Origin of the sequence: Nonomuraea sp. NPDC048882 (assembly GCF_040649755.1) — a bacterium.
Lineage (GTDB): Bacteria > Actinomycetota > Actinomycetes > Streptosporangiales > Streptosporangiaceae > Nonomuraea > Nonomuraea maheshkhaliensis.
On sequence record NZ_JBEZGB010000007.1, the window covers coordinates 130647 to 239527 of the forward strand.

The following is a 108881-nucleotide window of genomic DNA, read 5'->3' on the forward strand; positions in this document are numbered from 1 at the left end:
TGGTCATCAAACCGCCGCCCGAGTCCCTGGAGCAGATGTCGCAGGTCGTGCGGGAGATGCACACCGCCTCCGGGCTGCTGCCCGAGCTGGCGGGCGGGGTGACGCTGGCGGAGGCGGAGGCGATGGTGCTCGACTACATCCGCCGCCACGTGCCCGAGCCGAAGAAGGCCCCGCTCTGCGGCAACTCGATCGGCACCGATCGCACGTTCATCTCCCGCGACATGCCCGGGGTGGATTCGTATTTGCACTACCGGATGATCGACGTCTCGTCGATCAAGGAGCTGGTGCGCCGGTGGTATCCGCGGGTCTACTTCGCCGCGCCGGAAAAGCAGGGCGGACACCGTGCTCTGGCGGACATCACGGAGAGCATCAGGGAGCTGCGCTACTACCGCGCGGCCATCTTCGTGGGGCAGCCGGGGCCCGATTCGGCGACCGCGAGAGCGCTGGCAGAGCGGGTCAGCGGCTAAACGGGTGGCGTAAAGACTCCCGAATCCCGCTACACTTTTCCTGTGCCACCACACAGCGGGTGGTCATGGTGGGTGTAGCTCAGTTGGCAGAGCGCCAGGTTGTGGTCCTGGATGTCGAGGGTTCAAGTCCCTTCACTCACCCCAGCGCGAACGGCCGGTCCTTCGGGACCGGCCGTTTGTCTTTTCTACCGACAACGGCCCCAAATCATGACAATGCGGGTTATGCTCGCTGTCTACCGCTAACGCCGGAAGCACGGGGGCCCTCGGCGATCTGACCGTCTGCGCGCCCCCGGAGGCCGGATGAGAGTCGACGACGCAGCGTTCGATAGCGTGTTCACGTCCCTGAGCAAACGCGAAGCCGAGGTCATGGACCTCATCGCCACTGGCCAGTCCAACGGGCAGATCGCGCGACGGCTGTTCCTCAGCGAGAAGACCGTGAAGAACCACGTCAACCGGATCTACGCCAAGCTCGGCGTCGACTCCCGCGTCACGGCCATCGGCCTGTGGCGCTCACGCCAGGAGTAGCCGCCGGCCCCGTCACGGGCCTTCTCGCTCCCCCGATCACGCGAGAGGGCCCTCTTGCGTGCGGCGAAATTTCGCACCGATCCCGTATTCAGTGGTTTAAGAGATGCTGGCGGTGCCATAGGCATCCATGACGCGGCCGAGGGGGAAGGACTCTGTCATGGTGAAGAGAGCGCGGGTCGTCGTCGTGGGCGCGGGTTTCGCGGGGCTGAACGCGACGCGGGAGCTGGCCAGGCGCGGGGCCCTGGTCACGATCGTCGACCGCAACCCCTACTCCACGTTCCAGCCGCTGCTATACCAGGTGGCCACGGCGGGGATGGGGACGTCCGACGTGTCCTACCCGATCAGGACGTTCGCCGCCAAGTGGCCCAACGTGCGAGCCCGGCGGGCCTCGCTGAGCAAGGTGCTGGCCGACGAGCGGCGGGTCGAGCTCGACGACGGGACCACGCTCGACTACGACTACCTGGTGCTGGCCACCGGGGTCACCACCAACTGGCTCAACGTGGCGGGCGCGCAGGAGAACGCGCATCCCATCTACTCGCTCAACGACGCCGCCAGGCTGCGCCGGCTGATGCAGCACTGCCTGGAGGACACCGCGGCAGGCCGGCGCGAGGGCACCCACGTCGTGGTGGTGGGCGCGGGCGCGACCGGGGTCGAGATGGCCGGCACGCTGGCCGAGCTGCGGCGGCGCACGATCCCGCTGACGCATCCCGAGGTGCGGCCGGACCAGACGAGCGTGACGCTGGTCGAGCGGTTCGACTACGTGCTCGCGCCGTACAAGCCGCGGCTGCGTGACTCGGCGGCCAAGGCGCTGCGCAAGCGCGGCGTGCGCCTGCGGCTGGGCTCCACCGTGGCCTCCGTCGAGCCGGACGCGGTGGTGCTCAAGGACGGCACCCGGCTGCCCAGCGACGTGACCGTGTGGGCCCTGGGCGTCACCGCGCCGCCCGAGGTGGGCGCCTGGGGGCTGCCGCAGGGCAAGGGCGGCCGGATCACGGTCACGGAAGCGCTCACCGTGCCCGAGCATCCCGAGATCTTCGTGGCAGGAGACCTGGCCGGGCAGCCGGATCCGCTGCCCCAGCTCGCCCAGCCGGCGATCCAGATGGGCAAGCACGTGGGCAAGCAGATCGCCGCGGCGATACAGGGCCGGCCGCTTGAGCCGTTCGTGTACCAGGATCCGGGGATCATGGCGACGGTGGGCAAGGCGGAGGCCGTGCTGCAGCTGGCCAACGGGCTGACCATGCGCGGGCTGCCCGCGTGGCTGGTGTGGATCTTCATTCACGTGGCGTACCTGCTGGGCGGGCGCAACCGGGTGAGCGTCCTGCTCAACTTCTTCTGGCGGTACGCCGGGCCGAGGCGCACCGCCACCAGCGTCACCCAGTAGCCCCCACCGAGAGTGCTGTCTACAGGGCCGCCGACAGGGCGGTCAGGCCGTGGTCGAGGTCGGGCTCGGGGATGTTCAGCGCCGGGCGCAGGCGTACGGACCTGGGCCCGCACGGCAGCACCAGGACCGCGTGCTCCTCCCTGAGCCGGGTCACCAGCGCGTCGCGGGCGGCCTGGTCGGGCAGGTCGAAGGCGCACATCAGCCCGCGCCCGCGCACGTTGGACAGGATCTCGGGCCGTTCGGCCTCCAGCTTGGTGAGGCGTTCGAGCAGCATCTCTCCCACGGTCGCGGCACGGGCGATCAGGCCGTCGCGCTCGACGATCTCCAGGATGCCGCGGCTGCGCACCATGTCCACCAGGCCGCCGCCCCACGTCGAGTTGATCCGGCCGCTCTGCCGGAAGACGTTGTCGGGCACCTCGTCCACCCTGCGGCCCGCCATGATCCCGCCGACCTGGACCTTCTTGGCGAAGGCCACCACGTCGGGCTCCAGCCCGAGCTGCTGGTACGCCCACGGCGTCCCGGTCGTGCCGCCACCGGTCTGCACCTCGTCGAGGATGAACAGGGCGTCGTACTCGTGGCACAGCCGCTGCATGGCCTGGAGGAACTCGGGCCGCATGTGGTTGTCGCCGCCCTCGCCCTGGATGGGCTCGGCGATGAAGCAGGCGATGTCGTGCGGGTGGCGCTCGAACGCCGCCCGCGCCTGGGCCAGCGCCCGCTCCTCGGCCGCCTCGACGTCGCCGAAGTGGATGGCGGGCACGTCGATGCGCGGCCAGCCGAAGGTGGGGAATCGGTCGGTCTTGCCCGGCTCGGTGTTGGTCAGGCTCAGCGTGTAGCCGCTGCGGCCGTGGAAGGCCTTGGTCAGGTGCAGCACCTGGGTGCCCAGGTCGCGTGATCGGCCCGCGGCCTCGTTGCGGCGGCTCTTCCAGTCGAAGGCGGTCTTCAGCGCGTTCTCGACCGCGAGGGCGCCGCCCTCGACGAAGAACAGGTGCGGCAGGGCGGGGTCGCCGAGCACGCGGGCGAAGGTGTCGACGAAGTCGGCCAGGTGCTCGGTGTAGATGTCGGGGTTGGCCGGCTTGTTGCGGGCCACCTGGCCGAGCAGCTGGGTGAAGTCGGGGTCGAAGGGCGGGTTCACGCCCAGGGGGGCCGAGGCGAAGAAGGTGTAGAAGTCGAGGTAGCGGCGGCCGTTCCTGGCGTCGACCAGCCAGGAGCCGTGGCTGAGCTCCAGGTCGAGCACGAGCCGGTATCCGTCGACGAGAAGGTGGCGGGCAAGGCGGGCGTGTACGTCCATAGCGCCTCCGCAGCGAATCGGGTGCCTGACATTCCTCTTGAAGAATGTCGGCATCCATACAAAATTTACGGGATACCTGCCCCCGAAGTGAAGTTCTTCACGCGTAGAGACAGAGCGATCATCGCGATGCCGTAGAGGACGGCGAAGACGCCGATCAGCCAGGCCAGGCCCAGCAGACCCGCCTTGGGCCAGATGAGCAGCAGGACACCGAAGATCACCGACAGGATGCCGCCGACGATGAACATCCACTCGTTGTCGATCACCTTGCGCAGCTGCACGCCGGCCACGATCTCGGCGATGCCGCTGAAGATGGCCCAGAAGGCGATGATGTAAAGCAGGGCGACGGCGGTGATGCCCGGCCAGACGAAGGCCACGATGCCGGCCAGGATGCCGAGGATGCCCGAGACGATCAGCCAGACACGTGACCGTTCCCCGTGCCGGAACCCGGCGAACAGTTCGGACACGCCGCTGACGATGGCGTACACGCCGAAGAAGACCACCAGGACGAGCAGCGTGATCCCGGGCCAGATGAGCGCCAGGATGCCGAAGACGATGGCTGCCAGGCCCCGGATCAGCAGCAACCACCACGAACGAGCGATATCCCCCATGCTGGTCTGCTTTCCGCAGAACGCCCTCGAACAGACCAGCGTCGGGTCAAATGTCGCCTTTTACCACCGCGTGGGGATCAGACGTGGGAGTAGACCACGATCGACACCGCGATGTACTGCACCAGGTACGCGGCGACGGTGAAGGCGTGGAATACCTCGTGGAAGCCGAACCAGCGAGGGGACGGATCGGGGCGGCGCAGGCCGTAGACGACGGCTCCGGCCGAGTAGAACACGCCCCCGACCGCCACCAGCACGACGGCGGCCACGCCGGCGCCTTCGAGCAGTTGCGGCATGACGAAGACCGCGGTCCAGCCGAGCCCCAGGTAGAGCACCGTGTAGAGCCAGCGCGGCGCGTTCATCCACAACACCCGGAACAGCACGCCGGCCAGGGCGCCGCCCCAGCTGACCGAGAGCACCGCGACGCGGGGCACGCCGTCGAGCGCGAGGAGAGCGAACGGGGTGTAGGTCCCGGCGATGATCAGGTAGATGTTCGCGTGGTCCACCCGGCGCAGGAACTCCGCGAGCCGGGGGCCGAGCTCACTGCGGTGGTAGGTGGCGGAGATGCCGAAGAGCAGGGCCGAGGTGACGGCGTAGACGGCGGCAGCGGCGCGCGCCTGCAAGGTGGGCCCGAGCGCCACGAGCACGAACCCCGCGACGAGGGTGACAGGCAGTGCTCCAGTGTGCAACCAGCCTCGCAGCCTGGGCTTTACGGTGATGGTCGTCATGAAACCTACGGTACCGTAGGTTAGCGGACGCTCTCCTTCCGGCCCCGGTGGAATCACAGGCCCTGCAGGAAGCGGGCGGCCACCGGGACGGCCGCCGCGCGGCCCGAGCCGCCGTTCCTGATGAAGACGCAGAAGGCCAGGTCGTCGCGGTATCCGATGAACCAGGCGTGCGAGGTCTCCCCCTCCACCTCGGCGGTCCCGGTCTTGCCCGCGACCCCCTCGGGCAGTCCCATGTCGCGGGCGGTGCCGTGGTCGACGACGGCCGTCATCATGTCCCGCAGCGCGGCCACGATCGTCCCGTCCATGACGACGTCGCCGTGCGGGACGCCGTCGATGCGGCGTACCTGCTCCTTGGACAGCAGCCGCGGCGAGCGCCAGGTGCCGCTCTCCACGGCGGCGGCGAGCGCGGCCATGCAGAGCGGGGTGGCGACGACCTCGCCCTGACCGATGACGTCGGCGGCGAGCATGTCGAGGTCGGTGGTCTCCGGCACGGTGCCGCAGGTCCCGCCGATGCCGGTGGCGATCGGCCGGCCGAAGCCCCATTCGTCCGCCGTCTCGCGCAGGGCGGCGCCCGTCAGCCTCGTGGTGCCCTGCTCGACGAAGGTGGTGTTGCACGAGTGGGCGAGGGCGTCGGTGAACGTGACGACCCCGCGGTCCACTTCGCCGTCGTTCTCGTACAGGCCGTGGAAGGGGATCTGGTACGTGCCCGGGCAGCCGACCTGGGCCCCCGGGTCGAGCCCGCTCTTGAGCAGGGCCGCCGCGGTGATCGTCTTGAAGACGGAGCCGGGCGGGAAGACGTCGCGGACGGCGCTGTAGTTGTCCTTGAGCCGGTCGGCCAGGCCGATGATCTCGCCGGTGCTGGGCCGGATGACGATGATCGTGGAGTCCTCCACCCCGTCCAGCGCCCGCGCGGCCGCCGCCTGGACAGGACGTGACAGGGTGGTGCGCTCGACGTTCGCCTCGGGCCGCCGGGTCATCAGCTGCTTGTCCGGCTGCCCCGGCACCTTGGAGACCAGCGCCCAGCCGTGCACCGCCTGCTCGAACTCGGGTTTGAGCGGGTTGAGGTAGGCGTCGGCGTAGCTGTCGTTCGGGATCTTGTCGCCCTCCGCCGTGACGAGTTCGGCCGCCGAGGCGTCGATCTCCGCCAGTTCCAGCGTGCCACCGTCCTTGAGCAGCGGGTGCAGGGTCTCGGGCGCCCACAGCACCTTCCAGGCCCGGTCGCGTACGGCCAGGCGTAACACGCTGTCGAACGGCCACGCCCCGAACTCCGACAACTGCCGCACCCCCGAGAACGGCACCTCAGCGCTCTCCTCCCCCGTACTCTTCACCGGGCCGGGCACGAGTTCGATGGACTCGACGTGCAGGTCGTCGCTCAGCGCGCGGTGCCGTACGACGAAGTCCGGCGGAGGCTGGTAGACCAGGCGGGCCATCTCCGTCGCGTCCGCCTCACGCCAGGCCGCGAAGTACTTGGAGGCCGTCTCGGCGGCGCTGCCCTTGACCCGGCTCGACGCCATGACGGCGAAGGCACCCGCCCCGACTACCGCGACAACGGCGATAACGAGCACAATCAGCCTTCGTCGTCGCATACGGTTTCTCCCAGGAGGGGATCAGACGTGGCACGTGGACAGCGAGAGCCGATGCCTGGCCTGTACCCGGTGACTTTCGGCGAGATCGAGCTGCTCCGGGATCTGGACAGGCAGGACGGCTGGGTGCTGTCCAAGGATGGCGTACCTCAGTCGTATGTAGATCTACAAGACCCGACATTTCTGGAATTTGAGTATGTACGACTCATGGCGGATGTGATCGACCTTTTGCCAGAAGGGGCGCTCAGCTGCGTCCATGTGGGCGGTGGCGCCTGCACGATCCCCCGCTACGTGGCCGCCACCCGGCCCGACACCCGGCACATCGTCATCGAACCGGACGGCCTGCTGGTCAACCTGGTACGCGAGCAGCTCGACCTGCGCTCGGTGCCCCGGCTGAAGGTCATCATCGCGGGCGGTCGCGAGGGCACGGCCAAGGTGTGGGACGAGACCGCCGACCTGGTCGTCCTCGACGCGTTCACCGGGGCCACGATGCCGGTCGAGCTGGCCACGGCCGAGTACATGGGTGACATCGCCCGTGTCCTGCGCCCGTCCGGGACCCTGCTGATCAACCTGGCCGACGGCAAGGGCCTCGCCTTCGCCCGGCGCCTGGTGGCCACGGTCACGGGCACGTTCCGGCACGTGGCCCTGCTGGCCGAGCCCGGCATCCTGCGCGGGCGCCGCTTCGGCAACCTCATCGTGGCCGCCTCCCGTACCGAGCTGCCGATGGACCTGCTGACTCGGCGGGCGGCCGGCGGCCTGACGCAGGCGCGCTGCGTCCACGGGGAGGCGCTGACGAACTTCGTCGCCGGCGCGGCCCCCATCAAGGACGGCGACCCGGTCCTCGCCCCGGTCCCACCCCCCGCCGTCTTCGGCTGACCCCCGAGCCCCGCACCTGAGAGCCGCCGGCGGCATGTGCCCCCGCGGTGACATCGCCATGCCCGCATGAAGGTCCCATCCGCCGAAGGGTTTCCCCGTCCCGCAAAAAGTGATATCACTTTGCTAGCAAGGTGAAGTCACATGGGAAGGGAGACAGGTCGATGGCGAACACATCGGGCGGGGTCGCGCTCGAAGGCACGGTCGTGGACATGCCGGAGCCCCAGACGAGCGAGCGGCCGCTGCGCGCGGCCAACGGGTTCGTGATGGCGGGCGTGGCGACGGCGCTGGAGCTGGCCGGCATCGCGCTGTTCATCGTCGGGATCGTCGTGCTCACCATGGACGGCGGGCAGGCGGGGGTGTGGGCGCTCGTCGCGGGCGTCCTGGTAGGGCTCACCGGGTTCTTCCTCTACTTCGGCCTCACCGCGGTGGCGCCGGGCGAGGCGAGGGTGGTGCAGCTGCTCGGCCGCTACATCGGCACCCTGCGCACCCCCGGCTTCCAGTGGATCAACCCGATCACCCAGCGCCGGCGGGTCTCCACCAGGATCCGCAACCACGAGACCGACGTGACCAAGGTCAACGACGCCGACGGCAACCCCATCCAGATCGCGACCGTGGTGGTCTGGCAGGTGCAGGACACCGCGCAGGCGGTCTTCGAGGTGGACGACTTCGTGGAGTTCGTGGCCATCCAGGCTGAGACGGCGGTGCGGCACATCGCGGGCAGCTATCCATACGACGCCCACGGCGAGCCCAGGCTGTCGCTGCGCGACAACGCCGAGGAGATCAATGACCAGCTCTCCACCGAGATCGGGGCCAGGGTCGCCTCCGCCGGCGTGAAGGTCATCGAGTCCCGCATCATCCACCTGGCGTACGCGCCCGAGATCGCCCACGCGATGCTGCGCCGCCAGCAGGCCGGGGCGGTCGTGGCGGCCAGGCAGCGGATCGTCGAGGGCGCGGTCGGCATGGTCGAGATGGCCCTGGAGAAGCTCGCCGAGCACGACGTGGTCGAGCTCGACGAGGAGCGCAAGGCCGCCATGGTGAGCAACCTGCTCGTGGTGCTGGTGGGCGACCGTGACACCCAGCCGGTGGTCAACACCGGCACGCTCTACCAGTAACCACCGTGGAACGTAAGAAGATCCTTCTCCGGCTCGACCCCGTGGTCCACGACGCGCTGGCCCGGTGGGCGTCCGACGAGCTGCGCAGTACGAACTCCCAGATCGAGTTCCTGCTGCGCAGGGCGCTCACCGAAGCCGGCCGGATGCCCGACGGGGTGGGGCGGATCCGCCCGCGCGGGCGGCCGAAGAAGGTCCCAGAAGAGGGCCAGGACGAGGGCCAGGATAAGGGCCAGGATAAGGGCCGGGACGAACAGGAGCAGGCGGATGGAGACACCGGCGAAGCAGACTGAGCCGCTGACCAGGGCGGCCTTCATGCTGGCCTTCGACCTGAGCAAGGAGCGCCTGACCAACCGCGGCGAGCTGGGTTACCTGCTGCGTGCCGCGGCCCTGGCCGAGCTGCTGCTGGCGGGGCACCTGGCCGACGAGTCCGGCAAGCCGCGGGCCCGCAGCGCGCCCCACTCCGGCGGGCTGCCAGAGGTCGTGTGGGAGCAGATCTCCAACTCCCCGCCCCGCTCCTGGCGTCACTGGATCCGCAAGGAGAGCGGCAAGGCGGTCCGCCTGGTGCGCGACGAGCTGGCGCACGACCGGGTGATCAGCGTCGAACGGCGCCGGTTCCTGCTGTTCCCGCTCACGGTGGTCCTGCCGCGCAAGGCGTACCTGTGGCGCAGGCTCGCCGAGCGCGTCGGCCAGGCCATCCGCGGCGGCCGGCCGGTCACCCGGATGGAGCAGGACGCCCGCGTGCTGGCGGCGCTGGCCGCCGCCGCCCGGATGAAGGTGGTCCTGACCAGGACCGAGTCCTACCGGCACCGCAAGCGCATCGAGCAACTGTCCGAGCCCGTCAAGCCGATCACGACCGCCCTGCGCAAGAACATCGACGCGGCCAGGAGCGCCGCGACGGCGGGCTGACCCGCGGAAGGAGAACAATGACCACGCTGACCCAGGCGCCCGGCCCCCCGGGCGTCGCCACCGGCCGCGCGCTGGCCCCCGACCTCGCCCGAGGGGCGATGCTGCTGGCCATCGGATTCGCCCACGCGCCGCTGTTCGTGACCGCCGTCGATCGCGGCCCAGCGGTGGCCAACACGATCACCGATCTCTTCCACGTCCTCTTCGTCGGCAACCACGCGCGGCCGATGTTCGCCTTCCTCTTCGGGTACGCGCTGGTGCAGCTGCTCGATCGGCGGCTGGCCCGCGGCGACTCCTGGGTGAGCGCCCGCAAGCTGCTGCGCCGGCGGGGCTGGTGGCTGATGGCGATCGGGTTGGCTCACACGGTGGCGCTGGTGCCGATCGACATCCTCGCCGTCTACGGGTTCGGCGCCGTCCTGCTGACCGGCCTGCTGCGGCGCGGCGACAAGGCGCTGCTGTGGACGGCCGGGCTCACGCTGATCCCCGCCACCGCCGTGATCGGGGCCGTGATGTGGTTCCCGCTGTCGCAGGGCGTGTCCAGCTACACCAAGGGCAGCGTCGCGGCCGGCGCCCAGAGCTTCGGCGAGCTGCTCGTCGAACGGACCCTCGTCTGGCCCTTCGGCGTGCTCTCCGCCGTCGTCACCGTCCTTCCCGGGATGGCCTGGGGCATGTGGGCGGCGCGCCGCCGCATCCTGGACGAGCCCCACCACCACCGTGCCCTGCTCATCCGCTTCGCGGTGATCAGCACCGTCGTGTCCGTCGCCGGGGGCCTGCCCGCGGGTCTCCTGCAGATCGGGGCGTGGAGCGCGCCGGACGCGGCGGTCTGGGCGGCCGCGATGGCGCAGCCGCTCACCGGGTACGCGGGCGGCATCGGCCTGGCGGCCGTCGTCGCCCTGATCGCGATCCGGGCCTCCCGGAGCAGGGGGCGGCTCACCACGATGGTCGAGGCGCTCGGGCAGCGCTCGATGACCTTCTACCTCTTCCAGTCCGTCGTGTTCGTCCTGGTCTTCTACCCCTACGGTCTGGGGCTGCAGGACGACCTCGGCCTCGCCGCCGCCACCGGGGTGGCCGCGCTGACCTGGCTGGTCTCGCTGGTGCTCGCCGACGTCATGCGGCGCGTGGGCCACCGCGGCCCGGCCGAGATCCTGCTCCGCCGCCTGGCCTACCGCTGAACCAGCTGCTGATGAACCGTCTGCCTGGGGCCGGTTACGAGGGCTCCGGCCCCAGGCAGGCCAGCACGCCCGACGCCACCGCCCTGATCGCCCCGAGCAGCTCGTCCAGGTCCCCCACCCGGTCCTTGAGCAGGTACGCGTACCCCTCCGTGCCGTGCTTGAACAGCTCGAAGGCGAACAGTGCGTCCGCGAACTGCGACAGCACCACCACCCCGACGCCGGGATGCGCGGCGCGGATGCGGTGGGCGGCGTCGATGCCCTCGAAATTCTGCCGCCACTGCCCGCCCGGCATCCGGATGTCGGTGATCACGACCTCGGGGCCGAGCCTGCGTACGGCGTCCATGAGCTCGTCGGCGTCGCCCACCGCGCCCACGACCGTCACCTCGCCCGACATCTCCAGCAGCCGCCTGGTGCCCTCGCGCACGAGGTAGTGGTCGTCGGCCACCACCGTGCGGATCATTGGGCGGATCATTGGGCGATTCACTGTGCGGATCACGTCATCCACCGATCGGCACCCACGCGTTCACCCGTGTTCCCTTCCCCGGTTCGCTGTCCACCGTCAGTTCTCCGCCGAGCGCGTCCAACCGGTCGGCCAGCGTGGCCAGGCCCCTGCGGCTCGTCGTGTGCGGGTCGAAGCCCTTGCCGTCGTCGGCGACCGTGGCGCTCAGGCGGCCGTCCGGCCGCGCCGATCACCGAACAGGACACCCTGGACCAGCTGATCGTCTCCCGCGCCGCCTTCACCCTGCTCACCAAACCCTGACCAGCAGGCCCTGACCTGTCGATTCTTTTAGGAGTGCACTTCTTACAAGTGCACTCCTAAAAGCAGGCGTACGATTCCGCGGGCTGTGCAACCTTCTGTGCTTCCGAGGGCGTAAGACGGGTGATTGTCCCCTGAGGAAGGATCGCGCATGGCGGATCGATCGGAGTACGACGCGTTCGTCGAAGCGTCGTGGCACCGGCTGCTCCGCACCGCCTACCTGCTCGCCCGTGACTGGGGCGTGGCCGAGGACCTGGTGCAGACGGCGCTGTTGAAGGCGTGGCAGGTTTGGCCGCGCCTGGAGGCGGAGCGTGAGGCGTACGTACGCAAGATCATCGTGCATCTGCACATCTCCTGGTGGCGGTTCGGCGTGTACGAGTGGACACCGCCGGCCACCCCACGACCCCCCGCGCCCCCGGTCGAGCCGCCGGCGACGATCAGCGCCGGGAGTCTCCACCTGGTCACCAAGGGCAGCGCCACCTGGCCCGGCACCCGCGAGGTGACGCTGACCGTGCCGGACAGGGGTCGCAGAGTGGCCATCGTCACCTACTGCGGGGACGGACTCGCCGGGCGGCTCACCACCGACGTGTGGGTGAACGGGCGCCCGATCAAGGGGCCCCATGACTGCGCCGCCCCGCCGACCCCCGCGGGACCGGGTTCCTCGTCCTGGGCAGGCAACCACGCGGCGAGAAGACGCTGACGATCAGGGTCCGGCTGGAGGCGCCCATTCCCGGCTACCGGCAGCGCGCGGGAACGCTGACGGTAGCGGCCTATGACGGCACCCTCTGACGGGTCACTTGAGCGTCAGGCAGGCGATGCGGTCGCCGGCCGTGCCGGCCTGCGGGCCCGAGGGCTTGGTGGCCTTGGCGTGGATGACGAGCGAGCCGGGCACCTTGGCCGGGTCGAGGGTCCACTCGTGCCGGGCGCTGGCGCGCCCGGCGCCCTCGCCGTCGGTGGTGAAGTCGAGCCAGACCTCGCTGGTCGGGTCGATCTGGCCGGGGTGGTGCTGGTAGTGGGGGCCCGAGTCGTCGGGCTTGGCGCCGCAGGGCTTGGTGTGCAGGTGGGCGCCGTAGCGGCGGTCGGGCAGCAGGCCCTCGGCGACGAGGGAGGTGCGCGTCTGCCCGTGGCCGGACTCGACGGTGACGCTCGCCTGGCTGCCCTTCGGGGCGAGCTTGCGGTCGTAGGCGATGGCCGCGGTGTCGTCGTTGCTGAACTCGCCCGCGGCGGACAGGTTGACCGACTGCTCGGGGGCGGTCTTGGCGTTCTGTACGGGAGCGGGCGGTGCGGCACAGGCCGCCGTCAGCATGATGAGCAGGAACGCGGGCACGCGCATGAGACCCCCCATGACGAGAGCCCCACCGGCACGAGGGCTCAGAGAGAGTACCCACTCTAACCAGTGACCGCATGGTCACGCTGGGTAATTAGCGGCTACGCGCCATGTTTTTCCGCGATGTCGTCGATCACGGCGGCCAGCTTGAAGTCGAGCTCTGTGAGCCCGCCCGCGTCGTGCGTGGTCAGGGCCAGGTGGAGGATGCGCCAGCGGATGTCGATGTCGGGGTGGTGGCCGAGCTCCTCGGCCTTGACCGCGATCTCGTCCACGATGCGGATGGCGGCGGGGAAGTCGGGCGCGGTGAGCGTGCGCCTGATCTCGTCGCCCTCGCGCCGCCAGCCGGGCAGGCCGGCGAGCCTGCTGTCCACGTCCATGGGGCCTCCCGCGTGCGTCGCCTACGCGCCCACGTTACTTCAGGGCCCCCGAGCCCAGCCCCGACTGGATCTGGCGCTGGAAGATGATGTACACGATCATGACCGGCAGGATGGAGATGGACAGGGCGGCGAACAGGCCGGGCCAGTCCGCCTCGTAGCCGGCCAGAGTGGAGATCCTGGCGATGCCCTGGGTGAGCACCCATTTGTCCGGGTCGCCGGCCAGGAGCACCAGGGGCAGCAGATACTGGTTCCACTGCCCGAGCACGTTGAAGATCGTGATGCTGATCAGGCCCGGCCTGGCCATGGGCACCATGATCTGGAAGAACGTGCGGGTGTGGGAGGCGCCGTCGATCTGGGCGGCCTCGGCGACGGCCTCGGGCAGCGTCCTGAAGAAGGCCGCGAGGAAGAACACGGTGAACGGCAGCGAGTACGCCACGTACACCAGCACCAGGCCGACGTGCGAGTTGAGCAGCCCGACCTGCTTGACCACGAAGAACAGCGGCCCGAGCGCGAGGAACACCGGGAACGCCAGCCCGGCCACGAAGTAGTAGTAGATCAGCCTGCCACCGGGGAAGCGGTAGCGCGCCAGCACGTACGCCGCCATCGAGCCGAACACCATCGTGCCCGCCGTGCCGAAGCAGACGACGATGACCGTGTTGAGCATGTACCGGCCGATGTGCGCCGTGTCCCAGGCCCGCCCCCAGGCGTCCAGCCGCAGCGCGCCGGGCAGTTGCAGCGGGTCGCCGAAGATCTCGGCGTTGCTCTTGAACGAGGCCAGGAACGTCCACAGCAGCGGCGCGACGATGAGCAGCGCCCACACGGCCAGCGCCACGTGGGACAGCCCGTTGAGCACGCCGATCCGGGGTCTTTCGAGCTTGCGAGCGGCCATCTACAGCTCAACCCTCTCCCGCCTGGTCGTCCGCAAGGTCAGCACCGCGAAGGTCACGGTGAGGAAGAACAGCGCCACGCCCATGGCGGAGGCGTAGCCGACTTTCTGGTAGGAGAAGGCGGTGTTGTAGATGGTGATCGGCAGGATGGTGGTGGCCCCGTCGGGCTCGCCCTTGTCGCCGGCCAGCACCTGGATGAGCGCGAACCCGTCGAAGGCGGCGATGCCGAGATAGATCCACCCGACCTGTACTGTGTCGCGCAGCAGCGGCAGCGTGATGGAGAAGAAGAGCCGCAGCCGGTTGGCCCCGTCGAGCGCGGCGGCCTCGAAGTAGTCCTTGGGGATCGCGGCCATGCCCGCCGAGAACAGCACCACGTAGAAGCCGACCGCCTGCCAGACCATCACCGCGATGATCGACCAGAGCGCCAGGTCCGGCTCGATGAGCCAGCCGACGGGGTCGATGCCGAACCGGGCCAGCACGCCGTTGATCACGCCGTCCTCGTCGGGCCGGTAGACGGCCTGGAACAGCACGCCGACCACGGCCACGGCCAGGACCTGGGGGAAGAAGAACACCATCCGGTAGAAGTTCGACCCCCACACCCCTTTCATGCCGTTGCCGCGCGTGCCTCCGCCGAGGTTGAGCAGGAAGGCGAAGACGAGCGCGATGAGGATGGTCACGAGCGGCAGCACCAGCAGCAGGATCCCGTGGTTGCGCAGGGCCCGCCAGAAGACCTCGTCCTGGAAGAGCCGCCCGAAGTTGTCCAGCCCGACGTAGCGGACGATCGAGCTGTAGCCGTTCCAGCTCGTCAGCGCGAGCTGGAACGCCTGGACGTACGGGCTGATGACGAAGACGGTGTAGAGCACGAGCGGCACGGCGAGGAAGCCGGCCACGAACCCGTACCTGCGCAGCCGCTCCATCGGTCACTGGCTCCGGGTCTGCTTGGTGACCGCGTCGTCCGCCTTGACGGCGTCGGCCTTCTTCTGCAGGTTGGCGCAGAACTCCTCGGGGGTGATCCGGCCGGCCATGACCACGTTGATCTGCTCGGTGCCGTAGTCGAAGAGCTCCTTGTACCAGCCTTCGAAGCGCGCCTCGGTGATGATGTTCGCTCCGGCCTTGTCCTGGGCCCTGGCGGCGCTCATGAGGCCGGCGGGCAGGTCGACGCCCTCGGCGGCGCCGTTCACGACCGTGACGTTCTTGGTCTTCTCGGTGAAGCCGCGCGCGCCTTCCTTGGAGAGCATGAGGCGCAGGTACTCCAGCCCGCCCTGCGGGTTCTTGCCCTTGGCGGCGACCACGAAGTTCTCGCCGACGCCGACCTGGATGGCCCCGTACGGCATCCGGTCGGAGCCGGTGACCTCGGGGATGGGGGCGATGGCGTACTCGAAGTCGTCCGGCATGTCCTTGGCCATCTCGTTCTCGATCCAGGAGCCGACCGGGTAGAAGAGGACCTTGTTCTGCAGTTGCTTGATCTGGGTCTGGGTGTGGTCGAGACCGAAGTACGCTTTGTCGCCATATTTCGCCTGGACGTCCGCCCAGACGGTGACCGCGCGCTTCATGGGCTCGGCGTTCCAGGCGTTGTCGACCAGGTTGTCGATGTCGATGATGACCTGGTTCCCGCCGATCTTGGCGGCGGTGTAGAGGACGTTCCAGAGCTGGTAGTACGGCCCCTTCTGCCCCGGATACGCGAAGAGCAGGATGCCCTCCTTCTTGGCGGTCTCACCCAGCGCCGTGAACTCCTCCCAGGTCACCGGCACCGTCCAGCCCTTCGCGGCGAACAGCTTGGCGTTGTACCAGAGGGCCCGGTGCGACACCGAGTAGTTGAGCACCAGGTCCTTGCCGGTGACCTTGGCGTTCTCCAGCACGGCCGGGGTGATCGTGTCGCGCACCTTCTTGGCCGGGTCGTCCACCGAAGGGGCGTCGAACAGCGGGGTCAGGTCGGCCAGGTGCCCCTCGGCGGCCAGGGCGGCCAGGTCCATCGACTTGGGGCCCGAGTTGTTGATCACGTCGGGGGCGTCGCCGCCGATCAGGCGCGGGCGGAGCTGGGTGCCGATCTCCTGGGTGGCGGTGTGCTTGATCGTGACGCCGGGGAAGGACTTCTTGTAGAGCTCCTCGTGCAGGTCCTTGGCGTAGGCGTCGCCGTACCCGCCGCTGAAGATGACCACTTCGAGCGGCTTCCTGGCGTCCACGCCGAAGGGGTTCTTCGGGTCGGCGGAGGCGGGGAGCGAGGTGGAGGGGGCGGCGGAGGGCTCGCCTCCGGTGCCGGCGGTGGCGCAGGCGCTCAGCAGTCCGGCGCCTGGGCCGGCGGCGAGCGCGGTGATGCCGATCCGGCGGAGCAGCTGACGCCTGGTGATGTCACCGGGGTGGGTCATGGGGGCTCCTGAATTAGGAAAGTTTCCTAAACGATCTCCGCAACGTACGAACGGGTCCGCGGGGGCGTCAAGGGGGTGCGATCGAGACGTGACCTTGCCGTGACGGGCTTGCACAGAACAAAATTCTAGAATTAGAGTTGATCCATGATTGCCGAGTACGCGGAGCGCGTGTGGCGGGGCGAGGCCGACGACAGCATCGTCGACCCGGGCATGCAGGGCAGGGGCGTCCTCACCGTCGCCGGCGGCGTGGGCTGGTGGCCGGGTTTCGGCAACGTGATCGCGTTCGAGACCGAGGGTGAGCTGGCGCTGTTCGACACCAGCAGCCCCTTCTCGGCCAAGCGGCTGCACGAGGACGTCCGCGCCTGGACGCGCGCGCCGCTGACCACCGCGTTCTACTCGCACGGGCACATCGACCACGTCTTCGGCACGGGCCCCTTCGAGGAGGAGGGGCGGCGGGCCACGGTCTACGCCCACGAGGCGGTCGTCGCCCGCTTCGAGCGTTACCTGCTGACCAACGGCTACAACGCGGTGATCAACCAGCGCCAGTTCCAGGCGCCGCGACTGCGCTGGCCAGACGCCTACCGGCATCCTGACGTCACCTACGCCGACCGGCTGACCGTGCGGCGCGGCGGGCTGACGTTCGACCTGATCCACGCCAAGGGCGAGACCGACGACGCCAGCATCGGCTGGGTGCCCGAGCACCGGCTGCTGCTCCCCGGCGACCTGTTCATCTGGGTGACGCCCAACTGCGGCAACCCACAGAAGGTGCAGCGCTACCCCAGGGAGTGGGTGCACGCCCTGCGCCTGATGGCCGGGCTGGAGGCGGAGATCATGCTGCCCAGTCACGGCGCGCCGATCTTCGGCGCCGACCGCATCCGGCAGGCGCTGCTGGAGACGGCCGAATGGCTGGAGTCTCTGGTCACGCAGACGCTCGACCTGCTCAACGCGGGCGCGCGACTAGACGAGATCGTCCATTCCGTACGGCCGCCGGCGCACCTGTCCGACCGGCCCTACCTGCGGGCGCGCTACGACGAGCCGGAGTTCGTGGTCCGCAACCTGTGGCGGCTCTACGGCGGCTGGTACGACGGGAACCCCGCCCATCTCAAGCCCGCCCCCGACGCCGTCCTGGCCAAAGCCGTGGCCGAGCTCGCCGGCGGCCCGGCCGCGCTGGCGGACGCGGCCCGCAAGGCGCTGTCCGAGGGGGACGAGCGGCTGGCCGGCCACCTCGCGGAGATGGCCGCCCTGGCGGCGCCCGACGACGCGGGGGTGCACCGCGTACGTGCGGAGGTGTTCGCCGCCAGGGCGGCGAACGAGCTGTCCACCATGGCCAAGGGCGTCTTCACCTGGGCCGCCGCGGAGTCCGAGCGGCGGGCGGGTGAGTAGGGAGACCTCGGCCGGCGTAACGGGCGGGCTCGCGCCCGTCACGAGCAGGCCAGGCTCGTCACGGGCGGCTGGGCCCGTCACGGGCGGCTGATCCGGGCGCCTCAGCCGAAGTGGGCGCGGGTCTCCGCGAACGCCTGGTCCGTACCCTCCAGGGCCTTGGCCACGTCCGCCTCCGTGTGCGCGGCCGACATGAACCAGTTGTGCCACGGGTGCAGGTAGACCCCGTGCCGCAAGCAGGCGTCGCTCCACCACATGGCCACCGACAGGTCGGCGTCGCCGTCGAAGCTGAGCCACGGGATCGTCACGGGCCCCGTCTGGTTCACCGTGAACCCGTGCGCCTTGGCCTGCGCGTACAGGCCGTCACGCAACTGCGTCCCCGCCCGTTCCATGGCGCCGATGCCGTCCTCGTCGCGCAGCGTCTCGATGGTCGCCTTGGCCGCCGCCATCGCCACCGCCGAGAACCAGAACGAGCCCGTCGAGTACAGCGTCTGCGCGGGCCCGCGCAGCGCGTCGGTCCCGGTTACCGCGGCGATCGGGTAGCCGTTCGCCATCGCCTTCGACCAGGCCGTCAGGTCCGGCCGCACGCCGTACGGCTCCCACGACCCGCGCAGGTCGATCCGGAACCCGGCCCGCACGTCGTCGATCACCAGCGCCGCCCCGAGCCGGTCCGCCAGCGCCCTGGCGCCGCGGGCGAAGGCGGGCTCGACCAGCTCCTGATCCTCGAACGAGTCGTGCTTGAACGGCGTGACGATGATCGCCGCCACGTCGCCCTCCACGGTGGCCGCCGCGGCCTCCAGGGACTCCAGCGAGTTGTAGGCGAACTCCACCAGGTCGGCCCGCTCGTTCGGTGTGGTGCCCGACAGGGACGGCGTGCACCACGGGTCCGCCCCGTGGTAGGCCCCGTGCGCCATCAGCACCTTGGTGCGCCCCGTCGCGGCCCTGGCGACCATGAGCGCCTGCGTGGTGGCATCCGTGCCGTTCTTGGAGAACATCGCCCAGTCCGCGCTCGGCACGGTGTCGACCAGCAGCTCCGCCAGCTCCACCATGATCGGGCCCGGCCCGTTGAGGCAGTCGCCGAGTACGGCCTGGCGGGCGGCGGCCTCCTCCACGCGGGGGTGGCGGTGCCCGAGCACGATGGGGCCCCAGCTGCACATGAAGTCGATGTACTCGCGGCCGTCCACGTCCCACTGGCGGCAGCCTTCGCCGCGTTCGAAGAACTGGGGGAAGCCGGGGGCGAACAGGGCCGCGTTGAGGTGGCCGTACATGCCGCCCGGGACGACTTTCTGGGCCCGCAGGCGGAGCTCTGCGTCGGTCATGAGGGGTCCTTGGGGTTGAGTGGAGGAGATCTCAGAGGAGGGCGAGGGTGGAGTCGAGGTCGGTCAGGCCGGCGTCGGAACCGAGGCCGGTGGCGACCCGGGCGGCGGCGGCCGTGCCCCAGCGGGCGGCCGTCAGAACGTCCTGGTCGTGCAGCAGGCCCGTGATGAAGCCGGCGCAGTAGGCGTCGCCGCAGCCCGTGGTGTCGGCCACGTCCGTCTTCAGCGCCGGGACCTGCCGTACGCCGTCCTCGGTCACGACGAGGCTGCCGGCCTCGCCCAGCGTGACGAGGACGCCGCGCGGCCCGTCGGCGAGCAGGACCCGCGCGGCGGACTCCACATCGTCGGAGCCGGTCATGAGTAAAGCTTGGGATTCGTTCGGCAGCACGTAGTCGACGTGCGGGAGGAACGCGCGGGCCATGCCGAGCAGGTCGGGCAGCTCGGAGAGCAGGTCCATGGTGACGACGGCGCCGTTCGCGCGGGCGGTGTCCAGCAGCTCGAAGAACGCGGGATCGCCGAGCCCGAACGTGACGTCCATGCCGCCCAGGTGGATCGCCCGCGCCTGGAGCAGCGTCTCGGTGTCGAGGTCGGCGAAGGTGACCCCGAGGTTGGCGCCCGGCACGTGGAAGCTGGGCCGCCCGCCGTCGGGCCTGATGGGCAGGATCGAGGCCGCCGTCTGCTCCCCCGGCCTGCGGACGAGACGTGAAGCGTCCACGCCGCGCTTGGCCAGGATCATCAGCAGGAAGTCGCCGAGCTCGTCGTCGCCGATCGCTCCCATGGTGACCACGTCGTGGCCCAGTTTGACCAGGTCGACCGCCGTGCCCGCGGCGGCGCCCGCGGCGGTGAGGCGGATCTGGTCTACCAGTACGGTGTCCTGGCCCTCGGGGATGTGATCGACGGGCCGGGCGAGTATGTCGACGATGTGGACGCCGACGGTGACGACGGTCATAGTCTAAATAGACAGACGTCCGAATAAAAAGTCAACGGAGGTTCGATGCCGAAGATCGTCGATCACGACGAGCGCAGGCGCGAGGTCCTGTCGGCGGCCGGCCGGGTGATCGTCAGGGACGGCATCGACGCCGCCACCACCCGGGCCATCGCCAAGGAGGCCGGCTACTCCAACGGCGTGCTGGCCCACTACTTCGCCGACAAGGACGAGATCCTGCTGTCGGCGCTGCGCCAGTCGCACCAGCGCATCCGCGCACGGCTGACCGGCAAAGTGACCGGCGCAGTGACCGGCGCAGTGACCGGCGCGGGCGGTCCCGGCGGCTCCGCCCTCGCGGCGCTGCGCGAGCTGCTGCTGGACAACCTGCCGCTGGACGACGAGCGGGCCCGCGAGACCCGGCTGGAGGTGAGCTTCTGGAGCCGCAGCCTGGCCTCGGAACGGTTGGCCGAGGTGCAGCGGGCGGAGGCGGACGAGCTGCGCGCCGCCGTACGCGACCTGCTCGGCCGGGCCCGCACGGCCGGCGAGCTGCGTAACAGTGCCGCCCCGGATCACACCACCGAGCCGAGCGGCACCGAGGAGCTGGACGACCTCACCGAGCACCTGCTCGCCCTGATGGACGGCCTCAGCCTGCACGTGCTGCTCTACCCGGAACGCCTGACCCGCGCCGACGCCGAGCGCGTCATGCTCAGGGCCCTCGATCGCCTGTGATGCACTACATTCCACGCCTATGAGCCTTCGCGAGCAGTTGTGCGAGTACGGCCGCCGCGCCGTCGAGCTGGGCCTGGTCATCGGCACCTCGGGCAATCTCAGCGTGCGCCAGGGCGACCTGGTCGCGGTCACGCCGTCGGGGGTCGCGCTCGACCGGCTGACGCCGGAGACATGCCCGGTCGTGGATGTGAGCGGCCACCTCGTGGAGGGCGATCTGCAGCCGTCCAGCGAGACCCCGATGCACCTGGCCGTCTACGAGACCACCGACGCGCAGGCCATCGTGCACACGCACTCCGTGTTCGGCACGGTGGTGGCCACGACGATGACCGAGCTGCCGCCCGTGCACTACAACGCGCTGCTGCTGGGCGGCGTCGTGCGGGTGGCCCCGTACGCCACGTACGGCACCCCGGAGCTGGCCGCGAACGTGCGCGCCGCCCTGGAGGGCAAGCGGGCCGCCCTGATGGCCAACCACGGCGGGGTGAGCATCGGGGCGAGCCTGGAGGAGGCGTTCGAGGCCACCCGGCTGCTGGAGTGGCTGTGCGAGGTCTACGTGCGTGGGCTCGGCGTCGGCCGCCCGGCCGTCCTGACGGACGAGCAGCTCGGCGCCGTGATCGAGCGGGCGGCGAACCCGCCCGCCTTCCCCCGCTCAGACAGCCGGCGCTGATCGGCTACGCGAGCGCGGCCTGCTCGGCCAGCCCGAGCGGCAGCCCGCCCGACCCGGCGATCCGGTCGTGGAACTCCTTCGGCGTGCCCTGGAACGACTCGCGGATGCGGTCGATCTCGATGGCACCCGTGAGGTAGGAGGGCGCCTGCGTGGGCCAGGCGCAGTAGCGGCTCACCTCGCCCTGGGCCGTCCCCGGCGACAGCGACGCCTTCGTGGACATGAACGTCTCGGCCTCCTCGACCGACATGTCCTCGCAGTGCAGCGCGGTGTCGACGACGATCCTGGCGGCGCGGAAGATCCGGCAGTCGAGGTGGGCCAGCTCGGTGGCCGGGGTGTCGAAGTAGCCCTGCTCGTGCAGCAGCTTCTCGACGTAGAGGGCCCAGCCCTCGGTGAAGTACGGCGTCCTGAAGACCTTCCTGACGGTACGGGGGTTGCCCGCCATGTACGACAGGTGCCAGTGGTGCCCGGGGTAGGCCTCGTGGACGGCGATGGAGGGCATCTGGGCCCGCGAGTTGGTGCGCAGGCGCTGGCGTACCTGCTCGGGGGTGAAGTCGTCCGGCGTGTACGGCACGAAGAAGATGCCCCTGCGCGAGGCGCTGAGCGGCGGCGGCGCCAGGTAGTGGGCCACGGCCAGGACCGGCCGGGTGTACTCGGCCGACGGCAGCACCTCGCACTCCTCGCCGTCGGCGAACGTCACCAGGTCCCGCTCGCCGACGAACTCGCGCGCCCGCCGCGTCTCGGCCTCGTACTCGGCGCGCATGTCGGCCAGCGTCGGCGGGTGGTCGTCCATGAGGGACTCCATGGCCGCCCGCCAGTCGTCGCCGCCGTTGACCCTGACCGCCACCTCGCGCATGCGCGCGTCCAGCTCCGACCAGGCGGCCTGGCCCTTGGCGTGCAGTTCGGCCGCGCCGTACCCGAGCATCTCGCGTTCGCGCAGCAGCGTGGAGTAGAGCTTCTCGCCCATCCGCCAGGTGCCGCCGCACTCGAAGCCCTCCAGGAAGGCGACGAGGTCGTCGAAGGCGCGCGCGGCCGGCTCCGCGGCCTCGGCCAGGCGGGCGCGCAGCTCGGCGTCCTCGACCATGGCCGGGATGGTGCGGGTGAGCAAGTTGCGGCCGGTGCGCGCCTGGCCGAGCCCACGCGTGACCAGCAGCGGGGCGGCCAGGTCGGGGTCCAGGTTCGCGCGGCAGGCGGCCAGCACCCCGGGCACCTCGGCCAGCCGGGACAGGGCCGACTCGACCAGCTCGGCCTCGGGCTTGAGCCGGCGCTGGAACGGGGTGTACATGGACGCGAAGATCGTCGAGAGGTAGACGGCGGGGTCGCGCCGCCACTCGGGCCAGGACGCGAGCGCGATCGAGCCCCTCAGCTGCGACAGGACGAGATCCCTGTCGATCGCGTCGTCCAGGGACGGAGCCTCGGCCGCCGAGAGCCGGTCGAGCCACTGGACCTGCTCGCGCTCGCGTGTCTGCCAGCCGGAGGCGGTGAGATCACCGAGGGTGTGGTCGTGGCCTTCGGCCCCGAGAGAGGCGGCGGCGACGGGATTGTGAGAAAAGTACCACTTGAGAAACTCGTCCACTGATGCACCTTATCCTGTGGAAATGCCCCTGCAGATCACCGGCGCGCTAGGCGACCCTGACCTGATCCGCCTCCCGTGGGAGGTCCCGCTCGCAGACTGGCCGCAACGCCATCTGGTCGATCTGCCGCGCGGCATCTCGCGGCACGTGGTGCGCTTCGCCCGGCTGTCCGGCAAGGTGTACGCGATCAAGGAGATCAGCGAACGCTACGCCAAGCGCGAATACCAGCTCCTGTGGGACCTGGCCAGGCTCGACGCCCCCTCGGTCGAGCCGGTCGCGTACGTCACCGGCCGTGAGGAGGGGCTGGACGCCGCCCTGATCACCCGGCACCTGCAGTACTCGCTCCCCTACCGCGCCGTCATGTCCGGCACCCTGCGCCCCGACACGCTGACCCGGCTGCTGGACGCGCTCGCCGTGCTGCTGGTGCGGCTGCATCTCAACGGCTTCTACTGGGGCGACTGCTCGCTGTCCAACACGCTGTTCCGGCGCGACGCGGGGGCGTTCGCGGCCTATCTGGTGGACGCCGAGACCGGCGAGATGCATCCCATGATCAGCGAGGGGCAGCGGTTGGGCGACATCGACACCGCGCACACCAACATCTTCGGCGAGATGCTCGACCTGGAGGCCGGCGGGCTGCTGCACCCGTCGATCGACCCGATGGAGACCGCCGAGGACATCGTGGCCCGCTACCACCGCCTGTGGAACGAGATCAACGAGAGCGAGATCATCGAGGAGGTGGACTGGCACCGCGTGGAGCAGCGCATCAGGCGGCTCAACCTGCTCGGCTTCGACGTGGCCGAGATGATGGTGCGGCGCAAGGTCGGCACCGGGCGGCTGATCGTCCGGCCCAAGGTCGTGGACGCCGGCCACCACCAGCGGCGGCTGCTCCGGCTGACCGGGCTCGACGTCGAGGAGAACCAGGCGCGGCGGCTGCTCAACGACCTCGACGGCTTCCGGGTGGCGAAGGGGCTGCGGCACGAGGACGAGGCCATCGTGGCGCACCGGTGGCTGGCGGAGGTGTTCCAGCCGACGGTCGAGGCCATCCCCATGGAGCTGCGCGGGAAGCTGGAGCCCGCGCAGCTCTTCCACGAGTTGCTGGACCATCGCTGGTACCTGTCGGAGCAGGAGGGCGCCGACGTCGGGCTGCCCGCCGCGGTGAAGTCGTACGTGGACAACGTGCTGGTGCACAAGCCCGACGAGCAGGCGCTGCTGCCCGACGACCCCGGCGAGGAACTCGCCGGTCAGTAGGCCAGTCAGTAGGCCCGCCAGTAGGCCGGTCAGTAGGCCACGGTGATGCGGCGGCGCGGGTTGGCGTTCCGCTCCACCTCTTCGGCGATGGCGACGGCGAAGTCCTCGGCCGAGATGTGACTGTTGCCCTCGTCATCGCTCAGAAGCTCGTCGCCACCGACCCGGAAGGTCCCCGTACGCTCTCCCGGGGCGATGACGGCGGGCGGGCAGACGAAGGTCCAGTCGAGGTCGTCCACCTCCCGATACATGCGCAGGGCGGAGCGCGCGGCCAGCGACTCCTTCTTGTACTCCTCGGGGAATTCGGGCGTGTCGACCAGGTCGAGGCCGGGGGCCACCTGGAGGCTGCCGGCCCCGCCGATGGCGATCACGCGGCTCACCCCGGCCGCGCGCAGGCCGTCGAGCAGGGCCCGGTTGGCGTCGAGGAAGGGCTGCTCGGGCTCGTCCACGTCGCGCGCGGGACCGATGGCGGAGATGACCGCGTCGTAGCCCTTGGCCAGGGTGGCGGTGTCGTGGATGTCGCCCTTGACGGGGCCGCGGCGGCTGAGGCCGGTGACCTCGTGGCCGCGGTCGCTGAGTTCGGCGGCGATGCGCTGCCCGACCATGCCGGTCGCGCCAAAGAGAAGGATCTTCATGCGACCAAGAGTATCCATCGGATACTGGTTACTTCATCGTGCTATAAGTACCTTATGGATACCGGCGATGTCTTCGACCCGAACTGTCCGACCAGGGTGGTTCTGGACAGGATCGGCGACAAGTGGTCGGCGCTGGTGCTGCTCTGCCTCGTCGGCGGCCCGATGCGCTTCACCAAGCTCAGGGAGCGCATCGGCGGGGTCACGCCGAAGGTGCTCACCCAGACGTTGCGGGCCATGGAGCAGGACGGGCTGGTGACGCGCGAGGTGTTCGCGGAGGTGCCGCCGCGGGTGGAGTACGCGCTCACGGACCTCGGACACTCGCTGCACGGCCCGATGGCGGCGGTGGCCACGTGGGCCGAGCAGAATGTCGGCCAAATTCTCCGAAGCCGTGAGATGCATTCATAAATCGTAGAGTTATCCGTACTGGTGGTGTTTTTCTTACCCGTAGCCATATAAAAGCCCAACACCACCATTCCTCCGCCGCGAGCGGATGACGCCGGGCCCTTACGCTTGCCTCCGTTCCATGAAAGGCGAGGGAGGTCCCGTGCTCGGAGTCGACACCTGCCTGGCAGAGGTCATGTCCATACCGGGGGCGCTGGACGCCATGCTGGTCGACCACACCAGCGGGATGGCGGTGGCCTTCAGCAGCGCGTCCGGGGTGGACGCCGACCGGTCGGCGGCGGCGCTCACCGAGGCGCTGCGGGCGACCACCGACGGGCTGGCCCGCACGTGCCCCGGCGACGTCGTGCGCATCGACGACATGCTCGTCACCACGGACAAGGGTCACCATCTGCTGCGGCTGCTGGAGACCGTGTTCGAGGGGCCGCTGGTCATCTACGTACGCCTGGACCGGGAACGTTCCAACTTGGCCCTGGCCAGGCACCGCCTGCAGAACATCTCCAGCGCCCTGACGACGAAGTGACCCATGACCAGGCTGGACACCCTCCTGGCCGGCCTGGCCCGCGAGCGCTCCACGGGTGCGCTCCGGGTCGGCCGGAGCGGCACGATCTTCCTCGCGGACGGGCGCGTGACGTACATGGAGTGCGCCCAGGCGCCCAGCGTCGAGCGGCTGCTGGCCGCCAGGGGCCTGATGAGCGAGGCGGCGCTGCGCCGGCTGCGGGACGACGGCGGCTGCGCGCGGCTGATCGAGGAGGGGCCACTCACGGCGGGCGAACTGCAGTACGCGGTGCTCGGCGGGGTGCTGGACGCGGCCTTCTTCCTGCTGCCGGTCAGCGGGGCGCGGCCGAAGTTCCGGCCGGGCGAGCGGCACTGGCTGGGCGGGCAGTGGTTCTTCGACGTCTCGGGGCTGGTGCGCGAGTGCGCGCGGCGGCGGGCGCACCTGGCCCAGATCTGGCCGTCGGCCGAGGTGGACACGCTTCCGGTACGCCCGCTGGCGCGGCTGCCCGGGCAGGGCGTGACGCTGAGCCGGGTGCAGTGGGAGGTCGTCGTCCGGGCCGATCACAAGGCGACGCCGCTGGAGCTGGCCAAGCAGATCGGGCGGCCGGCATACCCGGTGCTGCTGGCCGTCAGGAGGCTGGCCGCCTCGGGCCTGCTCGCCGAGCCGGAGCCCGCCGGCCTGCCCAAACGCGGCCAGCACGCGGCGGCGGGGAGACCGCCGCACGATCCCGGGGCGGCCCCCCAGCCGCTGGGGCCGCCCGTCACGGGCGATCCGACCGATCTGGCGCTGCTGATGCGGCTGAAGAAGGCGCTGGAGGAGCTGTCGTGAGGTTCCCCTCACTCAGGAGGAGGCCACCGGTGGAGCTACGACAAGAGGTGCTGGAGGAGATGACGCTCCTCCGCGGACGTACGCCGGACGTGGCCGGCAGCGTCGCCTGCACGGTGGACGGCCTGCCGATCGCCTGCGACCTGGAGAGCCGTACCGCCGAGCAGATCGCGGCGCTGTCGGCGGCGCTGCTCGCGATGAGCAGGCGGATGCTGGTCATCACCGGCCAGGGGGCCCTGGAGGAGACGCTCATCTCCGGCACCGCCGGCTTCGTGGCCTTCTACGCCGCCGGCCCCACCATCGTCCTCACGGTCCTGGCCGGACCCGGCGCGAACGTCGGGCTGCTGCGGCTGGAGGGCAGGAAGACGGCCGCCGCGGTGGCCGCCGTCGCAGCACGCAAGCACTGAGCGGAACCCGTTCAGAGACAAGAGAGGAAGAAGCATGGCCGGAATTGACGTCTCTCTCAAAGAGATGATGAGCATCGACGGCACGATCGGCGCGGCCATCGTCGATCACGGCAGCGGCATGGCGCTGGGCACGCTCGGCGGCTCCAAGGACCTCGACCTCCAGATCGCCGCGGCCGGCAACACCGAGGTGGTCAAGGCCAAACTCCGCACGATGGACTCGCTCGGGCTCAAGGAGAGCATCGAGGACATCCTGATCTCGCTGAGCACCCAGTACCACATCATCCGCCCGATCACCGGGCGCGGCGGCAAGGGGCTGTTCCTCTACCTCGCGCTCGACCGATCGCGCGCCAACCTGGCGCTGGCCCGGCACCAGTTGCGGGGCATCGAGGAGAAGCTGGAGATCTGACAGCGCCGTGGCCCGCGCGCGCGGCGCGGGCCACCGCTCGCCGCCTCAGGCGGAGGTCAGTTTGGTGATCTCGGCGGTGAAGGCGGGCCAGAGCTCGCGCGGCAGGTCGTGCCCCATGCCGGGGTAGGTCACCAGCCGCGCTCCCGGGACGGCCGCCGCCGTCGCCCGGCCGCCGGCCACGGGGACGAGCGGGTCGGCCTCGCCGTGCAGCACCAGCGTCGGCACGCGCACCCCCTTCAGCCCCTCCGTACGGTCGCCCGACGCCATGATGGCGGCGAACTGCCTGGCCGTGCCCGCCGGGTCGAAGCTGCGGTCGAAGGAACGCCCGGCCATCTCCATGATCCGCTCGCGGTCCAGCTCGTAGCCGGGCGAGCCGATGACCGCCCACCGCTCCACCGCCTGCTCCAGCGCCGACTCGCGGTCGGCGGGCGGGCGACCCATGAGCGCCGCGGAGGCGGCCTCGGTGGGAGGGGCGACGGACGGGGCGGGGGTGGACATGATCGAGGTGAGGGTCAGCACCCGCTCGGGGTGGCGGATGGTCAGCGCCTGGGCGATCATGCCGCCCATCGAGGCCCCCACCACGTGGGCGGACGGCCAGCCGAGCACGTCCATGAGGGCCGCGGCGTCGTCGGCCATGTCGTCCAGCAGGTAGGGGGCGGGCGATCCCGCCGCCGGTACGCCCGCGTCGTGGAAGTGGGTGGACAGCCCCACGTCGCGGTTGTCGTACCGGACGACGTGGTGCCCCTGCTCCGCGAGGAGCTCACAGAGCCCTTCGTCCCATTGGATCAGCTGGGCGCCGAGGCCCATGATGAGGAGCAGGGGCCGGCCCTGCGGTGAGCCGAAGCTCTCGTAGGCGATGTCGATGCCGTTCGCGGCTGCGCGGTTGGTCACGAAGACCAGAATGACATTCTGGTCTTGACTCTGCAAAGGCGGACGTCCTGCGTCAGCTCTGGGCCTCGTCCTGCGGCGGGGTGGCCGGGTTGCGGTCACGCTCGGCCCACGCGCGGGTCGAGAACGGGACCGGGTAGTTCTTCTTGCCCAGGCCGTCGCCCCACTTGGTGATGACGTAGTCGATCTCGATGTGGCCCTGGCCGCCGACGCCGTCCACGCCCAGTGTGCTGGAGTTGAACCGGCCGCCGGTCAGCTCGGCGAACGTCTTGGCGTCGAGGTCGAGCATGATGCCGCGGTTGGAGGGCTCACCGGGGCCGCGGTCGCCCACGAAGAAGGGCATCTTCTTGCCCTTATACATCACGTACCCCTCGGTCATGAGGGGCCAGCTGGGGCTGGCGGCCAGCCCCTTCTGCATGGGCTTGCCACTGGCGGGCAGGCCGGTGTCGCCGGCGCGGCCCGAGGCGTCGTCCCAGAAGTACGAGGCCGTGGTGGAGCCCTTGAGCAGGACCTTCTCGTCCGTGCCGGTGGCGGCGTGAGCGGCCGGGCCGGCGATGGTCAGCGTGCCGATGGCGATTGCGGTAAGGAGGGTGAGGGAACGCAGGCCAGAACGGGCAGACATGAAAAGGTAAACCCTTCGCGAGGGGACAAGGGAGTTTGCGCCCATGGGGGAATGGCGCGTAGCGGAAAATTCACCTGACGTCGCTACGCGATGCGCAAAATGACGAGCCTTTGGAGAAGGGGGCCGCTCTAGTAGGCGGCCGGCACGCGGTCCGGGGGTGTGACACGCTGATGCATGGGGTGATCGGTCCTCTCCATCACGCCTACCGGGTTAGCTGACGGGTTCGGGCGTGGAGATGCCCTACCGGCGTGTGGCCGGATTCACCCCATGAGGTGGGTCCCCGGTTCCCTGGGTTCGGGATTCGGCGCCAGTCGGCAGTCTCTTTGGGTAAGGACTAGGTCACCGGCTGGTAATGGCCGTTACTCTAACTATGGAAACGGACATACGCAAACGTTTCGCCACGAACAGGTCGAAAGATCTACCTTCGTCCGGGAATGAAGAAGGGGGCACGGGCATGCCGTACCCCCTCGGATTTCTCAGCCTCAGCCGCCGCTCTTGCGCCTGAACGATCTCTTACTCGCAGCCGGACCGTGCGCCCCGTGGATCTTCGAAGGGTCGACGCCCCTGCCACCCGCGCCCGAGCCCGCGGCCTGGCTGCGCTTGCGCTCCAGTGCCTCACGGAACTTGCGCTTCATCTCGTCCTCGGGAGTTTCGCTGACTTCCGGCTCCGGTGTATCCGCCATGAGGACCTCCAAGGTGTTGGGGACACTGACAGCTTCGCATGACACCGCTTACGACGCGAAACCGGCCTCGACCTTGCCCTGCGGCACGGGAGGCGGCCGCAGCCGCCTGTTCGGCGGCGCCACCAGCGCGATCATGGCCCCGGCGCTTCGCGGTCGTAGGCGAGCACGGTTTCAGGGTAAAGGGGTTCCTTTGCGTTCCTGGTGTTGCTTTGGAGCGGTCCAGGAAAGGGATACGCCAATGAGACTCCTCGGTCGTGACCTCGCAATGGATCTGGGAGCCGCGAGCACGCGGATCTACGCCAGGCGCAAGGGCATCGTGCTCGACGAGCCCTCCGCCGTCATGTGTGACGGCCGGACGGGCAAGGTCATCGGGTACGGCGTGGAAGCCGCCGCACTGGGCGGGGGCGGGCGTACGTGCTGGCCGGTCAGCGGCGGGCTGCCCGCCGACACCGAGCTGGCCCGGCGCATGATCCGGCACTTCCTGCGCAAGGTGCACTGGCATCCGTACGCCCGCCCGCGCGTGGTCATGGCGCTGCCCGCCGACTCCACCCCGATCGACCGGGCGGCGCTGCGTGACATCGCCTACGAGGCGGAGGCGCGGACGGTGCAGCTCGTCCCGCACGCCCTGGCCGCCGCGCTGGGGGCCGGGATGGAGCTGGACGACTGCACCGGGCACATGGTGATCGACATCGGCCGGGACGCGGCGCGGATCGCCGTACTGTCCGGGGAGTCGGTGGTGGCGGCCGGTTCTGTGCCGTACGGGGGGCAGGCCGTCAACCGGGCCATCGCCCGCTTCGTCGAGCGCGAGCACGGGCTGCTGCTCGACGAGCCCGAGGCCGAGTCGGCCAAGCGCCGCGCGGGCGGCGGGGACCGGGAGATCATGGTGCACGCCCGCGACCCCGACACCGGGCGTGAGCGCGAGCTGACGCTGCCCGTGGAGCGGATCTTCGAGGCGACCGCGCAGCCGGTCGAGTCGATCGTGCGGACGGCAATGGAGACGGTCGAGCGCTGCCCGGCCGAGCTGACCGCCGACCTCGGGGTGCGCGGCGCGGTGCTGGTCGGCGGGGGTGCGCTGCTGCGCGGGCTCGGCCGGCGGCTGCGCGAGACGCTGTGCATGCCGGTACGCCGGGCCGAGCACCCGCTGGAGGCCGTGGCGCTCGGGCTGGGGCGGTGCGTGGACGAACTGGGGCCGATCGGGAGGCTCCGGGGGCGTCTATGACAGACGACCTGTTTCACACAGGTGTCTCGCTCGCCGACAAGGCCATCAGGACCGTCGTCGTCTATCTCGCCGTGGCCGCGTTGCTGCGGATCGGCGGCAAGCGCGGCATCGCCCAGCTCAACAACTTCGACTTCGTGGTCATGCTGCTGATGAGCAACGTCGTCCAGAACGCGATCATCGGCCCGGACAACTCGCTGGCCGGCGGCCTGGCCGGGGTGGTGATCCTGATGGCGGTCAACGCGGTGGTGGTGCGGCTGGCCGCCGCCGTGCCGATGGCCGGCAAGCTCGTGGAGGGCGGCCCGGTCGTGCTGGCGCGCGACGGGCAGTACCTGCACCGCGCGCTGCGGCGGCTGGGCCTGCGCCAGTCCGATCTGGACGTGACGATCCAGCTCAGGGGCGGTACGAGCGTGGCCGACACCCGGCTCGTGCGCCTGGAGCCCGGCGGCGCGGTGCTCGTCCGGCTGCGCCCCGAGGAGGAGAACGCCGAGCGCGGCGACATCGACGAGTTGCGCGCCCGGCTCGATCGCATCGAACGCAAGCTCGACGCGCTGGCCAGGACAGGAGGTGGCGCATGACCGCACGCGGCATCGACCACGTCGGAGTGACCGTGCCCGATCTCGACGCGGCGACCGAGTTCTTCGCCCGCGCCTTCGGCGCCGAGGTCCTCTACGACACCCTTCCGCGCTCGGACGGCCCCAAGGGCGGCTGGGGCACGGAACGACGGCTCGGCGTGCCCCAGGGGACGGCCGAGGTGGCGGTGCGCATGCTGCGGCTGCCGAACGGGCCGGGGATCGAGCTGTTCGAGTTCAGCGGGCCCCGCCAGGGGGAGGCGGCGCTGCCGTGCGATCTGGGCTGGCAGCACGTCGCCGTGTACGTGGACGACGTGGACGAGGCGCTGCGGCTGGTGACCGAGGCGGGCGGGAGTCCGCTGTCGGAGCCGGTGCCGCTGCCGGGGCCCGAGGCGGGCGAGCGCAACCGGTTCGTCCACTGCCGCACGCCCTGGGGCTCGACCGTGGAGCTGGTGAGCTATCCGGATCCGCAGGCGTACGAGAAGGAGACGGACCTGCGACGCTGGCGGCCCTAGTGGCGTAGCAGCGGTCCTGCCCCGGTGCTCGCGGCCGGCCGCCGGCCCGGCGGCCCGGCGGCCCTGGTGCGGTGGCTGCGCTTTTCGTGATTGGGCCGTTAGCAATCGGTGATCTTGGCTAAGATCATCGCGTGCGCACCCGCCGTCACGCCCTGTCCGCGGTGCTCTTCTGTCTCGCGGCGATGACGGCGTGCGCGGCCCCGTCCGAACTGTCCACGCTGGCGGAGGCCTCCCGGCGGCTCGACTCCGACGCCGGCGACCTGCTCGGCGCGGCGGAGCTGCGGCTGTCGGCGGTGCGGCGGGCCGACGACGACACCTGCGTCCCCGGCCAGACCCGGCACTTCTTCCAGGCGGAGACCGACGCCGAGGACGCGCCGGCCGGGCTGCTGCGGCGGCTTCGGGCCATGGGGTACGCCGAGGTCGTCGACGATCTCGACCTGCGCGACGAGGCCCACCAGGTGTCGTTGTTGCGTGACCCCCTGACCCGGGTGACGTTCGAGCTGACCGTGTTGTCCGGCGACCGGCCGGGCGTCCAAGTGGTGGGCAAGACGATCTGCTACGCGACCGGCTGACGCCCGGGGCCGGGTCACGGGGTGGACAGCGCCTCCGTCGGGGAGAGGCGGGAGGCGCGGACCGCCGGGTAGAGCCCCGCGACGGCGCCGATGGCCAGGGTCGCGGCCAGGCCGCCGAGCGTGGCCCAGGCCGGTATGACCGAGGGCCAGCCGCTGTAGAGGGCGTACCCCATCGTCACCGCCGTCCCCAGCAGGATGCCGCCGAGCCCGCCCAGCGCCGACAGCAGCAGCGACTCCGCCAGGAACTGGGTGCGGATCTGCCCCCTGGTCGCCCCGAGCGAGCGGCGCAGGCCGATCTCCGCGCGGCGTTCCAGCACCGAGATGACCATCGTGTTGGCCACCCCGACCCCGCCCACCAGCAGCGCCACCGCGCCCACACCCAGGAGCAGGTTGGCGAACGCCTCGTTGGTCGCCTGCTTGGCGGCCAGCGCGTCGGACGGGCGGGAGACGTCCACCTCGTTCGGCGCCTCCGGGTTCGCCGTGCCCGCCAGCACCTGCCGTACGGACTCCAGTCTGGCCTCCTCCGCCCGCGTGTAGAGAACGGTCGGATGCCCGTCGAAGCCCAGCCGCTCCTCGGCCACCGGCCAGCCGATCATGACGCCACTGTCCAGCTCGGCGGCCAGCGCCACCGGTTCCAGCACGCCGACGACCGCGAACCGCACGCCGCCGACGACGATCTGCGTGTCCTCGCCGACCGGCCCGATGCCGAGCCGCTGGGCGGCGGACGCGCCGATCACGGCGGCCGGGTACCGCTCCGTGGCCGCGTTGAGCCACGTCCCGCTGCGCAGGGTCGCGCCGACCGTGGCGGGCAGGTCGAGGCGGGCGGCGTAGGCGTTGAGGCCGCCCGTCTGCGCCTGCGGGATCCGTTCCGAGCGGTAGACCTTCGCCTCGGCGACCTTTCCGATCGAGGACGCGGCCTGTACCGGGCCGATCCGCTCGATCATGACCTCCGCGTCCACCGGCATCTGAGCCGCCTCGCCCATGAGCGTGGTGCCCGAGGAGATGGTCAGCAGGTTCGTGCCCAGGGCCGACAACTGGCGGTCGAGCTCCGCGCCCGAGGAGGACGAGAGCCCGACCACGCCGACCATGGCCGCGATGCCGATCGCGATGCCCAGTGCGGACAGGAACGCCCGCAGCGGGCGCGTGCGCAGGCCGACCGCGCCGACCCGCATCACGTCGCGCGGCCGCATCCTGGCCGGCGCCGGCTTCGGCCGCGGCACCTCGACGACCGCCATCACGCCACCCCCGATTCCACAGACCCGGACGAGACAGACCCGGACGAGACAGATCCGGACGAAACTGACCCAGATGACACAGCCCCCGCCGAAGGCTCCGAGGCGACTGCGGAGTCGGAGACGATCTCGCCGTCGCGCATCCGCACCTGCCGGGGCAGGCCGGCCGCGATCTCCCGGTCGTGGGTGATGATCACGATGGTGGTGCCGCCCGCGTTCAGCTCGTGCAGCAGCTCCATCACCCCGGCCCCCGAGACCGAGTCCAGCGCGCCGGTCGGCTCGTCGGCCAGCAGCAGCGGCGGATCGCCCGCCACCGCCCTGGCGATGGCCACCCGCTGCCGTTCCCCACCCGACAGCTCGTGGGGCTCGTGGTCCATGCGGTGCCCGAGCCCCACCCGCTCCAGCGCGACCGCCGCACGACGGCGCCGCTCGGCCCGGCCGAGGCCGGTGTAGACGAGGCCGTCGGCCACGTTGTCCAGCGCCGGCACCTTCGCGGCCAGGTGGAACGACTGGAAGACGAACCCGATGGTGGTCGCCCGCAGCGCCGACAACTGGTTGTCGGACAACGTCGAGACGTCGTAGCCGTCGATGTGCAGACTTCCCGAGGACGGCCGGTCGAGGGTGCCGACGACGTTGAGCATGGTCGACTTCCCCGACCCCGACGGGCCCGCGATGGCGACCAGCTCGCCGTGGCCGATCCGCAGCGACACCGACCGCAGCGCCGCCACGCCGCCGGGATACGTCCGTGACACGTCCCTCAAGGCGATCATGGGGTACGTCATTTCGCGATCCCCACGGTCATGCCCTCGCTCAGCCCGTCGCCCGAGACCTCGACCCGGCCGCCCGCGTACAGACCGGTCTCGACCCCGACATAGCGGGACCTGCCGCCCTCGACGACCTCAAGGCCGTAGCCGCCCTCCTGCAACGCCACGAGCGCCGCGATCGGCACGGTGAGCACGTTCTTGCGCTGCGAGGCGGTGAACGTCACGTCCACCGCGGCCTTGTCGAGCCCCTTCGCGGACTTGGCGGCGCCGATCGAGACCAGCGCCTCCACCCGCGTCTGCGGCTCCTCCTGCCCCTCCCCCGGCACGATGACCGTGGCCACCTCGGTCACCTTGCCCTTGACGCTCTTGCCGTCCGGCAGCGTGACCTCGACCTTGGCGCCCTTCTTGGCCATCCGCTGATCCTCGGCGTCGAGCTGCACCGTGATCACCTTGGCCGTGCCCGTGTACGTCAGCACCTTCATGCCCGGCGTGACCGGCGCACCCTCCTCGGTGTCGAGGCTCTCCACGCGGACCTTGCCGGGGGCGAACACGACCCGGCCCAGCTCGACCACGCCGGTCTCCTCCAGGCCGCGATCCTCCTGCCACTCCATGACGGCCTGGGCGGTGTCCCAGGTGAACTCGTCGTCCACGGTGAAGCCGTCGTAGCCGAGCTTGTCCAGGTTGCGTTCCAGGTTCTCGACGTCCTTGCCCTCCATGCCGTCGCGCAGGTCGCGGTAGGCGGGACGGTCGCCGTACATGAGCACGACCGGCTTGTTGTCCGCCCGGAACAGCGACCGGCCGCGGCTGATCGTCGCGCCGCTGTCGGGCAGCCAGGTGATGGTGCCGGGCTGCCTGCTCACGGCCGTGGTCACCGGGCCGTAGCCGAGCTCGCCGTCGGCGTCCCTGGTGTCGTTCAGCGTCTGCCTGGTCACCGTCGTGGTCGCGGGCGGCAGCACGGCGGCCGCCTTGGTCGGGCCGGCGCCGGCCTCCAGCACGCCCGCGCCGTTCACCGCGACGAGCGCGCCGCCCGCGACGGCGGCCACGGCCAGCAGCCCCGCCACCAGCCTGCCCCTGCCGCGGCGGCGCCGGCGCGGCGGCGGGGCCGCGCGCTCCGCCGTGCCGTCGAGCGTGGTCCCGTCGGTCACCGGGCCCATCAGGAACCTCCCATACCGGCCTCGGCGGACTCCTTCTGGCACTTCTCCTGCGCGGACTTGAAGTCGGGGTCCTCGCCGACGTCGCGGGTGATGCGCATCATGCCGCCCTCGGGGTCGGGGTAGTTCTCGACGCCGTTGTCGCGCATGCACTGGGCGAGTTTGCGCAGGTTCTCGGCCATCTTGGGGTCTCCGCCGCCCTTGCGCTGGCCGCTCGGGGCGTACTGCTTGCAGGCGTTCTGGGCCGCGTCGACCTTCTCCTGGGGCGTGTTCTTGTCGAACCTCATCGTGAACCTGCCGCTGGAGTCGGGGTCGGGCACGTCGATGCCGTTCTCGCGCATGCACTGGGCGAACTTGAGCGCCCTCTCCTGAGGGTCCTCGCTGGGCTTGGCGCCGGCCGTGCTCTGGTTCGACGCGCCCCCGTTCACCGAGGCCACGTCCGCCCCGCCCCCGCCGTCCGCGCCGCAGCCCGTCAGGACCAGGGTGAGCGTCAGCGGCGCCGTGACCAGCGCGCCGAGGATTCGTCCTCGCATGACAGTTCTCCTCCGTCGAATGAATGCCGTTCGAGGGGAGATGCAATAGGTCGGGGCGTTTCCTCAGCGTTTCCGTCGGCTGCTCATCCGGAACGCGCGGCTTATCCGGAACGCGGCGGCTTATCCGGAACGAATATCCGTTCCGTCACACTCGGCTTCGTAAGCGGACGGAAAGGACCTGAGGACGCCATGCGGGTATTGGTGGTTGAGGACGAGCCGACGCTCGCCGACGCGATCGCCGAGTGGCTGCGCGAGGAGACCCACGCGGTCGATCTGGCGCACGACGGTGCGGCCGCGCTGGAGCGGATCGCGGTCAACGACTATGACGTGGTCGTGCTGGACCGCGACCTGCCACGCGTGCACGGCGACGAGGTGTGCCGGGAGATGGTGGCCTCCGAGTGCGCCGCCCGGGTGCTGATGCTCACGGCCGCCGCCCAGCTCGACGACCGGGTGACCGGGCTGTCCCTGGGCGCCGACGACTACCTGCCCAAGCCGTTCGCCTTCCCCGAGCTGGCCGCCAGGGTGCTGGCGCTCGGGCGGCGTTCGCGGCCGGCCGTGCCGCCCGTGCTGCGGCGGGCCGGGATCACGCTCGACCCGGCGCGCAGGGAGGTGTTCAGGAACGGGCGGTTCGTGCCGCTGTCGAAGAAGGAGTTCGCCGTCCTGACCGAGCTGCTGCGCGCGGACGGCGCGGTCGTGTCCGCCGAGCAACTGCTGGAGAAGGCATGGGACGAGAACGCCGACCCGTTCACGGGCGCGGTCCGGCTCACCATACTCAAGCTGCGCCGCAAACTCGCCGACCCGCCGGTCGTGCAGACCGTGGCCGGGGTCGGGTACCGGATCGCATGAGACTTCCGCGGCCCAGCTCGTTGCGGCCCACGCTCAGGCTGCGGCTCACGGCCGTCTACGGGGCGCTGTTCTTCCTCGCCGGGCTGGCCCTGCTGGCGGTCACGTACCTGCTGTTCAACCAGCAGCTCGACCGGACCTTCGAGGAACGCTTCTCCTCCTCCGAGCCCGGCAGGAGCAAGCAGGTCTTCCTCACCAGGGACGGCGTCACCGTCTACGGCGAGGAGGCGAAGGAGTGGCTGCGGCAGCAGGAGGCGGGGATCCAGTCCGCCGCGCTCACCTCGCTGCTCGCGCAGGGCGCCGTCGCGCTGGTCGTGGTCGGGGGCGGGGCCGTGGGGCTGGGCTGGGTGGTGGCGGGCCGGATGCTGGCGCCGCTGCGGCTGGTCACCGACACCGCCCGCAGGATCGCCGCCGCTCCCATGGCCGAACGCGGGCTGCACGAACGCATCGCGCTCAGCGGCCCCGCCGACGAGGTCAAGGACCTGGCCGACACGTTCGACACCATGGTGGAGCGGCTCGACCACTCCTTCGACGGGCAGCGCCGGTTCGTGGCCAACGCCTCCCACGAGCTGCGTACGCCGCTGACGTTGAACCGGGCGCTGGTCGAGCTGGCCATGCACCGCCGTACGGCCACGACCGACGTCAAGGAGCTGGGCGAGAGCCTGCTGGAGATCAACACCCGGCACGAACGGCTCATCAACGGGCTGCTGCTGCTGGCCAGGTCCGAGCAGGACGTCGCGGACCGCTCGCCGGTCGACCTGGCGGACGTGGTGACGCACGTGGCCGCGCAGAGCGCCGACGAGGCCGCCGACCGCAAGGTCACCCTGTACGAGGTCAGCGCCCCCGCCCCGACCACCGGGGACGCGCTGCTGCTCGAACGGCTGGTGCACAACCTGGTGGAGAACGGGCTGCGTTACAACCTCGACGACGGCACCGGGTGGGTGCGGATCGTCAGCCGTACCGTGTCGGAGTTCCAGGTGGAGGTGGAGGTGAGCAACACCGGGCCGAGCGTGGCGCCGTACGACGTGCCGCTGCTGTTCAAGCCGTTCCACCGGCACCGGCCCGAGCGGACGGTGACCGGGACCAGCGCCGGGCTGGGGTTGTCGATCGTCAGGTCGGTGGCGGTGGCGCACGGCGGTGACGTCAGGGCGCGGCCCAGGGAGGGCGGCGGGCTGGTCGTGGTGGCGGCGCTGCCACGGGCGCGGGACTACTGAGGTCTGGATGAAGGAACCTTCGGTGGGTGTGTGACTTCACCACAAATCCTGATTCGAGTCGCTATCGTACGTAAAGATCTGCCGCACCCGTCTCAGGAGTCACTTCTCTCATGGCGAACGTCGAACCGCTGCGGGAGGACGACCCACCGGCGGTAGGACCGTACCGGCTGCTCGGCCGCCTCGGCGCGGGCGGGCAGGGCACCGTCTATCTCGGGCAGGCGCCCGACGGCCGGCGCGTCGCGGTCAAGGTGCTGCGCGGCGGCGCCGGGTTCGGGGCGCGGTTCGCCAAGGAGATCGAGGCGGCGCGGCGGGTGGAGCCGTTCTGCATCGCGCAGGTGCTCGACGCCTCGCCGGACGACCGGCAGCCGTACATCGTGACCGAGTACGTCGAGGGCCCCTCGCTCCAGCAGGCGGGCCGCCACACCGGCGCCGACCTGCAGCGGCTCGCGGTCGCCACGGCCACCGCGCTGGCCGCCATCCATCAGGCCGGGGTCGTGCACCGCGACTTCAAGCCCGCGAACGTGCTGCTCGGGCCCGGCGGGCCGCGTGTCATCGACTTCGGCATCGCCCGCGCCATGGACGACCCCGTCACGCACGGCGGCGGGATCGTGGGGACGCTCTCCTACATGGCTCCTGAGCAGCTCGCCGGGCAGCCGCTGAGTCCGGCGGCGGACGTCTTCGCGTGGGCGTCGGTGATGGTGTGGGCGGGGACGGGCGCGCCGCCGTTCGGGCAGGACACGATGCCCGCGATCATCAACCGGATCCTGAACAACGAGCCTCAGCTGGGCGAGCTGCCGCACGGGTTGCGTGCGATCGTGTACGACTGCCTGGCCAAGGATCCGGGGCGGCGGCCGACGATGCGGGACGTGATCCTGCGCCTTCTCAGCGGCCAGAACGCCGGCCCACCACCGCAGTCCAGTGCAGGGCCTGGGGCGGGGCCGGCGTCGGGGCCGGGGCCGGGGCCGGGGTTGGGCGGCTGGGCCCAGGGCACTCCCATGCCAGGGCCGCCGGGGGCGATGCCACCGGGCGCGGGGCGAGCGGGCGCGGGGCACGGTCACGGCTACGGACCGGGACATGGGTCTGGGCAGGCGCCGGGGAACGGGGCCGAGTACCGGGGTAAGCGGCGGGGGTCGGTGCTGGTGGCCGTGGCCGCCGGGGTGGCCGGGTTCATGGTGGCGGCGCTCATCGCCGGTGTCGTCTGGGCCGCCCCCTGGTCGGGCTGGAAGGGCACGGCGTTCCTCTCCGCGGGCTCCCCCACCCCGGGCACCAGCCAGGACACCGATCAAGACACCGACCCGGACGCCGACGAGGACGACACGGCGGACAGGACGCCGGAACCCAGCCATAAGCCCACGAAGACCACCTCAAAGCCCCGTACCACCGCCCCCAAGACCCAGAAACCCACCCGGAAGCCCACCGCGACCCCCACCCGGACAAGTACACCGGCGCGCACGAGCGCCCGTCCGACCCCCGCCCCGACCAGGACCACCAGGAAGCCCGCCACCAGCGCCAGGATCAGCATCCTGCAGATCGACATGTTCGGCGGCCCGGGCCAGTCGGACGCGAGCGGCTGCTACATGCCCCCGGTGCACTTCCAGACCTCGGTGGAGTCGAGCAGGCCGGGCATCTGGGTCTCGTACAAGTGGACCATCGACGGCCAGGTCCGCGTGAACAACAGGTCCTGGGTGTCGGAGGGCGAGTACACGGCGTTCGTGACGTCCGGGCAGTACATGCTGGACGCCGGCCGCCACACGATCGCCCTCAACGTCACCGCGCCCGCCGCCACCCGCAAGAGCATCACGATCGAAGTCTGCTCTTTGGACGACTACCAATGACGCCCGAGGCCATCGGCCCCTACCGGATCGTCGGGCAACTCGGCGAGGGCGGCCAGGGCATCGTCTACCTGGGCTCCGCCCCCGACGGCACCCGCGTCGCGATCAAGGTGCTGCGCGAGGGCGTGATCGGCGACGGCCGCTTCGCCAAGGAGATCGCCGCCGCGCGGCGGGTGGAGCCGTTCTGCATCGCGCAGGTGCTGGACGCCTCGCTGGGCGGGCGGCCGTACATCGTGACCGAGTACGTCGAAGGGCCTTCGCTGCAGCAGGCCGGCCCGCACATGGGGGCGGACCTGCAACGCCTGGCCGTCGCCACCGCCACCGCGCTGGCCGCCATCCACCGGGCCGGGGTCGTGCACCGCGACTTCAAGCCGGCGAACGTGCTGCTCGGCCGCGACGGGGCGCGCGTCATCGACTTCGGCATCGCCCGCGCCATGGACGACGCGGTGACCCGGACCAGCAGCATCGTGGGGACGCCCGCGTACATGGCTCCCGAGCAGTTCCTCGGCGCGCCCGCCGGGCCGGCCGTGGACGTGTTCGCGTGGGGGTCGGTGATGGTGTACGCGGTCACCGGCGCGCCGCCGTTCGGCAACGACTCGCTGCCCGCGGTGCTCAGGAGGATCCAGTACGAGGAGCCGCGGCTGGACGGCGTGCCTGAGCCGCTGCGCTCGATCGTGCACGCCTGCCTGGCCAAGGATCCCACGGCCCGCCCGGCCATGCAGGACGTCCTCTTCCAGCTCATCGGCGCGTCCCCCGTGCGCCCACCCCAGCCGCCCCGCCCCGCCCTCTTCCCAGCGGGACCGCCCCCGGGCACGGCCGGTGGCCCCGGAGCGGGCGGTGGCCCCGGGCCGATCCCCGGACCTGGGGCGGTTCACGGGGCCGTCCATGGCAGGGCCTTCGCGCACGAGACGACCGGTCCCATGCGCACGTCGTCCCGCAACGGTCTCGTGCTCGCGCTCCTGGCCGGCGGCACGGCGGTCGTCGTGACGGCGGGCGTGGCCGCCGCGTGGGTGTGGTGGCCCGGTTGGCGCGGAGGCGGCCCCGGCACGACGGCCGCCATCACCGGCCCGGCCTCCACCCCCGCCTCGACCCGTACGACGAGCAAGGCCAAGCAGTCGGCCAGAACTCTGAGACCTACCAAGACCCCGGCCCGAACCCCGAAGACCACGCAGACCCCCCGCGACACGCCCGCGCCACCTACCCCCACGCCCGTCCGCACGAGGAAGACCACCACGACGCAGCCGAGCGTGAAGCCCACCACCGCCGAGCCGTCCACCGGCGGCGGCGTCAAGTCGGTGACGTTCACCTATGAGGGCATCAGGGTGGGCGACTGCTGGCGCTACGACATGAACATCTGGGCCAAGGTCTCGGCCACCGGCACCTACAGCTACCGCTGGCTGGTCAACGGCCAGAACCAGGGCAGGCAGTCGGGCACGCCAGGGTCACGGCCGCTGCTCCCGTCCATCACATGGAAGGGAGAGGGCACGTACCGCGTGGTCTTCGAGGTGATCACCCCCGCCCGCAGCCAGAAGAGCGTCACGGTGAACATCTGCGGCCTCGACGAGGGCTGGTGAGCTTCGGGCGGCGGCGGGTACCTAGTGATCATCGCGGAAAGGAGACCCCCTGATGACCACGCCCGCACTGCCCCGCTTCCACCTCGCCGTCCCCGTGGACGACCTCGACGCGGCCCGTCACTTCTACGGCGATCTGATCGGTTGTGCCCAGGGCCGCAGCTCAGACACCTGGATCGACTGGAACCTGCGCGGGCACCAGTTCGTCACCCATCTGGCGCCGTCGCGTGCGCAGCGGGCGCACAACCCGGTGGACGGCCACGACGTCCCCGTGCCGCATTTCGGGTTGATCCTCACGATTCCGGAGTTCCACCAGTTGGCCGGCCGGTTCCGGGAGGCGGGCATCGTGTTCGTCATCGAGCCGTACCTGCGTTTCGAGGGGCTGCCGGGCGAGCAGTGGACGATGTTCCTGCTGGATCCGGCCGGCAACGCGCTGGAGTTCAAGGCGTTCGCGGACGACTCTCAGGTGTTCGCCGTCTGAGCAGCTCCGCGAAGGTCGTGGCCGGCTGACCGGTGAGAAGGGGGATCGCGTCGGTGACCCCTTCGAGCTCGCCGGCCGCGATCGCCAGGTAGGTCGACACCCAGGCATCGACCTGCCATGCGGGCGCGCCGTAGACGCGGCGCGACTCGTACGCCTCCGCCACCGTCTCCTCGTGATAGGCGACCTCCCGCCCGGTCATCTCGGTCATGATGGCGGCCACCTCCTCCAGCGTCAGCGCCTCGGGGCCGGTGAGCTCGTACGTCACCCCTTCGTGCGGGCCCGGCCGCAGCAGCACGCCGGCCGCCGCGCGTGCGAGGTCGTCCTGAGCCACGGCCGCCACCCGCCCGCGCCCCGCCGGCCCCCTGATCACGCCGTCGTCGCCGGCCATGGCGGGCAGGAAGTCGGCGTACAGGTTGTCGCGCAGGAAGGTGAAGGCCAGCCCGCTCTCGCGGATGCACTGCTCGGTGGCCCAGTGGTCGCGCGCCAGCGTGAACGTGGCCTCGGGGGCGGCGCCGTAGAAGGAGACGTACACGAGGTGGGTCACCTGGGCGTCACGGGCGGCGGCCACGAAGGCGCGGTGCCGGTCGAGGCGGTCGGCGCTCTCCGACGCGGACACGAACAGCACGGTCGAGGCCCCGTCGAGCGCCTGCCGCATCGCCGCCCGGTCACCGTATTCCGCGTCGACGGCCGTCGCGCGGTCGAGCCGGGGCGCGCGTCCGACCGCCCGCCGCGACACCAGCCGCTGCTCGGCACCGGCCTCGGCCAGCAGCGCCGCGATCCTGCCACCAAGCGCACCGGTGGCGCCCGTCGTAACGATGAACGACATACCCGCACCCTACGACCACCGCCTCACGCGCCGTCAGCCGGTCGGCGAGCTCACGCGGCGCGGCCCTCGAACCAGAGCGACCCGATGCCATGACCGGCGGTGAGACGAACATCGGCGTCCAGAGCGGCGGCCAGGTGACGCAACAGCACGACGCTCGGCGCCGTGCCGCCCTCCTCGATGCACTCGATCTCGTCCTCGGTCATGGCCGCCCGCCGGGCCAGCTCGGCCGCACTGAGCCCGAGAGCGATCCGCCGGTCGTACAAGGCCTGCCCGAAGGCCAGAGCCTCGCGAATGGCGATCCGCTCAGGATCTTCGTCCTGCGAACTCGCGGGCTCCCAGCGGGTGTGCTAGCCGGACATCACGCCTGCCTCCCGAAGATCCCGTTCACCGGGCCCCAGTGATCACGCTCACAGATCTTCTGTGCTCGGACGGCTCGATCGATCTGCCTCTGATCATGTTGCCTGGTCTTTCTGAAGACCGTGAGCAACGCAATCGTCCTGCTCGCTGTACACCAGTACGTTACCCAGGGCCGCAACATCCCGAAGCCGGAGCCGCAATTCCCATACCGGTCCTTCCAGGTGATCCGGCCATGGGCCACCAAGTTCGGTACCCTTCTCGGCCAACAGTCCTGCCACTTCATCGACCCGTTTGAAGTCGCCATCGCTCAGGCTAACCAGCCACTCCTGCACCTCAGGTTCGAGCTCGAAGCCGTGCAGCTCTTTCATTGCCCCTCCATCAACGTCACCGAAAGTAGCGCCAACTTTCACATAACGTGATGGAATCGGGGAAGGCGCCGGAGTCAATGTGCGTCTCTACGGGGGAATGCGTCCTGGGCCTAGTGCCGAGACAGATCAGTCGCTGCCCGCACCAGCGTGGGCCCTGCCCGCCTGTTTCGCCGGCCCGGCCATCGCGCTGTGGAGCTGCTCGGCGTCCCAGGCGGGCTCGTGAAGGTCGAGCCGGTTCGCGGCCCGGAAGCCGTCCAAGGCCAGGTAGACGTGTCGTCGCCACATCGACGGGGCCACCTCCCGGGTGGCCTCGGCGACTCTGCTGCTCGCCCAGAGCAGCAGGAACAGGTCGGCGCCGGTGACGTCCGGACGGACGGCGCCGGACGCCTGCGCCCGTTCCAGCACCTGTTGCGCGAGCGCGCAGATCTCACCGTGCACAGCGTCGGTGCGGTCGTCGCCGGGGAAGCGCCGGGCCAGGAAGTCGCCGAACGCCCGGTCCCCGGCCTGGGCCGCGCACAGGGCTTCGAGCAGGCCGCGGAACGCCTCCCACGGATCCGCCAGGCCGGACGCGGCCTCCACCTCGGCGATCACGTGGCGCAGCTTCGGTTCGAGGACGGCGCACAGGAGGTCGAGGCGGGTCGGGAAGTGCCGGTAGAGGGTGCCGACCACCAGGCCCGCCTCCCGGGCGATGCCGTCGAGTGCGGCCTGCGCGCCCTGGTCGGCGAACGCGCTCCGGGCGCATTCGAGCAGCCGCTCGCGGTTCCGGCGGGCGTCGCGGCGGGCGGGCGGCGGGTTTCCCCTGGAAGGCATGAGGCCACCGTAGCAAAGTGCGACATGTCTCAACTTTGAGGATGCTCTCATCTTCGCTACAGTGACCGTCAAAAATGAGAGACCTCTCATTTTTGACGCAGAGGGAGAGACATGGCGAAGCTCGACGGGAAGGTCGCGGTGATCACCGGCGCGACCTCCGGACTGGCACTGGCGACGGCGAAGGTGTTCGTGGCGGAGGGCGCGCACGTGGTCATCACCGGCCGGCACCAGGACCGGCTGGACGCGGCGGTGGCCGCCATCGGCCGCGACGTGACGGGGGTACTCGGGGACGTCGGCCGGATCTCCGACGTGACGCGCCTGGCCGAAGTGGTGGCGGCCGAAAGGGGCCGGGTGGACGTGCTCGTCGCCAGCGCCGGCGCCTGGACGTGGAACGAGCCCATCGGCGACGTGACCGAGGAGTCGTTCGACGCCGTGTTCGGCGTGAACGTGCGCGGGACGTTCTTCACCGTGCAGAAGCTGCTGCCGCTGCTGTCCGACGGCGCCTCGGTCGTGCTCGTCGGGTCGGGCGCCGCGGACAAGGGCGATCCGGGCACGACGGTCTACGCCGCGAGCAAGGCGGCGCTGCGCTCGTTCGCCCGCACGTGGACCACCGACCTGAAGGCGCGCGGGATCCGGGTCAACGTCCTCAGCCCGGCCGCGATCGACACCCCCGCGTTCGCGGACCTGCCTCCAGGGTTCAAGGAGCAGATCGCCACGCAGGTGCCCGTCGGCCGCCTCGGCGACGTGCACGAGATCGCCACCGCGGCGCTCTTCCTCGCCTCCGCGGACTCGAGCTTCGTCACCGGGATCGATCTTCCCGTGGACGGCGGGATCGGCCAGGTCTGAGCGGCTTCCGCGGTCGGGCCGATCTCCGTCGTCCTCTCTTCACCTACCCTCATCCTTTACGGCGCAGCCGACGGCACCGCCACCCTCCGCACGTGGCTGAGGGCCTCCAGGAGAACGGCCGCTGAGCCCGCACAGGGCCGGGCGCCGTTACGTGCGCGACGTCGGCCGTCCGCGTGGTCACCGGCTCGCCACGCCGGGGCCCGCAGGGCGCATTCCGGTGAGCGCGAGGGTGAGCAGGCGGTCGGCCTGGGCCGCGCCGTCGGGCTCGTGCTCGACGGCCAGGCAGATGGCGTTGACCAGGGTGAGCAGGTCCGTGATCGAGACGTCGGGGCGGGCGGCGTTCGCCCGGCGGGCGCGGGCCAGCAGGTCCGCTCCGGCGTCCGTGATCATCGTGTGGCAGGTGGCGCCCCAGGCAGGGTCGCCGTCGTGGGCTCCGCGCATCAGCGAGGCGGCCAGGCCCCGGTTGGCCACGGCGTGCCTGGCGACGGCTCCCAGCCAGGTCGCCAGCGCCTGCCCGGGGTCGTCGGAGCCGGCGGCCAGGTCTTCCGCGGTGGCGCACAGGGCCTCGACCTTGTCGCGGAAGACGGCCTCCAGCAGCCGCTGCCGGGAGGGGAAGTGGCGGTGCAGCGTGGCCGAGCCGACGCCGGCCCGCCGGGCGATCTCCTCCAGGGACGCCTCGGCCCCTTGCTCGGCGACGGCCTCGGCGGCGGCGGCCACGATGCGGTCGTAGTTGCGGCGGGCGTCGGCGCGCATCGGCCGCGCGGACGCGGTCGTACGGCTGTCGGGCGGCATGTCGTTCTCCGGCGGGCTTGCAAAAACGGGGTGGCCCTCCATATCGTACTCACTCATAACCGGGGGGCCACCCCACTTAGGTGGATGGCCGCCGCGTGCCTACCTTCTGGAGACATTTCGTGAAAACCATCGTGGTGGTGGGAGCGACCGGCTTGCAGGGCCGGGCCGTGACAGCACACCTGCTCGCGGGCGGCCGGCGAGTACGGGCGGTGACGCGCGATCCGGACGCCCCGGCGGCCCGCGCGCTGGCCCAGGCGGGCGCCGAGCTCGTCCGGGCCGAGATGGACGACCTCGCCTCGCTCGTCACCGCCGCCGAAGGGGCCTACGGCCTGTTCAGCGTGCAGCCCACCGTCGGCTCCCCGGGCACCCCCGCGGGCTTCTCGGCCGAGGACGAGGTCCGGTGGGGCCGCAACGTCGCCGACGCGGCACACGCGGCCGGCGTGCGGCACCTGGTCTACGCCTCGCTCGCCGGCGCGGGCCGCCACGACACCGAGAAACTGCCGGTCAACACGGTCAACAAGTGGCGGATCGAACAGCACATCACCCGGCTGGGCCTGCCCGCGACCTTCCTGCGCCCGGTCTCGTTCATGGAGAACTACACCGGCGGCTACTACCTGCGCGACGGCGCCCTGGCCACCGCGTTCGATCCCGACGTACCGCAGCAGATCATGGCCGTCGACGACGTCGGCGTCTTCGCCGCGCTGGCCTTCGACCGGCCGGGCGAGTGGATCGGCCGCGCGGTCGACCTGGCCGGGGACGAACTGACCCCACGCCGGATCGCCGCCGCCGTCTCGGCGGCGATCGGCCGGTCGCTGCCGTCCGTACAGATCCCGATCGAGGAGATCGCGCGGATCGGGGAAGACTTCGCCTACGCCTACACCTGGCTGAACGAACGCGGCTACCGCGCCGACGTCGCCTTCGCCCGCGCCCTGCACCCGGGCCTGATGAACCTCGACACCTGGCTGCGGCGGACGGGAGCGGCCCAGATCTCCGCCTTCCTGGCCGCCCAGGACACCGCCGAACGCGCTCTTTCTTGACGGGGTGAAGCCGAGCGGAAGCCGATCTGAGTCGGGTCGTTGTTTGACTGGTCCGGTCCGAACGCTGAGAAAGGACCAGATCATGCGGAGCTTCATGAAGCCACGGCCCGGAGTCGCGTCGGCCTCTGTAGTCGTTCTCGCGCTCGTCACGGCGCTGTCGGCGGGCGCGCCGGCGGCGCAGGCGGAGGAGTCGAAAGCCCAGGGACGGACGAGCGCGGCCGCGTGGGAGCCGTGGATGCAGTTCTTCGGCCCGCACGAGACCGTGACCCCCGACGCGTCCACGCTGCTCAGAGACACCATGCTGCACAACTGCGACAGCGAGTACGCCTGCCTCGCCGCCGGGGAGGGCGACGGCGAGCACACCCTCTTCGAGGTGACCTACTGCAAGCCGGACGATCGCTGGGTGTCCAACTTCATCGGCGACGGCGCCGTGGCGAACCATCAGGTCAACGATGCGAAGGTCGTCCTGATGGACAAGAACAAGAAGACGCTGCGGACCATCGACGCGGGCAAGATCGTGCGCGTCGACTGGGATCCCGTCTACTACATCGACGTATGCTGACGCACGCCCTGTACCTGCTCGCCCACGCGCGGCTCGCCCGGCCGGGACGGCCGGGCTTCCGTGTCAACCGAATGCACGTTCACCCCGTCTCCCTTGTGCACCGTCCGTCGCAGAGGAGCCGCCGTGCGTGTCCAGCCGGCCATGTTGACCGCCGCCATGATCCTGTTCTTACCGACCCAGGCCGACGCGGCTGAGCGACCGCGCGTGCTCGCCACCGACGTCGTCGAGTACGCCTGCAAGGCCGGTTCGGAGACGCAGAACATCAAGGTGCGGGTCACCTTGACGATGCCGACCACCACCGCCGTGGGCGATCAGCTGTCCATCGGCTGGCAGGGGGCCTATGAGGGCGCCGCGCTCAAGGCTCCCCTCGCCGGGCTCGACGACGGCACCAAGCTCTACGCCTATGCCGGCATCAGCGAGTATCCCGGCCTGACGTCGGCCACCGGCGTCGGCACGCTGGAGGCGATCACGCCGGGTGCGGACATCCCGCTGCCCGCGACTCGCGTGGAGCTGCTGACCACGCCCGGCCGGGCTGACACCGGCGTCGTGCGGCCGGGCGCCATCAATTTCGGCACCACCCCGACCTCCCCCGCCATCCGGTGCGAGGTGCGGAATCGAGCGGCACTGACCACCTACACGCTCAAGGTCCCCACGACCGGGCAGGACGACGAGCCCGATCCGGGCACCACCGGCAGCGAAAGCCCTGAACCCACCGACACGGAGACCACCGACCCTGCGGAAACCCCCGCAGAAACCCCCACGAAAACCCCTGCCGAGACCCCCACCGGAGGGGTGGCCACAGGGGCGGGTGGGGAGGCGGGGCCTGATGGGCGGATGGTGGTGGTGGCGGGGCTCGTGATCACGGGGGCCGCGCTCGCCGGTCTGCGCCGTCGCCGGCCGGCGAAACCCCTGTAGCCGCTCTGTAGTCACTTTGTAGGGCCTGAACTGATCGTTGCTCCGTGAGAGGGGGCGTCGAGCCCCGTCCACGGAACGAGAGGGAGAGCCCCATGATCAAGACCGCTCGCCGTTACGCCAAGTACGCCGTCAGCGCCCTGTCCACCGCGGTGTTCGTGCACATCGGCTGACCCGCCGGGCAGGTTCACGCCCCCCGGGGGATCAGCCCCGGGGGGAACAGGCGGAGGAAGGTGAGGCGTGTTCGGCACAGCGATGCGGCAACTGGGCTACGCGTGGACGATGATGTCCGGCCGGCGGTTCCGGATCCGGGACGTGCGCGCGCTGGTGGACGACACTCGGGCCACCATGGAGGCGTTCGGGTCGCCCGGTGAGGGCTCCGACGACATGCTGGCCGCCGCCGATCCGGAGATCCAGGAGGATCTCACGAAGCGGCGCCTGCGCCGTACGATGAAGCACGCCCTGGCGGAGGTCCCCTACTACCGCCGCATCGGCGAACCGGGCATGACCTTGGCCGATCTTCCCCCGACGCCCAAGCAGGCGCTGCGCGGCATGCCGGCCGCTTTCGTGTCGGACCGGGCCCGTCCCGCCGTGCTGGCCCACACCACCGGGACGACGGGCAGCCCCACGCTCGTCTGGTTCTCCGCGTACGAGGTCGAGCTGATGTCCTCGATGGCGGCCCTGGCGCTGATGCTGACCGGCGGCGTCCGCGAGGAGCATCTGTGGGCCAACGCCATCAGCTCGCGGTCGATCGCCCAGGTGGTCGCCGAGCGGGCGGTGCCCATGACGGGCGCCGGGTTCGTGCATCTCGGCATGATCGATCCGCGCGCCGCGCTCGACCGGCTGGCCACACCGCTGCACGTTCCCGGGAAGCGTCCGCTGATCAGCCATGTCAACGTGACCGCCTCCTATCTGGCGGCGCTCGTGCAGGAGGCCGAGCGGGGCGGCTGGAGCCCGCGCGACTTCGGCCTGATCGAGGTGTGGTCGGGCGGCGAGGTGCTGACCGACGCGCTGCGGGTGCGGGCCGAGGAGGTGCTGGGCGCGAAGGTCTTCGACGGCTACTCGATGACGGAGATCGCCCCGGTCACCGGCCAGGTGTGCGACGACGGGCACCTGCATCTGCCGGCCGATCAGGGGCTGGTGGAGGTGCTGGATCCGGTCACGCTGGAGCCGGCCGCGCCGGACACGACCGCCGTCCTCGTCATCACCCCCTACTCCTCCTTCCGCGACACCACCCTCCTGCTCCGGTACGTCACCGGTGACCTGGTCAGAACGCTGCCGGAGTCCGCGCCCGTGACCTGCGCGATGGCGGCGATCCCGGCGACCTCCCGCGTCCTCGGCCGCCTCACCGGTACGAGCGGCCTGACCACCCGCGACGTCCTCGACGTGCTCCAGGCGGAGCGGACGCTGCCGCTGCCGACGAGGTACGCGGTCGAGGACGACATCCTGTACGTGGTGTCGGGCAAGGACGACGCGACCCTGCTCAGCCGGTTGGAGGAGCGGGCCGAGGGGCTGCCGATCAGGGGCATCGTCCTGGTCGAGACCCCCGGCGACCTGCCCGTCCCCTGCCAGGTCCGGGCGGACCTGATCGAGCACAGCTTCGAGCACGCCGCCCCCGTACCGCTAGGAGTCCGGTGATCCCGCACGTCCTGGGCCTGCACGCGCTCATCGCGCTGACGGTCGCGCTGTCCGCCTGGTTCCTGTCCCGTTACACGATCCCGCGCCCGCCGGTGGGCCGGTTCGTCCGCGCGGACATCGCCGTCATGGTCGTCGCGCTGGTGGCCATGCCGTTCGCGTACCTGCACGTGCCGGTCGCGATCGTGGTGTCGGTGTTCGGGGTGGTGGTGTTCACGTTCACGCAGCTGACGCTGGCCCCGGTGCTGGGCGGGCGGGTGGCGGGGTTCGCCGCCCTGGTGCTGTGCGGCGGGGACGTGGCGGCGTACTTCGCCGGGTGGAGCGGCGTCGTCCTGGTGCTGAACGACGTGGCGGTCATCCTGCTGGTCGTGGGCGCGGTCAACCTGTGGGTGCAGACGGCCATCTCCCCCGCCCAGGTGGCGGCGCTGGCCGCCGCGCTCACCCTGTACGACACGCTGGCCACCGGGCTCACCTCGCTGACCTTGGACTTCGTGGCCCGCCTGGACGGGCTGCCGTTCGCGCCGGTGCTGGCCACGCGAGGTGCTCCCGAGCCGTCGCTGGTCGGGCTCGGCGACTGTCTCATGCTCACGTTGTGGCCGCTGGTGGCGTACCGGAGTTACGGGCGGGTCGCGGGATGGACGGCGGCCGGCGTGGACGCGGCGCTGCTGGCGGTCGTGGTGGCGGCCTTCCTCGGCGGGGGCGGCGCGGTGCCGCTGCTGACCACGCTGGGGCCGCTGATCGTGGTGCAGTGGCTGTACTGGCGCTCGCGTCCCGTGCCCGTGCCGAGCCGGCCCGAGGTGGAGCGGGCGCTGGAGTTCGTTCCCGAGCCGCTGCAGGGCCAGGCGCAGGGACGGTGGGTGGCGCTGGCGGACGGCGGCGTCGTGGGCGAAGGGCCGACGCCGGGCGCGGCGCGGCGGGCGGCCAGGCAGTCGGGGGCCGAGACGGTGCCCGTGGTCACCTTCCTGCAGCCGGCTGAGTGAGCCCTTCCAGGGGTGCCCGTGCGCCTCAAGCGCGGCCGGCGAGGTAGGCGGTCACCTGGGCGGCCTCAGGACCGTGTTCGAACAGTCGCAACGCCTCCCGCCACACCGCCTCCGCCCGTTCACGTTCCCCCACCCCTGCGTGCGCCCGGCCGAGTTCCCTGAGCACCCGGGCCCGCCACACGGGCGGCCCGTCGGGCCCGAGCCGCTCGTACGCGCCGGCCAGCAGCGCGAGCGCCTCCTTCGCCCGCCCCTGACGCAGCCGCACCTCCCCCAGCGCGTACGTGGCCAGCGCCTCCCCCAGCCCGTCCCCGCTCTCGCGGAAGAGCGAGCGGGCCCCGTCGAGCGCGTCCACGGCCTCGTCGAAGCGCCCGAGCGCCCCCAGCGCCTCGCCCAGCCGGCGCAGCACCTTGCCGGTCGCCACCCGGTGCCCGATGACCTCGCTGATGAGCAGGCTCTCCTGGTAGTAGCGGACCGCCTCGGCCGCCTCGCCGCTCAGGTAGCAGGCCGTGCCCAGCGCCCGCAGCAGGTCGCCGCGCACCCGCCGGTCGTCGCCGGCCACGGCCAGCCGGTCCTGGCAGAGCCGTCTGGCCTCGGCGTACTGTCCCCTCTCCATGTGGATCCAGATCGGCCAGGTCCAGGAGTAGTCCAGCCCGCCGGCGTCGCCCAGCTCCTCCAGCAGCCGGATCGCGCGGTGGGCGTCGTCGAGCGCTTCGTGCAGGAGCCCGGCCCCGTGGTGGCAGGCCGCCCGATTGATCAGCGCGTACGCCGCCCCGTGCCGGTCCCCGATCCGCTCGAAGCCGTCGTGCAGCCGGCTGAAGTGAGCCCCGGCCGCGCCGAAGGCGCCCCGCGACAGCGGCACCCCGGCCAGCAGCAGCTCCGCCCGCAGCGCGGTGCACTCGTCGAGAGCGGCCGCGATCACGGCCCGCTGCGTGCGCTCGACGTCGTCGAGGAAGCCTTCCAGGTTCAGGTACGCCGACAGGTGGTGCGCCAGCTCGGCCGCCTCCGCGACCAGCCCCAGCTCGATCGCGGCCGAGACGCTGTGGACGAGCGTCCTGCGCTCGGCCGCCAGCCAGCCGATGCCCGCGCCCTCCACCGGCGGCCCGGCCCGCCCCGGCTCCTCCAGCGGGTACGGCGGCGCGGTCGGGATGGGCAGATCGCTGGTGGCCGCCCTGATCCGGCGCAGGCACTCCAGCACGTGACGGCCCAGCGCGGCCCGCTGCTCCTCGGGGCTGTCCTCGGCCAGGGCGCGCTCCTCGGCGTAGACGCGCAGCAGGTCGTGCAGGCGGTAACGCGGCTGCCCGGCCTCGTCGATCTCCCTGGAGTCGAGCATGCCCGCGGCGACCAGGGTCTCCAGCGCCACGTCCGCCTCCAGCGCGGAGCAGCCGAGCAGCGCGGCGGCCGACCATTCCGCGATGCTGCCCAGGTCCGCCAGCCCGATCAGCCGGAACGCCCGCATGGCCGGCTCGGGCAGGGCGGCATAGCTGCCGCCGAACGTGCCGCGGACGTCGAGCCCGCCCACGACCAGCTCGTCCAGCCGCCGGTCGGCGAGCCGGCCGGCGAACTCGCGGACCGGCCAGGCGGGGCGGATGGCCAGCCGCGCCCCCGCCACCCTGATCGCCAGCGGCAGCATGCCGCAGGCGCGCAGGATGTCCAGCTCGGCGTCCGGCGCGGCCCCCAGCCTGGCCCCGCCGGCGATGCGTTCGAGCAGTTGCCTGGCATCGTCCTCGCCCGGCAGGTCCAGCGGCAGCCGGGTGGCGCCTTCCAGCACGGGCAGGCGCGATCTGGAGGTGACCAGCACGCAGCAGCGGGCCGTACCGGGCAGCAGGTGGCGGACCTGGGTCTCGTCCTGGGCGTCGTCGAGCACGATGAGCACCGCCAGGTCGGCCACCCGCTGGCGCAGCAGCCTGGCCCGTTCCTCCAGGTGCTCGGGGATGAGTGTGCCGTCCACGCCGAGTGAGCGCAGCAGCTCGCTGAGCAGGTCGGCGGGGCGGCGCGGCCCGGCGGCGTCGCGGCCGAGCCGCAGGAAGACCTGGCCGTCGGGGTAGTCGGCGCGTAACCGGTGGGCGGCGTGCACGGTCAGCGTGGTCTTGCCGACGCCGGGCAGGCCGGAGACGACGACGATCGGCGGCGACCCCTGGTCCCGCCGCGCCCGCGCCGCCGTCAGCAGCACCTCCAGCTCGGCCCGCCTGCCGACGAAGTCGGAGGTGCCGCGGGCAACTGGCACGACGGCCCCAGGAACGCGGGCGCGCCAGGGCGTACGCTCAGCGCCGGGTCTCCTGCCAGCAGCGCGGCGTGCAGCTCGGCCAGCTCGGGGCCAGGCTCGATGCCGAGCTCGCCGGCGAGCAGCGTGCGGGCCTCGCGGAAGGCGTCGAGCGCCTCGCTGCGCCGGCCGCTGCGGTGCAGGGCGAGCATGAGCTGGGCCCATGACCGCTCGCGCAGCGGGTGGGCGGCGACCACGGTACGCAGCTCGGCCACGAGGTCGTCCCGCCCGAGTTCGAGCCGGACGTCGATCCACTCGGACCTGGCCAGGACGAGCTGCTCCTCCAGCTCGGCGATCCTGGCGGCCATCACGCCGCCGAGCCTGGCGTCCTCGGCCGGGCTGCCCTGCCACAGCGCCACCGCCTCGCCGTAGGCGCGCTCGGCGGCCTGCCGCTCCCCCGCCTCCCTGGCCTTTCTGGCCCGGCGCACCGCCTCCTCGAACGCCAGCAGGTCGAGCTGGCCGGGCGGCAGTTCGCAGACATACCCGGAGGACTCGGTGCGCAGGCGCAGCGAGGTGCCGCGCAGGGCGTGGCGGAGCTGGGAAAGGTAGGTCTGCAGGTTGGCGACGGCGGACCTGGGCGGGTCGTCCCAGACGGCGGCGATCAGGCGCTCGGTGGAGACCACGACGCGCGGGTGCATGAGCAGGGTGGCCAGCACGGCCCGCTGCTTGGCGCTGAGGTGCACGGGCCCGTCGGGTCCGTGCACGCGCAGGGGCCCCAGAACGGCGAACTCCATGGTGGCAGCCCTCCCGATGCTTCCGGTAGATCACCTTATCTGAGCGCCCCCGCCGATGAATCGGCATATATCGGGTTACGTCATCGCATGTCGGTTGGTCAAACCATTGAACTCGCGCCACGCGGGCGTTACGGTTCACCCCAACGGACTTTTGGCCGCCTGTACTATTGTATCGATTGCTACGTGATGAGGTCTGCCCGAGCATGCCAAGACGAGTGACGATCCCCCTGGTGGCAGCCCTGCTGGCGGGCACACTCCCCGCGCTCCCCACCGCCGCCGCACCCCCCGCCCAGACCGTCGTGTACGTCGCCAAGACCGGCAAGGACGACGCGACCGGCACCGAGAAAGACCCGTTCGCCACGATTGAACGCGCCCGCGACGCCCTGGCCGGCCGGACGAGCGAGCGCAGGCCGGGCGTCGTCTACATCCGCGAGGGCGTCTACCAGACGTCCAGGACGATCGAGGTGACGGGCCCCGCCCAGTCGTACGTCACCTATGCCGCTTATCCGGGCGAGCAGGTCGAGCTCGCGGGCGTGACCACGCTCGCGCCGGAGAAGTTCCGCAGGCTGAGCGACGTGCCCGAGGGCGAGGCGAAGTGGTCGTCGCGCTCGCGCGTCCCCGCCGCCGCGGCGGCCGGCGTTCACGTCTACGACCTGGGCGCGGAGGGCATCCCCACCGGCACGCTCAACAAGAACGGCTTCAACTGGAAGCCCCAGCCCTTCGCCCCCCAGTTGATCACCGACGACGTCGCCCAGACCCTCGCGCAGTATCCCAACGGCGCCGCCAAGCTCGACCGCACCCACGTCACCGTCAAGGAGGCCCCGAAGGGCGCCCGCGACTACTTCTCGGACAAGACCGCCGACGGCACGACCCTGCCGTACGAGGACATGCTCAAGCTCCCCGGCCCCGTCTACGCGGTCGCCGACCGGGCCGTCGCCGAGCGCCACACCACGTGGGCCAAGCCGATCGGCGCTGCCGAGCCCGACAGCACGAAGGTCGAGACGGACGGCTGGCTGGCCGGATATTTCGGCAACAACTACGCCAACGACCGCGTACGCATCGACCAGGCCGGCGGGAACGAGCTCAGGACGACCTACCCCACCATGTACGTCGCTACCGACAAGTGGACGTCGTTCGTGGCCCAGAACGTGCTGAGCGAGCTCGACACCGAGGGCGAGTACTACATCGACCGCTGGCAGGGCCACGACACCCTCTACTACTACCCGCCCGGCGGGACGGTGGAGGGCAAGACCATCAGCCTGACCTCCTTCGACGCCCCGTTCTTCGAGCTGGAGAACGTCAGGGGCGTCACGCTCAAGGGCCTGAAGCTGAACGGCACCACCGGCACCGGCGTGCGCCTGCTCGACGCCGAGTCCTGCACGATCGACGGCCTGGAGATCCTCAACGTCAGCATGGACGCGGTCCAGATCGGCGAGGCCAACGACGCGATCACGGCCATCGCCGAATACCGTACGAGCCGGGGCGGCCACCGCAACCGCGTCGTCAACAGCAGGCTGCACGACCTGGGCGGCGGCGGCGTCTTCACAGCGGGCGGCGACCGCGACTCGCTCGAACGCGGTGACCACGTGGTGGAGCACAACGAGATCTACGACTTCTCGAAGCTGGCCACGTACACGCCCGCCGGTTACATGTACGGCGTCGGCAACACGTTCCGCTACAACGACGTCCACGACGCGCCGCACATGGCCATCCAGATCATGGGCAACGACATGGAGATCAGCCACAACAGGTTCGAACGGCTGGTGACGCACGCCTCCGACCAGGGCGTCATCTACGCCGGGCGGGACTACACGTACCTGAACAACGTGGTGGCCTACAACCTGTTCAGGGACATCGGCGCGGACGGCAACCAGGCCATCTACATGGACGATGGGATGTCGGGGATGGTGGTGCACCACAACTTCTTCGACACCGTCCAGCACGGCCTGTTCTACCAGTCGGGCCACAGCAACGTCGCGGCCGACAACGTGTTCAAGGACGTGAAGTACATCGGCCACGACAAGCTCTACCACGAGGGCGGCAAGCGGCTGCCGGTGGCCAACGCGAAGGTCGTGGTCGAGCGGTTCAACGACATGCTGAAGCCCGGTGACGGCACCGGATTCACCAACACCCGGCGCAACGTGGAGAAGTGGTACCGCCACTACGCCAGGCAGTATCCGAACATCCGCGACTGGTACGTCCCGTCCACCGCCGACGGCCGGGTCTGCACCGAGATCGGCACCACGGAGTGCACGGACGAGCAGGTGTGGAGCAACCCGGACTCCGTCTACGTCCCGGCGCACAACGTGCTGACGCGGTCGGTGAGCATCGGCACCGGGGACTTCGCCTACACCGACGACGCCGGCGGGCTGAGCGTGAAGACGTTCAACCCGGACTTCGACTCCCACAACGTGAAGGGGGCCGGCGCCGCCGAGCTCGCCTTCGATCCGGCCACGGGCACGTTCGACGCCCGCACCACGCCACTGAACGCGGCCGAGGGCTTCGGCCGGGCGTGGGTGAAGGAGTGGAACAGGATGTTCACGCTGGACGGCATCGGGCCGGCCGCGAGCTGAGCTGGGGGCAACGGTAAGGCCCAGGCCGTCCTGGCCTGGGCCTTTACCACGCTCGCGAGCCTCCCCCGAGAGCTCGCGCGGCCGGAGAGTGCGCTGCTCCCCCGGCCGGCCGATCAGCGGCCGTACGTCTCCAGCAGCCGCAGCCACACCTCGGAGACCGTGGGGTACGAAGGGACCGCGTGCCACAGCCGGTCCAGCGGAACCTCGCCGACGACCGCGATCGTCGCGGCGTGCAGCAGCTCCGCGGTGTCCGGGCCGACGAGCGTGAAGCCGACGATCACCTTGCGGTCCTCGTCCACGACCATGCGGGCGTGTCCCCGGTAGCCGTCGGCGTGCAGGGAGGATCCGGCGACGGCGCCGAGGTCGTAGTCGACGACGCGGGTCCTGATCCCGGCGGCCTCGGCGGCGGCTGCGGTCAGCCCCACCGACGCGAGCTCGGGGTCGGTGAAGACCACCTGGGGCACCGCGCGCTCGTCGGCCGTGGCCACGTGCCGGCCCCAGCGGTCGTCCTCGACCGCCTCGCCCTTGGCCCGTGCCACGATGACGTCGCCGACCGCGCGGGCCTGGTACTTGCCCTGGTGGGTCAGCAGCACCCGGTGGTTGACGTCGCCGGCGGCGTACAGCCAGCCGTCCCCGACCGGGGTTCCGTCCGGCCCGAGCACGCGCAGCGTGTCGTCCACCGTGAGCCAGGCGCCCGGCTTCAGTCCGACGGCGCCGAGACCGATGTCCTGGGTGTTCGGCGTGCGGCCGACCGCCACCAGGACCTCGTCGGCCTCGACCTGACCGCCGTCGGCCGTCGTGATGCGCACCGTTCCCGTCTCGTCGCGGTGCACCGACGCGGCCTCCGCGCCGAGGCGTACCGAGACGCCGGCCTCACGCAGCGCCTCGGTCACCCGCTCTCCGGCGAACGGCTCGGCCTGCGGCAGCACGCCGTCGCGGGCCAGCATCGTCACCGTGGAGCCCAGGGCGGCGTAGGCGGTGGCCATCTCCGAGGCCACCACGCCGCCGCCGATGATCGCGAGCCGGCCGGGGACCGCGGTCGCGGCGGCGGCCTCCCTGCTGGTCCACGGCTTGGCGTCGCGCAGACCGGGCAGGTCGGGCAGCAGCGCGCCGCTCCCGGTCGCGACGACCACCGCGTGCCGGGCCGTCAGCGTGACCCGGGCGCCGTCGGCGCCGGTGACCTCGACCGTCTTCTCGGACACGATCCGGCCCTGGCCCCTGTGCAGGGCGATACCGACCGATTCGAGCCAGGCCACCTGGCCGTCGTCCTTCCAGTGCGAGGCGAAGGAGTCACGGCGGGCCAGCACCGCGGCCGCGTCGATCTCACCGGTCACCGCCTCGCGCGCTCCGGGCAACTGCCGCGCCGCCCTTAACGCGGCCGCGCTGCGCAGCAGGGCCTTGGTGGGCATGCAGGCCCAGTAGGAGCATTCTCCGCCGACCAGCTCGCGTTCGACGATGGCGGCGCTCAGACCGCCCTGCACCGCGCGGTCGGCGACGTTCTCGCCGACAGGGCCGGCTCCGAGAACGATGACGTCGTAGGTGTGCTCGCTCATGTCACTTGCCCTTCGCGGCGCGGCCGAGACGCAGGGCCGAGATGAGGAAGAAGATGCCGCCGGGGATGGCGTAACCGGCCGCGTTGGCCAGCGTCGGGTTGGCCGCGGAGGCGCCGAGGATGAACGAGGAGCCGGCGAGGACGGAGATGCCGCCGCTGAGGATCATCGGCCACTGGCCGCCCATCTTGCGCCGGGGGACGGCCACGATGAGCTGGACCAGCCCGGCCACGATCGCCCAGGCGCCCCACACGCGCAGCACCGCAGGGATGCCGGAGGTGCTCGCGATGGCCACGGCGATGGCGGTGATCGAGCTGACCGCGACGTTCACGTACAGGAGGGTCGGCGAGCCGGTGGAGCGCGAGGAGCGGGCGTCCACGATGGCGGCGCCGACGTCGAACAGCGGGTAGAGCACCAGCAGGGTGACCGCGAGCGGTCCCAGGTTCATCGCGGTGGTGAACATCACGAGGGCCCAGACGATGGCGAACGCGAACCGGACGAAGTACAGCCGGCGTAGTGCGGACGCGGTGGTGGAGATGCCGGATGAAGCAGCGATGGCACTCATGACGAGCCTTTCAGTGACGGGGGCCTTCCCAAGACCGAACGTTCTATCGTTCCCGAGTATGGTCCTGGCGCGCGCACACTGTCAAGACCGAACGTTCTACCGCTAGAATGACGGACATGCGCAGCCCCACAGAAGCCCGGCCGTCCGAAGCGCGCAACCGGCTGCTCAGCACGGCTACCCGGCTCTTCTACACGGAGGGCATCCACTCCGTCGGCATCGATCGCATCGTCATGGAGGCGCAGGTCACCCGGGCCACCCTCTACCGGCACTTCACCGGCAAGGAAGACCTCGTCCTCGCCTACCTGAGCGAGGTCGACCGGGCCCTGCGCGGCCAGGCGGAGGAGATCATCGCCGCCGGCCTGCCCCCGGCCGAGACCATCAAGGCCATCAGCGCGTCCATCGCCCAGGGCATCCAGTCCCCCGGTTTCCGAGGATGCGCCTTCCTCAACGCCGCCGCCGAATACCCCGACCCCGAGTCGCCGGTGCACCAGACCGTGCTCGCCCACCGCCAGTGGTTCCTCGACACGGTCACGGAGCAGCTCGCCAGGATCGAGAAGTCGGGCTCGGAGGCCGCGGCCCGCCACTTCGTGATGATGCGCGACGGCGCCATGGCGGCCGGCTGCCTCTTCGACCCGGCGCTGATCTGCGAGACCCTGCTGCACGGATCGGAGCGGCTGCTGGAGGTCTACACTGCCACCAGCGAGCAGAAGTCAGTCACCTGAAACGTGCCTCGGCGCTGGGGCGGACCAGCGCCGGCGCATCCTCGTAGGCGCTGGTTTCACCACGTCAGAGCGTCGATGCCCACGGTCATCGCGGTGTCGGCGCCGGAGTAGAGCTGCATCCCGATGGCGTGCAGGCGGTCGGCCTCGGGGACGGTCCAGGTCAGCGGGCTCCAGCCGGCGGTGGCGGGCAGCCCGATCTCGGTCTCGGGGTTCTCCGGCGCCCACACGGGCTTGGAGGCCGAGTCCATCGCGAAGAACCTGACACCACCGGGCACCGGGAACCCAGAGCCAAGTGGTCACCTTCATACCCGGGCGCAGGCCGCTCAGCCCTTGGGTGGTGCCGACGGCGGAGTAACCCTTCTCCGCCGAGGCGCCGGTCACCGAGACCAGCACGGCCCGCCTGCCGTGCTGGGCGATCTTCGTGGTGATGGTCGCCTCGGCCCCCACCGTCGCGACGGCGACCAGCGCGACGACGACGGTTATCACGACAGGGACCCTGACGCCTCGACGCTTCCGCTCAGCGGGAGGCGGCCCGGCGGGAGACGGGGTCGCACCAGCTGCGGATTCACGAGCTTCCGCGAGCGGCGGATCCTCCCCGTCCAGGGAGACGCCCCCGCCCAGGGAGACGCCTCCGACATCGGCGCGAGGGCATGCGTGGCGCCGGCCCCCCGCAACTGGAGACTCGACCCGTTCTACCGGCAATCGGGCGGCATCTGCACGACCTTCGCCTAGCCCCACCGGCACGAGCCCCTCACCTCGAAGCCGGCCCACCAGGAAACCCGAAAGCCCCAGCTCAACCTTCTGAGCTGGGGCTTTCTTCGCGGTGCGCCGCCAGGGACTCGAACCCCGGACCCGCTGATTAAGAGTCAGCTGCTCTGACCAACTGAGCTAGCGGCGCTGGCAGGAAGGAATATACCGGTGATCCGCATCCTGGTCGAATCGGATTCCCCTGGACATGAGCCGCTAGAATAAAGTTCGGCCCCAAGAACAGGAGCATCGATGTTCGACTCGCCCACCGATGTGACGGAGCGGCTCGCCGCCGTGGACTACCTCTCCGACGACGCCATCTCCACCTCGGTGTTCCTGGCCGCCGCGCTGGGGAAGCCGCTGCTGGTCGAGGGGCCGGCCGGGGTCGGGAAGACCCAGCTGGCCAAGGCGGTGGCCCAGACGACCGGGGCCGACCTGATCAGGCTCCAGTGCTACGAAGGGCTCGACGAGACCAGGGCTCTGTACGAGTGGAACTACAAGAAGCAGCTGCTGCGCATCCAGGCCACCAGCGCCGACGACGACATCTTCAGCGAGGAGTTCCTGCTGGAGCGGCCCCTGCTCAAGGCGATCAGGTCCGAGCGGCCGACCGTGCTGCTCATCGACGAGACCGACAAGGCCGACGTCGAGGTCGAGGGGCTGCTGCTTGAGCTGCTGTCCGACTTCCAGGTGACGATCCCCGAGCTGGGCACGATCGCCGCCACGCGCAGGCCGTACGTGGTGCTGACCTCCAATGCCACCCGCGAGCTGTCCGAGGCGCTCAAGCGGCGCTGCCTCTACCTGCACATCGAATACCCCACGCCCGAGCGCGAGCGGGACATCGTGCTGGCCCAGGTGCCGGGTTTCCGGGCCGAGCTGGCCGAGCAGTTGGCCAGGACGGTGGCCACGCTGCGCGCCCTGGAGCTGAAGAAGGCCCCGTCCGTGGCCGAGACCGTCGACTGGGCCAACACGCTGCTGGCGCTCGGTCGCGACGAGCTGGACGAGGCCACCGTCGCGGGGACGCTCGGCGTCGTGCTCAAGCACGCCTCCGACCACACGCGGGCGGTCAAGGAGCTGGGGCTGCCCGATGCCTGAGCCGGGGTCCCTGGTGGATCGGCACATCGGCTTCGTGCACGCGCTGCGCGAGGCCGGGGTGCCGGTGTCGGTGGCGGAGGGGCTCGACGCGGCGAACGCGCTGCGGGTGGTCGAGCTGGCCGACCGGGAGTCGCTGCGGGCGGCGTACGCGGCGACGCTGGTCAAGAAGCCGGCCTACCGGCCGGGGTTCGACGTGCTGTTCGACCTGTGGTTCCCAGCCTCGACGAGCGGGATCAGGCCCCACGTCCCGCGTACGGACCTGGAGCGGGCCGACGTCAAGGAGCTGCGCGAGCACCTGGCGGCGCTGCTGACCGGCGCCACCGACCAGGAGCTGCGCGCGTTCGCCCAGGCCATGGTGGAACGGTTCGGCCGGCAGGAGTCGGGGCCCGGACGGCAGAACTGGTTCTCCTACAGCGTCATGCGCGCCCTGTCGCCCGAGACGCTGATGGCCGGCATCCTGCGCGGCGTGCTGCAGGGGCACGAGCGCGGCGGGCTGGCGGAGAAGACCCTGCGCCGGCGGGTCGACGACAACCGGCGCCGCTTCGAGGAGGCCGTGGCCACCGACGTGCGCCGCCGCATCGCCGAGGACTCGGGGATCGAGCGCATCGCCCGCTCCGCCGTACGCCCGCCGCTCGACCAGGTCGACTTCCTCCGCGTCACCAAGGCGGACCTGGCCCGGCTGCGCAGGGAGGTGCACCCGCTGGCCCGGCGCCTGGCCGCCCGCCTGACCATCAAGCACAGGAAGGGCAAAAGGGGCAGGCTCGACTTCCGCCGGACCGTGCGGGCCTCGCTGCAGAGTGGCGGCGTGCCGCTGACGACCCACTTCAAGCCGCCCCGGCCGCACAAGCCCGAGCTGGTCGTGCTCTGCGACACCAGCGACTCGGTCTCGTCGTTCGCGCACTTCACGCTGCTGCTCACGTACGCGCTGCGCGAGCAGTTCACGAAGGTGCGGGCGTTCGGCTTCGTGGACACCGTGGACGAGATCACCCGGTTCTTCCTGCCGGGCTCCGACGTGGTGGAGGCCATGACCAGACTGGCGGACGAGGCCGACATGGTCCGCTTCGGCCGGACGAACTACGGGCACGCGCTTGAGCGCTTCGCCGAACGCTACGGCGACGCGATCGGCCCCAAGACGTCGCTGCTCATCCTGGGCGACGCCCGCTCCAACTACCAGCCGCCCGCCCTCGACGTGCTCAAGTCACTGGTGTCGAAGTGCCGCCACGCCTACTGGCTCAACCCCGAGCCGAGACAGCAGTGGGACACCGGCGACTCGGTCGCGAGCGACTACGGCACGGTCGTGCCTATGCACGAGTGCCGCAACGTCGCCCAGCTGACCGCGTTCATCGAAACGCTGGCCTGAGCCCCGGCTGAACGCGCCGTAAGCACCCGGCACCGGACGCGCCGTGAGCCCCCGCGCTAGACGCGCTGGAGCTCGCGGGCCGCGGTGCGGGCCAGCAGTTCGATCTGGGCCTCGTTGAGCGCGCCCGGCTCGGCCGACTTGATGAGCCTGCTCACCGTCCGCGGTTTGACGAAGGTGAGACCCTCGCCCATGACCACGCCCTCCTTGGGCAACATCCCGCAGTGCACCACGAGCACGGGCGTGATGTTCACCGGGACGCCGGTCTCCCGTGTCAGCAGCTCGGAGAACGCCTCGGCCTGCTCCACCAGCGGCTTGGCGACCTTGGTGCCGTATTTCTCGCCGATGAACAGCCGTCCGGCGTAGCAGGCGATCTCGATGTCGGGGGCCCACGACTCGTTGTCGAGGATCCAGACGCCGCCTGGACCGATCACCAGGTGGTCGATCGAGGCCTGGCCGCGGATCGCCCTGCCGTCGAGGACGTGGTAGCCGTGGCGGACGAGCGACCTGCGCAGGATGCGGCCGGTGATCGCCTCGCCGCGCCGCGCGCCACGCCACACGGCCGTCTTGTGGAAGGCGTGCCAGTGCAGCAGCCAGTCGCCTCCGGCGACGGCTCCCGCCAGCAGCAGTCCGGTGAACGCGGAACCGCCGGCGAGGCCGAACCGCAGGCCCAGCGCCACACCGACGACGAATCCCACAGCGGCCTTGACGTAACGGTACTTACGCCGCGTCGGCGCGTCCTCGCGCCAGAACTTCTCGTACCACCACTGCGGGGAAGATCCTGTGTACTTCTCGTTGGGCTGCACGTAGATAGAGCCACCGGGCACGGCAAACTCCCCGAAATGAGTAGGTCTTGCAGGATCTGCCACGCCGAAGATCCCTCGCCGGTCAAGAGATACCCGTTCTCCAACCAAGGCGAGCCTAAGGTGACGGAATTAGTACCCGCAAGACCACTGACCCTGCCGCAACCGACCAGTCGGTACGCTAAGGCGGTGACCAAGGGGGATCGTGTGAAAGAGGAACCGGTCAGACAGCGCCTGCTGGCCGAGGCGACCCGGCTGTTCGCCGAGCGTGGCTTCGAGAGCACCTCGGTCCAGGAGATCGTGGTGGCGGCCGGGGTCACCAAGGGCGCCATGTACCACTATTTCGATTCGAAAGATGATCTGCTGCACGAGATCTACGCCCGCGTCCTGCGCATGCAGATGGACCGGCTGACGCAGATCGCCGACGGGCCGGGAACGCTGCGCGAGCGGCTGCACCGGGCGGCGGCCGACGTCGTGGAGACGACGGCCGCGAACCTCGACGACTCGAAGATCTTCTTCAGGTCCATCCACCTGCTCGCGCCCGAGACGCAGAAGACCGTCCGGGCCGAGCGCCGCCGCTACCACGAGCGCTTCCGCGCGCTCGTGGCCGAGGGGCAGCGCACCGGCATCTTCAGCGACCGGGTCCCGGCGGAGCTGGTCGTCGACTACTTCTTCGGCTCGGTGCACCACCTGGGCACGTGGTTCCACGCGGCGGGGCCGCTGACCGGCGCCCAGGTCGGCCGGCACTTCGCCGACCTGCTGCTGTCCTCGCTCGAAGCAGCGCCCGAAGCCGAGCCCGACGACCGCCGCTCAGGCGGGGCCGGGGACGTCGACCATTGAGGCCAGCGCCTCCCGGTGGTCGCCCGGCGTGCCCAGCGCGATCTCGGTGGCCTTGGCGCGCTTGAGGTAGAGGTGCACGGGATGCTCCCACGTCATCCCGATCCCTCCGTGCAGCTGCAGCGCCTCCTCCGCGGCGTGCACGGCCACGCCCGCGTTCCACGACTGGGCCACGGCCACCGAGATCGACGAGCTGTCGGCGACCGCGCTCCTGGCGGCGGCCCTGGCCCTGACCACGTCCAGCCACAGATCCGCCAGCCGGTGCTTGATCGCCTGGAAGGAGCCGATCGGCCGGGCGAACTGGTGCCGCTCCTTGACATAGGCCAGCGTCGTGTCCAGGCACCACTCGGCCACGCCGAGCTGCTCGGAGGCGAGCAGCCCCGCCCCGAACCGCAGCACCCCGGCCAGGTCGCACGCGCCCACGCGCCGGGCCCGCGCCCGCCGCAGCGTGACGGTGGCGACCGGCCTGGTCAGGTCGAGCGAGGTCACGACCTCGACCGTGACACCCTGGGCCATGCCGTCCTCGACCGCGTACAGGTCGCCGCCCACCGGCACGAGCAGCACGTCGGCCACCTCCGCCCCAGCCACGCCGGTGACGGTCCCCGACAGCCTCCCGTCGCCGTCCAGGCTCACGGAGGCGCCCCGCTCCGGCGCGTACGGCGACGCCGCGAACGACACGACCAGCGCGGCCGTCAACCGCCCCTCGGCCAGCTCGCCGAGCAGCGCGTCACGGGTCGGCAGCAGCGCCCGCGTGGCCAGCACCGAGCTGGTGAAGAACGGCACCGGCGCCACCCCCCGGCCCAGCTCCTCCAGCACCACGGCCACTTCGCTGGCCGAGGCGCCGGCCCCGCCCAGCTCCTCGGGGACGAGCAGCCCGGCCACCCCGATCTCACCGGCCAGCGTCTTCCACAGGTCCAGGTCGTACGGCTCGGACTCGATCCGCTTGAGCACCGCCGCGGGCGGGCAGCGGTCGGCGAGCAGCCCGCGCACGGCCGCGCGCAGTTCCTCCTCGACGTCGGAGTAGAGCAGCGTCATCGCGGCAGGTCCTTCCAGGGCACGTCCTTGTCGACACGGGGTTCGGAGGGCAGGCCGAGCACCCGTTCGGAGATGATGTTGCGCAGGATCTCCGAGGTGCCGCCCTCGATCGAGTTGCCCTTGGCCCGCAGGTAGCGGTAGCCGGGGCCGCGGCCGAAGAAGTCCACGTCCTCGGAACGGCGGAACGCCCAGTCGTCGTAGCCCAGGTCACGCCGGAACTCCACGTCGAACCCGGACAGCGCCTGGTTCAGCCGGGCGAACGACAGCTTCATGCCCGACCCCTCGGGGCCCGGCTGGCCCGCGGACAACTGCTCGCGCAGCCGCGTCCCCGACAGCCTGGTGACCTCGGCCTCCACCCACAGCGACAGCAGCCGCTGGTGCAGGTCGTGGGTGCGCAGCTCCGGCTGCTCGCGCCAGGCGTCGAGCACGGCGGCCATGGCGCCGCCGCCGCGCCGCGTGGGCGCGCCGCCGATGGCCACGCGCTCGTTCATCAGCGTCGTCTGCGCGACCCGCCAGCCGTCGCCCACCTCGCCGAGCCGCAGGTCGTCGGGGAGCCGCACGCCGGTCAGGAACACCTCGTTGAACTCGGCCTCGCCGGTGATCTGCCGCAGCGGCCGCACCTCGACGCCGGGGGCGTGCATGTCACACACGAAGTACGTCATCCCGCGGTGTTTGGGCACCTCCGGGTCGGTACGGGTGACGAGGATGGCCCACCGGGCGTGATGGGCCCCGGACGTCCACACCTTCTGCCCGTCCACCACCCACTCGTCGCCGTCCCTGACCGCCCTGGTCGCCAGCGTGGCCAGGTCGGAGCCCGCGCCCGGCTCGCTGAAGAGCTGGCACCAGACCTCCTCCCCCGTCCACAGCGGGCGCAGGAACCGGCGTTTCTGCTCCTCGGTGCCGAACGCCAGGATCGTCGGCGCGGCCATGCCCAGCCCGATCCCCTGGATCCCGGTGTTGATCTGCGGCGTGTCGGCCAGCTCCCGCTCCACGACCTGCTGCAGCTCCCTGGGAGCCCCCAGCCCGCCCAGCCCCTCGGGGAACCACACCCAGGCCAGGCCCGCGTCGAACCTGGCCCGCAGGAACTCCAGCCGGTCGCCGCCGGGGTCGTGGTCGCCGAGGAACGCGGCCACGCGCTCCTTGATCTCCGCCTCGTTCACATCCACCTCTTGAGCTCGCGATAGGCCAGCGACCGCTTGTGCACCTCGTCGGGTCCGTCCGCCAGACGCAGGGAGCGGGCCCCCGCCCAGAGGGCGGCCAGCGGGAAGTCCTGGGAGACGCCGCCCGCGCCGTGCACCTGGACGGCCTTGTCGAGGATCCACTCCACGGTGATGGGCGTGGAGATCTTGATGGCCTGGATCTCGGTGTGGGCGCCCTGGTTGCCCACCGTGTCCATCAGCCAGGCCGTCTTGAGCACGAGCAGGCGGGCCTGCTCGATCTTGATCCGGGACTCGGCGATCCAGTCCTGGACCACGCCCTGCTGCGCCACCGGCTTGCCGAAGGTGGTCCTGGCCAGGGCCCGCTTGCACATCATCTCGACCGCGCGCTCGGCCATGCCGATCAGGCGCATGCAGTGGTGGATGCGGCCGGGGCCGAGGCGGGCCTGGGCGATGGCGAAGCCGCCGCCCTCCTCGCCGATGAGGTTCTCCGCCGGCACGCGTACGTCCTCGAACACGATCTCGGCGTGGCCCCCGTGGTCGGCGTCGGTGTAGCCGAACACGTGCATGCCGCGCTTGATGTGCAGGCCGGGGGTGTCGCGGGGGACGAGGATCATGCTCTGCTGGCGGTGCTTGGGCGCCTCGGGGTTCGTCTTGCCCATGACGATGAAGATCTTGCAGCCGGGGTTCATCGCGCCGGAGATGAACCACTTGCGGCCGTTGATGACATATTCGTCGCCGTCGCGGGTGATCGAGGTGGCGATGTTGGTGGCGTCGGAGGAGGCGACGTCGGGCTCGGTCATCGCGAACGCCGAGCGGATCTCCCCGTCGAGCAACGGTCGCAGCCACTCCTTGCGCTGCCACTCGTTGCCGAACATGGACAGCACTTCCATGTTGCCGGTGTCGGGCGCGGCGCAGTTCGTGGCCGTGGGCGCGATGCTGGGACTCCGGCCCATGATCTCGGCCAGCGGGGCGTACTGGAGGTTCGTCAGCCCCGAGCCGTGCTCGCCCGGCAGGAAGAGGTTCCACAGGCCGCGCTTCCTGGCCTCGTCCTTCAGGTCCTCAAGCAGCGGTGGCGGGCTCCAGCCCGAGGTGGCCGCCTGCTCCTCGAAGGCGGGCTCGGCCGGATAGACGCATTCGTCCATGAAGCGGAGCAGTCGCTCGCGCAGGTCCTCGGTGACGTGGTCATAGGCGAAGTCCATGCCCGTGAGCCTACCGACCGGCCGGTATGAGTGTCGACAGGTGGTTCCCCGTAAAAAGGGACAGGTGGCCATGAACCCGGCTGATCTGGCCTCATAGGGTGACCAGCATGACCGCGAAGCTGCCCGCGCCTGTGGTGCTGGAGAACGACGTCGTCCGGATCGAGCCGCTCGCCCTGGACCACGTACCCGACCTGTTCGCCGCCGGAGGCGGGGACGACGACGTCTGGCGCTGGCTGCCCATCGACACCCCGCGCACGGAGGCCGCGCTCGGCGCGACCGCGCGGACGCTGATCGAGGACGACCGGCACGTGCCCCACGCCGTCATCGCCAAGGAGAGCGGGCGGGCCGTCGGCTGGACCACGTACTGCGACGTGCCCGGCTTCGAGGAGAGCATCGAGATCGGCTGGACCTGGTACGGCCGCGCCGCCTGGCGCACGGCCGTGAACACGAGCTGCAAGCTACTGCTGATCGACCACGCCTTCGCGCTCGGCTACAACCGCGTCCTGCTCAAGACCGACAACCTCAACCTCAGGTCCCAGAACGCCATCAAGCGCATCGGCGGCCTGCACGAGGGCACGCTGCGCCGCCACCGCAAGAGGCCCGACGGCACCTGGCGCGACACCGTGTGTTTCGGCATCCTCGACGACGAGTGGCCGCCGCACCGCGACCGCCTGACCGCCCGCCTCGCTCTTTCCTAGGAGCGACTTCCCTAGGAGCGAGACTTTCCTAGGAGCGGCCTCCTGGGGGCGGCACTTAGGAGGCGCTGAGCCCTGGGCGTGCGCGGCGTGCTGGAATGCGTGCATGATCCTGGACCATCTCGTCTACGCCACCCCCGACCTCGACGCGACCGCGGCCGAGCTGGAACGGCTGCTCGGCGTGCGCCCGGCCGAGGGCGGCAGGCACCCGGGCTTCGGCACCCGCAACCGGCTGCTGGGGCTGGGCGGCCGGAGCTATCTGGAGATCGTCGGCCCGGATCCGGAGCAGGAGGACCCGGCCGGGCCGCGCCCGTTCGGGATCGACGGTCTGCGGGCGGCCGGGCTGGCGGGGTGGGCGCTGGCGGTGGAGGACATCGACGCGGTGGTCGCCCGCGCCCGCGATCGGGGCTACGATCCCGGCGACCCGCAGGACATGTCCCGCCGCACGCCGTCCGGCGAGCTGCTGCGCTGGCGGCTCACCCCGCCGCACCGCGCCGGGCACGAGGGGCTGGTGCCGTTCCTGATCGACTGGGGCACGACCCGGCATCCCGCCGAGGGGCTGCCGGTGGTCGAGCTGGTGTCCGTGGCCGCCGTCCACCCCGACCCCGAGGCCGTACGGCGGGATCTGGCGGCGGTGGACACCCGCCTCGACCTCGCCGAGGGCCGCCGGCCCACGCTCACCGTCGTCCTGTCAGGACGGCACGGCCCGGTGACGCTCACCTGATCACGGCACGAGCCGGCGCAGGTCGGCGCAAATCGGCGCAGGCCGGCTGCGGGTCGGGGCAGGCCGGATGCGGGTCAGGGGCGCGGGCCGGGCGAGGGTTCAGGGCCCAGGTCCGGCGTGCGGCCGAGCATGCCGGTCAGGAGTTCGCGCAGGGCCGTTTCGAGCTCGTCCCGGTCCGGTACGGCCCCCGCGCCCGCGATGGCGTCGAACATGAGCCCCTCCCCGAACGCCACGAGGCTGCGCGCGTGCCGTACCGGCTCAGGTGAGCCCAGGGCCGCCAGCATGGCCACGGCCGGATCGCGGAAGCGCCGCCCGGCCTGGTCGTAGATCGTGCGCAGCTCAGGCCGCCGGGTGGCCTCCAGGGCCAGCTCGTAGCGGGCCAGCGTGCGGCGGCGGTCCTTGAGCTGGATGTGCAGCGCCTCGGCCATGCGGGCGGGCAGCCCGCCCAGCTCGTACGACTCCGCCCCGTACGCCCCCGCCAGCGCCCGCAGCTCCAGCTCGGTGAGCCGCGACAGCGTCAGCTCCAGCAGTGCCGCCCGCGTGCGGGCCAGGTTGGAGGTGGACCCGGGCGGCAGCCCAGCGACCTCGTCCACCGCCCGGTGGGTCAGGCCGCGCATGCCCCGCTCGGCCAGCAGGGTGATGGCCGCGTCCGCCACGACGTCTGAGCGTTTCACGGAAGCCGATACTACAGGGGTAGTGGGACCGGACTACAGGCGTAGTACAGTGACACTACAGACGTAGTGAGGAGGCTCGCGATGGCGAAGGCCGTGGTGGTCGGCGGCGGGGTCGGCGGCATGGCCGCCGGGGTGGCGCTGCGGCGCAAGGGGTGGGACGTGACCGTCCTGGAGCGCGTGCCGGTGATCGAGCCGGTCGGGTCGGGCCTGGCGATCTCCGCAAACGCGCTCAAGGCGCTCGACGCCGTCGGCCTCGGCGACCGGATCCGCGCGCTCTCCTCGGCGGAGGGCCGCTTCGGCCTGCGGCGCTCGGACGGGCGCTGGATGGTGCAGACCAGCGAGGCGGACGCCGACGCCGAGTACGGCGACTCGGTGGTGGTCCTGCTGCGCGCCACGCTGATGGAGGTGCTGCTGGACGCGCTCGGCCACGACCGGCTGCTGCTCGGCACGGCCGTCAAGGACGTGGACGCGGAAAGAGGCCTCGTCCGCACGGAGGCGGGCGATCTGGAGGCCGACCTCGTCGTGGCGGCCGACGGCATCCACTCGGCCACCCGGCGCACGCTCTTCCCCGAGCATCCGGCACCGGCGTACTCCGGGGTGACGGCCTGGCGCGGCCTCATTCCGCGCGGAAGCCTGACGATCCCGCGCTCGGAGAGCTGGGGCCGGGGCACGGTGTTCGGCATCCACCTGCTGGCCGGGGACGTGGTCTACGTCTACGCCACCGACGTGCTGCCCGCCGGGACCGTGCACGCCGACGAGCGGGAGGAGCTGCTGCGCAGGTTCGGCGGCTGGCACGAGCCGATCCCCGCGCTGCTGCGGGCGGCCGACCCCGCCATGATCATCAGGAACGACATCTACCACCAGGCCCGGCCGCTGCCCGCCTTCCACCGGGGCAGGGTGGCGCTGGTCGGGGACGCCGCCCACCCGATGACGCCCAACCTCGGGCAGGGCGCCTGCCAGGCGATCGAGGACGGCGTGGTGCTGGCGCACGTGGCCGGGGGCGACCTGGCCGCGTACTCGGCGGCCCGGGTGGAGCGGACCGCGAAGATCGTCCGGCGGTCGATGACGCTGTGCCGGATGAGCAGGATCCGCAACCCGGCGGCGGTGTGGCTGCGCGACGCCGGGCTGTCGGCCGCGGCCCGGCTCAGCCCAGGTCTGATGTTGCGGTCGATGGACGAGCTGCTGCGCTGGCGTCCACCTGGGGAACCTGCACGGTGATCGTGCGCTCGGCCAGCTCGGGAGAAAGCCGGTCGGCGCGCGGCGATGAGCCGTTGGCCGGCTGCGTGGCGCCGTTGAGGGGCTGGTGGGCGGTGCCGTTGACGGGCTGTGCGGTGCCGTTAAGAGGCTGTGCGGCGCCGTTGGCCGGCTGGCCGGCGCGTTGCGGGGAGGGCCGCGTGGTGGCCGGCTTGGCGTTGTGGTCGGGCGCGAGGCGGCCCAGCGTGATCGTGCCGCCGATGGTCAGGGCGGCGGCCAGCACGGCGGGCACGGCCGTCGAAGCATCGGTCGGCAGCGGCTCCCCGAGCAACAGCGTCCCGGCCAGCACGGAGGTGATGGGGTCGATGACCTGCACCCCGGCGTACGCGATGCCGAAATAGCCCACGGCGTACGAGCGCTGCAGCAGCACCACCGCGCACACCAGCAGCACCGGCACGGCCAGGCTGAACCAGTGGATCAGCCGCCCCCAGTCGCCCTGCATGCCGCCGCCGATCACGCGCACGAACGTGGACACGCTCGCGGTGACGGCCCCCGCGCCGACGGACAGCAGCAGCGCCTTCGCCGGCCCGTGCACCCGGCTCGCGATCATCTGGGTGGCCAGCGTGACCACCCCGATGACCGCGATGAACCCGAGAGCGGCGCCGTTACCGAGCCTGGGCGTCACGTTGTGCGTGGGCACCAGGAGCATGAGCCAGAGCAGGCCCACGGCCACGGCGATGGAGCCGAGGATCTCCGCGCGGTAGGGCCGCCGCCCGTACATGAAGGCGGCCAGCGGCACCGCGAACACCAGGGTGGCCACGCTGATCGGCTGCACGGCGACCAGGGGCGCGAAGCTGAGCGCCACGGCGTGCAGGCACGCGCCGCTGAAGGAGATGATGCCGCCCACCCACCAGCGCGGGCGTCTGGCGAGCTTGAGTGAGGCGCCTTCCGCCACGACCTCGTACTGCTGCAGCGCGGCCCCGAACGCGTATCCCAGCGCGCCCGCCAGGGCGATGAGCATGCCGACCCACGTCATCGCGGCCCGCGCAGACTCGGGGATCCTTTCAAGAGCATTGCTCCAGCTTATGAGGCCGGAGGGACTCCAGAATCATCCTTTAGGCTGATAAAACATTACAAGTCGGGGGCGACTCGTACGGACATGTGGCTCATCCTTGAGCCCGAGCAGGCGTTTCGCCCCGTTCCAGCCCTCCTGTCACGAGACGCCACGCCCGCGAGCGACGGCCCCGATTCGGGTGGGTTACGACTGCTCGGGGCAGACGCAGAAGAGGTGGCCCTGCGGGTCCCGCAGCACGACCCAGCGCGTGCCCTCCTCGGTGACGCCCGGCTGGAACTCGGGCCTGGTGGCCCCCAGCGCGACGTACTCCTTGACCGCCTGGTCGACGTCCGGCACCCGGAAGTCGAGGTGGAACTGCTTGCCCGGCCCCGGCCAGTCGGCCGGCTCGCGCTCGGGCACCCGGCCGAAGTAGATGCTGGTGGTGCCGTCGGTGATGGCGGCGTACTCGTCCTCCGCGTACGTGATCTCCATCCCCGTCACCTCGTGGTAGAAGGCCGCCAGCGTGCGGGGGTCGGCACAGTCGATGGTGAAGGCCAGCAGCCTTGCTTTCGTCGTCATGCCGTTCACCCTCGCAGCCATACCTGCCATCTCCTGTCAGGTACGTCGTGCGGCCTTACGCGGACGGGTCCGACTTTTCCGACAGAACATCAACAAGCCGTCGGTTTTCGTGTAAACCCGTAAGAATGCCTTTCACGTTTTTTAACCAACTCGCAAGCTGATGCCGCCACCCTCTCTACAACAGAAGGGAGATACCCGTGCGAACCAGGCCAGAACGGCTCTATGAGATCGACGGGCTCCGGCTGCTGGCGGCTCTGTGCGTGGTGCTGTTCCACTACGTCTTCTCCGGGTGGGCGGGTGGCAAGACCACTGTGACGTTCGTCACCGAGAGCGCCTGGGCCAAGTACGGCTACCTGGGCGTGGACCTGTTCTTCCTCATCAGCGGTTTCGTCGTGCTCATGAGCGCCTGGGGCAGGACGCCCCGGCAGTTCGTGGTGTCCCGCGTGGTGCGGCTCTATCCGGCGTACTGGATCGGCATCGTGATCACCGCCGTGGTGACCGTGACGCTCGGGCAGGGGCTGTTCCAGATCTCGTTACCCCAGGTGCTGGCCAACCTGACGATGTTCCAGGCGGTGCCGAACATCGAGAACGTGGACGTCGTCTACTGGACGCTCTGGGCCGAGATGCGGTTCTACGTGCTGATGCTGGCCTTCACCTTCATCGGGATGACCAAGGGCCGCATCATGGCCGGACTGTGGGGCTGGCTGGCACTGACGTTCCTGGTCGAGCTGGGGCTGCTGCCGGGGATCGCGGACCTGGTCGTGCAGTCGGAGTTCTCCCACTACTTCATCGCCGGGATGGCGCTGTTCATGCTCTACCGCTTCGGGCTGACCGTGCAGATCGCGCTGCTGGTGCCGATCTGCCTGGGCAACGCGGTCTACCGGGCCATCGGGTACGCCGAGGCGGTCGGCGAGCGGTACTCGGTGACGTACTCGCCGGTGGTCATCACGGCCGTGGTCGTGCTCATCTTCCTGGTCATGACGTTCGTGTCGCTGCGGGTGACGAGCGTGCTGGCCAGGCCGTGGCTGGTGACGGCGGGGGCGCTGACGTACCCGCTGTACCTGCTGCACGCCCACGTCGGGTTCATCCTGTTCGCCCGGCTGGAGGACGCGGTGAACAAGTACGTGCTGCTGGTGGCGATGATCGCGGTCATGCTGGGGGCGGCGTACCTGGTGCACCGGTTCGTGGAGCGGCCGCTCGCGCCCCGGCTCAAGCGGCTGCTGTCGAAACGGGAGCCGCCCGCGCACGCCGTGGTGCCGGCGGGAAGCCCGACAGCGTGAGTTGACTCTCCTGACAACCGCCCGCCAGGCGGAGCGTGGGGCCCCCGGCTGCGGATACGATCCGCGTCACGGATGGCAGAAGGAGCCCGGATGAGTCTCAGCGGTGAGCAGCAGGAATGGGCCCCTCCAGGCGTGGATCCCGAGCGGCCCAGCGTGGCCCGTGTGCACGACGCTCTGCTGGGCGGCCAGGAGAACTTCGCCTCCGACCGCTCGGTGGCGCGCCGGCTCAAGGACGCGGTGCCCGAGGTCGTCGACCTCGTCTGGTGCAACCGGGCCTTCATCGGCCGGGTCGTCGACTTCCTCGTACGCGAGGCGGGCGTCAAGCAGATCATCGACCTCGGCGCCGGGCTGCCCACGGTCGAGAACACCCATGAGGTGGCCCAGTTCGCCGACCCGCAGGCGCGGGTGGTCTACGTGGACAACGACCCCATGGTGGAGCCGCACGCCCGCGCCATCCTCGGCGGCAACCCGAACGCCGACGCCATCACCGCCGACGCCCGCGACGCGGACGCCGTGCTCGGCCATCCGGCCGTGCGCCGGCTGATCGACCCGGAGCGGCCGACGGCGATCCTGATCATCGGCGTGCTGCACCTGTTCTCCGACGAGGAGCAGCCGCACGCCCTGGTCAGGCGGTACATGGACGCGCTGCCGCCGGGCAGCCACCTGGCCGCCTCCAACTTCCTGGCCTCGGACAATCCCAAGGCCAAGGCGCTGGAGATCATGCTCCAGGCGACCATGGGCACCGGGCACTTCCGCGACCGCGAGGCCGTCGAGCGCTTCTTCGACGGCCTGACGCTCGTGGAGCCCGGCGTGGTGCACTTCCCCGAGTGGCATCCCGACGACCGCCTCCCCGGCCCGCTCGCGCCCTGGGAGGAACTGCTGGTCGGCGGCGTGGCCCGCAAACCCTGAGGCACGGAACGCGCCGACCGCGCGGCACGCGACGCGTGAACCGTGCGGCACGAAATCGTGGCGCGGTCAGGCCCGCGTGGCCGCTACGCTGTGGCCCATGCCGCGACGTCTGATCTGCTCCCCTCCGCCCGCCCGCTAGCGGGCGGCTTATCCAGATATCGCCGGGTCTGACGGATCCGGGGGTGGTCGCTGCCCGCATACGGGCCCATTCCGACCACTCCATCCGGAGAACCCCTGTCATGACCCATGTCTCCGCCCGGCGGGGCGCCCTTTACGTGTCCGTGGCCGCGACCGCCTGGGGCACCGGCGGCGCCGCCGGCGTCCTGCTCTTCGAGACGGGCGGGCTCGGCCCCGTCGGCGTGTCGCTCTGGCGCTACCTGCTCGGCGCCGCCTTCCTGCTCGCCCTGGCCCGCCGGCGCCCTCGGGGCGGCCTGCTCACCTGGCGTGTCCTGGTCGTAGGCGCCGGGATGGCCGTCTACCAGACCGCGTACTTCGCCGCCATCGCCCACACCGGCGTCGCGCTGGCGACGGTGGTGACCATGGGCGCCACCCCGGTCTTCACCGCTCTGGGCAGCCGGTTCGTGCTGCGCGAGCACCTCGGCCGGGTCGCGCTCGCCGCCCTGGCCGTCGCGCTGGCCGGGCTGCTCCTGCTCACGGGCGAGAGCGTGCTGCAGGCCCGCGCGTCCTCCGTACTCGGCATCGCCTTCGCCCTGGGCTCGGCCGCCGGGTACGCGGGGGTGACGCTCTTCTCCCGCCGCCACCGCGACGACGACCCCCAGTCCGTGTCGATCGGCGGGTTCGTCGTCGGTGCCGTCTGCCTGGCGCCGTTCGCGCTGGCCGAAGGGGTGGTGCCCGAGCTGAACTGGACGTCGGCCTGGTTGCTGCTCTATCTGGGCGCGGTGCCGACCGCGCTGGCGTACGGGCTGTTCTTCCGCGCGCTGACCGCCCTGCGGGCCACCACCGTGTCGATCATCTCGCTCGGCGAGGCGGTGGGCGCGGCGCTGCTCGGGGTCGTGCTGTTCGGCGAGCGGCTCACGGCGCCGGCCTGGGCGGGCTGCCTCCTGCTGCTGGCCGCCGTCACCGTACTCGCCGCACGTGCCGATGCGGCGTGATGTGACGGCGCAGGCGGCCGGATGAGTTAAGGTCCGGTACGGCGACGCTTGCCGGACCGTCGCTCCGCTCCCCCTGACACGGCAAGGCCGGCGGAGGGCCGGCACAGGGCCGGCCGTGGGAACGGTATCGGCGAAGCGCGCGTTGGAGGAAGTGTGGCCTCGTTCAAGGGAATACTGAGGAACCTTCTGGATCGGCCTGGAGGCGTTCCTCTGACGCCCTACCAGAAGGTCGTGAAGGCGGCGCACGCGCGCGCCGGCCGTGTCGCCGAGCTCGACGAGCTGCCGGCGCCCGGCATGGACGACCTGGCCGAGTTCTGCGCGGTCGCGCGCGAGGCCGCCGACCGCACTCTCGGCCTGCGCCCCTACGACGTGCAGTTGCTCGGCACGCTGGCCCTGCTCGACGGCAAGGTCGCCGAGATGGCCACCGGCGAGGGCAAGACCCTGTCGGGGGCCATGGCGGCGGCCGGCTACGCCTTGCAGGGCAAGCGGGTGCACGTCATCTCGGTCAACGACTACCTGGCCAGGCGTGACGCCGAGTGGATGGGCCCGTTCTACGAGGCGCTCGGCGTCAGCGTGGGCTGGATCGACCAGAACTCCACGCCCGAGGAACGGCGCGCCGCGTACGCGAAGGACGTGACGTACGGGCCGGTCAGCGAGATCGGGTTCGACGTGCTGCGCGACCGGCTGCGTACCGACGCGAGCGAGATCATCGTGCCCGCGCCCGAGGTGGCGCTGATCGACGAGGCCGACTCCGTGCTCGTGGACGAGGCCCGCGTGCCGCTGGTCATGGCGGGCGCGGCCGACCCGGGCAGCGCGGTGCCGGAGATGGCGGCGCTGGTGCGCCAGCTCGTCCGCGGCTACCACTACGAGATCGACGAGCAGGCCCGCAACGTCTACCTCACGCCCAAGGGCGCCGACAGCGTGGAAAACCTGCTCGGCGTCGAGCTCTACGACGAGCACGAGCCCGGCACGCTGATCGAGCTCAACCTGGCCCTGCACGCCCACGCGCTGCTGGCCCGCGACGTCGACTACATCGTGCGCGACGGCAAGGTGCAGCTGATCAACCCCTCGCGCGGCCGGGTGGCGCTACTGCAGCGCTGGCCCAACGGCCTCCAGGCGGCCGTGGAGGCCAAGGAGGCGCTGCCGCCGAGCCAGAAGGGCGAGATCCTCGACTCGATCACCGTGCAGGGCCTGATCCGCCGTTACCCGCAGATCTGCGGCATGACGGGCACCGCCGTAGCCGTCAGCGAGCAGCTCGGCGAGTTCTACGGCCTCAAGGTCGCGGTGATCCCGCCCAACCGGCCGTGCGTACGCACCGACGAGCCCGACCGCGTCTACCCGACCGTGCCCGACAAGGACGCGGCGCTGGTCGAGGAGATCCAGTCCGTGCACGAGAGCGGCCGGCCCATCCTCATCGGCACCCTCGACGTGGCCGAGTCGGAAAACCTGGCCAAGCTGCTGCAGCGGCGCGGCCTGGAGCCGGTCGTGCTCAACGCCAAGAACGACGCGGAAGAGGCCGCGATCATCGCCAGGGCCGGCGAGCGCGACGCCATCACCGTCTCGACCCAGATGGCCGGGCGCGGCACCGACATCCGCCTCGGCGAGGGCGTGGCCGAGTTGGGCGGCCTCTACGTGATCGGCTCAGGCCGCCACGCCAGCAGCCGCCTGGACGACCAGCTGCGCGGGCGCGCGGGCCGCCAGGGCGACCCGGGCGGATCGGTCTTCTTCGTCAGCATGAAGGACGACCTGATCACCCAGTTCGTCCCCGACGAGCGCCCGCCCGCCGCCGACGCCGACGGCCTGGTCCGCCACCGGCGCGGCGCCTACCTCGTCGGCCACGCCCAGCGCGTCGCCGAGGGCGTCAACCTGGAGATCCACCGCAACACGTGGCGCTACACGCGCCTGCTTGAGCACCAGCGCGAGCTCATCCTGGAGTGGCGCGACAAGGTGCTCCACGGTGACTCCGCCGCCAAGGCGCTGGCCGAGGCCGATCCCAAGCGCTGGGAGGAGCTGCCCGAGCACACCAGGGACGAGACGGCCAGGCAGATCGTGCTGCACGCCATCGACCGCTGCTGGACCGAGCACCTGGCGTTCCTGACCGATCTGCGCGAGGGCATCCACCTGCGGGCGCTGGGCCGGATGAGCCCGATCGACGAGTTCCACCGCGAAGCCGTCAAGGAGTACAAGTCACTGCTCGCCGAGGTGGAGCGGCGTTCGCTGGAGTCGTTCGAGGCGCCGGAGCCCGATCTGGGGCGGCCGACGGCGACGTGGACCTACCTCGTCCAGGACAACCCGTTCGGCACGGAGTGGGACCGCATCCTCAAGCGCGTCACCGCGGCCACGCGGAGAGGCTGACCGTTCAGGGCCAGGTGGGGTCGCCGGAGGCGACCACCGGGCCGTCCAGCACGCCCAGCCGTTCCAGCAGGGTGATGAACGTGGTCGCGTACGGCGACTTGGCCGTCACGGCGGCCACCCGGGGCCAGTCGACCTGCTCGCGCAGCGCCCGCACCTGGGCCAGCAGCGCGCCGTAGTCGCAGGCGTGCTCCGACAGCGGCAGCAGCCACGAGATCACCAGGTCGGTGGCCTCCAGCACCGGCACGATCACCGCCGACGCCTTCAGCGGCTCGGCCCGGTCGAGCAGCTCGTCGGTGATCGGCAGGTCGGACACGCGGAAGATGAGATCCACCAGCCGGCCCTCGTCGTAGGCCTTGACCAGCCAGTCCTCCGGCGGCTTGGCCGTCTGGAAGCCCAGCCCGCGCAGCGCCTCCAGCGCGGCGGGCACGTCGTGCTCGGTCAGGACGAAGTCCACGTCGTGCAGCGAGGGCGCCGCCCCGCGCGCGTACGCCGCACAGCCGCCGGCCAGCGCGAACTTCACCCCGGCGTCCTTCATCCCGGAGCTGGCACGCTTGAGCGTGTCCAGGATGGCGTCGGTGACCGCGTGGCCGTGGCTGCTCATGTGACCGGGCTACCCAGACGGTCGTCACCTAGACGTTGGAGGGTAAAGCTTCCGGAGCACGATCGTCCGCTCCGCGGCTGCCTCGGCTCCGCAAACCCGACGAAGGCGACCGGCGGGTTGACGAACCGGCGAGAAGATCTTCTCCCCCTTGCCGGAAGAAAAGATGTTATGGGGTGAAACCTGAGGGCAGTTCGGTGCGCATGGCTACTTTGCTCTGGATCATCGCCGTCATTCTCGTCATCTCCGGGATCTACGTGATCCTGGCCCGGCGCGACCTGCTTTGGGGGATCGTCCTCATCGTCATCGGTTTCCTCGTCGGGCCTGGTGGGGTCAGCATCTTCAATGTCTAGGGGCGCCCGTCACCGGCCGCCCACCCGTTCCCGACCGCTGGGCCGATCCCCGAGAACGGTCCAGCGGTCACTCATGCACGCTGGCATGAAGCACACAGCGAAAAGAACACAGAAAAAGCGCACAGGCTCCTCGTTTCCGAGGAGCCTGTGCGTTTCGGTGAGCCCGCCGTTCAGCCGCCCTCGGCGCCGAAGCCGTTCTCGCATTCGAGGCAGTAGACGGCATAGGCCCGGTTCAGCACCGGCAGCGCCACGTTGCGCACCCTGATGCCGCCCGGCGTCATGCCCTTCTCGCTGCCCTTGTGCGCGTGCCCGTGCAGGATCAGGTCGGCGCCCGCCGTGTCGACCGCCTCGGCCAGCAGGTAGCTGCCGAGGAAGGGGTAGATCTCGTGCGGCTCCCCTTCGAGGGTCTCCTTGGTCGGGGAGTAGTGGGAGAGCACCACCCGTTCGTCGGCCACGATCTCCTTGAGCGCCACCTTCCATCTCTCGGCGATCTGGCGCGTGTGGGAGACGAAGTCCTTGATCTCGCGCTCGCCGAACTCGCTGGCGCACTTGCCGGCGAACCCGCCGCCGAAGCCCTTCCCGCCGACCACGCCCAGCTTCTTGTCCCCGCACTGGATCACCACGCCCTCGTCGTCCAGGACGATGACGCCGGCGTCGCGCAGTTCGGCGGCGATCTCGTCCTGGAGGTCGGAGTGGTAGTCGTGGTTGCCGAGCACCGCGACGGTGGGGATCGGCAGGCCGCGCAGCTCGTCGGCCACCAACCGGCCCTCCTCCAGCGTGCCGTGCCTGGTCAGGTCGCCCGCCAGCATGAACACGTCCGCGCGGTCCTCGATGCCGTCGAGTTTCTTGCGATAGCGGCCTCTGACGTCTTCGCCCAGGTGGATGTCTCCCACCGCGGCGATGCGCAGGTCAGTCAAGATGTTCATCCTCCCCCGGCGCGGTCGCCTCCAGGACGTTGATCTCGTTGTGCACGTGGAGCTCGGGCGCGGCCTCGTGCGCCACCTGGCCGAGTCGTTCGCGCTGCTCCGTCCCGCTCACCTGACCGCGCAGGAACAGCTGGTCGCCTCGGATGTCGACGCGAATTCCGAGCTCGTGCGTCCGTCCGTCCTCGGCCAGCGCCTGCTGGACGCGGGCCGCGACGTACTGCGGAGCTTCCATCGCCAGCCTCCTTCTTCTGTCGCCGCATGCCCGGGTTTGAACCCCTCAAACGGCACGAATCAGCTCAATAGTTGCCCGTTCCACCCGGCCCGCCGTGGCAAGCTGCCCGAAGTCGGCGTCCGCGCCCAGCTCGGTCAGGGCCGCGGCGATGGTCCTGTCGCGGTCGTACGCGGCCACGACACGCGGGTCCACGTACGACGCCCTGGCCACGGTCGGCGTGTTGCCCAGGTACTCGGCGACCTCGCGCATCACCCGGGTCACCGCGCGCTGCTTGCCGGTGCGGCCACGGCTCCTGGCGGGCCGCGACACCGCCAGCCCGACGGCCGCGAGCACCGTGGCGTGCCAGGTGCGGAAGTCCTTCGCGGTGACCTCGTAGCCGATGATCTCGCGCAGGTACTCGTTGATGTCCTCGCTCCTGATGTCGCTCCAGCCGCCGGAGTGCCGGTAACGCAGCAGTTCGCCCCGTACGCCCAGGCCCTTGAGCGCCCTGAGCACCTTGCACGCCGCCGGGTCGGCCACCTCGACCTCGCGCGCGATGTCGCCCTTGGCCTGGTAGGAGCAGACGACGATGCCGTTGGAGCAGGTGATGTGCTCCATCCTCAGCGTGGCCAGCCCGTAGGTGTCGTAACTCTCCCCGCCGATGCGGAAGAAGCCGATGTCGAGCAGCCTGGCCGCGGCGGCCAGGACCCGCTGCCTGGTCAGCCCGCGTCCCTCAAGCTGGTCGTCCACGGCCTTCCTGAACGCGGGCAGCCGCTCGGCCACGTCCAGCACCCGATCGAACTTGACCCGGTCCTGCTGCTCGCGCCACACGTCGTGGTAGCGGTACTGCCGGCGTCCGGCCGCGTCCGTGCCCGCGGCCTGCAGATGGCCGTCGGGCGAGCCGCAGATCCACACGTCCTGCCAGGCCGGGGGGATGGCCAGCGCCTTGATCCGGGCCAGCGTGTCCGGGTCGCGCACCGGCTCGCCGTCGGGCCCGGCGTAGCCGAACCCCCTGCCGCGCCGCCTCCTGACGATCCCCGGCTCGTTCTGGTCGCTGGCGCGCAGCTCCGGCCCAGAGGACGGCCCAGAGGACGGCCCAGGGGCCGGTTGCGCGCGGGGATCACGATCAGGCACGGGAGGCGGCTACCCCGGACGTTAGGCGGCAAACGGTACGGGCAGGTGAGCCGCATGTCTGATAACGGAGAGTGGCACGAGCAGCGGGATCGGCGCGGTCATGCCATGGTGCCCGCCACGCCGCGGGACGTGGTGCACATCAGGGTGGGCTCGTTCCTCCTGGTCTTCCTGTTCGCGTTCACGGTGCTCGGCATCATCACCCGAGCCTGGGTGCTGGCGGGGATCGCCGTCGTGCTGGCGATCGCGACGGTGGTCGACATCACGCTCGCCGTGAAGCGGCAGAAGAACCGGGGCGACAACGGAGAGGCGGGCTGATCTCGACATGGCACCACTTCGAGGGCGGGTAGTGGTGGTGACGGGCGCGAGCGGCGGAGTAGGGCGCGCGGTCGTCCGCATGCTCGGCGCGCAGGGCGCGAAGGTGGCGCTGATCGCACGCGGCACCACGGGTCTCGGCGCCGCCGCGGTGGACGTCGGCGCGGAAGGGGGCACAGGTCAGGTCTACGAGGCCGACGTGGCGGACTACGAGCAGGTACGCCACGCCGCCGAGCGCATCGAGAAGGAGATGGGTCCCATCTCCGTATGGATCAACACCGCCTTCTCCTCCGTGTTCGCCAAATTCACCGACATATCACCAGACGAGTACGAACGCACCACCGCCGTCACCTACCTGGGCTACGTCTGGGGCACGAAGGCGGCCCTGGACATCATGGGCCCGCGCGACGCCGGCGCCATCGTCCAGGCGGGCTCGGCCCTGTCCTACCGGGGCATCCCGCTGCAGTCGGCGTACTGCGGCGCGAAACACGCGATCAAGGGCTTCACCGAGTCAGTGCGCACGGAGCTGCTGGGCGACGGCAGCGGCATCGACATCACGCTCGTCCAGCTCCCCGCGGTCAACACGCCCCAGTTCGACTGGGTCCTGTCGAAGCTGCGCCGCCATCCGCAGCCCGTACCCCCGATCTATCAGCCCGAGGTGGCGGCCAGGGCGATCGTGTACGCGGCCGAGCACCCGGAGCGCAAGGAGTACTGGGTCGGCGCCAGCACCGCGCTCACCCTGCTGGCGCAGCGCGCGGCCCCGGCGCTGGTGGACCGTTACCTGGCCTGGTCGGGCGCGCGGTCCCAGGTGACGGACGAGAAGGCGCCCACCGGCGTGTCCAACCTGTGGGAGCCCGCCGACGAGTCCACGGACTACGGCGCGCACGGCTCCTTCGACCACCGCTCCCACGGGCGCAGCCCCCAGCTCTGGCTCTCCCAGCACCGCCGGCCGGTCCTCCTGACGCTGGCCGCGGGAGCGGCCGCCGCCGTCGCCGCCACCGTGGTCCGGGGCAAGCGCTCATAGCGCCCTCCGGCATGCCCCCGCACCGCGCGTTCCCGGCACCGAGCGGGGGCAGGCGCCGCAGCAACCGCTTTCGAGGAGGCGATGATGCCTGAACGCGATCTCCAATACCTTGCCGAACTGGCAGCACAGCTACGCGTCGACTCCGTGCGAGCCGCCGCCGAGGCGGGGTCCGGCCACCCCACCTCGTCGATGTCCGCGGCCGACCTGATGGCGGTGCTGTTCGCCTGCCATTTGAGCTACGACTTCGACGACCCGGGCAATCCGGCCAACGACCAGCTGATCTTCTCCAAGGGGCACGCCTCTCCCCTGCTCTACTCGCTGTACAAGGCGGCGGGCGTGATCGACGATGAGGAACTGCTGTCGTTCCGGCGCAGGGGCAGCCGGTTGGAGGGGCATCCGACACCCCGGCTGCCCTGGGTGGACGTCGCCACCGGCTCGCTCGGGCAGGGCCTGCCCGTGGGCGTGGGCGTGGCGATGGCCGGGCGGCTGGAACGCATGCCGTACCACGTCTGGGTGCTCTGCGGTGACAGCGAGCTGGCCGAGGGCTCCGTCTGGGAGGCCGCGGAACACGCCGGGGCAGAAGGACTGGCCAATCTGACCGCCGTCGTGGACGTCAACCGGCTCGGGCAGCGCGGCCCCACCCGGCACGGGTGGGACACCGGCGCGTACGCGCGCAGGTTCACGGCGTTCGGCTGGCACACGATCGAGATCGACGGGCACGACCCTGGACAGATCGACTACGCGCTGAACGACGCCCGCAACACGCGCCGGCGGCCGACCGTGATCCTGGCCAAGACCCGCAAGGGCGAAGGCGTCCTGGAGGTGGAGAACCGCGAGGGCGCCCACGGCAAGGCACTGAAGGACCCCGACAAGGCGGTGGCCGAGCTCGGCGGCGTCAGGAACGTGCACGTCGAGGTGCGCAAGCCCGAGCCGGGCGCGACGCCGTACCGGTTCGCGGCCAGCGGGATGCAGGTGCCCGCCTACGCCGTCGGGGACCAGGTCAGCACGCGCGCCGCGTACGGGGAGGCGCTGAAGGCGCTCGGCGCGGCCAGGGGCGACGTCGTGGCGCTGGACGGCGAGGTGGCCGACTCCACCAAGACCCAGACGTTCGCCGATGAGTTTCCCGAGCGGTTCTTCGAGATGTACATCGCCGAGCAGCTGCTCGTGGCGGCCGCCGTCGGGATGCAGGTGCGCGGGTGGAAGCCGTACGCGGCCACGTTCGCGGCGTTCCTCACCAGGGCGCACGACTTCATCAGGATGGCCGGGGTGAGCGGGGCCTCCATCCGGCTGGTCGGCTCGCACGCCGGGGTGGCGATCGGCGAGGACGGCCCTTCGCAGATGGGCCTGGAGGACCTGGCCATGCTGCGCACCACGTACGGGAGCACCGTGCTCTACCCGTGCGACGCCAACCAGACGGCCGCGCTGCTCTCCGAGATGGCCGACCTCGACGGCGTCTCCTACCTGCGTACGACGCGCGGCGACACGCCGGTGATCTACGAGCCGGGCGAGCGCTTCCCCGTGGGCGGGTCACGGGTGCTGCGGCAGAACCCCGGCGACCGGGCCACCATCGTGGCGGCCGGCGTGACCGTGCACGAGGCTCTGGCCGCGGCCGACGAGCTGCGGGCGAGCGACATCCCGGTCGGCGTCATCGACCTGTACTCGATCAAGCCTGTGGACGCGGCTGCGCTCATCCAGGCGGCGACCACCACCGGCAACCTGATCACGGTCGAGGACCACCGGGCCGAGGGCGGGCTCGGCGACGCGGTCTCGGACGCGGTGAGCGAGCTGGGGCCGCGGGTGGTGAAGCTGGCCGTGACCGATCTGCCCGGCTCCGCGACCCCTCGGGAACAGCTCGCCGACGCCGGCATCGACCGCACCGCGATCGTCGCGGCGGTCAAACGGCTGCTGTGACGACGGCGCGGTGACGAGTTCCGTCTCCGAGAGGGCGGGCGCTGTGGCCAGGACCGGCGGAACAGGCGACGACACGACAGAGGGCCGGTGGTCTCCCGACCACCGGCCCTCTTCTCGTCGAGACCTCGAGCGTGCTCAGCGGGACTTCGCCGTGGCCTTCCTGTCGGCCTTCTGGATGGCGGCCACCGCCTCCGGCTCGGTCATCTGTTGGTCTCAACTCCTACAGGGGCGGTTCGTGGTGGCGGCGCTCCTCGTACACCGTGGTTCTGCGGGCCTCGGGCTCCTCGTAGATCTCCTGGCGGTGCACCGGCTCCTCGATCGGGCCGACCGCTCGCCGGGTGACGCGGATCCGGTAGATGCCGAACAGCAGTCCGACGATGCCGCCGAGCATGAGGATGACACCCACTACGTTGATGTCGAGACCGGCGAGGTCGAACTCGACGGCCCAGGTGAGGATCGCACCGAGCATGATGAGGATGATGCTTCCGGCGATGGTCATCAGATTTACCTCCTTGACACGAAGGAACCTCTATCCACATGGCGAAAAACAAACCCGTCGTAATGATCGGGCTGATGGGATCAGGCAAGACGACCTCAGGACGCCTGGTCGCCGCGGCCCTCGGCCTGCCGTTCACCGACAGCGACCAGTACCTCCAGGACCGCTACGGCGCCACGTCCGCGCCGATAGCCGTCAGGGAGGGCAAGGAGACGCTGCACCGCTACGAGGCCGAGCACGTGCTGAAAGGGCTGGCGGGTGAGCCGCAGGTGATCGCGGCGGCGGCGAGCACGCTGGAGAACCCCGAGGTGCGTGCGGCGATGGGCCGGGCGTTCGTGGTCTGGGTCGACGCGAAGGACGACGTGCTTGCGCAGCGGATGCGCACGAGCGATCACCGTCCCGACTACGACCCGGCCACCATGCGGGCCCGGCGCGAGCACTACTTCCATGAGGTGGCGGACCTGATCTGCGACGTCGGCGTGCTCAGCCCCGAGCAGGTGCGCGACGAGGTGCTGCGGCAAATGGGTTTGCCCGACGGCGATCACACCTGATAGCCAAAGGGGATGTTCGCCGAGAAACCCACGCTGAAGGGCGAGCGCGTGACGCTGTGCCCGATCGGCCTCGAACACCTCGACGCCCTCGTCGAGCTCGTCTCCGACCCCGAGGTGGGCCGGCTGACGGGCTCGCACGGCACGTTCGAGGTGGATCGGCTGCGCGCCTGGTACGCCACGCGCGGCGAGCAGGCCGACCGGCTCGACCTGGCGATCGTGGCGGACGACGAGGTCGTGGGCGAGATCGTGCTCAACGAGCTCGACGCCCACAACTTGTCCTGCAACCTGCGCATCGCGCTGGTCGGCCCGCGTGCCTTCGGCAAGGGGTACGGCACCGAGGCGATCGAGCTGCTGCTGGCCCACGCGTTCACCGCGACGCCGATCCACCGGATCAGCCTCGGCGTCTACACCTTCAACGACCGCGCCCGCCACGTCTACAAGAAGATCGGCTTCGTCGAGGAGGGCGTCGAGCGCGACGCCCTGCTCTGGGACGGCGAGTGGCACGACGCCGTGCTCATGTCCATCCTCCGGCCTGAGTGGCAGTCAAGATCCGGAAGCCTGGCATAATGATCATGACTCATGGGTCCCCCGAGGCGCGCGGGGGACCTGTGGCGTCTTTCAGGGCAACCAAAGGGCCATGTCGTGCATCTAAGCATCAGTGACGATGCGCTTGGTGCCCGGTGATCCCGAGAGGCTCGGCGGCTTCTGGCCGGCGGCCAGGCTCGGCGTGGGCAAGCGCGGTGTCGTCTACGACGCCTACGACGACGAGGGCCGCCGTTACGCGGTCACCGTGCCGAGGGGCGAGGTCGGTCACCGGTTCGAGAAGGTGACCTGCCGCCAGCTGGCGCAGGTGGTGGCCGTCGGGTCCGACGGAGGCGTCCCCTACGTGGTCAGTCAGTTCGTCAGCGGGCCCGACCTGCGTGAGGCGGTCGGGCTGCACGGTCCCTACTGCGGTGACGAGCTCGTCGCGCTGGCCGCCGCCCTGGCCGCCGCGCTGCGAGCCCTGCACGAGGCCGGGCTGACGCACTCCGGGCTCAACCCGGAGGCCGTGCTGCTGGCCGCCGACGGGCCCCGGGTGATCGAGCTGGGCCTGCCCGCGGGCGACCCGGCGGGCGACACGTGCACGTACCTCGCTCCCGAGGTCCTGACCGGGCAGCCGGCCGAGGCGGCGGCCGACGTGTTCGCGTGGGGCGCGGTGGTGCTGTTCGCGGCCACCGGCCGCGACCCCTTCCAGGGGGAGAGCCTCGGCGGCATCATGCACCGGCTGCTGACCGTCGACCCCGACCTGAGCTGCCTGCCCGACACCCTGCGCGAGCTGGTGGGGCGGGCGCTGTCGAAGAACTGCGCCGACCGGCCGGCGGCGGCCGAGCTGCTCATCGACAGCGAGACCGAGCTGCGCCCGCCCGAGACGTGGGCCCCGACCCGGTCGCTCGGCGAGGTGGCCGAGGAGGTCTACCTCTCGCTCACCCCGAGGCAGCAGGAGGAGGTGCCCGGCCTGCTGCTGCGCCTGCTCGACGGCGACGACCCGCACGACGAGGGCGAGGTGCTCGCCCCGCTCATGGAGGCCGGCCTGCTGGTGCGGCGCAGCGTCCGGGTGCCGCCCGCCGAGACGTCCGTGGGCAAGCTCGTGGCCGTCAGCGACAACCGGGTGGCCGCCGCCAGCGCCGCCCTCTACCGGGCCTGGCCCCGCTTGCGCGGGTGGGTCGCCGACGAGCGCGATGGCATGCCGTCCCACCGGCGCATCCGCGAGGCCGCCAGGACCTGGTCCGAGCACCGCCGCGACACCAGCCACCTCTTTCGCGGCCATGAGCTCGACTCCGCGCTCGGCTGGGCCGCGACCAAGCGCCGCCACGTACGGCTCAACCAGCTCGAACGCGACTTCATCAACGACAGCGTGGCCCTGTCCAAGCAGCGCAGGAAGTTCATGGTGCCCGCGCTGGCCACGGTCGCGGCCGTGCTGGCCGTCGCGGTGACGATGAGCGTCCTGTCCGTGCACGGCCAGAACGACCTGCGCGAACGCCTCATCGAGGCCGACGCCAGGGCCGTGGCCGCCAGGGCGGAGACCCTGCGTGACTCCGACCCGCGCACCGCGATGCGGCTCAGTGTGGCCGCGTGGCGGCTGGCGCCGGTGTTCGAGGCGCGGGCGGCGCTGCAGGCCTCGCTCGTGCAGCCGGAGCTGGGGGTGTTCACCGACCCCGGGGCCGACGCGCGGGCGCGGTACCTGCTGCGGGAGGACGAGCTCGTGCGCTGGGACGCCGACGCCGTCACCGTCTGGGACGTGGGCGGCGGGCGGCGGACGGCCACGTACGTGCTGCCGCCGGGAAGCACCGCGCTGAGCGACGACGGCCGCTACGCGGAGGGGCCCGGCGGGCGGCCCTTCGACGTCGCGACCGGTCAGGCGCCGGCGGGCGACGCCGTGTACGCGATCAGCCGGGGCAACCGGACGGTCGTCCGGCGGGGCGGCCGGGTGCTGTTCGACGTGAGCGACAAGAAGGTGGCGCTGTCCCCCGACCGGTCCAGGGCGGCCGTGTCCGGGGTGACGGGGCGGGTGGAGCTGTGGGACCTCGCGCCCCGGCGGGTCAGGACGGGCATCGTGACCGTCCAGCCGCTCACCGGCGTGGACGCCGGGGCGCCTGCTCTCGCCTTCAGTCCCGACGGGGGGACGCTGGCGGTGGCGGGGCGTGACGGGGTCACGCTGGTGGAGGACGAACAGACCCGCACCGCCCGCTCGGCCCCCGCCCAGCCCCTCAACGCCCAGGCCCCACCCCAGTCCTCCCCCACCGGCCCGACGGGCGGCGAGGCCGGCCACCCCGGCACCCTCGCGGCCCCACCCACCAGCCCTCCCGCGGACCAGGCCCCGCCCACCGGCCCCCTGGAAGCGCAGGCCGGACGTCCCGGCGCCCTCGCGGCCCCGCCGACCGACCCTGTGGGGGCGCAGGCGGCGCCCTCTGGGACCCTCGCGGCCCCACCCACCGGACCCCTTGAAGCGCCGGGCGTTCTCGCGGCCCCATCCCCTGCGGGAGTGGAGGCGGCGCCCTCTGGGGCTTTGGCCGCGCGGGGTGTGCCGAGTGGGGTTTCCGGGCCGGCGTTGCGGGCGCTTCCGGCTCCGGAGCCTGCGGCCACGCTCAAAGCCGTCACGCCGTCGGCCCTGCCTGAGCGTGACGCCGGAGGTCAGCCGGCCGCGCCCAAGACCGATGCCGGGGGTCAGCCGGCCGCGCCTGAGATCGACGGCGGGGCTCAGCCGGCTGTGCCGAAGGCCGATACCGGAGGTCGGCCGGCCGCGCCTGAGATCGACGCGGGAGGGTCGTCGGCCGCGCCTGAGCCCGATGCCCGGGCCTCGTCGGGTGTGCGGGAGCAGGACCTCGGTGAGGGGCCGGTGAAGGAGCGTGGCTGGGGGGTCGAGATCGTGGACGGGCTGGAGACGCCTCCTGGCGCCCTGGCCGGCCCGCTCGTCTTCAGCCCCGACGGCCGCCTCCTCGCCCTCCCCGGCGACGGCGAGGTACGCGTCTGGAACGTGGCCGAACGCCGCCTGGCGGGCGCGTACCCGCTCAAAGACCCCGGCCACGGCCTGACGTTCTCCAAGGACGGACGGACCCTGCGCTACCTCAGCGGCACCGGCTCGGTCGTCTCGCTCGACGTCTCCGGCCTGCCGATGCCCGCCCAGGACGGCCACGTCGCCGCCTTCTCCGGCAACGGCCGCGTCGCCGCCAAGGAGGTCGGGGACACGATCGAGCTCACCGACACCGAGGCGCGCAGGACGCTGGGCCGGATCGCCGCCGCCGGCGACCTGGCGTTCGACGCGAGCGGCCGGCTGCTGGCCGTCGCGGGCGACCCGGTGACCGTGTGGGAGGTGACCGGGGGCAGGCAGGTGGCCGCGATCAACGCCGGCGGCGACGTACCGGCCGTGGCGCTCTCCCCCGACGGCGGCACGCTGGCCACCGCCCGCGGCAGCACCCTGGAGACGTGGGACGTGCGCCAGGGGCGCCGGATCAAGACGTACGAGAGCGCGGGTGACCTGGCTCTGGCCTTCAGCCCCGACGGCAGGACGCTGGCCGCCGGTGACAGCCTGCTCGACCTGCGTACCGGCCGGATCACCCCGCTCAGCCTGGCCGCCGAGGCCGGTGGGGGCGCCGCCGCGACCGCGCTGGCCTTCTCGCCCGGCGGCGACAGGCTGGCGTTCGGGCTGGAGGGCGGCAGGGTGCTGCTGTGGGACGTACGCGAACGCCGGCCGCTCGGCACGATCGAGACCGGCACCACCCCCGTGGACGAACTGCGCTTCTCCCCCAAGGGCGACCTGCTGGCCATCGACGGCGCCCGCACCTCGCTCTGGGACACGAAGACGCTGCGCGAGGTCGGCCAGGTGGGATCGTGGGCGTCGGGGCTCGCCTTCAGCCAGGACGGCAGGCGGCTGCGCGGCGTGGCGCTCGACGGCACCGTACACGAGATCGCGGTCGATCCCGCCCTGACGGCGAGCGAGGTGTGCGCCCGGGCGGGCGGGGCGTTGAGCAGGCAGGAATGGGCCCGGCTGATCCCCGAGAGCGGCTACCAGGACGTCTGCTGACGGCGATACCGGTACCGGCGACCCGATCCCCCGCCGACCGGCCACGCCTGGCGACCCGACCTCCGCCGGCGGCCGGCCGCGCCGGTGACCAGGACCTCTACCGGCCGCACGCCGTCCGGTCGTCCTAGTCGCCGACGAGCCTGAGGACCTTGCCCTGGGGGTCGGCCACCAGGTAGCCGCCGCGGCCGTAGTCGTCGGAGGCGTAGACGAGCAGCACCTGCTTGGTCGCGGTGAACACGTAGTTCGGGTCCACGATGACGTAGACCGTCGTGGGGTTGGAGGCGCCGAGGTCCTTCTTCGCCCGTTTGATGAGGTTGGGGAGGGCGTTCCAGTTGTACTTGGACAGGTCGGTCGTGCCGGTGCGCACCTGGCCGCCCTTGCGCGGCTCCGAGACGGCGCCGTCGCGGTAGTCGTAGCTGTCGTACAGGTCGGAGTCCCGTTTGAGCGGGGCGTCCACGGAGGCGTACGTCGGGTAGACGACCATCTTGACGACCTTGGTGCCGCCGATGGCCGGCTTGAGCTTGGCGATCATGGCGCGCATGCCGGCGGGGGTCAGCAGGTTCTCCTCGACGGTCTCCTCGGAGGGGTCGCCCGTCTGGTCACCTGTCTGGTCATCCGTCGTGTCGCCCGTCGTGTCGTCTGTTGTGGTGACTCGCGGGGTTCTGCCGGTGTTCGGGGCGTCCGACGCCGACAGGCGGTCGGTCTGGGGACGGCCGTCGCCGCCGAGGTCGCCGATGGCCGGAAGTAACCGCCAACCCACCACGCCCACCACGACGACCACCGAGACGATCACCGCGACCAGCGCCGTCCCGCCGCGACGGGGGCGGCGTCTGTTCATGGTGTCGGCGTGCGAGACCGGCGCCTTGCCCCACGGGCCTCCGTGCCCGGGCGGCACGGTGTGCCCGGCCTGGGGCGGCACGGTGTTCCCCGCCTGGGGCGGCCCGGCGTACGCACCCGGCCCCGCCCCTGGTGCCCCCGGCCCGGAAGGCCCTGACCCATACGGCCCCGACCCGGGCGGAATCGGCCCGCCGGCGTTCCCACCGGGTGGGAAGACCGCCGCGCCCCACCCGGGCCCACCGGACTGGGCACCAGCGCCGTGGGGACCGGTGCCGTGGTGGCCGGCACCGTGAGGGCCGGAGCCCTGGGAGCCGGCGCCGTAAGGGCCAGCGCCGTGAGGGCCGGAGCCCTGGGAGCCGGCGCGGTGAGGACCGGAGCCGTGGGAACCGAAGTCGTGTGGAGCGGGCGGCTGAGAGCCCGGCCCTTGAGGGGCGTAAGCCTGCGGACCCGACGACTGAGGGCCGGGAGCATGGGGGGCGTAGGGGTGGGGCGGCGGGGGTGTGTGGCCTGATTCGGCCGCGGCCAGCATCCGGTCCAGGGTCTCGGCGTCCGGTCGCACCGCCGTGTCCCGGGTGAGCAGGGCCGCGAGCACCGGCCCGAGCGGCCCCGCCCGCTCAGCCGGCGGCACGTCGGCGTTGAGCACCGCCGCCAGCGTCGCCAGGGTGGTGCTCCGGCGCAGCGGATGCCGTCCCTCCACCGCCACGTACAGCATCATGCCCAGCGACCACAGGTCGGAGGCCGGGTCGCCTTCCACGCCGTTGATCCGCTCGGGCGCCATGTACTCGGGCGAGCCGATGAACGACCCCGTGGCCGTCAGGCTGGTGGACTCGCGTACGGCGGCGATGCCGAAGTCGGTCAGCACCGAGCGCCCGTCCTCGCGCAGCAGCACGTTGGCGGGCTTGACGTCGCGGTGCTGGATGCCGACGGCGTGGGCCGCCCGCAGCGCGGACAGGACCTCGCGTCCCAGCTTGGCGACCTGCTCGGGCGGCATGGCGCCGTGCTGGATCCGGTCCTGGAGCGAGCCGCCGGGGACGAGCTCCATGACGATCCACGGGTAGTCGTGCTCACCCGGGTCCACGATGTGGTGGATGGTGGCCACATGCGGGTGGTTGAGCCGGGCCAGCGCGCGGGCCTCGCGCAGCACCCGGGCGCGCAGGTCGCGGGCGCCGGCCGGGTCCTGCTCGTCCATCGACGGGTCGGGCGGGCGCACCTCTTTGAGCGCGACCTCGCGGTGCAGGGCCACGTCCCAGGCCCGCCACACCAGGCCCATGCCCCCGCCGCCGAGCCGCTCCACGAGTTCGAAACGGCCGTCGATCACGCGCTTGTGCATGCGCAGCAGCGTAGGGCCGCGCCGACTCCGTCGCCATCGGGGGCGGCCGGCCGGCTCGGCTGTCAGGGGCCGGTCAAGCGCTGGTGGCGAGTTCCGCGGCGGCCACGCCGTGCTCGAAGGGCAGCCCCTTGGCGTACCTGACCAGCTCGTCCACGGCCAGGTCGGCGATGCGGGCCAGCTCGCCGCCGAGTGAGCCGGCGATGTGCGGGGTGAGCAGCACGTTGGGCAGGTCGTAGAGGGGCGAGTCAGGCGGCAGCGGGTCCGGCTCTGTGACGTCGATCACGGCGTACAGGCGGCCGGAGGTGAGCTCGGCGGTGAGCGCCTCGGTGTCCACGAGCGCGCCGCGCGCCGTGTTGATCAGCGTGGCTCCGTCGCGCATGCGGGCCAGCCGGGCGGCGTCGACGAGGTGCTCGGTCTCGGGCAGCGCGGGCGCGTGCACGCTGATCACGTCGCACCGTTCGAACAGCTCGTCCAGGCCGACGTGCGGGACGCCCAGGTCCTCGGTCAGGTACGGGTCCGCGACCAGCACGTCCAGGTCGAACGGCCGGAGCAGCTCGATCACCCGGCGCCCGATCCTGGAGGCGCCGATGATCCCGATCGTGCGCCGGTAGTTGCCGATGCCGCTGGACAGTCCGTACACGTCGAGTTGGGCGCGTTTGTCCCGGTAGAGCGCGGCCAGCTCCAGCACCCGCTTGTTCGCGAAGAGGATGGAGGCCAGCGTGTACTCGGCGACGGGCTCGGCGTTGGCCGCCGCCGCGGAGGAGACGAGCAGGCCGTGTTCCCAGCAGGCCGGGGTGACGTGGTGCTTGACGGAGCCGGCCGCGTGCACGATCGCCTTGAGCCGGGGCGCGGCGGCCAGCACCTCGGCGGTGATCGGCGGGCAGTACCAGCTGGTGTAGAGCACCTCGGCCTCGGCCAGCGCGGCCGCCACGGCGGGGTCGGCGAAGTCCGTGGCCACCTGGTCGGGGTCCACGTCGGCGACGGCGATCAGGCGGTCGCGTACCGGGCCGGTGACGAGCCGTCCGGCGATCTGCCGGCTCATGGCGAGCAGGGTCTTGGGCCGGTATTCGGTCATTTCGCTCCCCCGGGCGCGCAAAAGGTCAAAACGATCATAACGAAGGCGGTGCAACCGGCTCGCCCGCCCCTGTGCGCGGCCGGCTCGCGTGTGCGCGTGTGCCTCCGGCTCGCCGTGCGGTTCGCGTGCACCCGTGCGTCTCCGGCTCGCCGTGACGACGGGGGCTACTCGCCTATGTCGCTCAGCCGGCCGATGAGGGACCGGGCCTCCCCGTCCGGTTCCTCACCCGCCGACCGGACCCACCCGCCTGATTCCAGACCCGCCGACCGCGCCGGTCCGGCTGGTTCGCCGCCCATGGCCTCCGAGCCGTCCCGCGCGGCGGCCACGGGCCCAGCTCCGGCCTGCCCGGCGAGGCCCAATGCTTCCCCGGCGGGGTCGGTCAAGGCGGGGCCGGTCAAGGCGGCGAAGCGGACCAAGTCGCCGCCGCCCGTCTCTGTGCGGCGTGAGCCGTCCCTTGGCAGGGTGTGGCCGGTCCAGCGGGCGATGTCCTCGCCGCAGCCGCGGGTCAGGGCCGCCAGCGCCTGCCGGGCCGCGACGGCCGGTCCCAGCCACGGGTCCTCGCCCGCGTACGACCAGGCCTGGTCGAGCAGGCGGACCGACTCCCGCACCCGCCCCGCCACCAGCGCCACCGACCCCACAACGTAGGCACGCACCCCGGGATCGCCCCGGGCGTCAGCCGGCCGGCCAGCTCCTCCGCGTCGCCGGGCCGGCCGGCGGCCAGCAGTGCCTCCACGGCCTCGGCGATCAGGCGGTCGCGTTCGGGGCCCTCCTCGGTGAGCTGCACCGCCCTGGTCAGGCAGCCGCACGCGCTCGGTACTTCAGCGCCTGCAGCGAGAGCAGGTCCGCCCAGTCGGCCCCGTCGACGGCGAGCACCACGGGAGCCCGGTGGTGGAGCCGGCCCAGCAGCTCCAGCAGCGCGGCCCCGGCCACCAGCGGATCGGGCACCCGCCGCTCCAGCGCGGTCTTGCCGATCCCGGCCGGCCCCTCCAGCACGACGAGGCCCGACCGGCCCTCGCAGGCGTGGCCGAGCTGCGCGTGCAGCACCGACAGCTCCCTGTCGCGGCCGACGAAGTGCTCGTCCCTGGAGCGATCTGATCCGCCGCGAAGGGCATGCGCCGCCATGCGGGCTCACCCCCTCCCTGAGGCTCCAGGGCACGTTCATCGTCTGCCCTGGTCCGGCCGTCCAGGGCCGGGTTGACCCGCGTCAGGCTTTCGGTCATCGGACGACAGCCGCGGAGTCTTCCGGCAGGGCACATGCACGCGAGCCTCCGCTCACCGAGACACCGAGGGACCCCCGAAACGGCACGGAACGGAAGAGCGAAACCTCGGTGACACGCGTACCATCAGGCGGTAGAGGCCACATGCCGGCATCCGCCGGCGCCGCGGGGGCTATTGCGGCCCGGGACCGGCCGCAATAGCCCCTACCTTGGTCACATGGATCCCCTCATCAGCCGCCGGGCGCTCAACCGGGCCACTCTCGACAGGCAGCTCCTGCTGCGGCGCACCGGCCAGTCCGTGATCGAGGTCGTCGAACACCTGGGCGGGCTCCAGGCGCAGACCCCGCACACCTGGTACACCGGCCTGTGGACCCGCATCGAGGGCTTCGCCGCCTCCGACGCCGCCGACCTGCTGGCCTCGCGCGCCCTGGTGCGCATCGCGCTGCAGCGTTCCACCATCCACCTGGTCTCGGCCCGCGACTGCCTGGCCATGCGGCCGCTGCTGCAGCAGGTCACCGAGCGCGGAACGCGCACGACGTTCGGCAAGCGGCTGGCCGGGGTGGATCTCGGCGAGCTGGAGGCGGTCGGGCGGGCGCTGCTGGAGGAGCGGCCGATGACCTTCGCCGAGCTGGGCCGGGCGCTGAACGAGCGCTGGCCTGAGCACGACCCCCACGCGCTGGGCCAGGGGGTGCGCTGGCTGGTGCCCCTCGTGCAGGTACCGCCGCGCGGCCTGTGGGGCAGGAGCGGGCCGGTCGCCCACACGAGCGCGGAGTCGTGGCTGGGCTTCGAGCAGCCCCCGATGACGCCGGCCGAGCTGGTGCGGCGCTACCTGGCCGCGTTCGGGCCCGCGTCGGTGCAGGACGTGCAGACGTGGTCGGGGCTGACCCGGCTGGCCGAGGTGGTCGAGCCGCTCGACCTGCTCAGGTTCAGGGACGAGAGCGGCAGGACCCTGTACGACCTCCCCGACGCCCCACGCCCCGACGCGGACGTGCCCGCGCCGCCCCGCCTCATGTACGACTTCGACAACCTGTTCCTCTCCCACGCCGACCGGTCGCGGGTCATCACCGAGACCGGCCTGGCCGCGTTCCAGGGCTTCATGGGCACCAACGTGATGCCCAGAATGATCCTGGTGGACGGCGTCACGGCCGGGGACTGGACGATCACCCGGGCCAAGGGCGTCTCCACCCTCGGCCTGCACCTGTGGGAGCCGGTCAAGGACCTGGATGCGGTCGAGGAGGAGGGCCGGCGACTGCTCGCGTTCCTGGCCCCTGGCGACACGCACGAGATCGCGGTCTCCGACGGCCCCTCAAAGCCCTGAGCTGTTGTGCACTGCACAACGACGTATTGCAAACCGCGATCCGCCGGTATGTTGGGGCGCGTGCCAGAACGCAACCAGTCCGCCTCGCTCAGACGCGCCCTGGCCGTGCTGGAGCACGTGCGCGAGCATCCGGGCGTCTCGCTCACGCAACTCGCCGATGCCGTGGGCCTGTCCAAGAGCACGGTACTGCGCCTGTCCGCGCCGCTGGTCGAGGCCAGGCTGCTCGAACGCGACCGCGAGACGGGCGCCTACCGCCTGGGCCACGGCACGCTCAGCCTCGGCCAGTCCTACCTGGCCACGCTCGACCTGCGCTCCGTCGCGGCCGAGGAGTCGCACCGGCTGATGACCGAGGTGCGCGAGACCGTCCACCTGGTGGTCCACGACCCGCCGCACGTCGTCTACATCGACAAGGTGGAAAACGCGGCCAGCGTCCGCATGGCCTCGCGCATCGGCAGCCGCAGTCCCCTCCACTGCACCGGAGTCGGCAAGGCCATCCTGGCCTGGCTGCCCGAGGAGACCGTGGCCGGCCTGACCCTCGAACCGCGCACGAAACACACGATCACCGACGCCGAGCGGCTGCGCGCGGACCTGGCGCACATCAGGCGGCGCGGTTACGCGGTCGACGACCGCGAGAACGAACCCGAGGTGCGGTGCGTGGCCGCGCCGATCTTCAACCACGACGACGCCGTGACCGCGGCCATCTCCGTCTCCGGCCTCACCTCGCGGATCACCGCCGCGCGGGTGCGCGAGCTGGGGCCGCTGGTGGCCGGCGCGGCGGCGCGCATCTCCAGAAAGCTAGGTAGTCAGAACCGATGACCGAGCTGGTGACCTTCGGCGAGACCATGGCGCTGTTCGCCGCCAGGCGCACGGGGCCGCTGCGCTTCGCCCGCGACTTCGACCTGGGTCTGGGCGGCGCCGAGTCCAACGTGGCGATCGGCGTGGCCCGCCTCGGGCACGGCGCGACGTGGGTGGGCCGGGTGGGCGCCGACGAGTTCGGCGACCTCATCAGGGCGACGCTGGCCGGCGAGGGCGTGGACGTGCGCGCCATCCCCGACCCCGGCGCGCCCACCGGCCTGATGATCAAGGGCAGGCGCACGGCCGACCTCATCGACGTGCGCTACTACCGCAAGGGCAGCGCCGGCTCGCGGCTGTGCGCCGCCGACCTCAACGCCGAGCTGATCAGGTCCGCCCGGGTGCTGCACGTCTCCGCCATCACCCCCGCGCTCTCGGACTCCGCGCGTGATGCCGTACGCCACGCGATCGGCGAGGCCAGGGCCGCGGGCGTACTGGTCTCGCTCGACGTCAACTATCGCAAGGCGCTGTGGACGCCCGAGGAGGCCGGGGCCTGGCTGCGCGAGGCGATCGGGAGCGTGGACGTGCTGTTCGCCACCGAGGCGGAGGGCCGGCTCATCGCCGCCGTCGAAGGGGCCGAAGAGCTGGCCAAGGCGCTGGCGGGGATGGGGCCGCGGCACGTGCTGATCAAGTTCGGCGCCGAGGGGGCCATGGAGTTGTCCGGCGGCGTCGTACGGCGGGCGGAGCCGTACCGGGTGAGCGAGGTCGACTCGGTCGGGGCCGGCGACGCCTTCGCGGCCGGCTGGCTGGCGGACTGGCTGGCGGGGGCCGAGCCCGAGCGGCGGCTCAGCACGGCGTGCGCGGCGGGGGCGTTCGCGGTCACCTCGCAGGGCGACTGGGAGAGCCTGCCCCGCCGTGCCGACCTCGACCTCCTGCGCCGCCCCGCCGACGGCGTCAACCGCTGACCGCCCCGAGCGGGCGGTGCACCGGTTGTGCGGGGCGGCAACCCGTAGCATGTGTGCATGAAGCGGCCGCTGGGAGAGCTCGAGTCCACGATCATGGACAGGATGTGGTCCTACCGCAGGCCCGCCTCCGTCCGTGACGTGCTCGAAGACCTCCGTACGGAGCGCGAGATCGCCTACACCACGGTCATGACCGTGATGGACAAGCTCCACACCAAGGGCCTGCTCAAGCGCGAGCCGGTCGGCCGGGCCTACGTCTACGAGCCGATCGCCACCAAGGAGGCCTACACCGCGGAGCTGATGCGCCACGCGCTGGCCGGCAGCGGCAACCAGGCCGCCACCCTGGTCCACTTCCTCGAACGCCTCACCCCCGAGGAGGCCACCGCGCTGGAGGCCGCCCTCCAGGTCGTCCCGCCGGGCAGCCGCCGCGGATAGCGGATCTTTGCCCGTTTCCGTTCCGGCCTTGAGGGCAGGCGGGGAAAACCTCGTCCGGGGGAAGGGAAACGCGATGACAGACGTCTCTGGCCAGGGCTCGCCGCCCGACGACCAGCGTGAGGTGCTCACCAACAGGCAGGGGCACCCGGTCTACGACAACCAGAACCAGCGCACGATCGGCCCGCGCGGCCCGGCCACGCTGGAGAACTACCAGTTCCTGGAGAAGATCAGCCACTTCGACCGGGAACGCATCCCCGAGCGCGTGGTGCACGCGAGGGGCGCGCTCAGCTACGGCTACTTCGAGGCGTACGGCAAGCTCGGCGACGAGCCGATCGCCCGCTACACGCGCGCCAAGCTGTTCCAGGAGGCGGGCAAGCGCACCGACGTCGCCCTGCGCTTCTCCACGGTGATCGGCGGGCGCGACTCGGCAGAGACGGCCCGCGACCCGCGCGGCTTCGCGATCAAGTTCTACACCGAGGACGGCAACTGGGACCTCGTCGGCAACAACCTGGCGGTCTTCTTCATCAGGGACGCCATCAAGTTCCCCGACGTCATCCACTCGCTCAAGCCCGACCCCGTCACCTTCAGGCAGGATCCGAACCGGATCTTCGACTTCATGTCGCAGACGCCCGAGTGCATGCACATGCTGGTCAACCTGTTCAGCCCGCGCGGCATCCCCGCCGACTACCGGCACATGCAGGGCTTCGGCGTGAACACCTACCGGTGGGTCAACGCCCAGGGTGAGACGCACCTGGTGAAGTACCACTGGATGCCCAAGCAGGGCGTGCGCAGCATGACCGCGGCCGACGCCGCCGCCGTGCAGGCGGAGGACCTGGGTCACGCCACCAAGGACCTGTACGAGGCCATCGAGCGCGGCGACTACCCCGAGTGGGAGCTGCTGGTGCAGGTCATGAGCGACGACGAGCACCCCGAGCTGGACTTCGACCCGCTCGACGACACCAAGACCTGGCCGGAGAACGACTTCCCCGCGCTGCCGGTCGGCCGTCTGGTGCTCAACCGCAATGTGCAGAACCAGTTCGCCGAGAACGAGCAGGCGTCGTTCGGCACCGGCGTGCTCGTGGACGGGCTCGACTTCTCCGACGACAAGATGCTGGTCGGGCGGACGTTCTCCTACAGCGACACGCAGCGCCACCGGGTCGGCCCCAACTACCTGCAGCTCCCGGTCAACCAGACGAAGGCGACCTGCCGGACCAACCAGCGCGACGGCCAGATGACGTATTTCGTCGACTCGGGCGGCGAGAGCCCGCACATCAACTACGAGCCCTCGCTGCGCGACGGCCTGCGCGAGGCGCACTATCCGCATCCGGACGAGGTCGGCCCGCAGATCAGCGGGCGGCTCACCCGTAAGCGGATCCCGCGCACCAACGACTACAAGCAGGCCGGCCAGCGCTATCTGCTGATGCAGGAGTGGGAGCGCGACGATCTGGTGCTCAACTTCGTCACGGCGCTCAAGCAGTGCGACCGGGCCGTCCAGGAGCGCATGGTCTGGCACTTCCTGCTGGTCGAGGACGACCTGGGGCTGCGCGTGGGCGAGGGTCTCGGCATCACGCCCGACGACCTGGCCGGCCTGGAGCCGCTGCGGGGCCAGGATCTCACCGACGAGGACCGCGACCGCCTGGCCAAGCTGGGCAGGAACGGCCCCCGTGACGTCGAGGGCCTGAAGATGACGCACTGCGTGCCGAACGAGCGGGCCGCCCGCGCCTGACCCGCCGGCCTGATCCGCCGCTCCGACCTGCTGCTCTGACCCGCCGCTCCGACCTGCTGCTCTGGCCCGCCGCCCCGGCACGTCCGCCGGCGCGGCGTCAGAGCGGTCAGAGCAGGCCCGCGCCCGCCAGCAGCTTGCCGATCCGCCCGATCTCGTCCTCGTTCAGCGGGGTCTGCGGCAGCGCGGTGACCGGGCAGTCGATGACGCCGCGCAGGTGCAGCGCGGCCTTGAACGCGCCCAGCCCCGACGAGCTGCCGCCCATGCGGGCGCCGCCGACGTGCACGATGCCGAACAGCCTGGCCAGGCGCTCCTGCTCCGCCCTGGCCGCCTGCCAGTCGCCGCGCGAGGCGCTGCGGTACAGCTCGACGTAGCCGTGCGGGTCCACGTTCCCGAGCCCGGGTACGACGCCGTCGGCGCCCATCCACAGCGCGGAGTCGACGGTCACCTCGGACCCGGTGAGGACGCTGAAGGGCGGCCGGCGCCCCAGGATGACCGCGCGCAGCCCGCCGTCGTCGCCGCTGGAGTCCTTCACCCCGGCCAGTGCGCCTTCCGCGGCCAGTTCGAGCAGCAGGTCGGCGCTCAGCTTGGTGTGCACGGACACCGGCAGGTCGTAGGCGTAGAGCGGCAGCCCGGTCCGCGCGGCGATGGTCCTGAAGTGGGTGCGGATCTCGTCGGGATGCGTACGCGTGTAGAACGGCGCGGTCGCCACCAGCCCGGCCGCCCCCGCCTCGATCGCGACCCTGGCGTGCTCCAGGACGCGCGGCGTGGTCATGTCGATCACCCCGGCCAGCACCGGCACCTGCCCGGCGACGTGCCCGATCACGGTGTCCAGCACCGTGCGCCGCTGCGCGTCGGTCAGGTACGCCACCTCCGACGAGGACCCCAGCACGAACAGCGCGTCCACCCCGCCCCCGACCAGATGATCGACCAGCCGGACCATCGAGGCGATGTCCACCTCGTAATCGGGGGTCATGGGGGTGCAGACCGGGGGGATGACTCCGGCCAGTGCGGCGGATCGGGCGGCGGCAGAGGTCGTCATGCATGCTCCTGGATCAGTTCGAGGTCGGTGGCGCCGGCCGCCACCGGGTGATGGCAGTGGAAGAGGTGCTCGTCCTGGACCCGCGCGGCCGGCCATTCGGCCGCGCAGACGTCGTCCGCCCGCCAGCACCGCGTACGGAACGGGCACCCGCTGGGCGGCCTGGTGGCCGAGGGCACGGCGCCCACCAGCGGGATCGGGTTGATCGGCGAGATCAGGCCCGGCGTGGCCGAGAACAGCGCCCGCGTGTAGGGGTGGCGCGCGCCCAGCGGGACCGCGGCGGCGGGGGTCTGCTCGACGATGCGGCCCAGGTACATGGTCACGACCCGGTCGCTCATCCTGCGTACGGTCTGGATGTCGTGCGAGACGAACACCAGGGCCAGGCCGAGCCGTTCCTTCAGGTCGAGCAACAGGTTGAGGATCTGCGCGCGGACGGACACGTCGAGGGCGCTGGTCGGCTCGTCGGCCACGACCAGCTCGGGTTCGAGCGCCAGCGCCCTGGCCACGGCCACCCGCTGCCGCTGGCCGCCGGACAGCTGGCTCGGCAGCGCGTCGGCCGCGTTCGCCGGCAGGCCGACCAGGTCGAGCAACTCGCGCACGCGGGCGTCGCGCTGGGCGGGGGTGCCGCGCCCGTGCACGTTGAGCGGGTCGCGCAGCACCTGACGGATCGGCAGCCGCCGGTTGAGCGCCGTGGACGGATCCTGGAAGATCATTCCCACACTGGACCCGATCAGTGCCCGCCGCTCGGACTCCTTCATCCCCCACAGCTCACGGCCGCGGAAGGTGACGCTGCCCGAGACCGGCCGCTGCAGCCCGACCAGCACCTTGGCCAGCGTGGACTTGCCGCAGCCCGACTCCCCCACGATCCCGACCGTCTCGCCGGCGCCGACCGTGAGGCTGGCGCCGGTCAGCGCGTGCACGCGGTCGCGCGAGAACAGCCCGCCCGAACGGGCCTTGTGCACGACGTGCACGTCCTTCAGCTCAAGCATGCTGCTCACTCCTCACCAGCTCCTGCGCCGGATGGTGACAGGCGACACGATGCGTCTCGTCCCCGTCCAGCACCGGGCTCTCGGTACGGCACACGTCGGTGGCCATCGGGCACCGGTCGGCGAACCGGCAGCCGGGCGGGAAGTCGGCCGGCGCCGGCACCACGCCGCGGATCTGGGTCAGCCGCTCGGCCCCCGACTCCAGCGACAGCACCGAGCCGAGCAGGCCGCGGGCGTAGTGGTGGGCGGGCGCCCCGACCAGGGCGGCGGTGACGCCGGTCTCGACGATCTGGCCGCCGTACATGACCACGACCCGGTCGGTCACGTCGGCGACCAGCGCGAGGTCGTGGGAGACCAGGATCAGCGCGAAGCCCAGCTCCTCCCGCAGCTTCAGCAGCAGCTCGATGACCTGTGCCTGGACGGTGACGTCGAGCGCGGTGGTGGGCTCGTCGGCGACAATCAGCTTGGGGTCGCGCGAGAGCGCCATCGCGATCAGCACCCGCTGCCGCTGCCCGCCGGACAGCTCGTGCGGGTAGGAGGTCAGGGTGCGGCGGGCGTCGAGGCCGACGAGTTCGAGCAGCTCGGCGGGGGTGCGCCGGCCGCCGCGCCGGGTGAGCTGCTTGAGCTGGGCCTTGATGGTCATGGCCGGGTTGAGCGAGGAGAGGGCGTCCTGGTAGATCATCGCCATCTCGTGCCCGAGCAGCCGGCGGCGGGCCCGTTTCGACTCCGCCAGCAGCTCGCGCCCGTCGAAGCGGATCTGGCCGCTGACGCGGGCGTCGCGGGGCTGCAGGCCCATCACGGTCAGCGCGGTCAGCGTCTTGCCGCAGCCCGACTCGCCGACCAGGCCGAGCACCTCCCCCGGGCGTACCTCGAAGCCGATGCCGTCCACGATGTCGACGCCTTCCGCGAACCCGATCCGCAGCCGTTCGACGGTGAGGATCGGCGGGCCCTGCGGCAGCGGGCGGGCCCGCTCGGCGAGCCTGCGCGCGGCCTCGGCCAGTCCCGGCAGTTCGACGACCTCGCCGGAGCCGGGGGTGGCCCGCTCGAAGGCGTCGTCCTTGCGGGCGACCGGCTTGCGCGCGGCCGGGGCGGCCCAGGCGTCGGAGATGCCCTCGGACAGGATGTTGAGCGCGAGCACGGTGACGAGGATCAGCAGGCCGGGGAAGACCGTGGCCCACCAGCCGCCGAGCAGCACCATGTTCTTGCCGTCGGCGATGACGCTGCCCCATGAGGGGTTCGGCGGGCGTACGCCGGCGCCGATGAACGACAGCGACGCCTCGAACACGATCGCGTCGGCCACCATGACCGTGCAGAACACCAGCACCGGCGCGGCGCAGTTGATCGCGACGTGCCTGATGAGGATGTGCGGAGTGCGGGCGCCGATGATGCGCTCGGCGGCGACGTAGTCCTCGCCGTACTGGGCGATCACGTTGGCCCGCACGACCCTGGCCACGGACGGCATGTAAAGGAAAGCCATGGCCATGACCAGCACCGGGATGCTGCCGCCGAACACCGCCACGAGCACGGCCGCGAGGGCGATGCCGGGGAAGGCCATGACGACGTCGAGCAGGCGCATGACGGTCTCGTCCACGGCCCGGCGCGAGGTGGCCGCGACCGCGCCCACGATCGCGCCGGCGACCAGGGCGAGCCCGGTGGCGCCGAGGCCGATGATGAGCGACCAGCGGGCGCCGTACAGGAGCCTGGACAGGATGTCGCGGTTGGCGCTGTCGAGCCCCATCCAGTGCTGGGCGGAGGGGCCGCCGCCGGCGGCCTCCTGGAAGTACGGCGAGTGCGGCGCGATCCACGGCGCCAGCAGCGCCGCCAGCACGACCACGGCGACGATGCCGACCGCCACCCACGACAGCGGCTTGAGCCGGCGGAAGCCGACGCCCGGCCTGGACAGGCGCTCGGCCAGCCCCCCTCGCAGCTGGAACCGGTTCATGTGGCGCTCCTGAGGCGGGGGTTGACCAGCAGATACAGGACGTCGACGACCAGGTTGACGACCATGAAGCCGATCGCGATGGTCAGCACCACGCCCTGGACCACCGCCGGGTCACCGTCGCGGACCGCGTTGATCATGAGCTGGCCCATGCCGGGCAGCCCGTAGATCGTCTCGATCACCACGGTGCCACCGATCAGGTAGCCGATGCGCAGGCCGAGCACGGTCAGCGGGTTGATCAGGGCGTTGCGCAGCACGTTCCGGCCGACGACCACGATCATCGGCAGCCCGCTGCCGATCGCGGTGCGGACGTAGTCGCGATCCAGCTCCTCCACCATCGACGTGCGGATGACGCGGATGAGCTGGGCGGCGATCGGCAGCGACAGTGACAGGGCGGGCAGCGTCATCGACTGCAGCCACCCGGTCACCGAGTCGGCCGGGTTGATGTAGCCGCCGGTCGGGAAGAGCCCCTCACCGACGGCCAGCCACTGGATCATCAGCAGCGCCAGCCAGAACGCCGGCGCCGCCACCCCGATCAGCGACACCACCCGGATCACCTGGTCGGGCCAGCGGTCGCGGAACAGCGCCCCCGTCACGCCGAACGCCAGCGACAGCACCACGGCCACCACCAGCCCGAGCAGCGTGAGCTGCAGGGTCAGCGGCAGCGCGGTCATGACCGACTCGATGACCGGCTTCTTCGTCAGCACGCTGGTGCCCAGGTCGCCCTGCGCCAGGTCGGCGACGAAGCGCACGTAACGGACGGGCAGCGGGTCCAGCAGGCCGTTCTCCAGCTGGAACTGGTGGATCTGCTCGGGGGTCGGGTTCGCGCCCTGGAAGTAGGCGTACTCCGGCTTGCTGCTGGAGAAGCGCATGACGATGAACACGAACGCGATCACGCCGAGCACCAGCGGGATCAGGATGAGGAGCCGCCGCAGCAGCATCCGGGCGACGAGTGTCATGTCCTCTTGGCCTGCAGCAGGGTGATGCCGGGGTACGGCTGGGCGCGGACGCCGGACAGCTTCTTCGGGTCGTAGGCGGTCATCAGCTCGTTGTGCACGACCGGGTAGAGGATGGCCTGCTCAGCCACGAAGTCCAGATATTTGTGGATCAGCTCGGTTCGCTGGGCCTTGTCCGTCTCCTTGCCGGCCTCGTCCATCATCGCGAACAGCTTCTCGGCGTCCTTGGTGCCGTCCCAGTGGGCGTACTTCATCCACAGGCCGCCGGGCACGTAGTTGTAGTGCAGGATCAGGTCGGCGTCCATGCCGAACTGGTTGGGGTTGGAGGCCGCGGCGACGGCCTGGTAGTCCTGCATCTGGTCCATCTTCGTGAACAGCGCGGCCGTGTCCTGCGGCTCCAGCGTGGTCTTGACGCCGACGGCCTCCCAGGAGGCGGCGATCGTGGGCAGGCAGTCCACGATCCAGCTCACGTTCACCGCCATCAGGTTGATCGTCAGGTCGGTGACCCCCGCCTCCTTCAGCAGCGCCTTGGCCTTGTCCGGGTCGTAGTCGTAGACGACCGAGGCGCGCTTGTGGTCGGGGTGGCCCTCGTTGAGGAAGGAGCTGGAGGCCGTGCCGTGGCCCTTGAGCGCCACGTCGATCATCTTCTGCTTGTCGATGGCGTAGTGCAGGGCCTGGCGCACCCGAATGTCGTCGAACGGTTTGGTCGCGGTGTTGAACATCAGGAACATGTGGTTCATGCCCTTGCCGCCCTCGACCGTCAGGCCCTGCTGCTTGAGCTGGTCGACGTTGGCGTACGGGATGTTGTCGGCGATCTGCGCCTCGGCCGAGCCGCCGGAGATCTTGGCCACGCGGGCGGCGGCGTCCACGATCGTCAGCCAGTTCATCTTCTTGACCGTGGCCGGGCGCGGCCCGTTGTAGCCGTCGAACGCCTCGAACGCGGTGTTGGACTTCGGGTTGTGCGCCGCTAGCTTGTACGGCCCCGACCCCACCGCCTTGCCGCCCTTGGCCTGGTCCCAGGCGCCCGGCCGGCCGAACACGTGCTTCGGCATGATCTTGGCGATGGTCAGCCGCGGCGCCGCGTCCGGGAAGGCGAACTTGAACACCAGCTCCACGTTCTTGTCGTCCACCTTCTTCACCTCCTTCAGCCAGGTCCTGAAGAAGTTGCCGATGAGCACGTTCGCCTCGGGGTCGAGGACCCGCTCGAACGTGAAGACGACGTCGTCGGCGGTGACGGGCTGCCCGTCGTGCCACTTGGCGCCGTCCCTGAGGGTGAACGTCCAGGTGGTCGCGTTCAGGTCGGACGGCAGCGCGGTGGCCAGCGCCGGGTACGGCTCGCGCGTGATCGGGTCGGTGTCGAGCAGGCCCTCGTAGATGTGGTTGATCCCCGCCATGGCGAAGGCCGAGGCCGTCTGGGTCGGGTCCCAGCTCTGGTCGTTGCCGTACCCGATGACGGCGGTGATGAGGTCCTTGTCGGATCCGGCGCCGACCGACCCGGTCGAGGCCGGGCCTCCTGAACAGGCGGAGAGCGTGGCCGCGATGAACGCCGCCGCCCCGCTGGCCCCGCTGTAACGCAGGAAGTCGCGGCGGCTGAACTCAGAGCTCACGGATGCCTCCAAGGGGGACGAATGTAGAACGTGGGACATCCCATGTCCTATGTTTTGCGTAAGGTGGACGCTAAACGCCGCACCTGCGTCAGGTCAACGGAAGATTTCCGGATTGTTACCTACGATGAAAGGAACCTTCATGACCACAGTCCCGCGCCCGGCGCGTCCCAGCCGCGCCGTCGAGGCCCAGGAGGGCGTCAAGGATCTCATCGTGCGGCGCGGGCTGATCGCGGGCGACCCCCTGCCCACCGAGTCGGAGCTCATGGAGGAGCTCCACGTCAGCCGCAACTCGATCAGGGAGGCGCTGAAGGCCCTCCAGGCGGTGGGCATCGTGGACATCCGCCACGGTTTCGGGATGTTCGTCGGCCGGATGTCCCTCACGGGCCTGGTGGACGAGCTGACCTTCCACAGCCGCATCACCCTCCAGAACGGCGCCAACCACCTGGCCCACCTGATCGACATCCGCGAGATCCTGGAGAGCGGCCTCGTGGTGCGGCTGATCGAGCTCGGCCCCGACGCCGACCTGACGCCGGTCGCCGAGGTCATGGCCAGGATGGAGAGCGAGGCGCAGGCCGGCCTGGTCTCCCCCGAGACCGACCGGCTCTTCCACGACCTGCTCTACCGCCCGCTGGGCAACCCCCTCGTCACCACGCTGCTGGGCGCGTTCTGGGACGTCTACTACCAGCTCCGCGACGCCTTAGGAGCGCCGGACGAGCCCCCGGCCGACGTGGCCAGGCGGCACGGCGACATCTACACCGCCGTACTCGCGGGCGACCGCGATGCCGCCCGGGCCGCCGTGGAGGCGCACTTCCTGGGCGTACGCAACCGCGCGGCCCGGATCGAGGGGTGACCACGAGGCTCCCCACCAGTGCTCAGGCGGGCCAGCGCTCCACTCGCCGCCACCGCCCCCGCCACTCGCTGAACCACTTCGCGTACCACGGATGCGCGCCCGCCAGCGGCATGACGTACGCGACCGTCTCCATGTAGTAGCGCCGCTGGAACCGCCACGGCATCCGCTGCAGCTCCTGCACGTTGCTCACCCGATCCGACAGCTTGACCAGCACGGCCCCCTGCGGCGCCCGGACCAGCGAGGCGAGATAGTCGGCCTTCGCCCCGCCGCGGGGCCTGGTCACCCACCGCACGAGCGCCGCCACCTCAAGCCCGAACCTCCGCGCGATCTCCGCCTCGGTGCAGGACGTGTCCTCCAGCACGTCGTGCAGCACGATCGCGACCAGCACGTCCCGGTCGACCAGCCCGGCGCCCGACACCGCCACCTCCAGAGCCTCCAGCAGATGCTCCAGGTACGGGCGCCCGGTGGGCCGCTGCTGCACCCCGTGCCGGCGCCCGGCGAACGTGACCGCCTCGCACAGGTCCCGCACCGTGGGCTCGGGCAGCGCCGCGCTCAGGGGGCCCTCCGCGTGCGCCCAGGACGGCCAGCTCGTGAAGATCTCCATCAGGCTCCTTCGTCTGCGATCGTGCCGCGAGCGTGTCCTAGGCTGAGAATATGGCCGAGATCGCCGTCCCCGACGGGTCATGGACGTTCGACGGGCAGCTGCTGCGCATCGTCCCCGGCAGCGGCAAGGAGATCGACGAGCTGCGCAGGACCCTCGGCGAGGTGAGCGTGCCGCTGGAGGCCGTCGCCGCCGTGACGTTCGAGCCGGCCCGCAAGGGCGGCCACCTGCGGTTGCGGCTGCGCAAGGGCGCCGACGCGCTGTCCGACGTCGTCGCCGGCACGCTCACGCCGCCCGCCGACCCCTACCGGCTGGCCGTGCCGAAGAACCGCGTCGGGGCCGCCGAATACTTCGCCGACGAGATCCGCGACACCCTGCTCATCGAGCAGACGCCCGGCGACCCCTGCGACCGCTACCTCTTACGCGTCCCCGACGTGCCCATCTCCGCCACGGCCGGAGACGGCACGGCGCTCTTCGACGGCGAGCGGGTGCGGCTGGAGTGGACCGGATGGGCCGCGTCCGAGAAGGAGAAGGCGGGGCCGCGCGAATACCCGCTGGCCGAGCTGACCGGCGTGGAGTGGAAGCCGCAGAGCGGCATGAGCTACGGCACGCTGCGCTTCCGGGTCAAGGGCGAGGGCCCGGTGCAGCAGCCGCAGAAGGATCTGCGGTGTGTGTCGTGGGGCATCCAGCGCTTCGGCGGCTCGACCGCGCTGGTCGCCGCCGCCGTGCTGGCCCGGCTGCCGCGCGAGGCGCCCGAGCCG

General features: G+C 71.2%; 114 protein-coding genes, 2 tRNA genes and 1 riboswitch (2 of these 117 cut by a window edge). Of the genes, 61 read left to right on the forward strand and 55 right to left on the reverse strand.

The window, feature by feature from the left end; genetic code table 11:
* The 4 genes from orn to AB0C27_RS25375 form a co-directional block, all read left to right on the forward strand.
* Window positions 1–467, forward strand: the 3' portion of a protein-coding gene (gene orn, locus AB0C27_RS25360; protein ID WP_346111927.1) for an oligoribonuclease. 127 nt of this gene lie to the left of the window's left edge; 467 of the gene's 594 nt are visible here — the last part of the coding sequence; the start codon falls outside the window, past its left edge; it ends in the stop codon at window positions 465–467.
* A 68-nt stretch (window positions 468–535) separates the two neighbouring features.
* A tRNA-His gene (locus tag AB0C27_RS25365) sits at window positions 536–611 on the forward strand.
* A 186-nt stretch (window positions 612–797) separates the two neighbouring features.
* Window positions 798–992: a LuxR C-terminal-related transcriptional regulator gene (locus tag AB0C27_RS25370; RefSeq protein ID WP_326636162.1), complete on the forward strand. Its 195-nt coding sequence runs from the start codon at window positions 798–800 to the stop codon at window positions 990–992.
* Between the two features lie 157 nt (window positions 993–1149).
* On the forward strand, window positions 1150–2370 hold the full coding sequence (locus AB0C27_RS25375; protein ID WP_357848093.1) for an NAD(P)/FAD-dependent oxidoreductase: 1221 nt from the start codon (window positions 1150–1152) through the stop codon (window positions 2368–2370).
* Between the two features lie 19 nt (window positions 2371–2389).
* Here the strand turns inward: AB0C27_RS25375 and lat are convergent, their stop codons facing one another.
* From lat to AB0C27_RS25395, 4 genes are all read right to left on the reverse strand, one after another.
* Window positions 2390–3658, reverse strand: coding sequence for an L-lysine 6-transaminase (lat, locus tag AB0C27_RS25380; RefSeq protein ID WP_357848095.1), 1269 nt, complete (start codon window positions 3656–3658; stop codon window positions 2390–2392).
* A gap of 65 nt (window positions 3659–3723) precedes the next feature.
* Entirely contained in the window at window positions 3724–4266 is a 543-nt protein-coding gene (locus AB0C27_RS25385; protein ID WP_357848097.1) for an HdeD family acid-resistance protein, read from the reverse strand.
* A gap of 77 nt (window positions 4267–4343) precedes the next feature.
* Window positions 4344–4991 (reverse strand): hemolysin III family protein, encoded by a 648-nt coding sequence (locus AB0C27_RS25390; protein WP_357848099.1) that lies wholly within the window; start codon window positions 4989–4991, stop codon window positions 4344–4346.
* A 53-nt stretch (window positions 4992–5044) separates the two neighbouring features.
* Window positions 5045–6505, reverse strand: coding sequence for a penicillin-binding transpeptidase domain-containing protein (locus AB0C27_RS25395; RefSeq protein ID WP_357848101.1), 1461 nt, complete (start codon window positions 6503–6505; stop codon window positions 5045–5047).
* A gap of 123 nt (window positions 6506–6628) precedes the next feature.
* Between AB0C27_RS25395 and AB0C27_RS25400 the strand changes: the two genes are divergently transcribed.
* From AB0C27_RS25400 to AB0C27_RS25420, 5 genes are all read left to right on the forward strand, one after another.
* Window positions 6629–7450 (forward strand): fused MFS/spermidine synthase, encoded by an 822-nt coding sequence (locus AB0C27_RS25400; RefSeq protein WP_357848103.1) that lies wholly within the window; start codon window positions 6629–6631, stop codon window positions 7448–7450.
* Between the two features lie 161 nt (window positions 7451–7611).
* Window positions 7612–8562, forward strand: a complete 951-nt coding sequence (locus AB0C27_RS25405; protein ID WP_357848105.1) for an SPFH domain-containing protein — start codon at window positions 7612–7614, stop codon at window positions 8560–8562.
* A gap of 5 nt (window positions 8563–8567) precedes the next feature.
* Window positions 8568–8852 (forward strand): hypothetical protein, encoded by a 285-nt coding sequence (locus AB0C27_RS25410; RefSeq protein ID WP_357848107.1) that lies wholly within the window; start codon window positions 8568–8570, stop codon window positions 8850–8852.
* Entirely contained in the window at window positions 8827–9468 is a 642-nt protein-coding gene (locus AB0C27_RS25415) for a GPP34 family phosphoprotein (RefSeq protein WP_357848109.1), read from the forward strand. Before AB0C27_RS25410 ends, AB0C27_RS25415 begins: the two co-directional genes overlap by 26 nt.
* 17 nt (window positions 9469–9485) lie before the next feature.
* Window positions 9486–10637 (forward strand): DUF418 domain-containing protein, encoded by a 1152-nt coding sequence (locus AB0C27_RS25420; RefSeq protein WP_357848111.1) that lies wholly within the window; start codon window positions 9486–9488, stop codon window positions 10635–10637.
* Between the two features lie 34 nt (window positions 10638–10671).
* On the opposite strand, the gene AB0C27_RS25425 is transcribed toward AB0C27_RS25420, so the two are convergent.
* Together AB0C27_RS25425 and AB0C27_RS25430 are read right to left on the reverse strand one after the other, a co-directional pair.
* Window positions 10672–11097, reverse strand: a complete 426-nt coding sequence (locus tag AB0C27_RS25425; protein WP_357848113.1) for a response regulator transcription factor — start codon at window positions 11095–11097, stop codon at window positions 10672–10674.
* Window positions 11098–11134: 37 nt separating this feature from the next.
* Window positions 11135–11305 (reverse strand): hypothetical protein, encoded by a 171-nt coding sequence (locus tag AB0C27_RS25430; RefSeq protein WP_357848887.1) that lies wholly within the window; start codon window positions 11303–11305, stop codon window positions 11135–11137.
* 240 nt (window positions 11306–11545) lie between these two features.
* Here AB0C27_RS25430 and AB0C27_RS25435 point away from each other — a divergent pair, with 240 nt between their 5' ends.
* Window positions 11546–12094: a sigma factor gene (locus AB0C27_RS25435; protein WP_357848115.1), complete on the forward strand. Its 549-nt coding sequence runs from the start codon at window positions 11546–11548 to the stop codon at window positions 12092–12094.
* Between the two features lie 93 nt (window positions 12095–12187).
* Here AB0C27_RS25435 and AB0C27_RS25440 read toward each other — a convergent pair whose 3' ends face one another.
* The 5 genes from AB0C27_RS25440 to ngcE form a co-directional block, all read right to left on the reverse strand.
* Complete coding sequence (locus tag AB0C27_RS25440; RefSeq protein ID WP_357848117.1) at window positions 12188–12727, reverse strand: hypothetical protein; 540 nt, start codon at window positions 12725–12727, stop codon at window positions 12188–12190.
* A gap of 95 nt (window positions 12728–12822) precedes the next feature.
* Window positions 12823–13098, reverse strand: coding sequence for a 4a-hydroxytetrahydrobiopterin dehydratase (locus AB0C27_RS25445; protein ID WP_357848119.1), 276 nt, complete (start codon window positions 13096–13098; stop codon window positions 12823–12825).
* A 34-nt stretch (window positions 13099–13132) separates the two neighbouring features.
* Window positions 13133–13987 carry a carbohydrate ABC transporter permease gene (locus AB0C27_RS25450; protein ID WP_346111945.1) on the reverse strand — a complete coding sequence of 285 codons (855 nt, stop codon included), beginning with the start codon at window positions 13985–13987 and terminating at the stop codon, window positions 13133–13135.
* Entirely contained in the window at window positions 13988–14902 is a 915-nt protein-coding gene (locus tag AB0C27_RS25455; RefSeq protein ID WP_357848122.1) for a sugar ABC transporter permease, read from the reverse strand.
* Between the two features lie 3 nt (window positions 14903–14905).
* Entirely contained in the window at window positions 14906–16351 is a 1446-nt protein-coding gene (ngcE, locus tag AB0C27_RS25460) for an N-acetylglucosamine/diacetylchitobiose ABC transporter substrate-binding protein (protein ID WP_357848124.1), read from the reverse strand.
* 144 nt (window positions 16352–16495) lie between these two features.
* On the opposite strand from ngcE, the gene AB0C27_RS25465 reads away from it, so the two are divergent.
* The gene (locus tag AB0C27_RS25465; protein ID WP_357848126.1) at window positions 16496–17734 is read left to right on the forward strand and encodes an alkyl sulfatase dimerization domain-containing protein; all 1239 of its coding nucleotides are present in this window, start codon (window positions 16496–16498) and stop codon (window positions 17732–17734) included.
* A gap of 101 nt (window positions 17735–17835) precedes the next feature.
* Here AB0C27_RS25465 and AB0C27_RS25470 read toward each other — a convergent pair whose 3' ends face one another.
* Entirely contained in the window at window positions 17836–19050 is a 1215-nt protein-coding gene (locus tag AB0C27_RS25470) for an aminotransferase class III-fold pyridoxal phosphate-dependent enzyme (RefSeq protein ID WP_357848128.1), read from the reverse strand.
* A 31-nt stretch (window positions 19051–19081) separates the two neighbouring features.
* Window positions 19082–19996 carry a carbohydrate kinase family protein gene (locus AB0C27_RS25475; protein WP_357848130.1) on the reverse strand — a complete coding sequence of 305 codons (915 nt, stop codon included), beginning with the start codon at window positions 19994–19996 and terminating at the stop codon, window positions 19082–19084.
* Between the two features lie 45 nt (window positions 19997–20041).
* Between AB0C27_RS25475 and AB0C27_RS25480 the strand changes: the two genes are divergently transcribed.
* Window positions 20042–20701: a TetR/AcrR family transcriptional regulator gene (locus AB0C27_RS25480; RefSeq protein ID WP_357848132.1), complete on the forward strand. Its 660-nt coding sequence runs from the start codon at window positions 20042–20044 to the stop codon at window positions 20699–20701.
* Window positions 20702–20720: 19 nt separating this feature from the next.
* A complete protein-coding gene (locus tag AB0C27_RS25485) occupies window positions 20721–21365 on the forward strand; it encodes a class II aldolase/adducin family protein (RefSeq protein WP_357848134.1) in 645 nt (214 codons plus the stop codon).
* 4 nt (window positions 21366–21369) lie between these two features.
* Here AB0C27_RS25485 and AB0C27_RS25490 read toward each other — a convergent pair whose 3' ends face one another.
* Entirely contained in the window at window positions 21370–22938 is a 1569-nt protein-coding gene (locus AB0C27_RS25490) for a DUF885 domain-containing protein (RefSeq protein ID WP_357848136.1), read from the reverse strand.
* A 22-nt stretch (window positions 22939–22960) separates the two neighbouring features.
* Here AB0C27_RS25490 and AB0C27_RS25495 point away from each other — a divergent pair, with 22 nt between their 5' ends.
* Window positions 22961–24184 carry a DUF4032 domain-containing protein gene (locus tag AB0C27_RS25495; RefSeq protein WP_357848138.1) on the forward strand — a complete coding sequence of 408 codons (1224 nt, stop codon included), beginning with the start codon at window positions 22961–22963 and terminating at the stop codon, window positions 24182–24184.
* A gap of 29 nt (window positions 24185–24213) precedes the next feature.
* Here AB0C27_RS25495 and AB0C27_RS25500 read toward each other — a convergent pair whose 3' ends face one another.
* Window positions 24214–24816: an NAD(P)H-binding protein gene (locus tag AB0C27_RS25500; protein WP_357848141.1), complete on the reverse strand. Its 603-nt coding sequence runs from the start codon at window positions 24814–24816 to the stop codon at window positions 24214–24216.
* Window positions 24817–24870: 54 nt separating this feature from the next.
* Here AB0C27_RS25500 and AB0C27_RS25505 point away from each other — a divergent pair, with 54 nt between their 5' ends.
* From AB0C27_RS25505 to AB0C27_RS25525, 5 genes are all read left to right on the forward strand, one after another.
* Window positions 24871–25221: a helix-turn-helix domain-containing protein gene (locus AB0C27_RS25505; protein WP_346111959.1), complete on the forward strand. Its 351-nt coding sequence runs from the start codon at window positions 24871–24873 to the stop codon at window positions 25219–25221.
* Between the two features lie 139 nt (window positions 25222–25360).
* A complete protein-coding gene (locus AB0C27_RS25510; protein WP_357848143.1) occupies window positions 25361–25738 on the forward strand; it encodes a roadblock/LC7 domain-containing protein in 378 nt (125 codons plus the stop codon).
* Between the two features lie 3 nt (window positions 25739–25741).
* Complete coding sequence (locus AB0C27_RS25515; protein ID WP_357848145.1) at window positions 25742–26542, forward strand: hypothetical protein; 801 nt, start codon at window positions 25742–25744, stop codon at window positions 26540–26542.
* Window positions 26543–26571: 29 nt separating this feature from the next.
* Complete coding sequence (locus AB0C27_RS25520; RefSeq protein ID WP_357848147.1) at window positions 26572–26946, forward strand: roadblock/LC7 domain-containing protein; 375 nt, start codon at window positions 26572–26574, stop codon at window positions 26944–26946.
* Between the two features lie 34 nt (window positions 26947–26980).
* Window positions 26981–27352, forward strand: coding sequence for a hypothetical protein (locus AB0C27_RS25525; protein ID WP_357848149.1), 372 nt, complete (start codon window positions 26981–26983; stop codon window positions 27350–27352).
* A 45-nt stretch (window positions 27353–27397) separates the two neighbouring features.
* Here the strand turns inward: AB0C27_RS25525 and AB0C27_RS25530 are convergent, their stop codons facing one another.
* The 3 genes from AB0C27_RS25530 to AB0C27_RS25540 form a co-directional block, all read right to left on the reverse strand.
* A complete protein-coding gene (locus AB0C27_RS25530) occupies window positions 27398–28243 on the reverse strand; it encodes an alpha/beta fold hydrolase (RefSeq protein ID WP_357848151.1) in 846 nt (281 codons plus the stop codon).
* A 52-nt stretch (window positions 28244–28295) separates the two neighbouring features.
* Window positions 28296–28862: a hypothetical protein gene (locus AB0C27_RS25535; protein ID WP_357848153.1), complete on the reverse strand. Its 567-nt coding sequence runs from the start codon at window positions 28860–28862 to the stop codon at window positions 28296–28298.
* Between the two features lie 184 nt (window positions 28863–29046).
* A riboswitch (cyclic di-AMP (ydaO/yuaA leader) is annotated at window positions 29047–29179 on the reverse strand.
* Window positions 29180–29344: 165 nt separating this feature from the next.
* Window positions 29345–29545 (reverse strand): DUF5302 domain-containing protein, encoded by a 201-nt coding sequence (locus AB0C27_RS25540; protein ID WP_346111970.1) that lies wholly within the window; start codon window positions 29543–29545, stop codon window positions 29345–29347.
* Between the two features lie 238 nt (window positions 29546–29783).
* On the opposite strand from AB0C27_RS25540, the gene AB0C27_RS25545 reads away from it, so the two are divergent.
* The 4 genes from AB0C27_RS25545 to AB0C27_RS25560 all read left to right on the forward strand — a co-directional run bounded on the left by AB0C27_RS25545 (window position 29784) and on the right by AB0C27_RS25560 (window position 32420).
* Window positions 29784–30764 carry a rod shape-determining protein gene (locus AB0C27_RS25545; protein WP_357848155.1) on the forward strand — a complete coding sequence of 327 codons (981 nt, stop codon included), beginning with the start codon at window positions 29784–29786 and terminating at the stop codon, window positions 30762–30764.
* Window positions 30761–31339 (forward strand): YetF domain-containing protein, encoded by a 579-nt coding sequence (locus AB0C27_RS25550; protein ID WP_357848157.1) that lies wholly within the window; start codon window positions 30761–30763, stop codon window positions 31337–31339. The genes AB0C27_RS25545 and AB0C27_RS25550 overlap by 4 nt, the downstream gene beginning before the upstream one ends.
* Window positions 31336–31848 (forward strand): VOC family protein, encoded by a 513-nt coding sequence (locus tag AB0C27_RS25555; RefSeq protein ID WP_357848160.1) that lies wholly within the window; start codon window positions 31336–31338, stop codon window positions 31846–31848. The genes AB0C27_RS25550 and AB0C27_RS25555 overlap by 4 nt, the downstream gene beginning before the upstream one ends.
* Window positions 31849–31979: 131 nt before the next feature.
* A complete protein-coding gene (locus AB0C27_RS25560) occupies window positions 31980–32420 on the forward strand; it encodes a hypothetical protein (RefSeq protein ID WP_357848162.1) in 441 nt (146 codons plus the stop codon).
* A gap of 14 nt (window positions 32421–32434) precedes the next feature.
* On the opposite strand, the gene AB0C27_RS25565 is transcribed toward AB0C27_RS25560, so the two are convergent.
* The 4 genes from AB0C27_RS25565 to AB0C27_RS25580 are packed head-to-tail and all read right to left on the reverse strand — an operon-like array spanning window position 32435 to window position 36100.
* Complete coding sequence (locus AB0C27_RS25565; RefSeq protein ID WP_346111977.1) at window positions 32435–33655, reverse strand: ABC transporter permease; 1221 nt, start codon at window positions 33653–33655, stop codon at window positions 32435–32437.
* A complete protein-coding gene (locus tag AB0C27_RS25570; RefSeq protein ID WP_357848165.1) occupies window positions 33655–34434 on the reverse strand; it encodes an ABC transporter ATP-binding protein in 780 nt (259 codons plus the stop codon). Before AB0C27_RS25570 ends, AB0C27_RS25565 begins: the two co-directional genes overlap by 1 nt.
* Window positions 34431–35570, reverse strand: coding sequence for a peptidoglycan-binding protein (locus AB0C27_RS25575; RefSeq protein WP_357848167.1), 1140 nt, complete (start codon window positions 35568–35570; stop codon window positions 34431–34433). Before AB0C27_RS25575 ends, AB0C27_RS25570 begins: the two co-directional genes overlap by 4 nt.
* On the reverse strand, window positions 35570–36100 hold the full coding sequence (locus AB0C27_RS25580; RefSeq protein WP_357848169.1) for a hypothetical protein: 531 nt from the start codon (window positions 36098–36100) through the stop codon (window positions 35570–35572). The genes AB0C27_RS25575 and AB0C27_RS25580 overlap by 1 nt, the downstream gene beginning before the upstream one ends.
* 189 nt (window positions 36101–36289) lie before the next feature.
* Here AB0C27_RS25580 and AB0C27_RS25585 point away from each other — a divergent pair, with 189 nt between their 5' ends.
* The 5 genes from AB0C27_RS25585 (at window position 36290) to AB0C27_RS25605 (ending at window position 42041) form a co-directional block, all read left to right on the forward strand.
* Window positions 36290–36946: a response regulator transcription factor gene (locus AB0C27_RS25585; RefSeq protein WP_357848172.1), complete on the forward strand. Its 657-nt coding sequence runs from the start codon at window positions 36290–36292 to the stop codon at window positions 36944–36946.
* Window positions 36943–38157 carry a HAMP domain-containing sensor histidine kinase gene (locus AB0C27_RS25590; protein ID WP_357848174.1) on the forward strand — a complete coding sequence of 405 codons (1215 nt, stop codon included), beginning with the start codon at window positions 36943–36945 and terminating at the stop codon, window positions 38155–38157. Before AB0C27_RS25585 ends, AB0C27_RS25590 begins: the two co-directional genes overlap by 4 nt.
* 110 nt (window positions 38158–38267) lie before the next feature.
* Window positions 38268–39992, forward strand: coding sequence for a protein kinase (locus tag AB0C27_RS25595; protein ID WP_357848176.1), 1725 nt, complete (start codon window positions 38268–38270; stop codon window positions 39990–39992).
* A complete protein-coding gene (locus tag AB0C27_RS25600) occupies window positions 39989–41563 on the forward strand; it encodes a serine/threonine-protein kinase (RefSeq protein WP_357848178.1) in 1575 nt (524 codons plus the stop codon). Before AB0C27_RS25595 ends, AB0C27_RS25600 begins: the two co-directional genes overlap by 4 nt.
* A 52-nt stretch (window positions 41564–41615) precedes the next feature.
* Window positions 41616–42041: a VOC family protein gene (locus AB0C27_RS25605; RefSeq protein WP_357848180.1), complete on the forward strand. Its 426-nt coding sequence runs from the start codon at window positions 41616–41618 to the stop codon at window positions 42039–42041.
* Here the strand turns inward: AB0C27_RS25605 and AB0C27_RS25610 are convergent.
* The 4 genes from AB0C27_RS25610 to AB0C27_RS25625 form a co-directional block, all read right to left on the reverse strand.
* Complete coding sequence (locus AB0C27_RS25610) at window positions 42001–42867, reverse strand: SDR family oxidoreductase (RefSeq protein ID WP_357848182.1); 867 nt, start codon at window positions 42865–42867, stop codon at window positions 42001–42003. The genes AB0C27_RS25605 and AB0C27_RS25610 overlap by 41 nt on opposite strands.
* A 50-nt stretch (window positions 42868–42917) precedes the next feature.
* Entirely contained in the window at window positions 42918–43166 is a 249-nt protein-coding gene (locus AB0C27_RS25615; RefSeq protein ID WP_357848890.1) for a helix-turn-helix transcriptional regulator, read from the reverse strand.
* A gap of 153 nt (window positions 43167–43319) precedes the next feature.
* A complete protein-coding gene (locus tag AB0C27_RS25620) occupies window positions 43320–43592 on the reverse strand; it encodes a hypothetical protein (protein WP_357848184.1) in 273 nt (90 codons plus the stop codon).
* A gap of 126 nt (window positions 43593–43718) precedes the next feature.
* Window positions 43719–44402, reverse strand: coding sequence for a TetR/AcrR family transcriptional regulator (locus tag AB0C27_RS25625; RefSeq protein ID WP_357848186.1), 684 nt, complete (start codon window positions 44400–44402; stop codon window positions 43719–43721).
* A gap of 111 nt (window positions 44403–44513) precedes the next feature.
* Between AB0C27_RS25625 and AB0C27_RS25630 the strand changes: the two genes are divergently transcribed.
* Entirely contained in the window at window positions 44514–45248 is a 735-nt protein-coding gene (locus AB0C27_RS25630) for an SDR family oxidoreductase (RefSeq protein ID WP_357848188.1), read from the forward strand.
* 177 nt (window positions 45249–45425) lie between these two features.
* On the opposite strand, the gene AB0C27_RS25635 is transcribed toward AB0C27_RS25630, so the two are convergent.
* Window positions 45426–46097 carry a helix-turn-helix domain-containing protein gene (locus AB0C27_RS25635; protein WP_357848190.1) on the reverse strand — a complete coding sequence of 224 codons (672 nt, stop codon included), beginning with the start codon at window positions 46095–46097 and terminating at the stop codon, window positions 45426–45428.
* A gap of 62 nt (window positions 46098–46159) precedes the next feature.
* On the opposite strand from AB0C27_RS25635, the gene AB0C27_RS25640 reads away from it, so the two are divergent.
* The 6 genes from AB0C27_RS25640 (at window position 46160) to AB0C27_RS25665 (ending at window position 51166) form a co-directional block, all read left to right on the forward strand.
* Window positions 46160–47077, forward strand: coding sequence for an NmrA/HSCARG family protein (locus AB0C27_RS25640; RefSeq protein ID WP_357848192.1), 918 nt, complete (start codon window positions 46160–46162; stop codon window positions 47075–47077).
* 82 nt (window positions 47078–47159) lie between these two features.
* Window positions 47160–47639 carry a hypothetical protein gene (locus tag AB0C27_RS25645; protein WP_357848194.1) on the forward strand — a complete coding sequence of 160 codons (480 nt, stop codon included), beginning with the start codon at window positions 47160–47162 and terminating at the stop codon, window positions 47637–47639.
* Between the two features lie 123 nt (window positions 47640–47762).
* On the forward strand, window positions 47763–48554 hold the full coding sequence (locus AB0C27_RS25650) for a hypothetical protein (protein ID WP_357848196.1): 792 nt from the start codon (window positions 47763–47765) through the stop codon (window positions 48552–48554).
* 44 nt (window positions 48555–48598) lie between these two features.
* The gene (locus tag AB0C27_RS25655) at window positions 48599–48724 is read left to right on the forward strand and encodes a hypothetical protein (RefSeq protein ID WP_346106229.1); all 126 of its coding nucleotides are present in this window, start codon (window positions 48599–48601) and stop codon (window positions 48722–48724) included.
* 67 nt (window positions 48725–48791) lie between these two features.
* Window positions 48792–50189, forward strand: a complete 1398-nt coding sequence (locus AB0C27_RS25660; protein ID WP_357848198.1) for an AMP-binding protein — start codon at window positions 48792–48794, stop codon at window positions 50187–50189.
* Window positions 50186–51166 (forward strand): hypothetical protein, encoded by a 981-nt coding sequence (locus tag AB0C27_RS25665; protein WP_357848200.1) that lies wholly within the window; start codon window positions 50186–50188, stop codon window positions 51164–51166. The genes AB0C27_RS25660 and AB0C27_RS25665 overlap by 4 nt, the downstream gene beginning before the upstream one ends.
* A 25-nt stretch (window positions 51167–51191) precedes the next feature.
* On the opposite strand, the gene AB0C27_RS25670 is transcribed toward AB0C27_RS25665, so the two are convergent.
* Together AB0C27_RS25670 and AB0C27_RS25675 are read right to left on the reverse strand one after the other, a co-directional pair.
* Complete coding sequence (locus tag AB0C27_RS25670) at window positions 51192–53390, reverse strand: tetratricopeptide repeat protein (protein ID WP_357848202.1); 2199 nt, start codon at window positions 53388–53390, stop codon at window positions 51192–51194.
* A complete protein-coding gene (locus tag AB0C27_RS25675; protein ID WP_357848204.1) occupies window positions 53327–54160 on the reverse strand; it encodes an AfsR/SARP family transcriptional regulator in 834 nt (277 codons plus the stop codon). Before AB0C27_RS25675 ends, AB0C27_RS25670 begins: the two co-directional genes overlap by 64 nt.
* A gap of 203 nt (window positions 54161–54363) precedes the next feature.
* On the opposite strand from AB0C27_RS25675, the gene AB0C27_RS25680 reads away from it, so the two are divergent.
* The gene (locus tag AB0C27_RS25680) at window positions 54364–56733 is read left to right on the forward strand and encodes a right-handed parallel beta-helix repeat-containing protein (RefSeq protein ID WP_357848206.1); all 2370 of its coding nucleotides are present in this window, start codon (window positions 54364–54366) and stop codon (window positions 56731–56733) included.
* Window positions 56734–56846: 113 nt separating this feature from the next.
* Here AB0C27_RS25680 and AB0C27_RS25685 read toward each other — a convergent pair whose 3' ends face one another.
* Complete coding sequence (locus tag AB0C27_RS25685; RefSeq protein WP_357848208.1) at window positions 56847–58286, reverse strand: NAD(P)/FAD-dependent oxidoreductase; 1440 nt, start codon at window positions 58284–58286, stop codon at window positions 56847–56849.
* Window position 58287: 1 nt separating this feature from the next.
* A complete protein-coding gene (locus tag AB0C27_RS25690; RefSeq protein WP_346106220.1) occupies window positions 58288–58848 on the reverse strand; it encodes a hypothetical protein in 561 nt (186 codons plus the stop codon).
* A gap of 116 nt (window positions 58849–58964) precedes the next feature.
* Here AB0C27_RS25690 and AB0C27_RS25695 point away from each other — a divergent pair, with 116 nt between their 5' ends.
* Window positions 58965–59570: a TetR/AcrR family transcriptional regulator gene (locus AB0C27_RS25695; RefSeq protein ID WP_357848210.1), complete on the forward strand. Its 606-nt coding sequence runs from the start codon at window positions 58965–58967 to the stop codon at window positions 59568–59570.
* 56 nt (window positions 59571–59626) lie between these two features.
* Here AB0C27_RS25695 and AB0C27_RS25700 read toward each other — a convergent pair whose 3' ends face one another.
* Entirely contained in the window at window positions 59627–59818 is a 192-nt protein-coding gene (locus tag AB0C27_RS25700; RefSeq protein WP_357848212.1) for a hypothetical protein, read from the reverse strand.
* A 576-nt stretch (window positions 59819–60394) separates the two neighbouring features.
* A tRNA-Lys gene (locus AB0C27_RS25705) sits at window positions 60395–60468 on the reverse strand.
* Window positions 60469–60569: 101 nt separating this feature from the next.
* On the opposite strand from AB0C27_RS25705, the gene AB0C27_RS25710 reads away from it, so the two are divergent.
* Together AB0C27_RS25710 and AB0C27_RS25715 are read left to right on the forward strand one after the other, a co-directional pair.
* The gene (locus AB0C27_RS25710; RefSeq protein WP_357848214.1) at window positions 60570–61409 is read left to right on the forward strand and encodes a MoxR family ATPase; all 840 of its coding nucleotides are present in this window, start codon (window positions 60570–60572) and stop codon (window positions 61407–61409) included.
* Window positions 61402–62769, forward strand: coding sequence for a VWA domain-containing protein (locus AB0C27_RS25715; protein ID WP_357848216.1), 1368 nt, complete (start codon window positions 61402–61404; stop codon window positions 62767–62769). Before AB0C27_RS25710 ends, AB0C27_RS25715 begins: the two co-directional genes overlap by 8 nt.
* Before the next feature lie 56 nt (window positions 62770–62825).
* On the opposite strand, the gene AB0C27_RS25720 is transcribed toward AB0C27_RS25715, so the two are convergent.
* A complete protein-coding gene (locus AB0C27_RS25720; RefSeq protein ID WP_357848218.1) occupies window positions 62826–63593 on the reverse strand; it encodes a nuclease-related domain-containing protein in 768 nt (255 codons plus the stop codon).
* Between the two features lie 183 nt (window positions 63594–63776).
* Between AB0C27_RS25720 and AB0C27_RS25725 the strand changes: the two genes are divergently transcribed.
* The gene (locus AB0C27_RS25725; RefSeq protein WP_357848220.1) at window positions 63777–64409 is read left to right on the forward strand and encodes a TetR/AcrR family transcriptional regulator; all 633 of its coding nucleotides are present in this window, start codon (window positions 63777–63779) and stop codon (window positions 64407–64409) included.
* On the opposite strand, the gene AB0C27_RS25730 is transcribed toward AB0C27_RS25725, so the two are convergent.
* The 3 genes from AB0C27_RS25730 to AB0C27_RS25740 are packed head-to-tail and all read right to left on the reverse strand — an operon-like array spanning window position 64380 to window position 67800.
* Entirely contained in the window at window positions 64380–65441 is a 1062-nt protein-coding gene (locus tag AB0C27_RS25730) for an acyl-CoA dehydrogenase family protein (protein WP_357848222.1), read from the reverse strand. The genes AB0C27_RS25725 and AB0C27_RS25730 overlap by 30 nt on opposite strands.
* Window positions 65438–66601: an acyl-CoA dehydrogenase family protein gene (locus AB0C27_RS25735; protein ID WP_357848224.1), complete on the reverse strand. Its 1164-nt coding sequence runs from the start codon at window positions 66599–66601 to the stop codon at window positions 65438–65440. The genes AB0C27_RS25730 and AB0C27_RS25735 overlap by 4 nt, the downstream gene beginning before the upstream one ends.
* Complete coding sequence (locus AB0C27_RS25740; RefSeq protein ID WP_357848226.1) at window positions 66598–67800, reverse strand: acyl-CoA dehydrogenase family protein; 1203 nt, start codon at window positions 67798–67800, stop codon at window positions 66598–66600. Before AB0C27_RS25740 ends, AB0C27_RS25735 begins: the two co-directional genes overlap by 4 nt.
* Before the next feature lie 107 nt (window positions 67801–67907).
* Here AB0C27_RS25740 and AB0C27_RS25745 point away from each other — a divergent pair, with 107 nt between their 5' ends.
* Window positions 67908–68498 carry a GNAT family protein gene (locus AB0C27_RS25745; RefSeq protein ID WP_357848228.1) on the forward strand — a complete coding sequence of 197 codons (591 nt, stop codon included), beginning with the start codon at window positions 67908–67910 and terminating at the stop codon, window positions 68496–68498.
* 103 nt (window positions 68499–68601) lie between these two features.
* Complete coding sequence (locus AB0C27_RS25750) at window positions 68602–69219, forward strand: VOC family protein (RefSeq protein ID WP_357848230.1); 618 nt, start codon at window positions 68602–68604, stop codon at window positions 69217–69219.
* A gap of 74 nt (window positions 69220–69293) precedes the next feature.
* Here the strand turns inward: AB0C27_RS25750 and AB0C27_RS25755 are convergent, their stop codons facing one another.
* Window positions 69294–69893, reverse strand: a complete 600-nt coding sequence (locus AB0C27_RS25755) for a TetR/AcrR family transcriptional regulator (protein WP_357848232.1) — start codon at window positions 69891–69893, stop codon at window positions 69294–69296.
* Between the two features lie 81 nt (window positions 69894–69974).
* Between AB0C27_RS25755 and AB0C27_RS25760 the strand changes: the two genes are divergently transcribed.
* Window positions 69975–71111: an FAD-dependent monooxygenase gene (locus tag AB0C27_RS25760; protein ID WP_357848234.1), complete on the forward strand. Its 1137-nt coding sequence runs from the start codon at window positions 69975–69977 to the stop codon at window positions 71109–71111.
* On the opposite strand, the gene AB0C27_RS25765 is transcribed toward AB0C27_RS25760, so the two are convergent.
* Both AB0C27_RS25765 and AB0C27_RS25770 read right to left on the reverse strand, forming a co-directional pair.
* Window positions 71038–72108 carry a DMT family transporter gene (locus AB0C27_RS25765; RefSeq protein ID WP_357848236.1) on the reverse strand — a complete coding sequence of 357 codons (1071 nt, stop codon included), beginning with the start codon at window positions 72106–72108 and terminating at the stop codon, window positions 71038–71040. The two genes, AB0C27_RS25760 and AB0C27_RS25765, sit on opposite strands and share 74 nt — an antisense overlap.
* 237 nt (window positions 72109–72345) lie before the next feature.
* Complete coding sequence (locus tag AB0C27_RS25770) at window positions 72346–72720, reverse strand: VOC family protein (RefSeq protein ID WP_357848238.1); 375 nt, start codon at window positions 72718–72720, stop codon at window positions 72346–72348.
* 197 nt (window positions 72721–72917) lie between these two features.
* Here AB0C27_RS25770 and AB0C27_RS25775 point away from each other — a divergent pair, with 197 nt between their 5' ends.
* From AB0C27_RS25775 to secA2, 4 genes are all read left to right on the forward strand, one after another.
* Window positions 72918–74000, forward strand: a complete 1083-nt coding sequence (locus AB0C27_RS25775; protein ID WP_357848240.1) for an acyltransferase — start codon at window positions 72918–72920, stop codon at window positions 73998–74000.
* 90 nt (window positions 74001–74090) lie between these two features.
* Window positions 74091–74909, forward strand: coding sequence for an SAM-dependent methyltransferase (locus AB0C27_RS25780; protein WP_357848242.1), 819 nt, complete (start codon window positions 74091–74093; stop codon window positions 74907–74909).
* Between the two features lie 239 nt (window positions 74910–75148).
* Window positions 75149–76021 (forward strand): EamA family transporter, encoded by an 873-nt coding sequence (locus tag AB0C27_RS25785; RefSeq protein WP_357848244.1) that lies wholly within the window; start codon window positions 75149–75151, stop codon window positions 76019–76021.
* A gap of 231 nt (window positions 76022–76252) precedes the next feature.
* A complete protein-coding gene (secA2, locus tag AB0C27_RS25790; protein WP_357848246.1) occupies window positions 76253–78376 on the forward strand; it encodes an accessory Sec system translocase SecA2 in 2124 nt (707 codons plus the stop codon).
* 4 nt (window positions 78377–78380) lie between these two features.
* Here secA2 and AB0C27_RS25795 read toward each other — a convergent pair whose 3' ends face one another.
* Window positions 78381–78977: a nucleotidyltransferase gene (locus AB0C27_RS25795; protein ID WP_346106161.1), complete on the reverse strand. Its 597-nt coding sequence runs from the start codon at window positions 78975–78977 to the stop codon at window positions 78381–78383.
* A 200-nt stretch (window positions 78978–79177) separates the two neighbouring features.
* On the opposite strand from AB0C27_RS25795, the gene AB0C27_RS25800 reads away from it, so the two are divergent.
* Window positions 79178–79327, forward strand: a complete 150-nt coding sequence (locus AB0C27_RS25800) for a GPGG-motif small membrane protein (RefSeq protein WP_181308348.1) — start codon at window positions 79178–79180, stop codon at window positions 79325–79327.
* Between the two features lie 170 nt (window positions 79328–79497).
* Here AB0C27_RS25800 and AB0C27_RS25805 read toward each other — a convergent pair whose 3' ends face one another.
* The 3 genes from AB0C27_RS25805 to AB0C27_RS25815 are packed head-to-tail and all read right to left on the reverse strand — an operon-like array spanning window position 79498 to window position 81598.
* Window positions 79498–80253 carry a metallophosphoesterase gene (locus tag AB0C27_RS25805; protein ID WP_357848249.1) on the reverse strand — a complete coding sequence of 252 codons (756 nt, stop codon included), beginning with the start codon at window positions 80251–80253 and terminating at the stop codon, window positions 79498–79500.
* Complete coding sequence (locus AB0C27_RS25810) at window positions 80237–80485, reverse strand: BON domain-containing protein (RefSeq protein ID WP_357848251.1); 249 nt, start codon at window positions 80483–80485, stop codon at window positions 80237–80239. Before AB0C27_RS25810 ends, AB0C27_RS25805 begins: the two co-directional genes overlap by 17 nt.
* Window positions 80486–80530: 45 nt before the next feature.
* Entirely contained in the window at window positions 80531–81598 is a 1068-nt protein-coding gene (locus AB0C27_RS25815; protein WP_357848253.1) for a DNA topoisomerase IB, read from the reverse strand.
* A gap of 54 nt (window positions 81599–81652) precedes the next feature.
* Here AB0C27_RS25815 and AB0C27_RS25820 point away from each other — a divergent pair, with 54 nt between their 5' ends.
* From AB0C27_RS25820 to AB0C27_RS25830, 3 genes are all read left to right on the forward strand, one after another.
* On the forward strand, window positions 81653–81913 hold the full coding sequence (locus tag AB0C27_RS25820; RefSeq protein WP_357848255.1) for a hypothetical protein: 261 nt from the start codon (window positions 81653–81655) through the stop codon (window positions 81911–81913).
* Window positions 81914–81920: 7 nt separating this feature from the next.
* A complete protein-coding gene (locus tag AB0C27_RS25825; protein WP_357848257.1) occupies window positions 81921–82934 on the forward strand; it encodes an SDR family oxidoreductase in 1014 nt (337 codons plus the stop codon).
* 84 nt (window positions 82935–83018) lie between these two features.
* Window positions 83019–84845 (forward strand): transketolase, encoded by a 1827-nt coding sequence (locus AB0C27_RS25830; protein ID WP_357848259.1) that lies wholly within the window; start codon window positions 83019–83021, stop codon window positions 84843–84845.
* Between the two features lie 220 nt (window positions 84846–85065).
* Here the strand turns inward: AB0C27_RS25830 and AB0C27_RS25835 are convergent, their stop codons facing one another.
* The gene (locus AB0C27_RS25835) at window positions 85066–85344 is read right to left on the reverse strand and encodes a hypothetical protein (protein ID WP_357848261.1); all 279 of its coding nucleotides are present in this window, start codon (window positions 85342–85344) and stop codon (window positions 85066–85068) included.
* 74 nt (window positions 85345–85418) lie between these two features.
* Between AB0C27_RS25835 and AB0C27_RS25840 the strand changes: the two genes are divergently transcribed.
* From AB0C27_RS25840 to AB0C27_RS25850, 3 genes are all read left to right on the forward strand, one after another.
* Window positions 85419–85892, forward strand: a complete 474-nt coding sequence (locus AB0C27_RS25840; RefSeq protein ID WP_357848263.1) for a shikimate kinase — start codon at window positions 85419–85421, stop codon at window positions 85890–85892.
* Between the two features lie 12 nt (window positions 85893–85904).
* Entirely contained in the window at window positions 85905–86459 is a 555-nt protein-coding gene (locus AB0C27_RS25845; RefSeq protein ID WP_357848265.1) for a GNAT family protein, read from the forward strand.
* Between the two features lie 106 nt (window positions 86460–86565).
* On the forward strand, window positions 86566–90453 hold the full coding sequence (locus tag AB0C27_RS25850) for a hypothetical protein (protein ID WP_357848267.1): 3888 nt from the start codon (window positions 86566–86568) through the stop codon (window positions 90451–90453).
* A 124-nt stretch (window positions 90454–90577) separates the two neighbouring features.
* On the opposite strand, the gene AB0C27_RS25855 is transcribed toward AB0C27_RS25850, so the two are convergent.
* From AB0C27_RS25855 to AB0C27_RS25870, 4 genes are all read right to left on the reverse strand, one after another.
* Entirely contained in the window at window positions 90578–92620 is a 2043-nt protein-coding gene (locus AB0C27_RS25855; protein ID WP_357848269.1) for a protein kinase, read from the reverse strand.
* Between the two features lie 73 nt (window positions 92621–92693).
* Window positions 92694–93695 (reverse strand): hydroxyacid dehydrogenase, encoded by a 1002-nt coding sequence (locus AB0C27_RS25860; RefSeq protein WP_357848271.1) that lies wholly within the window; start codon window positions 93693–93695, stop codon window positions 92694–92696.
* 164 nt (window positions 93696–93859) lie between these two features.
* Window positions 93860–94348: a hypothetical protein gene (locus AB0C27_RS25865; RefSeq protein WP_357848273.1), complete on the reverse strand. Its 489-nt coding sequence runs from the start codon at window positions 94346–94348 to the stop codon at window positions 93860–93862.
* Between the two features lie 139 nt (window positions 94349–94487).
* Window positions 94488–94817: an AAA family ATPase gene (locus AB0C27_RS25870; RefSeq protein WP_357848275.1), complete on the reverse strand. Its 330-nt coding sequence runs from the start codon at window positions 94815–94817 to the stop codon at window positions 94488–94490.
* Window positions 94818–95129: 312 nt separating this feature from the next.
* On the opposite strand from AB0C27_RS25870, the gene AB0C27_RS25875 reads away from it, so the two are divergent.
* From AB0C27_RS25875 to AB0C27_RS25895, 5 genes are all read left to right on the forward strand, one after another.
* Window positions 95130–96230 carry a winged helix DNA-binding domain-containing protein gene (locus AB0C27_RS25875; RefSeq protein ID WP_357848276.1) on the forward strand — a complete coding sequence of 367 codons (1101 nt, stop codon included), beginning with the start codon at window positions 95130–95132 and terminating at the stop codon, window positions 96228–96230.
* A gap of 60 nt (window positions 96231–96290) precedes the next feature.
* Window positions 96291–97046 (forward strand): IclR family transcriptional regulator, encoded by a 756-nt coding sequence (locus tag AB0C27_RS25880; protein WP_357848278.1) that lies wholly within the window; start codon window positions 96291–96293, stop codon window positions 97044–97046.
* Window positions 97043–97987, forward strand: coding sequence for a sugar kinase (locus tag AB0C27_RS25885; protein ID WP_357848280.1), 945 nt, complete (start codon window positions 97043–97045; stop codon window positions 97985–97987). The genes AB0C27_RS25880 and AB0C27_RS25885 overlap by 4 nt, the downstream gene beginning before the upstream one ends.
* 57 nt (window positions 97988–98044) lie before the next feature.
* Window positions 98045–98419, forward strand: a complete 375-nt coding sequence (locus tag AB0C27_RS25890; RefSeq protein ID WP_106248898.1) for a BlaI/MecI/CopY family transcriptional regulator — start codon at window positions 98045–98047, stop codon at window positions 98417–98419.
* 73 nt (window positions 98420–98492) lie between these two features.
* Entirely contained in the window at window positions 98493–100145 is a 1653-nt protein-coding gene (locus tag AB0C27_RS25895) for a catalase (RefSeq protein ID WP_357848283.1), read from the forward strand.
* A 106-nt stretch (window positions 100146–100251) separates the two neighbouring features.
* Here the strand turns inward: AB0C27_RS25895 and AB0C27_RS25900 are convergent, their stop codons facing one another.
* From AB0C27_RS25900 to AB0C27_RS25920, 5 genes are read right to left on the reverse strand one after another with little or no spacing between them, the layout of a single operon-like run.
* Window positions 100252–101184 (reverse strand): dihydrodipicolinate synthase family protein, encoded by a 933-nt coding sequence (locus AB0C27_RS25900; protein ID WP_357848285.1) that lies wholly within the window; start codon window positions 101182–101184, stop codon window positions 100252–100254.
* The gene (locus tag AB0C27_RS25905; RefSeq protein ID WP_357848287.1) at window positions 101181–102170 is read right to left on the reverse strand and encodes an ABC transporter ATP-binding protein; all 990 of its coding nucleotides are present in this window, start codon (window positions 102168–102170) and stop codon (window positions 101181–101183) included. Before AB0C27_RS25905 ends, AB0C27_RS25900 begins: the two co-directional genes overlap by 4 nt.
* Window positions 102163–104109: a dipeptide/oligopeptide/nickel ABC transporter permease/ATP-binding protein gene (locus tag AB0C27_RS25910; RefSeq protein WP_357848289.1), complete on the reverse strand. Its 1947-nt coding sequence runs from the start codon at window positions 104107–104109 to the stop codon at window positions 102163–102165. Before AB0C27_RS25910 ends, AB0C27_RS25905 begins: the two co-directional genes overlap by 8 nt.
* On the reverse strand, window positions 104106–105065 hold the full coding sequence (locus AB0C27_RS25915) for an ABC transporter permease (RefSeq protein ID WP_357848291.1): 960 nt from the start codon (window positions 105063–105065) through the stop codon (window positions 104106–104108). The genes AB0C27_RS25910 and AB0C27_RS25915 overlap by 4 nt, the downstream gene beginning before the upstream one ends.
* The gene (locus tag AB0C27_RS25920) at window positions 105062–106669 is read right to left on the reverse strand and encodes an ABC transporter substrate-binding protein (RefSeq protein ID WP_357848293.1); all 1608 of its coding nucleotides are present in this window, start codon (window positions 106667–106669) and stop codon (window positions 105062–105064) included. Before AB0C27_RS25920 ends, AB0C27_RS25915 begins: the two co-directional genes overlap by 4 nt.
* A 139-nt stretch (window positions 106670–106808) precedes the next feature.
* On the opposite strand from AB0C27_RS25920, the gene AB0C27_RS25925 reads away from it, so the two are divergent.
* Window positions 106809–107519 carry an FCD domain-containing protein gene (locus AB0C27_RS25925; protein WP_357848295.1) on the forward strand — a complete coding sequence of 237 codons (711 nt, stop codon included), beginning with the start codon at window positions 106809–106811 and terminating at the stop codon, window positions 107517–107519.
* A gap of 22 nt (window positions 107520–107541) precedes the next feature.
* Here the strand turns inward: AB0C27_RS25925 and AB0C27_RS25930 are convergent, their stop codons facing one another.
* Window positions 107542–108123, reverse strand: a complete 582-nt coding sequence (locus AB0C27_RS25930; RefSeq protein ID WP_357848297.1) for an HD domain-containing protein — start codon at window positions 108121–108123, stop codon at window positions 107542–107544.
* A gap of 50 nt (window positions 108124–108173) precedes the next feature.
* On the opposite strand from AB0C27_RS25930, the gene AB0C27_RS25935 reads away from it, so the two are divergent.
* Window positions 108174–108881: the 5' portion of a DUF4429 domain-containing protein gene (locus tag AB0C27_RS25935; RefSeq protein WP_357848299.1), read on the forward strand. The gene runs 147 nt beyond the window's last position; the window shows 708 of its 855 coding nt (coding positions 1–708); it begins with the start codon at window positions 108174–108176; its stop codon lies off the right edge, out of view.

Excerpts from the sequence above, each read along its gene's own strand:
- AB0C27_RS25825 (WP_357848257.1), top strand. The coding sequence starts at position 81,921 with ATGGCACCACTTCGAGGGCGGGTAGTGGTGGTGACGGGCGCGAGCGGC.
- AB0C27_RS25860 (WP_357848271.1), bottom strand. The coding sequence starts at position 93,695 with ATGACCGAATACCGGCCCAAGACCCTGCTCGCCATGAGCCGGCAGATC.
- AB0C27_RS25565 (WP_346111977.1), bottom strand. The coding sequence starts at position 33,655 with ATGGCGGTCGTCGAGGTGCCGCGGCCGAAGCCGGCGCCGGCCAGGATG.
- AB0C27_RS25375 (WP_357848093.1), top strand. The coding sequence starts at position 1,150 with ATGGTGAAGAGAGCGCGGGTCGTCGTCGTGGGCGCGGGTTTCGCGGGG.
- AB0C27_RS25800 (WP_181308348.1), top strand. The coding sequence starts at position 79,178 with ATGGCTACTTTGCTCTGGATCATCGCCGTCATTCTCGTCATCTCCGGG.
- AB0C27_RS25420 (WP_357848111.1), top strand. The coding sequence starts at position 9,486 with ATGACCACGCTGACCCAGGCGCCCGGCCCCCCGGGCGTCGCCACCGGC.
- lat (WP_357848095.1), bottom strand. The coding sequence starts at position 3,658 with ATGGACGTACACGCCCGCCTTGCCCGCCACCTTCTCGTCGACGGATAC.
- AB0C27_RS25905 (WP_357848287.1), bottom strand. The coding sequence starts at position 102,170 with ATGCTTGAGCTGAAGGACGTGCACGTCGTGCACAAGGCCCGTTCGGGC.
- AB0C27_RS25590 (WP_357848174.1), top strand. The coding sequence starts at position 36,943 with ATGAGACTTCCGCGGCCCAGCTCGTTGCGGCCCACGCTCAGGCTGCGG.
- AB0C27_RS25895 (WP_357848283.1), top strand. The coding sequence starts at position 98,493 with ATGACAGACGTCTCTGGCCAGGGCTCGCCGCCCGACGACCAGCGTGAG.
- AB0C27_RS25680 (WP_357848206.1), top strand. The coding sequence starts at position 54,364 with ATGCCAAGACGAGTGACGATCCCCCTGGTGGCAGCCCTGCTGGCGGGC.
- AB0C27_RS25805 (WP_357848249.1), bottom strand. The coding sequence starts at position 80,253 with ATGAACATCTTGACTGACCTGCGCATCGCCGCGGTGGGAGACATCCAC.
- AB0C27_RS25900 (WP_357848285.1), bottom strand. The coding sequence starts at position 101,184 with ATGACGACCTCTGCCGCCGCCCGATCCGCCGCACTGGCCGGAGTCATC.
- AB0C27_RS25575 (WP_357848167.1), bottom strand. The coding sequence starts at position 35,570 with ATGGGCCCGGTGACCGACGGGACCACGCTCGACGGCACGGCGGAGCGC.
- ngcE (WP_357848124.1), bottom strand. The coding sequence starts at position 16,351 with ATGACCCACCCCGGTGACATCACCAGGCGTCAGCTGCTCCGCCGGATC.
- AB0C27_RS25770 (WP_357848238.1), bottom strand. The coding sequence starts at position 72,720 with ATGACGACGAAAGCAAGGCTGCTGGCCTTCACCATCGACTGTGCCGAC.
- AB0C27_RS25875 (WP_357848276.1), top strand. The coding sequence starts at position 95,130 with ATGGATCCCCTCATCAGCCGCCGGGCGCTCAACCGGGCCACTCTCGAC.
- AB0C27_RS25425 (WP_357848113.1), bottom strand. The coding sequence starts at position 11,097 with ATGATCCGCACGGTGGTGGCCGACGACCACTACCTCGTGCGCGAGGGC.
- AB0C27_RS25855 (WP_357848269.1), bottom strand. The coding sequence starts at position 92,620 with ATGCACAAGCGCGTGATCGACGGCCGTTTCGAACTCGTGGAGCGGCTC.
- AB0C27_RS25555 (WP_357848160.1), top strand. The coding sequence starts at position 31,336 with ATGACCGCACGCGGCATCGACCACGTCGGAGTGACCGTGCCCGATCTC.
- AB0C27_RS25870 (WP_357848275.1), bottom strand. The coding sequence starts at position 94,817 with ATGGCGGCGCATGCCCTTCGCGGCGGATCAGATCGCTCCAGGGACGAG.
- AB0C27_RS25885 (WP_357848280.1), top strand. The coding sequence starts at position 97,043 with ATGACCGAGCTGGTGACCTTCGGCGAGACCATGGCGCTGTTCGCCGCC.
- AB0C27_RS25585 (WP_357848172.1), top strand. The coding sequence starts at position 36,290 with ATGCGGGTATTGGTGGTTGAGGACGAGCCGACGCTCGCCGACGCGATC.
- AB0C27_RS25505 (WP_346111959.1), top strand. The coding sequence starts at position 24,871 with ATGGATACCGGCGATGTCTTCGACCCGAACTGTCCGACCAGGGTGGTT.
- AB0C27_RS25385 (WP_357848097.1), bottom strand. The coding sequence starts at position 4,266 with ATGGGGGATATCGCTCGTTCGTGGTGGTTGCTGCTGATCCGGGGCCTG.
- AB0C27_RS25635 (WP_357848190.1), bottom strand. The coding sequence starts at position 46,097 with ATGAGTGAGTACGATATGGAGGGCCACCCCGTTTTTGCAAGCCCGCCG.
- AB0C27_RS25415 (WP_357848109.1), top strand. The coding sequence starts at position 8,827 with ATGGAGACACCGGCGAAGCAGACTGAGCCGCTGACCAGGGCGGCCTTC.
- AB0C27_RS25475 (WP_357848130.1), bottom strand. The coding sequence starts at position 19,996 with ATGACCGTCGTCACCGTCGGCGTCCACATCGTCGACATACTCGCCCGG.
- AB0C27_RS25645 (WP_357848194.1), top strand. The coding sequence starts at position 47,160 with ATGCGGAGCTTCATGAAGCCACGGCCCGGAGTCGCGTCGGCCTCTGTA.
- AB0C27_RS25845 (WP_357848265.1), top strand. The coding sequence starts at position 85,905 with ATGTTCGCCGAGAAACCCACGCTGAAGGGCGAGCGCGTGACGCTGTGC.
- AB0C27_RS25515 (WP_357848145.1), top strand. The coding sequence starts at position 25,742 with ATGACCAGGCTGGACACCCTCCTGGCCGGCCTGGCCCGCGAGCGCTCC.
- AB0C27_RS25785 (WP_357848244.1), top strand. The coding sequence starts at position 75,149 with ATGACCCATGTCTCCGCCCGGCGGGGCGCCCTTTACGTGTCCGTGGCC.
- AB0C27_RS25545 (WP_357848155.1), top strand. The coding sequence starts at position 29,784 with ATGAGACTCCTCGGTCGTGACCTCGCAATGGATCTGGGAGCCGCGAGC.
- AB0C27_RS25890 (WP_106248898.1), top strand. The coding sequence starts at position 98,045 with ATGAAGCGGCCGCTGGGAGAGCTCGAGTCCACGATCATGGACAGGATG.
- AB0C27_RS25910 (WP_357848289.1), bottom strand. The coding sequence starts at position 104,109 with ATGAACCGGTTCCAGCTGCGAGGGGGGCTGGCCGAGCGCCTGTCCAGG.
- AB0C27_RS25390 (WP_357848099.1), bottom strand. The coding sequence starts at position 4,991 with ATGACGACCATCACCGTAAAGCCCAGGCTGCGAGGCTGGTTGCACACT.
- AB0C27_RS25740 (WP_357848226.1), bottom strand. The coding sequence starts at position 67,800 with ATGGACTTCGCCTATGACCACGTCACCGAGGACCTGCGCGAGCGACTG.
- AB0C27_RS25550 (WP_357848157.1), top strand. The coding sequence starts at position 30,761 with ATGACAGACGACCTGTTTCACACAGGTGTCTCGCTCGCCGACAAGGCC.
- AB0C27_RS25570 (WP_357848165.1), bottom strand. The coding sequence starts at position 34,434 with ATGACGTACCCCATGATCGCCTTGAGGGACGTGTCACGGACGTATCCC.
- AB0C27_RS25525 (WP_357848149.1), top strand. The coding sequence starts at position 26,981 with ATGGCCGGAATTGACGTCTCTCTCAAAGAGATGATGAGCATCGACGGC.
- AB0C27_RS25760 (WP_357848234.1), top strand. The coding sequence starts at position 69,975 with ATGGCGAAGGCCGTGGTGGTCGGCGGCGGGGTCGGCGGCATGGCCGCC.
- AB0C27_RS25595 (WP_357848176.1), top strand. The coding sequence starts at position 38,268 with ATGGCGAACGTCGAACCGCTGCGGGAGGACGACCCACCGGCGGTAGGA.
- AB0C27_RS25750 (WP_357848230.1), top strand. The coding sequence starts at position 68,602 with ATGATCCTGGACCATCTCGTCTACGCCACCCCCGACCTCGACGCGACC.
- AB0C27_RS25765 (WP_357848236.1), bottom strand. The coding sequence starts at position 72,108 with ATGCTCATCGCCCTGGCGGGCGCGCTGGGATACGCGTTCGGGGCCGCG.
- AB0C27_RS25780 (WP_357848242.1), top strand. The coding sequence starts at position 74,091 with ATGAGTCTCAGCGGTGAGCAGCAGGAATGGGCCCCTCCAGGCGTGGAT.
- AB0C27_RS25445 (WP_357848119.1), bottom strand. The coding sequence starts at position 13,098 with ATGGACGTGGACAGCAGGCTCGCCGGCCTGCCCGGCTGGCGGCGCGAG.
- AB0C27_RS25710 (WP_357848214.1), top strand. The coding sequence starts at position 60,570 with ATGTTCGACTCGCCCACCGATGTGACGGAGCGGCTCGCCGCCGTGGAC.
- AB0C27_RS25395 (WP_357848101.1), bottom strand. The coding sequence starts at position 6,505 with ATGGCGTCGAGCCGGGTCAAGGGCAGCGCCGCCGAGACGGCCTCCAAG.
- AB0C27_RS25455 (WP_357848122.1), bottom strand. The coding sequence starts at position 14,902 with ATGGAGCGGCTGCGCAGGTACGGGTTCGTGGCCGGCTTCCTCGCCGTG.
- AB0C27_RS25685 (WP_357848208.1), bottom strand. The coding sequence starts at position 58,286 with ATGAGCGAGCACACCTACGACGTCATCGTTCTCGGAGCCGGCCCTGTC.
- AB0C27_RS25620 (WP_357848184.1), bottom strand. The coding sequence starts at position 43,592 with ATGAAAGAGCTGCACGGCTTCGAGCTCGAACCTGAGGTGCAGGAGTGG.
- AB0C27_RS25405 (WP_357848105.1), top strand. The coding sequence starts at position 7,612 with ATGGCGAACACATCGGGCGGGGTCGCGCTCGAAGGCACGGTCGTGGAC.
- AB0C27_RS25690 (WP_346106220.1), bottom strand. The coding sequence starts at position 58,848 with ATGAGTGCCATCGCTGCTTCATCCGGCATCTCCACCACCGCGTCCGCA.
- AB0C27_RS25480 (WP_357848132.1), top strand. The coding sequence starts at position 20,042 with ATGCCGAAGATCGTCGATCACGACGAGCGCAGGCGCGAGGTCCTGTCG.
- AB0C27_RS25795 (WP_346106161.1), bottom strand. The coding sequence starts at position 78,977 with ATGAGCAGCCACGGCCACGCGGTCACCGACGCCATCCTGGACACGCTC.
- AB0C27_RS25835 (WP_357848261.1), bottom strand. The coding sequence starts at position 85,344 with ATGACCATCGCCGGAAGCATCATCCTCATCATGCTCGGTGCGATCCTC.
- AB0C27_RS25930 (WP_357848297.1), bottom strand. The coding sequence starts at position 108,123 with ATGGAGATCTTCACGAGCTGGCCGTCCTGGGCGCACGCGGAGGGCCCC.
- AB0C27_RS25600 (WP_357848178.1), top strand. The coding sequence starts at position 39,989 with ATGACGCCCGAGGCCATCGGCCCCTACCGGATCGTCGGGCAACTCGGC.
- AB0C27_RS25675 (WP_357848204.1), bottom strand. The coding sequence starts at position 54,160 with ATGGAGTTCGCCGTTCTGGGGCCCCTGCGCGTGCACGGACCCGACGGG.
- AB0C27_RS25925 (WP_357848295.1), top strand. The coding sequence starts at position 106,809 with ATGACCACAGTCCCGCGCCCGGCGCGTCCCAGCCGCGCCGTCGAGGCC.
- AB0C27_RS25625 (WP_357848186.1), bottom strand. The coding sequence starts at position 44,402 with ATGCCTTCCAGGGGAAACCCGCCGCCCGCCCGCCGCGACGCCCGCCGG.
- AB0C27_RS25820 (WP_357848255.1), top strand. The coding sequence starts at position 81,653 with ATGTCTGATAACGGAGAGTGGCACGAGCAGCGGGATCGGCGCGGTCAT.
- AB0C27_RS25810 (WP_357848251.1), bottom strand. The coding sequence starts at position 80,485 with ATGGAAGCTCCGCAGTACGTCGCGGCCCGCGTCCAGCAGGCGCTGGCC.
- AB0C27_RS25540 (WP_346111970.1), bottom strand. The coding sequence starts at position 29,545 with ATGGCGGATACACCGGAGCCGGAAGTCAGCGAAACTCCCGAGGACGAG.
- AB0C27_RS25580 (WP_357848169.1), bottom strand. The coding sequence starts at position 36,100 with ATGCGAGGACGAATCCTCGGCGCGCTGGTCACGGCGCCGCTGACGCTC.
- AB0C27_RS25715 (WP_357848216.1), top strand. The coding sequence starts at position 61,402 with ATGCCTGAGCCGGGGTCCCTGGTGGATCGGCACATCGGCTTCGTGCAC.
- AB0C27_RS25435 (WP_357848115.1), top strand. The coding sequence starts at position 11,546 with ATGGCGGATCGATCGGAGTACGACGCGTTCGTCGAAGCGTCGTGGCAC.
- AB0C27_RS25730 (WP_357848222.1), bottom strand. The coding sequence starts at position 65,441 with ATGACGCTGCTCTACTCCGACGTCGAGGAGGAACTGCGCGCGGCCGTG.
- AB0C27_RS25440 (WP_357848117.1), bottom strand. The coding sequence starts at position 12,727 with ATGCGCGTGCCCGCGTTCCTGCTCATCATGCTGACGGCGGCCTGTGCC.
- AB0C27_RS25700 (WP_357848212.1), bottom strand. The coding sequence starts at position 59,818 with ATGGACTCGGCCTCCAAGCCCGTGTGGGCGCCGGAGAACCCCGAGACC.
- AB0C27_RS25500 (WP_357848141.1), bottom strand. The coding sequence starts at position 24,816 with ATGAAGATCCTTCTCTTTGGCGCGACCGGCATGGTCGGGCAGCGCATC.
- AB0C27_RS25915 (WP_357848291.1), bottom strand. The coding sequence starts at position 105,065 with ATGACACTCGTCGCCCGGATGCTGCTGCGGCGGCTCCTCATCCTGATC.
- AB0C27_RS25485 (WP_357848134.1), top strand. The coding sequence starts at position 20,721 with ATGAGCCTTCGCGAGCAGTTGTGCGAGTACGGCCGCCGCGCCGTCGAG.
- AB0C27_RS25465 (WP_357848126.1), top strand. The coding sequence starts at position 16,496 with ATGATTGCCGAGTACGCGGAGCGCGTGTGGCGGGGCGAGGCCGACGAC.
- AB0C27_RS25630 (WP_357848188.1), top strand. The coding sequence starts at position 44,514 with ATGGCGAAGCTCGACGGGAAGGTCGCGGTGATCACCGGCGCGACCTCC.
- AB0C27_RS25495 (WP_357848138.1), top strand. The coding sequence starts at position 22,961 with ATGCCCCTGCAGATCACCGGCGCGCTAGGCGACCCTGACCTGATCCGC.
- AB0C27_RS25840 (WP_357848263.1), top strand. The coding sequence starts at position 85,419 with ATGGGATCAGGCAAGACGACCTCAGGACGCCTGGTCGCCGCGGCCCTC.
- AB0C27_RS25400 (WP_357848103.1), top strand. The coding sequence starts at position 6,629 with ATGCCTGGCCTGTACCCGGTGACTTTCGGCGAGATCGAGCTGCTCCGG.
- AB0C27_RS25450 (WP_346111945.1), bottom strand. The coding sequence starts at position 13,987 with ATGGCCGCTCGCAAGCTCGAAAGACCCCGGATCGGCGTGCTCAACGGG.
- AB0C27_RS25610 (WP_357848182.1), bottom strand. The coding sequence starts at position 42,867 with ATGTCGTTCATCGTTACGACGGGCGCCACCGGTGCGCTTGGTGGCAGG.
- AB0C27_RS25535 (WP_357848153.1), bottom strand. The coding sequence starts at position 28,862 with ATGTCTGCCCGTTCTGGCCTGCGTTCCCTCACCCTCCTTACCGCAATC.
- AB0C27_RS25605 (WP_357848180.1), top strand. The coding sequence starts at position 41,616 with ATGACCACGCCCGCACTGCCCCGCTTCCACCTCGCCGTCCCCGTGGAC.
- AB0C27_RS25695 (WP_357848210.1), top strand. The coding sequence starts at position 58,965 with ATGCGCAGCCCCACAGAAGCCCGGCCGTCCGAAGCGCGCAACCGGCTG.
- AB0C27_RS25745 (WP_357848228.1), top strand. The coding sequence starts at position 67,908 with ATGACCGCGAAGCTGCCCGCGCCTGTGGTGCTGGAGAACGACGTCGTC.
- AB0C27_RS25830 (WP_357848259.1), top strand. The coding sequence starts at position 83,019 with ATGCCTGAACGCGATCTCCAATACCTTGCCGAACTGGCAGCACAGCTA.
- AB0C27_RS25470 (WP_357848128.1), bottom strand. The coding sequence starts at position 19,050 with ATGACCGACGCAGAGCTCCGCCTGCGGGCCCAGAAAGTCGTCCCGGGC.